Source organism: Pseudovibrio sp. Ad26 (genome assembly GCF_001623285.1).
Lineage (GTDB): Bacteria > Pseudomonadota > Alphaproteobacteria > Rhizobiales > Stappiaceae > Pseudovibrio > Pseudovibrio ascidiaceicola.
Genome location: NZ_LMCE01000147.1, coordinates 1 through 99,416, shown reverse-complemented (window position 1 = coordinate 99,416; position 99,416 = coordinate 1). Strand labels below are relative to the sequence as shown.

The 99,416-nt window shown below is 51.4% G+C and carries 90 protein-coding genes, 3 tRNA genes, 1 other RNA gene and 1 riboswitch; of the genes, 64 read left to right on the top strand and 30 right to left on the bottom strand.

Annotation, left to right across the window (positions count from 1 at the left end; all coding sequences use genetic code 11):
- The first annotated feature begins 544 nt into the window (after nucleotides 1-544).
- Nucleotides 545-811 (top strand): hypothetical protein, encoded by a 267-nt coding sequence (locus PsAD26_RS26380; RefSeq protein ID WP_063312780.1) that lies wholly within the window; start codon nucleotides 545-547, stop codon nucleotides 809-811.
- Nucleotides 812-1,047: 236 nt separating this feature from the next.
- Here the strand turns inward: PsAD26_RS26380 and PsAD26_RS26375 are convergent, their stop codons facing one another.
- Both PsAD26_RS26375 and PsAD26_RS26370 read right to left on the bottom strand, forming a co-directional pair.
- Nucleotides 1,048-1,626, bottom strand: coding sequence for an outer membrane beta-barrel protein (locus tag PsAD26_RS26375; RefSeq protein ID WP_063312779.1), 579 nt, complete (start codon nucleotides 1,624-1,626; stop codon nucleotides 1,048-1,050).
- A gap of 243 nt (nucleotides 1,627-1,869) precedes the next feature.
- A complete protein-coding gene (locus PsAD26_RS26370) occupies nucleotides 1,870-2,640 on the bottom strand; it encodes a metallophosphoesterase family protein (protein ID WP_063312778.1) in 771 nt (256 codons plus the stop codon).
- A gap of 233 nt (nucleotides 2,641-2,873) precedes the next feature.
- Between PsAD26_RS26370 and PsAD26_RS26365 the strand changes: the two genes are divergently transcribed.
- Both PsAD26_RS26365 and PsAD26_RS26360 read left to right on the top strand, forming a co-directional pair.
- A complete protein-coding gene (locus PsAD26_RS26365; RefSeq protein ID WP_063312777.1) occupies nucleotides 2,874-3,980 on the top strand; it encodes a hypothetical protein in 1,107 nt (368 codons plus the stop codon).
- Nucleotides 3,973-4,440, top strand: a complete 468-nt coding sequence (locus PsAD26_RS26360; protein ID WP_063312776.1) for a MarR family winged helix-turn-helix transcriptional regulator — start codon at nucleotides 3,973-3,975, stop codon at nucleotides 4,438-4,440. The genes PsAD26_RS26365 and PsAD26_RS26360 overlap by 8 nt, the downstream gene beginning before the upstream one ends.
- A gap of 90 nt (nucleotides 4,441-4,530) precedes the next feature.
- Here the strand turns inward: PsAD26_RS26360 and PsAD26_RS26355 are convergent, their stop codons facing one another.
- Both PsAD26_RS26355 and PsAD26_RS26350 read right to left on the bottom strand, forming a co-directional pair.
- Nucleotides 4,531-5,055 carry a DUF2938 domain-containing protein gene (locus PsAD26_RS26355; RefSeq protein WP_063312775.1) on the bottom strand — a complete coding sequence of 175 codons (525 nt, stop codon included), beginning with the start codon at nucleotides 5,053-5,055 and terminating at the stop codon, nucleotides 4,531-4,533.
- Between the two features lie 134 nt (nucleotides 5,056-5,189).
- Nucleotides 5,190-5,786 carry a TetR/AcrR family transcriptional regulator gene (locus tag PsAD26_RS26350; RefSeq protein ID WP_063312774.1) on the bottom strand — a complete coding sequence of 199 codons (597 nt, stop codon included), beginning with the start codon at nucleotides 5,784-5,786 and terminating at the stop codon, nucleotides 5,190-5,192.
- A 106-nt stretch (nucleotides 5,787-5,892) separates the two neighbouring features.
- Here PsAD26_RS26350 and PsAD26_RS26345 point away from each other — a divergent pair, with 106 nt between their 5' ends.
- From PsAD26_RS26345 to PsAD26_RS26330, 4 genes are all read left to right on the top strand, one after another.
- On the top strand, nucleotides 5,893-6,780 hold the full coding sequence (locus tag PsAD26_RS26345) for a DMT family transporter (protein ID WP_063312773.1): 888 nt from the start codon (nucleotides 5,893-5,895) through the stop codon (nucleotides 6,778-6,780).
- 10 nt (nucleotides 6,781-6,790) lie between these two features.
- The gene (locus PsAD26_RS26340) at nucleotides 6,791-7,207 is read left to right on the top strand and encodes an SAM-dependent methyltransferase (RefSeq protein WP_063298480.1); all 417 of its coding nucleotides are present in this window, start codon (nucleotides 6,791-6,793) and stop codon (nucleotides 7,205-7,207) included.
- 246 nt (nucleotides 7,208-7,453) lie between these two features.
- Entirely contained in the window at nucleotides 7,454-7,903 is a 450-nt protein-coding gene (locus PsAD26_RS26335; protein WP_208985877.1) for a hypothetical protein, read from the top strand.
- Between the two features lie 22 nt (nucleotides 7,904-7,925).
- Nucleotides 7,926-10,451 carry a hypothetical protein gene (locus PsAD26_RS26330; protein WP_208985876.1) on the top strand — a complete coding sequence of 842 codons (2,526 nt, stop codon included), beginning with the start codon at nucleotides 7,926-7,928 and terminating at the stop codon, nucleotides 10,449-10,451.
- 86 nt (nucleotides 10,452-10,537) lie between these two features.
- On the opposite strand, the gene PsAD26_RS26325 is transcribed toward PsAD26_RS26330, so the two are convergent.
- The 8 genes from PsAD26_RS26325 to tkt all read right to left on the bottom strand — a co-directional run bounded on the left by PsAD26_RS26325 (nucleotide 10,538) and on the right by tkt (nucleotide 19,090).
- Complete coding sequence (locus tag PsAD26_RS26325) at nucleotides 10,538-11,332, bottom strand: inositol monophosphatase family protein (protein ID WP_063308181.1); 795 nt, start codon at nucleotides 11,330-11,332, stop codon at nucleotides 10,538-10,540.
- Between the two features lie 68 nt (nucleotides 11,333-11,400).
- The gene (efp, locus tag PsAD26_RS26320) at nucleotides 11,401-11,967 is read right to left on the bottom strand and encodes an elongation factor P (protein ID WP_063312791.1); all 567 of its coding nucleotides are present in this window, start codon (nucleotides 11,965-11,967) and stop codon (nucleotides 11,401-11,403) included.
- A 285-nt stretch (nucleotides 11,968-12,252) separates the two neighbouring features.
- The gene (locus PsAD26_RS30085) at nucleotides 12,253-12,465 is read right to left on the bottom strand and encodes a hypothetical protein (protein ID WP_208985875.1); all 213 of its coding nucleotides are present in this window, start codon (nucleotides 12,463-12,465) and stop codon (nucleotides 12,253-12,255) included.
- A 177-nt stretch (nucleotides 12,466-12,642) separates the two neighbouring features.
- A complete protein-coding gene (locus tag PsAD26_RS26310) occupies nucleotides 12,643-13,725 on the bottom strand; it encodes a tetratricopeptide repeat protein (protein ID WP_208860345.1) in 1,083 nt (360 codons plus the stop codon).
- 4 nt (nucleotides 13,726-13,729) lie between these two features.
- Nucleotides 13,730-14,371: a thiamine phosphate synthase gene (locus tag PsAD26_RS26305; protein ID WP_063312771.1), complete on the bottom strand. Its 642-nt coding sequence runs from the start codon at nucleotides 14,369-14,371 to the stop codon at nucleotides 13,730-13,732.
- A gap of 213 nt (nucleotides 14,372-14,584) precedes the next feature.
- Nucleotides 14,585-15,775: a phosphoglycerate kinase gene (locus tag PsAD26_RS26300; protein WP_063312770.1), complete on the bottom strand. Its 1,191-nt coding sequence runs from the start codon at nucleotides 15,773-15,775 to the stop codon at nucleotides 14,585-14,587.
- A gap of 182 nt (nucleotides 15,776-15,957) precedes the next feature.
- A complete protein-coding gene (gap, locus tag PsAD26_RS26295) occupies nucleotides 15,958-16,965 on the bottom strand; it encodes a type I glyceraldehyde-3-phosphate dehydrogenase (protein WP_057461993.1) in 1,008 nt (335 codons plus the stop codon).
- Between the two features lie 124 nt (nucleotides 16,966-17,089).
- Entirely contained in the window at nucleotides 17,090-19,090 is a 2,001-nt protein-coding gene (gene tkt, locus PsAD26_RS26290) for a transketolase (RefSeq protein ID WP_063312769.1), read from the bottom strand.
- 556 nt (nucleotides 19,091-19,646) lie between these two features.
- On the opposite strand from tkt, the gene PsAD26_RS26285 reads away from it, so the two are divergent.
- Both PsAD26_RS26285 and PsAD26_RS26280 read left to right on the top strand, forming a co-directional pair.
- On the top strand, nucleotides 19,647-19,943 hold the full coding sequence (locus PsAD26_RS26285; RefSeq protein WP_063298475.1) for a DUF4164 domain-containing protein: 297 nt from the start codon (nucleotides 19,647-19,649) through the stop codon (nucleotides 19,941-19,943).
- 5 nt (nucleotides 19,944-19,948) lie between these two features.
- Nucleotides 19,949-20,386 carry a cell division protein ZapA gene (locus PsAD26_RS26280; RefSeq protein ID WP_057461990.1) on the top strand — a complete coding sequence of 146 codons (438 nt, stop codon included), beginning with the start codon at nucleotides 19,949-19,951 and terminating at the stop codon, nucleotides 20,384-20,386.
- On the opposite strand, the gene nagE is transcribed toward PsAD26_RS26280, so the two are convergent.
- On the bottom strand, nucleotides 20,383-21,801 hold the full coding sequence (gene nagE / locus PsAD26_RS26275; RefSeq protein ID WP_063312768.1) for an N-acetylglucosamine-specific PTS transporter subunit IIBC: 1,419 nt from the start codon (nucleotides 21,799-21,801) through the stop codon (nucleotides 20,383-20,385). The genes PsAD26_RS26280 and nagE overlap by 4 nt on opposite strands.
- A 268-nt stretch (nucleotides 21,802-22,069) precedes the next feature.
- On the opposite strand from nagE, the gene ssrS reads away from it, so the two are divergent.
- The 5 genes from ssrS to PsAD26_RS26250 all read left to right on the top strand — a co-directional run bounded on the left by ssrS (nucleotide 22,070) and on the right by PsAD26_RS26250 (nucleotide 25,780).
- A non-coding RNA gene (gene ssrS, locus PsAD26_RS26270) (6S RNA) lies at nucleotides 22,070-22,229 on the top strand.
- Nucleotides 22,230-22,384: 155 nt separating this feature from the next.
- On the top strand, nucleotides 22,385-22,981 hold the full coding sequence (locus tag PsAD26_RS26265) for a 5-formyltetrahydrofolate cyclo-ligase (protein WP_343229015.1): 597 nt from the start codon (nucleotides 22,385-22,387) through the stop codon (nucleotides 22,979-22,981).
- 241 nt (nucleotides 22,982-23,222) lie between these two features.
- Entirely contained in the window at nucleotides 23,223-24,059 is an 837-nt protein-coding gene (locus PsAD26_RS26260; RefSeq protein ID WP_063312767.1) for a TIGR00282 family metallophosphoesterase, read from the top strand.
- A gap of 234 nt (nucleotides 24,060-24,293) precedes the next feature.
- Nucleotides 24,294-25,037 (top strand): YebC/PmpR family DNA-binding transcriptional regulator, encoded by a 744-nt coding sequence (locus tag PsAD26_RS26255; RefSeq protein ID WP_063312766.1) that lies wholly within the window; start codon nucleotides 24,294-24,296, stop codon nucleotides 25,035-25,037.
- A 158-nt stretch (nucleotides 25,038-25,195) separates the two neighbouring features.
- Complete coding sequence (locus PsAD26_RS26250; RefSeq protein WP_063312765.1) at nucleotides 25,196-25,780, top strand: hypothetical protein; 585 nt, start codon at nucleotides 25,196-25,198, stop codon at nucleotides 25,778-25,780.
- Between the two features lie 4 nt (nucleotides 25,781-25,784).
- Here PsAD26_RS26250 and PsAD26_RS26245 read toward each other — a convergent pair whose 3' ends face one another.
- The 3 genes from PsAD26_RS26245 to PsAD26_RS26235 form a co-directional block, all read right to left on the bottom strand.
- Entirely contained in the window at nucleotides 25,785-26,282 is a 498-nt protein-coding gene (locus PsAD26_RS26245; protein ID WP_063312764.1) for an Lrp/AsnC family transcriptional regulator, read from the bottom strand.
- A gap of 130 nt (nucleotides 26,283-26,412) precedes the next feature.
- Nucleotides 26,413-27,174: a sulfite exporter TauE/SafE family protein gene (locus PsAD26_RS26240; protein ID WP_208985874.1), complete on the bottom strand. Its 762-nt coding sequence runs from the start codon at nucleotides 27,172-27,174 to the stop codon at nucleotides 26,413-26,415.
- Between the two features lie 187 nt (nucleotides 27,175-27,361).
- On the bottom strand, nucleotides 27,362-28,117 hold the full coding sequence (locus tag PsAD26_RS26235; protein WP_063312763.1) for a sulfite exporter TauE/SafE family protein: 756 nt from the start codon (nucleotides 28,115-28,117) through the stop codon (nucleotides 27,362-27,364).
- A 123-nt stretch (nucleotides 28,118-28,240) separates the two neighbouring features.
- Here PsAD26_RS26235 and ruvC point away from each other — a divergent pair, with 123 nt between their 5' ends.
- The 17 genes from ruvC to PsAD26_RS26150 all read left to right on the top strand — a co-directional run bounded on the left by ruvC (nucleotide 28,241) and on the right by PsAD26_RS26150 (nucleotide 46,987).
- Nucleotides 28,241-28,762, top strand: a complete 522-nt coding sequence (gene ruvC, locus PsAD26_RS26230; protein ID WP_084403842.1) for a crossover junction endodeoxyribonuclease RuvC — start codon at nucleotides 28,241-28,243, stop codon at nucleotides 28,760-28,762.
- The gene (ruvA, locus tag PsAD26_RS26225) at nucleotides 28,759-29,373 is read left to right on the top strand and encodes a Holliday junction branch migration protein RuvA (RefSeq protein ID WP_063312762.1); all 615 of its coding nucleotides are present in this window, start codon (nucleotides 28,759-28,761) and stop codon (nucleotides 29,371-29,373) included. Before ruvC ends, ruvA begins: the two co-directional genes overlap by 4 nt.
- A complete protein-coding gene (ruvB, locus tag PsAD26_RS26220) occupies nucleotides 29,373-30,419 on the top strand; it encodes a Holliday junction branch migration DNA helicase RuvB (protein ID WP_063312761.1) in 1,047 nt (348 codons plus the stop codon). Before ruvA ends, ruvB begins: the two co-directional genes overlap by 1 nt.
- 9 nt (nucleotides 30,420-30,428) lie before the next feature.
- Nucleotides 30,429-30,890 (top strand): tol-pal system-associated acyl-CoA thioesterase, encoded by a 462-nt coding sequence (gene ybgC, locus PsAD26_RS26215; protein WP_063291531.1) that lies wholly within the window; start codon nucleotides 30,429-30,431, stop codon nucleotides 30,888-30,890.
- Nucleotides 30,891-31,135: 245 nt separating this feature from the next.
- Nucleotides 31,136-31,921 (top strand): protein TolQ, encoded by a 786-nt coding sequence (tolQ, locus tag PsAD26_RS26210; RefSeq protein ID WP_063291532.1) that lies wholly within the window; start codon nucleotides 31,136-31,138, stop codon nucleotides 31,919-31,921.
- A 3-nt stretch (nucleotides 31,922-31,924) separates the two neighbouring features.
- Complete coding sequence (tolR, locus tag PsAD26_RS26205) at nucleotides 31,925-32,380, top strand: protein TolR (RefSeq protein WP_063312760.1); 456 nt, start codon at nucleotides 31,925-31,927, stop codon at nucleotides 32,378-32,380.
- Nucleotides 32,381-32,386: 6 nt separating this feature from the next.
- A complete protein-coding gene (locus PsAD26_RS26200; RefSeq protein ID WP_063312759.1) occupies nucleotides 32,387-33,322 on the top strand; it encodes a hypothetical protein in 936 nt (311 codons plus the stop codon).
- 55 nt (nucleotides 33,323-33,377) lie between these two features.
- Nucleotides 33,378-34,715, top strand: a complete 1,338-nt coding sequence (gene tolB / locus PsAD26_RS26195; protein WP_063312786.1) for a Tol-Pal system beta propeller repeat protein TolB — start codon at nucleotides 33,378-33,380, stop codon at nucleotides 34,713-34,715.
- Nucleotides 34,716-34,856: 141 nt separating this feature from the next.
- The gene (gene pal / locus PsAD26_RS26190) at nucleotides 34,857-35,339 is read left to right on the top strand and encodes a peptidoglycan-associated lipoprotein Pal (protein WP_063312758.1); all 483 of its coding nucleotides are present in this window, start codon (nucleotides 34,857-34,859) and stop codon (nucleotides 35,337-35,339) included.
- A 218-nt stretch (nucleotides 35,340-35,557) separates the two neighbouring features.
- Nucleotides 35,558-36,445, top strand: coding sequence for a tol-pal system protein YbgF (gene ybgF / locus PsAD26_RS26185; RefSeq protein WP_063302746.1), 888 nt, complete (start codon nucleotides 35,558-35,560; stop codon nucleotides 36,443-36,445).
- Nucleotides 36,429-37,754, top strand: coding sequence for a tRNA lysidine(34) synthetase TilS (gene tilS / locus PsAD26_RS26180; protein WP_063312757.1), 1,326 nt, complete (start codon nucleotides 36,429-36,431; stop codon nucleotides 37,752-37,754). The genes ybgF and tilS overlap by 17 nt, the downstream gene beginning before the upstream one ends.
- 269 nt (nucleotides 37,755-38,023) lie before the next feature.
- On the top strand, nucleotides 38,024-39,946 hold the full coding sequence (gene ftsH / locus PsAD26_RS26175; RefSeq protein ID WP_063312756.1) for an ATP-dependent zinc metalloprotease FtsH: 1,923 nt from the start codon (nucleotides 38,024-38,026) through the stop codon (nucleotides 39,944-39,946).
- A gap of 255 nt (nucleotides 39,947-40,201) precedes the next feature.
- Nucleotides 40,202-41,551, top strand: coding sequence for a phosphoglucosamine mutase (gene glmM, locus PsAD26_RS26170; RefSeq protein WP_063312755.1), 1,350 nt, complete (start codon nucleotides 40,202-40,204; stop codon nucleotides 41,549-41,551).
- A gap of 268 nt (nucleotides 41,552-41,819) precedes the next feature.
- Nucleotides 41,820-42,611, top strand: a complete 792-nt coding sequence (locus PsAD26_RS26165; RefSeq protein WP_063312754.1) for an outer membrane protein — start codon at nucleotides 41,820-41,822, stop codon at nucleotides 42,609-42,611.
- A 283-nt stretch (nucleotides 42,612-42,894) separates the two neighbouring features.
- A complete protein-coding gene (locus tag PsAD26_RS26160) occupies nucleotides 42,895-44,067 on the top strand; it encodes a phosphoserine transaminase (RefSeq protein ID WP_063312753.1) in 1,173 nt (390 codons plus the stop codon).
- A gap of 130 nt (nucleotides 44,068-44,197) precedes the next feature.
- Nucleotides 44,198-45,796, top strand: a complete 1,599-nt coding sequence (gene serA, locus PsAD26_RS26155) for a phosphoglycerate dehydrogenase (RefSeq protein ID WP_063312752.1) — start codon at nucleotides 44,198-44,200, stop codon at nucleotides 45,794-45,796.
- Between the two features lie 144 nt (nucleotides 45,797-45,940).
- The gene (locus PsAD26_RS26150) at nucleotides 45,941-46,987 is read left to right on the top strand and encodes a M20/M25/M40 family metallo-hydrolase (RefSeq protein ID WP_063312751.1); all 1,047 of its coding nucleotides are present in this window, start codon (nucleotides 45,941-45,943) and stop codon (nucleotides 46,985-46,987) included.
- A 70-nt stretch (nucleotides 46,988-47,057) separates the two neighbouring features.
- Here PsAD26_RS26150 and PsAD26_RS26145 read toward each other — a convergent pair whose 3' ends face one another.
- Nucleotides 47,058-47,978, bottom strand: a complete 921-nt coding sequence (locus PsAD26_RS26145) for a DMT family transporter (RefSeq protein WP_063312750.1) — start codon at nucleotides 47,976-47,978, stop codon at nucleotides 47,058-47,060.
- A 367-nt stretch (nucleotides 47,979-48,345) separates the two neighbouring features.
- Between PsAD26_RS26145 and PsAD26_RS26140 the strand changes: the two genes are divergently transcribed.
- The 4 genes from PsAD26_RS26140 to PsAD26_RS26125 all read left to right on the top strand — a co-directional run bounded on the left by PsAD26_RS26140 (nucleotide 48,346) and on the right by PsAD26_RS26125 (nucleotide 53,520).
- Nucleotides 48,346-49,638 (top strand): adenylosuccinate synthase, encoded by a 1,293-nt coding sequence (locus PsAD26_RS26140; RefSeq protein ID WP_063312749.1) that lies wholly within the window; start codon nucleotides 48,346-48,348, stop codon nucleotides 49,636-49,638.
- A 37-nt stretch (nucleotides 49,639-49,675) separates the two neighbouring features.
- Nucleotides 49,676-51,433: a hypothetical protein gene (locus PsAD26_RS26135; RefSeq protein ID WP_063312748.1), complete on the top strand. Its 1,758-nt coding sequence runs from the start codon at nucleotides 49,676-49,678 to the stop codon at nucleotides 51,431-51,433.
- A 129-nt stretch (nucleotides 51,434-51,562) separates the two neighbouring features.
- Nucleotides 51,563-51,670: riboswitch (TPP riboswitch) on the top strand.
- A gap of 126 nt (nucleotides 51,671-51,796) precedes the next feature.
- Nucleotides 51,797-52,555, top strand: coding sequence for an ABC transporter permease (locus tag PsAD26_RS26130; RefSeq protein ID WP_208985873.1), 759 nt, complete (start codon nucleotides 51,797-51,799; stop codon nucleotides 52,553-52,555).
- Nucleotides 52,556-52,581: 26 nt separating this feature from the next.
- The gene (locus PsAD26_RS26125; protein ID WP_063312747.1) at nucleotides 52,582-53,520 is read left to right on the top strand and encodes an ABC transporter substrate-binding protein; all 939 of its coding nucleotides are present in this window, start codon (nucleotides 52,582-52,584) and stop codon (nucleotides 53,518-53,520) included.
- Between the two features lie 72 nt (nucleotides 53,521-53,592).
- Here the strand turns inward: PsAD26_RS26125 and PsAD26_RS26120 are convergent, their stop codons facing one another.
- The 3 genes from PsAD26_RS26120 to PsAD26_RS26110 all read right to left on the bottom strand — a co-directional run bounded on the left by PsAD26_RS26120 (nucleotide 53,593) and on the right by PsAD26_RS26110 (nucleotide 58,011).
- Nucleotides 53,593-55,656 carry a hypothetical protein gene (locus PsAD26_RS26120; RefSeq protein WP_063312746.1) on the bottom strand — a complete coding sequence of 688 codons (2,064 nt, stop codon included), beginning with the start codon at nucleotides 55,654-55,656 and terminating at the stop codon, nucleotides 53,593-53,595.
- A 261-nt stretch (nucleotides 55,657-55,917) separates the two neighbouring features.
- Nucleotides 55,918-56,811, bottom strand: coding sequence for an RNA polymerase sigma factor RpoH (gene rpoH / locus PsAD26_RS26115; protein ID WP_063312745.1), 894 nt, complete (start codon nucleotides 56,809-56,811; stop codon nucleotides 55,918-55,920).
- A gap of 150 nt (nucleotides 56,812-56,961) precedes the next feature.
- Nucleotides 56,962-58,011 carry an RluA family pseudouridine synthase gene (locus PsAD26_RS26110; RefSeq protein ID WP_063312744.1) on the bottom strand — a complete coding sequence of 350 codons (1,050 nt, stop codon included), beginning with the start codon at nucleotides 58,009-58,011 and terminating at the stop codon, nucleotides 56,962-56,964.
- Between PsAD26_RS26110 and PsAD26_RS26105 the strand changes: the two genes are divergently transcribed.
- The 4 genes from PsAD26_RS26105 to PsAD26_RS26090 all read left to right on the top strand — a co-directional run bounded on the left by PsAD26_RS26105 (nucleotide 58,010) and on the right by PsAD26_RS26090 (nucleotide 58,824).
- Nucleotides 58,010-58,366 (top strand): hypothetical protein, encoded by a 357-nt coding sequence (locus PsAD26_RS26105; RefSeq protein ID WP_063312743.1) that lies wholly within the window; start codon nucleotides 58,010-58,012, stop codon nucleotides 58,364-58,366. The genes PsAD26_RS26110 and PsAD26_RS26105 overlap by 2 nt on opposite strands.
- Nucleotides 58,367-58,456: 90 nt before the next feature.
- Nucleotides 58,457-58,531 (top strand) — tRNA-Glu (locus tag PsAD26_RS26100).
- Nucleotides 58,532-58,603: 72 nt separating this feature from the next.
- Nucleotides 58,604-58,678: transfer RNA gene (locus PsAD26_RS26095), tRNA-Glu, on the top strand.
- 71 nt (nucleotides 58,679-58,749) lie between these two features.
- Nucleotides 58,750-58,824: transfer RNA gene (locus PsAD26_RS26090), tRNA-Glu, on the top strand.
- Between the two features lie 192 nt (nucleotides 58,825-59,016).
- Here the strand turns inward: PsAD26_RS26090 and PsAD26_RS26085 are convergent.
- Complete coding sequence (locus PsAD26_RS26085; protein WP_063312742.1) at nucleotides 59,017-59,274, bottom strand: hypothetical protein; 258 nt, start codon at nucleotides 59,272-59,274, stop codon at nucleotides 59,017-59,019.
- Nucleotides 59,275-59,578: 304 nt separating this feature from the next.
- On the opposite strand from PsAD26_RS26085, the gene PsAD26_RS26080 reads away from it, so the two are divergent.
- On the top strand, nucleotides 59,579-60,391 hold the full coding sequence (locus PsAD26_RS26080; RefSeq protein ID WP_063312741.1) for a DeoR/GlpR family DNA-binding transcription regulator: 813 nt from the start codon (nucleotides 59,579-59,581) through the stop codon (nucleotides 60,389-60,391).
- A 150-nt stretch (nucleotides 60,392-60,541) separates the two neighbouring features.
- On the opposite strand, the gene PsAD26_RS26075 is transcribed toward PsAD26_RS26080, so the two are convergent.
- Nucleotides 60,542-61,861 carry a hypothetical protein gene (locus PsAD26_RS26075; protein ID WP_063312740.1) on the bottom strand — a complete coding sequence of 440 codons (1,320 nt, stop codon included), beginning with the start codon at nucleotides 61,859-61,861 and terminating at the stop codon, nucleotides 60,542-60,544.
- Nucleotides 61,862-61,967: 106 nt separating this feature from the next.
- Nucleotides 61,968-62,564, bottom strand: coding sequence for a DUF1134 domain-containing protein (locus tag PsAD26_RS26070; RefSeq protein WP_093520181.1), 597 nt, complete (start codon nucleotides 62,562-62,564; stop codon nucleotides 61,968-61,970).
- Nucleotides 62,565-62,807: 243 nt separating this feature from the next.
- Here PsAD26_RS26070 and PsAD26_RS26065 point away from each other — a divergent pair, with 243 nt between their 5' ends.
- The 8 genes from PsAD26_RS26065 (at nucleotide 62,808) to PsAD26_RS26030 (ending at nucleotide 71,327) form a co-directional block, all read left to right on the top strand.
- Entirely contained in the window at nucleotides 62,808-63,281 is a 474-nt protein-coding gene (locus tag PsAD26_RS26065; RefSeq protein ID WP_208860350.1) for a hypothetical protein, read from the top strand.
- A gap of 93 nt (nucleotides 63,282-63,374) precedes the next feature.
- Nucleotides 63,375-64,031, top strand: a complete 657-nt coding sequence (locus PsAD26_RS26060) for a histidine phosphotransferase family protein (RefSeq protein ID WP_063312739.1) — start codon at nucleotides 63,375-63,377, stop codon at nucleotides 64,029-64,031.
- Nucleotides 64,032-64,180: 149 nt separating this feature from the next.
- A complete protein-coding gene (locus tag PsAD26_RS26055) occupies nucleotides 64,181-66,934 on the top strand; it encodes a hybrid sensor histidine kinase/response regulator (protein ID WP_063312738.1) in 2,754 nt (917 codons plus the stop codon).
- Nucleotides 66,931-67,428, top strand: a complete 498-nt coding sequence (locus PsAD26_RS26050) for a chemotaxis protein CheW (protein WP_057461956.1) — start codon at nucleotides 66,931-66,933, stop codon at nucleotides 67,426-67,428. Before PsAD26_RS26055 ends, PsAD26_RS26050 begins: the two co-directional genes overlap by 4 nt.
- 31 nt (nucleotides 67,429-67,459) lie before the next feature.
- Complete coding sequence (locus PsAD26_RS26045) at nucleotides 67,460-67,825, top strand: response regulator (protein WP_057461955.1); 366 nt, start codon at nucleotides 67,460-67,462, stop codon at nucleotides 67,823-67,825.
- A 24-nt stretch (nucleotides 67,826-67,849) separates the two neighbouring features.
- Entirely contained in the window at nucleotides 67,850-69,085 is a 1,236-nt protein-coding gene (locus PsAD26_RS26040) for a chemotaxis response regulator protein-glutamate methylesterase (RefSeq protein ID WP_193758365.1), read from the top strand.
- A complete protein-coding gene (locus PsAD26_RS26035) occupies nucleotides 69,082-70,008 on the top strand; it encodes a protein-glutamate O-methyltransferase CheR (RefSeq protein ID WP_063298441.1) in 927 nt (308 codons plus the stop codon). Before PsAD26_RS26040 ends, PsAD26_RS26035 begins: the two co-directional genes overlap by 4 nt.
- A gap of 314 nt (nucleotides 70,009-70,322) precedes the next feature.
- Nucleotides 70,323-71,327 (top strand): MBL fold metallo-hydrolase, encoded by a 1,005-nt coding sequence (locus PsAD26_RS26030; protein WP_063312737.1) that lies wholly within the window; start codon nucleotides 70,323-70,325, stop codon nucleotides 71,325-71,327.
- Nucleotides 71,328-71,330: 3 nt separating this feature from the next.
- Here the strand turns inward: PsAD26_RS26030 and PsAD26_RS26025 are convergent, their stop codons facing one another.
- The 4 genes from PsAD26_RS26025 to PsAD26_RS26010 form a co-directional block, all read right to left on the bottom strand.
- On the bottom strand, nucleotides 71,331-72,176 hold the full coding sequence (locus tag PsAD26_RS26025; RefSeq protein ID WP_084403843.1) for a DMT family transporter: 846 nt from the start codon (nucleotides 72,174-72,176) through the stop codon (nucleotides 71,331-71,333).
- Between the two features lie 110 nt (nucleotides 72,177-72,286).
- On the bottom strand, nucleotides 72,287-72,763 hold the full coding sequence (locus tag PsAD26_RS26020) for an SAM-dependent methyltransferase (RefSeq protein WP_063312735.1): 477 nt from the start codon (nucleotides 72,761-72,763) through the stop codon (nucleotides 72,287-72,289).
- A 154-nt stretch (nucleotides 72,764-72,917) separates the two neighbouring features.
- Nucleotides 72,918-73,652, bottom strand: coding sequence for a methyltransferase domain-containing protein (locus PsAD26_RS26015; protein ID WP_063312734.1), 735 nt, complete (start codon nucleotides 73,650-73,652; stop codon nucleotides 72,918-72,920).
- 135 nt (nucleotides 73,653-73,787) lie between these two features.
- Nucleotides 73,788-74,477, bottom strand: coding sequence for a response regulator transcription factor (locus tag PsAD26_RS26010; RefSeq protein WP_008551652.1), 690 nt, complete (start codon nucleotides 74,475-74,477; stop codon nucleotides 73,788-73,790).
- 373 nt (nucleotides 74,478-74,850) lie between these two features.
- Here PsAD26_RS26010 and fliI point away from each other — a divergent pair, with 373 nt between their 5' ends.
- From fliI to PsAD26_RS25965, 9 genes are all read left to right on the top strand, one after another.
- Nucleotides 74,851-76,176 (top strand): flagellar protein export ATPase FliI, encoded by a 1,326-nt coding sequence (gene fliI / locus PsAD26_RS26005; RefSeq protein WP_063312783.1) that lies wholly within the window; start codon nucleotides 74,851-74,853, stop codon nucleotides 76,174-76,176.
- A gap of 30 nt (nucleotides 76,177-76,206) precedes the next feature.
- Nucleotides 76,207-76,614, top strand: a complete 408-nt coding sequence (gene fliJ, locus PsAD26_RS26000; protein WP_063298438.1) for a flagellar export protein FliJ — start codon at nucleotides 76,207-76,209, stop codon at nucleotides 76,612-76,614.
- 237 nt (nucleotides 76,615-76,851) lie between these two features.
- On the top strand, nucleotides 76,852-77,292 hold the full coding sequence (locus PsAD26_RS25995; protein ID WP_063312733.1) for a paraquat-inducible protein A: 441 nt from the start codon (nucleotides 76,852-76,854) through the stop codon (nucleotides 77,290-77,292).
- A 138-nt stretch (nucleotides 77,293-77,430) separates the two neighbouring features.
- Nucleotides 77,431-79,704, top strand: a complete 2,274-nt coding sequence (locus PsAD26_RS25990; RefSeq protein ID WP_063312732.1) for a mechanosensitive ion channel domain-containing protein — start codon at nucleotides 77,431-77,433, stop codon at nucleotides 79,702-79,704.
- Nucleotides 79,705-80,011: 307 nt separating this feature from the next.
- Nucleotides 80,012-81,535, top strand: coding sequence for a glycerol-3-phosphate dehydrogenase (gene glpD, locus PsAD26_RS25985; RefSeq protein WP_063312782.1), 1,524 nt, complete (start codon nucleotides 80,012-80,014; stop codon nucleotides 81,533-81,535).
- 326 nt (nucleotides 81,536-81,861) lie between these two features.
- Nucleotides 81,862-83,361, top strand: coding sequence for a glycerol kinase GlpK (glpK, locus tag PsAD26_RS25980; protein ID WP_063312731.1), 1,500 nt, complete (start codon nucleotides 81,862-81,864; stop codon nucleotides 83,359-83,361).
- Nucleotides 83,362-83,554: 193 nt separating this feature from the next.
- Entirely contained in the window at nucleotides 83,555-84,472 is a 918-nt protein-coding gene (locus PsAD26_RS25975) for a dihydrodipicolinate synthase family protein (RefSeq protein WP_063312730.1), read from the top strand.
- A complete protein-coding gene (locus PsAD26_RS25970; protein WP_063312729.1) occupies nucleotides 84,454-85,689 on the top strand; it encodes an FAD-dependent oxidoreductase in 1,236 nt (411 codons plus the stop codon). Before PsAD26_RS25975 ends, PsAD26_RS25970 begins: the two co-directional genes overlap by 19 nt.
- 86 nt (nucleotides 85,690-85,775) lie before the next feature.
- Nucleotides 85,776-86,816 (top strand): 4-hydroxyproline epimerase, encoded by a 1,041-nt coding sequence (locus PsAD26_RS25965; RefSeq protein WP_063312728.1) that lies wholly within the window; start codon nucleotides 85,776-85,778, stop codon nucleotides 86,814-86,816.
- A gap of 68 nt (nucleotides 86,817-86,884) precedes the next feature.
- Here the strand turns inward: PsAD26_RS25965 and PsAD26_RS25960 are convergent, their stop codons facing one another.
- Nucleotides 86,885-87,799, bottom strand: a complete 915-nt coding sequence (locus tag PsAD26_RS25960; protein ID WP_063312727.1) for a LysR family transcriptional regulator — start codon at nucleotides 87,797-87,799, stop codon at nucleotides 86,885-86,887.
- Between the two features lie 122 nt (nucleotides 87,800-87,921).
- Here PsAD26_RS25960 and PsAD26_RS25955 point away from each other — a divergent pair, with 122 nt between their 5' ends.
- Together PsAD26_RS25955 and PsAD26_RS25950 are read left to right on the top strand one after the other, a co-directional pair.
- A complete protein-coding gene (locus tag PsAD26_RS25955) occupies nucleotides 87,922-88,845 on the top strand; it encodes an SDR family NAD(P)-dependent oxidoreductase (RefSeq protein ID WP_063312726.1) in 924 nt (307 codons plus the stop codon).
- Between the two features lie 30 nt (nucleotides 88,846-88,875).
- Nucleotides 88,876-89,247: a DUF4345 family protein gene (locus PsAD26_RS25950; protein ID WP_063312725.1), complete on the top strand. Its 372-nt coding sequence runs from the start codon at nucleotides 88,876-88,878 to the stop codon at nucleotides 89,245-89,247.
- 88 nt (nucleotides 89,248-89,335) lie between these two features.
- Here the strand turns inward: PsAD26_RS25950 and PsAD26_RS25945 are convergent, their stop codons facing one another.
- A complete protein-coding gene (locus PsAD26_RS25945; protein ID WP_063312724.1) occupies nucleotides 89,336-90,037 on the bottom strand; it encodes a DUF4336 domain-containing protein in 702 nt (233 codons plus the stop codon).
- A 391-nt stretch (nucleotides 90,038-90,428) separates the two neighbouring features.
- On the opposite strand from PsAD26_RS25945, the gene PsAD26_RS25940 reads away from it, so the two are divergent.
- Nucleotides 90,429-92,264, top strand: a complete 1,836-nt coding sequence (locus PsAD26_RS25940) for an SLC13 family permease (RefSeq protein WP_063312723.1) — start codon at nucleotides 90,429-90,431, stop codon at nucleotides 92,262-92,264.
- Here the strand turns inward: PsAD26_RS25940 and PsAD26_RS25935 are convergent.
- Nucleotides 92,261-93,316 carry a helix-turn-helix domain-containing protein gene (locus PsAD26_RS25935; protein ID WP_063312722.1) on the bottom strand — a complete coding sequence of 352 codons (1,056 nt, stop codon included), beginning with the start codon at nucleotides 93,314-93,316 and terminating at the stop codon, nucleotides 92,261-92,263. The two genes, PsAD26_RS25940 and PsAD26_RS25935, sit on opposite strands and share 4 nt — an antisense overlap.
- A gap of 330 nt (nucleotides 93,317-93,646) precedes the next feature.
- Between PsAD26_RS25935 and PsAD26_RS25930 the strand changes: the two genes are divergently transcribed.
- From PsAD26_RS25930 to PsAD26_RS25915, 4 genes are all read left to right on the top strand, one after another.
- A complete protein-coding gene (locus tag PsAD26_RS25930; RefSeq protein ID WP_063312721.1) occupies nucleotides 93,647-94,069 on the top strand; it encodes a DUF805 domain-containing protein in 423 nt (140 codons plus the stop codon).
- A 338-nt stretch (nucleotides 94,070-94,407) separates the two neighbouring features.
- Nucleotides 94,408-96,726 (top strand): FdhF/YdeP family oxidoreductase, encoded by a 2,319-nt coding sequence (locus tag PsAD26_RS25925; protein ID WP_343229014.1) that lies wholly within the window; start codon nucleotides 94,408-94,410, stop codon nucleotides 96,724-96,726.
- A gap of 263 nt (nucleotides 96,727-96,989) precedes the next feature.
- The gene (locus PsAD26_RS25920; protein ID WP_063312720.1) at nucleotides 96,990-98,366 is read left to right on the top strand and encodes a sodium:solute symporter family protein; all 1,377 of its coding nucleotides are present in this window, start codon (nucleotides 96,990-96,992) and stop codon (nucleotides 98,364-98,366) included.
- A gap of 199 nt (nucleotides 98,367-98,565) precedes the next feature.
- Nucleotides 98,566-98,931, top strand: coding sequence for a hypothetical protein (locus PsAD26_RS25915; protein WP_063312719.1), 366 nt, complete (start codon nucleotides 98,566-98,568; stop codon nucleotides 98,929-98,931).
- Nucleotides 98,932-99,416: the final 485 nt, after the last annotated feature.

Below are 99,416 nucleotides of genomic sequence, written 5' to 3'. Positions count from 1 at the left end.
GATCTTCAACGTATGTTTTGCAGCAAACACAGTCGCAAAAATCGACTTAACATCATAACATGACCGTCACCCATGTCCCCGAACAAACGTCAACCATCTCTCCGGGACAAACATATGACGCGGGATGATACCGTGGCGCGTAGTTGTAGATTTAACCGTACTGATCTGGTCCCCGTGTCGTAAAGCGTTTGCGCGGAATGACGGTGGTGGGCTGACGGTGATGTATGGAAATGATAGTCCTCCCGTCACGTGCACTTGTTAGAAGTTGCAGTTTGGCGAGGTGCGTGATTCATTCCACATTTGGTTTTGAGGCTTCGAAACCTTTCAGTGCGGTATCTGCTCCCATAATTGGCGGATTTTTTGTGCTTTTTTCTAAGCGCGCGAAGCCTTTGCTTTGAGCGGGAGGGCGGTGAATATAACACCTCCTTCGGGAGGGAATAAACTCGCCTGTCGTTGTCAGGTTTCGAGCCTACCGCTCGCCAGCGGGCCGTCGAAAGCTCGTTTGTCTTGCGGTCCTTCAACAGCCAACAACGAGGCTTTGAATATGACCGACTCCGCATGCGCGTGTAGCGCCACAAATACTCTTCAGAACGATATTGACGAAGTTATCATTGCTGTCTCGGACTTGCAGAACCTTGCGTATATTCAGCAGCTTTTGCTGAGCGAGCGGATGCAGGATTCGCGGGAGCGGGATGCTTTGTTCACTTTGCATTACGCCTTTCGTGACCGCCTGGAGGCCTTAGAAAAAGCCTGCGGAACTTTAGAGCGGGTCGCTCATCCGCAGCCGATAAACCTGACAGTGGCTTCCTGATCTCATCACTGTGACCGGCACCTGAAGGGTGGTCTATGCTCGGGCGTATCTTAATCCGAAAACCGAATTACGCTTTTCGGCGATACATTCCAACACCCTTGCTCAGCCCTCAATGGGTGTCCTGCTGGTCTGCGGTTTTGTCATCCTTGCCGCAGGCCAGTGCTTTGGGGTGCTTACAATAAAAAAGCGGACTGCCTGAGGCAACCCGCTTTTGAACTGAGGATCACTGCTATCTCTTAGAAAGAGTAGCGCAAACCAACGTTGAACTGGTTCTGGTGAGCGGAGTAATCAACGTCTTCGAATGCTTCTGCCTTGAAATTGTACTGGAACGAGTACTCAGCGAGCAGCTCAAGATTTTCAGAGATTTCGTAGCCAACGCCTGCACCCAACTTCGTAGAGAAATGGTTGGTTGTTTCTTTGCCAGAATCGACGCCATCGTCAAAGTCGACTTTTATCTGCGAGAAACCAGCACCCAAGCCGATATATGGCGTAAAGGCGGTTTCGTTTTTGAAGTCGTAGTATGCGACTGCCAAAATGTCCCAAACGTCAATATCTGTAGCGTTTTCGGAGAATGCAGCGTAGCCGCTTTCCAGACCGATGCGAACGTTGTTGGAAAGGTATGCGCCAGCGCCAATACGACCGTTAAAGCCTTCGTCCCGGAGTGTCACATCGTTGTCACCATCAATGTGTGCTGTGATGCTGCCTAAGGACAAGCCACCTGTACCCTGAACGTACCATTCGGTTGCATTTGCTGAGGTGATGGCACCTGTAGAAATTGCAGCAGCTGCAAGAGCGATCAAGAGATTCTTTTTCATTTTAAAACTCACATGAAATGATGAGAAAACATGCTTGATGCATACAATATGCAACTCATAATGGAAATCTATGTAGATATAAAATTTCTAGTAGTTGCATGATTGCTACATCATCTTAGTGAGGTGGTTAATCGTATTTCCTCGCGTGAGGCTGACCGAGTAAGGCTCAACCCTCAATGGGTGTCCTGTTGATCTGCGGAGCTGTCATTCTTCCGCAGGCCAGTGCTTTGTTGTGAGTGGGGGCTATTTGTGGGTGGGGATGAAGTCGAAGAGTTCCCAGCCGTCGGTGGTGGCGGTGATGTACTTCATGTCTTGGCCTTCCAGCACTGCACAGGTGAGGCGGCCTGAGGCGTAGGCTTCTGTGTCTACACCGAGCCGGTTGGGGTGGCGGTCAATGCGCTCTGTGGGGGTGTGGCCGTGGACGACGAAGACGCCGAAGTCCTCTTGCGAATTGAGGAAAGGACCGCGGATCCACATAAGTTCTTCTGCGCGTTGTTCTTCCAGTGGAACGTCTGGGCGAATACCGGCGTGGACGAACAGGTAATCTCCGCATTGGTAGTGGAGGGGCAGGGATTCGAAGAAGGTTTCGTGCAGCTTGGAGAGGTTTTCCTTAAAGATGGTCTGCACGCTTTCAGCGCCTGCCGAGCCCATAAGATCGTGAATGGAGAGGCCGTAGGAGAGCAGGGTTTCGGTGCCGCCCAGATCCTCCCAGTGATAGAGCGTGCCGGCATCCTCCAAAAACTCCAGCAGCGAGGCTTCGTGATTGCCTTTCAGACAAACCTGGCGCGGGGTGCGGTGGTGGTGATCGACAAGGAAATCGATGACGCCCTGACTGTCCGGGCCGCGGTCAATGTAATCGCCAAGAAAGATGGAGACCGGGTCCGTGATGGGGCGGTTTTTCAGGTCGCTCTCAATAGCATTGCCCATGATCTTCAGCAGGTCCAGCCTGCCGTGGATGTCTCCCGTTGCATAAACGCGGGTCCCTTCCGGAAGAGTTGGATGGGTGTTTTGCATGGTCGTCCCGTTCCAAATGCTAGTCTGTGTCGCGGTCACTGGTGGTCCAATCTACTTTAAGAAAACGAATGAGGAGCAAACCCACAGCCTCAATTTGTTGGCTTTGAGGCTGTGGGAAAGGCTCTGATTGATAGGTGGTTGGAACTGGTTTGATAAAAATAGTTCGATATCGCACTTGTTTTGTGTGTGGTGGCGTGTTTATAGTTCGATATCGCACTAATTGGAGTTGAACGATGAAGCTTTCCAGACGCAAGATGATTGGCCTAATGGGTGGTGGTGTGGTTGTGGCAGCGACTGCCTCAGCTGGTGGATTTCTGGCGACACGTCGTCCAACGCGGGCGTTGGCTCCCTGGGACACTGCTGGCGCTTACACTGAGCCGCGGATGAAGGCGCTGTCCTATGCGTTGCTTGCACCGAACCCTCACAACCGTCAGCCTTGGGTGGCTGAACTGCGTGGAAGCGACATGCTGGTTATCTACCGTGACAAGAGGCTCAACCTGCCAGAGACTGATCCGTTTGACCGTCAGCTGACCGTTGGCATGGGGTGTTTTCTGGAGTTGTTGCGGATGGCTGCAGCGGAAGATGGGTACGCTGTGCAGACGGAGTTGTTTCCACTGGGAGAAGACGGGCCCGTTGCAACGGCTCACTTTGCGAAGGGGGGCAAGCCGGATCCATTGTTCGCGTATGTTTTTGATCGACATACCAATCGTAATGCATATGAGAATGTGTCCGTTTCAACAAATGCGCAAGCGGCACTGGCTGACTATGCCACGATCAAAAGCGACAAGGCGGAGGTTGCGGCCCTGCGGAAGCTGACGTGGGAAGCGATGGATGTTGAGCTGACAACGCAACGTGTGATGATGGAAAGCGTTGATCTGATGCGGTTTGGTAAAGCTGAGATTGAAGCGAATCCGGATGGCATTGCACTGAGTGGTCCGTTTTTGGAGAGCCTGATGCTGGCTGGGATGTTGAGCCGCGAAGATCAGACAGATCAGACCAGCTCTAGCTTTCAGCAGGGACGGGATATGATCCGGGATGCGATGAACGCGACACAGGCGTATGCGGTGGTCATCAGTCCGGGCAATTCGCGGGTCGATCAGATTAAAGCAGGGTATGACTGGATCAGGTTGCAACTGGCAGCTACTGGATTGGGCCTTTCCATGCAGCCGGTGAGCCAGGCACTGCAGGAGTTTCCTGAAATGGCAGAGCATTATTCTGCGGTGCACGAAATGCTGGCAGGTCCGGGTGAGACTGTTCAAATGCTTGCACGATTGGGGTATGGTCCCAAAATTGATCCCAGCCCACGCTGGCCTTTGGAAACACGAGTACCGAATGTCTGACGATACCCCCTCCCAAGATCTGACGCCCTACTTTTCTATGTTTGTTGAGGTCGGGATTATAAACCAGATCGGCTCTGCGTTTTTGGAAGCGCGGCTGCCAAAGGGCCTTCTGGTTTCGCATTTCGGGGTGACCAGCCATTTGAGCCGTGGATTTGATGGGGCCACCCCGCTGGAATTGGCCCGGTCGTTTCAGGTTGCGAAAACAACCATGACGCATACGCTGAGCGGGTTGGAAAAGCACGGCTTTGTGGAACTGCGCCCCAACCCGGATGACGGGCGCTCCAAGCGGGTGTGGCTGACACCGGAGGGGCGGCAGTTTCGCGATGATGCTGTGCAGCAGCTGGAGCCACTGTTTCAAAAGCTGGCAGAGCGGTTTCCACCTGAGCAGGTCTCCGCGCTGTTGCCGGGCATCAGTGAGTTTCGTGCTGTGATTGATCAGTTGCGGGATGAGGAGAAATAGCAGCAGATGTTGCTTCGGTTAGCAGCAATAAAGCAGTTCGCATTTAGGTTGAAACATCTGAACTGCTTTAGCCTTTGTTTTTGCGTATCTTTATCCGAAAAACGGTTCCCACTTTTCGGCGATACGCTGTAGGCTGAGGCATAGTCCGGTGAGGTAAAGGCCTACTCCGAATGAAAGATGAGCGATTAGACTTCTCGTTCTTGCGATTGCTGGCGCTGGTGTTTTGGAAGCAGCAATTCCAAAACCGAACGCTGGTTGCATGAAGAAGAAGGGGAAGCCCACTGAAAGCAGACCGATTATGAGGGGCATCAGGATGGTTGGGTTTTGCAGCCAGGTGGGCCCGGTCACAGCCAGCAAAAAGAACGCAAATACAGCGCCAATGACGTAATGGGCGATCCATCCGGTGGAACGTTCGAACGGCTGCGGAAAGCTGTGCATGATGTTTTGGTGCTGGAACTGCCCGCGCAGCATGCTCAGCAACCAACGACCCACCAACCGGTAATCCAGAGATGGGATCGCGAAAAAACGCAGGCGCACCCAAGCGACGAGATCCATGAAAATTGTTGCGCCAATGCCAAGCAGTATAGCATTGATCAGAAGACTTGTTGTGTGCATGACTTTGCCTTTCCTGATAAGGAGTTGGCGGCAAAGTGCCACTTCAAGTCGACTTGAGGTCAAGGGCATTCTCTAAATTTTAATGGATAATTTTTCTCAGGTTAATCGTACTCGTTATCTTGCCTTTGGGCTGCCTAGGCTTGTTGCTTGGCCGTGTTGGCTAACAGCAGCTCTGTGGCGGCTTTGACATGCTGTTCTATCTGCTGATCAGAAGGGCGGGGCATGCCCATTAAAACGCAGTCTCTGAAGCCAAGCAGCATTGACGTCCAGAGCCGGATAGCTGTGTCTGGTTCAGCCAGGCCCAACCTGTCGGTAAAGAACACGGCGAGGGTTGTGTCGGTTTCATTGGGGCCGACCGAGAAGAAGGTGCTTGTTATTTCGGGTGCTTTTGCGCTCTCGGCCACCAGCAAGCGGAATGTGCTCAGGTGATTGCTGGATAAGTGCGCATGGATGAAACTTACACCAAAACCTTCCAGAGCATCCTTTGTGTCAGGCTTTTTTAGATGATCGAAGAAGTTGTCTTCTGAATCGGATCCCATGTGCATCAAGGTTGCTTGAAACAGGTCGATTTTGGAGGAGAAGTAGCGGTAAACCGTTTGCTTTGTGACCTGAGCCTGATCAGCGATCTTGTCCATGCTGGCCAGTATATAGCCCTCTGAGAGAAACACGTGTTGTGCGGCGTCCAGAATCGCACGGCGCTTCTTCTCTTTGTTTTGCTCGATCTTCCCCATACTTTGCCCTTTGCAACATAATCATACTGCTTGGTATGATTTTGTTGACATTCGTGTGTGTTTGCATAAATCATACTGAGCGGTATGATTATTGAAGGTATACATCATGTCTTATCTAACAGGGTACACGTTAGACCAGAAAAATCTGAGAGTATCCGGAATTCTTATCACCCTGCTGGGTGCTGTGCTGATGAGCTTTGACCCGATCTTCATCCGGTATTCGGGTGTAAGCGGGTTTGATACAGCATTCTTATTCGGGCTTTTTACAGCTATCTCAATGCCATTCTTTATCCAGATGCGGGATGAGCGCGGGGTGATTGGGGCGTTGCGCGCGAGCGGATGGTCAGTCTTGTTTTCCGGCTTGTTGATGCTGGGGAGTGCTTCTTCGCTGGTGCTGAGCATCAAGCTGACATCGGTCGCCAACACTTTTGTTATCCTCAGTATCTCACCAGCATTAGCTGCTGCGTTCAGCTGGCTTTTTCTTGGGGAGGTGACGAAACGCGCAACGTGGATTTCTATCATTTCGATAATGATTGGAATTGCGATTGTTGTCTCCGGTTCGTTTGGGTCCGGAACCCTTATGGGGGATGTACTGGCAGGGCTGGCGGTGACGTGTTTGTCTCTGAATCAAACACTCTTGCGCAAGTATCAAGGTGTCAGCCGCATGGCGAGTGTTGGTGTTGGTGGCTTCCTGTTGGCGGTGGCTATGTTTTTTCTCGCTGCGCCGTCCACTTACAGCCTGAACACATGGATCATTATGGGCTTGATGGGATTGTTTACCGCTCCATTTGGTCGTGTCCTTTCTCAAGTTGCGACGCGCTATATCACAGCGCCTGAGGTTGGCATGTTGCTGATGATAGAGACGGTGCTGGCCCCTCTTTTTGCCTTCGGTTTTTTTGGTGAGATACCGCATCAGGAAAGCTTCATCGGTGGCACGATTATCGTCGTGACGATCCTTATTTACGCAGTGATTTCCGGCAGGGAAGAAGCTTAAGGAGCATAGTATGACTGGAGAACTTATCTATATCGGGCATATTGAAACCCCGTATTTTGATGTTGAGGATTGCCCGAACAACATTCAGCCTGAAGGGCCAGAATGCAAGGTCATCCTGAAACAAGACTATTGGGCGGGGTTAAAGGGCCTTCAGCCGGGGCAGGCGATTATGTTGCTGTACTGGTTCGAAAATACGCAAAGATCTCTCATCCAGCAGAAAGGGTGCAGGCACTCAACTGATGACCTTATTGGGAGTTTCGCGCTTCGCTCACCTCATCGGCCCAACCCCATTGCAGTCTCTCAATTGCCAATTCTAAGTATCGGAGATGGTGTGATTACTGTTCGGGGTCTCGATTGCCTGAATGAGACCAAACTGCTTGATATTAAACCTGCAATTTTGCATGAAGCCGCAAGACCAAAGCCTTAGGAAGACCTTTTGCTTTGAGTTTACGCATGGCTGATAGGCAACGTGTGAGGAGAGCATCCATACACGTTGCTTCTTTTCAGCACCGTTCATTGAGTTTGGGTTATTTTATTTCAATGATTAGAATTGTAGGGAAATAAAATATCAACTTGGCGGTGTGGTTGTGCTCTTCGATACACTTGTGCATCAACTGCTTCTCTAGGCTTGTCCTGTTCGCTTTTGCTTCATGCAGTTGTTTGGGAGAGCATTTTGGAGCGATGTCAGGAAACGGAATTACAAGACCTATTTGATGGCTTGGCGGCGGAGCTTCAATTGCCTGCTCTGGCGCCGAACGGAGCTGGGCAGGTTGCCCTTCACTCTGATGAACATCATCTTACGACAATGATTTGGGCGCGGTTTCAGGAACGGCGCTATGAGGTTCAGCTGGAAGCTGATGTGTTTCCAGAAAATGATCTGGAATTACCTCAACTGAAAACCCTGTTGGCTCGTGTGGGCCAACTGACGTCCTGTGGCCTGATACTCGATGCCCAGCAGCGCTATGCTGTGCGGCAACACCTCCTTTTGCAAATGACTGATCCGGTTGAACACCTGATGGAGGCTTTGAAGAGCTTTATTGGTGAGGCTTTGCAGCTGCGCCATTCGCTGGTCAACGCCGGAGACGCAGAAAGCCAGTGGTCCTCAGAACATATTTTGGTCTGAGTGGTTTGGGAGGGACGCCACTATGAGGAATACCGGAATATCAACGCAGGCCAGCACGGCCAGTTCAAATGTCAGTCTGGCTTCTGGGTCGACAGAGACCAGACCGGAAAGGGCGCGGACCGATACTCAGTCAGCGCGGATGCCTTACCGGCTTTCGGCAGTACCTGTAGCTGGTGGTGGGCGAGACGCGCGTGTTCCTTCTCAACAAAGCAGGGTCTCTCTGGGAAGTTTTCAGCCCCGGCGTGTTCCTTCTTCTGGCATGTCCGGGCAAACTGCGCGGCTCGCACCAGAGGCACCTGCAATTTCCTCCATGGAGCGGGCGCTTCTGGATTCACGTCTTAAGCTTCAACCTGTTCAGCGTGATTATCTGGGCCAGACGGCCCGGTTTGGTGACAAGGTTGCTGGGGTTGGTGCTGAGAACCGTATGCTGCAGGAGCTGCAGGCATTTGCCAAAGACCCAAGCTTGCTGACGAAAGAGCGGGCTGCTGACCTGCAAAAGCAGCTGGCGGCTGTCTCGTTTTCTGACCCTGAGCAGGCTGAGACCAAGCAAACCCTCGTCGATCACTTTAAGAGAATTGCACGGGGAGCGACGCCGAACCGCCAGACCCTGCGTGTTCTTGGGCCTGTCATTCAAGACCTACACCGCCACGTTGAAGAGAGGCAACCTGCGCTTGATCGGGCGTTGGGCGGTGGCAGAGCGCAGTCGCGACTGCGTGCCAGCCAGACAGAATGGAATGAAGTTCGGACCAAGCAGCTTTCTGAGATTGTGGGTGGGCAAGATAAAGATGCTGGGTATCATCCCTCCCGCGTGACTGCACGAGGAGCCGCTGTTGAGGGCGTACAGACAGAGGGGCTTGTGAGAAATGTTCTGGGCAAGTTTCCTCACAATGTCACGCCGCTGATCAACGGAGCCGTGAATGGTCGTGCAGAGATTTTCCGTGGTGAAATCCCGATAACGGATGGCGTTGCCTATGGTCGCTTTGGGTTTACCAGCTTTTATTACGCCCTGGGTGCAATCCAGAGCCTGATTTCAGCGCGGTCTGCTTATACGAGCATGAAAACTGCGGATGCAGCACTGGATACCTTTCGCTCTGAGGCTTCGCAGTTTCTTGAGGCGCAAAAGAATATTGCTGAAGTGGCTGCGTTGTCCCGCATGGTCAAGGATGTGCAGAAAGGTGGCGGTTCCCCTTTGACGCTGCTGGATACTATGGCTCAGGCGGTGAAGGCAGGTAAGGTTTCCCAGGACGGACTTGGTGTCGCCTTGTGTGGGGTGTTTCCTGATTTATCACCGCGCGCGAGTGCTGCTTTGGAAGCCTACGTTAAAACTGAGATGGGAACCGCTGGAGAGACTGAGTGCCTGACCACTTTGCGCAATGAAGTAGCGCTGCATTATGGCGAGAGTTCCACCACTGACAGTGCGCATTTGAAGGGTGGTCTGGATCATCTTGAGGGCGCACTTAAGCAGAGAGTGCGAGAGGCTGACAGGGCTCATAAAACACTGACCGGGCTTGTTGCCAATTACGGCAAAAATGCTGAGCTGGCGAAGGCCATGCGAGATGACTACCACAAACAGATGCATGTGAGTATTTTCTCTGCAGAAGTGTGGGGGCTTGCCATGGTTGCTGATGGTATGGCGATCGCGGAAAGAGCTTTGACCTCAAATGTTGAAGGGGTTTCTCTGGTTACGACCGGGTTGGGTTATGCCGCTGGTACTGTTGGAGCAGGCGTTGGTGTGCTTGCAGTTGGCCTGTCGGCTTATGATGCCAGTGTCACGGCTATCAAAGCCTTTAAGCACCATCAGACCGGTAAAAAGGCCCAGGCTCTACATCGCTTGTTCGCGGAACGACAGGAAGTGCCAGTTTCAGGGCTGGACGGGTCGCGGAAGGTTTCACAACCGCGGGACGCGGAGCTGGCGATGATTACAAAGACCATTGCGAACAATCAGTCCAAGGCGCGAAACACCAAGATTGGTAAGGCTGTTTTGTCTGCGGTTGACGGGCTTGGATTTGCTGCGCTGACTATAGGCGGCGTTGCGGGTGTTGTTGCGACGGCCACTGGAGGCGTTGCGGCTGCTGGCGTTGCAGCTGCGGCTGGACCCGTTGGGGCTGCGATTGGCGGAGCGTTTGTTTTGGGCTCAGTGGCCTTTGTTGCCACGCGGTTGATCAGATGGGGCGTGCACCATTATCAAAGCAAACAGCTTCAGAAGGTGATTGCGGGTGATCAGCAAGCCATGCAGAAATATGCCCGTAAGCACAATATTACGACTGGGCAGGGTGGGTCTGCGCGGCGAAGTACCGTTGTTGCGGAGATTAAGAGACATGCCATTGATACGCTGACCAAGCACAGCACGAAGTTTGCTCTGCATCGGTTCCACCAGCGCCTCACTCAGGAGATTTCGCAGGTGGACAGGGCACACTGGGATCAATCACCCGCTATTGCCGTGATGAAGTGTTTCTTTGACGAACCCGCGCAAATTCAAGCTATCGCAGGTTTGAGTGAGGATGCCGCAGTGAAGGTGCTTGCGAAGAAATTTCAGGTGCGGATGTAGGATTTTGAGAACAAAAAAGGCAGCTTGCCGGAGCCGTCCGGGGCAAGCTGCCTTTTGGAATTTGTATTGGTTAAGCGGCCTAGTTCTTAGGCCTTGGCTTTTGCCAGCAGTTCACGCATCTGGAGGTGTGTGAACTCGTTGCCTGCGATGATGGAGCGGGTTTCGAACATGTCGTCCTTGCCGTTGGCATCGGACACGAAACCACCAGCTTCACGCACCAGCAGAACGCCTGCTGCCATGTCCCAAGGATGCAGACCGTTTTCCCAGAATGCATCGAGACGACCGGAAGCAACCCATGCCAGGTCCAGTGCAGCTGCACCAGCGCGGCGGATACCTGCAACTTCGCCCATCACGTGACGAATTTCTTTCAGCGCGCGGCCATGGTCGCCAACGCCGATGAATGGAATGCCGGTGCCGATCAGGCAGTCGGTCATGTCTTTACGTGCTGCAACGCGGAGGCGGCGGTCATTACAGAATGCGCCGGAGCCTTTTTCTGCAGTGTACAGTTCGTCCATGATCGGGTTGTAGATCACGGCTGCAACGATCTGACCAGCGCGTTCCAGAGCGATGGAAACACCAAAGATCGGAATACCATGGAGGAAGTTTGTTGTGCCGTCGAGCGGGTCAACGATCCAGCGGTGCTGACCGTCTGTACCTTCGATCTCGCCGGATTCTTCCATCAGCAGGCCGTAGGTTGGGCGTGCTTTTTGAAGGTCTTCACGAACGATTTTTTCTGCTTTGTGATCTGCCTGGGAGACAAAGTCACCTGGGCCCTTGCGGGATACTTGCAGGTTTTCAATTTCGCCGAAGTCCCGTGCCAGAGAGCGACCAGCTTTTGTCGCAGCCTGAACCATTACGTTTAAAAGGGCCGTACGTGCCATTTTTTATTCACCGTTCCTGAATGGGTAATGAGGCAACCGTATGCTGCCTCATCTTTATTGCTTTTAGATTATTTCTCTGCGCGACGAACGTATTCAACGGAGTCGGTGTCTACAACGATCTTCTCACCGGAGGTGATGAACGGAGGCACCATACAACGTACGCCGTTTTCCAGAACTGCTGGTTTGTAAGAGGAAGACTGGGTCTGGCCTTTTACAACTGCGTCAGCTTCTACGATTTCCAGAGTAACGTGGGTTGGGAGAGAAATGCCGATTGGCTTTTCTTCGTGCAGTTCAACAGTCACGGTCATGCCGTCCTGCAGGAATGCTGCGCGCTCACCAACGAATTCCTTCTGGAGTTCGAGCTGCTCATATGTTTCGTTGTCCATGAATACCAGCATGTCGCCTTCTTCATAGAGGAACTGGAAGTCTTTCTGCTCAAGGCGAACACGCTCAACGGACTCAGTTGCGCGGAAGCGTTCGTTCAGTTTGCGACCATCGAGCAGGTTTTTCATTTCAACCTGAGCGAATGCGCCGCCTTTACCTGGCTTCACGTGCTGAACTTTAACCGCAGCCCAAAGTGTGTCCTGGTGCATAAGCACGTGGCCCGGCTTAATTTCGTTGCCATTGAGTTTCATAGAACTACCAATCAGTTTGATAAGTTCAGAGCATGTCGCGTTCACTTGTCTTTACGCGCCACATTCTTAACTTTTGTTTTCATGCGTATCCTGATCTGTCGCCCGGTCGGCTCTTATCAGGGATATGCTTTAGCAAAGGCTGATGCGGATTGGCGCTGGGCCTAGGATCGCAGCCTGTCTGGAGGTCTGTGCAACATAATTTCGCGTGTTTTTCAAGGAAAAAGAGCGGATGCTCACCGCGAACCTACATTCCGGTGCATATCCACAAGGAGAGTGCGGAAAATCTTAGGGCTTTTTATCGCTTCTGCGCTTGGTAATCTGTTCAACAAAGACGACGCTGAGAACGAAAGTCGCCACCTTGCCCAGCCCAGCTATTGCGGTGGTAGCGCCAATATCAAGTAAGCCAGTTCTGACCATTTCACCAAATGTCAGAAATGAAATTACACCAATACCTAAGGCTAGCACCAAGCGACTGATGAATATACTTATTTGCTTCATGGGTTTTCTTTTGCGATTAAAAGACTTGAGTAAATTAATCGTCTGACGTTGCGCGAAGCTGGGCGTTTGTAAGTTGATGTGATGTATGCTGGAGTCTATCTGTTTTCTATACTTTATCTGCTGATAATTTTACATAAAAACTCATAGGTTTATCATCAAAAGAACTGCAGTTAAGATTTATTGAGTTGATTGGAGTACTGGAGATGCGCCAATCTTAATTCCGATTGCTGCTGCACGTTTGCTAGCTTGCTCTTGCTGTTCCAGAGAAAGAGAATTGGAAATCGCTTCCAACTCACTATCCAGAATGCCTTGACGGCCTGCATGGAACTGCCAGGCAGAAGCTTCAATCAGATCAACCGGTCGACCACGGCCATTGGCGTAGATGCGGGCGAGGCGGTTCATGGCAATTGGGTTGCCTTTGGTTGCTGCGCGCTCGAACCAATCTGCCGCTTCAGTCTCATTCGGGACGAGGCCTTCGCCTTTGAACAGCAGAGTTGCGTAGTAAATCTGCGCGGGAACCAGTCCACGACGGGCGGCGCGGCCCATCCAGAAGGCAGCGCGGAGAGGGTCGCGGATTTCTTCAGGGCCGTCCTTCAGGTAGATGCCAAGCTCCAGCATGGCGTCAGCATCGCCGGTTTCTGAGGCGCGTTCCAGCAGGTCTTTGATCAGCTTGGGATCATTCGGACGGACTTTGCCTTCCTGATGAAGGAGGGCGAGATTGTAGAGTGCTTCGGGAATATTGGCTGCAGCGGCTTTTTCCAGCTGCTGGGCGGCCTTGTTCTTGTCAGCTGTTGTACCAGCACCAGCCAGATAGAGCAGGCCGAGGCGCAATGCTGCTTGCGGGTCGCCATCATTTGAGGCGAGCTCATACCAGCTTGCGGCCAATGGCAAATCCTGCGGGACGCCTCTGCCGGATTCGTAAAGCACACCGAGCAGCGTCTTGGAGCTGGTGATGCCAGCTTCAGCCTGACGGGTCGCCAGTGCCAGAGCTGTCAGATACCATCCGCGCTGGAAGGCACCATAGGCGGGGTCGCCCTTAATGGTTTCCGGCGTTGGTGAAACCTGCGGAATGAATGGTGCTTTTGAAAGAGGAGAGGGCAGCAGGGTTGATCCGTTTGGATTATACGGATCAACGGTTCTTGCGCCTTGAGGTGTGGTTCCACCGCTCGGAGTTGTTTGTGCAACAGCCATGCCCTGTAAGCCGAGCAGGCCGGTCACAGCTGCGACAGTTACGAGTTTGATAGAACCAGACAACTTCAAAATATCAGTCCTCAGCTTCCGCCAGTGTGTGTGTTGAGAGGATTGCATTGGCTTGCTCAACGGCTGCTTTGGCCCCTTCAGGGTGATTCCAGACAGCTTCACGTACTGCTACGAATTCAGCGCCAGTTTGGGCTGCGGTGTCAACTGAGGAAACTGAGGTGCCCGCCAGGACGACGCATGGCGTTTCGAACACTTCAGACCACCAGGTGCCGTAGTCCAGTGATTTGCGATGTGGCTCTTCTTCCTGATTGAGTGAAAGCAGGCCGAAGAACATGTAATCGACGCCCATAGAAGCAACAACCATGGCATCGTGGCGTGTCTTGACGCCTGCGTGCCCGATGATGCGGTCTTCCGAGAAGGACTGCATGGCTTCTTCCAGATCCTTGTCAGAACCGGAAACGTGCAGGCCATCTGCACCGGAGCGGCCCATGATCTGGGTGTTGTTTTCAATCAGAACAGCAACTTCCTTGGCCTGTGCCAGTGGCACCAGACGCTTTGCAGCCGCCTGCAGGTCGCTTTCGTTTGCGTCCGGCATGGAGATCAGCAGGCTCGCAATGTCGCCACCTTCCAAAGCTTGTTTGAGTTGTCCTTCGAATTCGTCGAGGTCAAAGGTTGGTGGTGTGACAAGATACAGACGCGGATGCACTGAGGTTGCTCCTGATAAAATTCCAGTAAAAAGAGATCATGGCGGTAGTGTAACCTACGTCAAGCCTCTGGCCCATTCATTGGGATAAGTTCTAAACAGCGTCTTGCTCTCTTTTTCAAGAGGCTGTGTCAAATTCTAGGCAAAAGCGAGAATAAAACGAAAAGAGGGACCAAAAAGGCCCCTCAATCCAGAATAATGTAAGAACTAACTGTCTTATGCTTCTAAAGCAACAACGCCAGGTAGTGCTTTGCCTTCCAGCCACTCAAGGAACGCGCCGCCAGCAGTGGAGATGTAAGAGAAATCTTCACTTGCTTTTGCGTGGTTGAGTGCTGCAACAGTGTCACCACCACCAGCAACAGTTTTCAGCTTGCCTTCTTTGGTGCGAGCTGCTGCATGCTGTGCTGCTGCAACAGTTGCCTTGTCGAATGGCTCGATTTCGAACGCGCCGAGAGGGCCGTTCCAAACGAGGGTCTTCGCTTCATCGATTTTTGCTTTCACAACTTCGATGGAAGCTGCGCCAACGTCGAGCATCATTGCGTCTGCTGGGATTGCATCGAGAGCAACAGTTTCGTTCTTGGTGTTTGCTGCAAATTCCCATGCAACAACAGCGTCTGTTGGCAGAACGATTTCACAGTTTGCTTTTTCAGCTGCTGCCATAATGCGGTTTGCTGTGTCAGCCAGATCGTGCTCGCACAGGGATTTACCGACGTTCACGCCTTTAGCTGCGAGGAAGGTGTTTGCCATGCCGCCGCCGATCACCAGAATGTCTACTTTAGACACGAGGTTTTCGAGCAGGTCGATCTTGGAGGAAACTTTTGCGCCGCCAACAACTGCCAGAACCGGACGCTCAGGCGTGGAAAGTGCGGAACCAAGTGCTTCCAGCTCTGCCTGCATGGTGCGGCCCGCGAATGCAGGAAGCAGCTTTGCAATGCCTTCGGTGGAACCGTGTGCGCGGTGCGCTGCAGAGAATGCGTCGTTTACGTACAGGTCGCCGTTTGCAGCCAGTGCTTTTGCGAATTCTGGGAGGTTCTTTTCTTCACCAGCATAGAAGCGGGTGTTTTCCAGAAGCAGAACGTCGCCGTCAGCCATTGCATCAACGGCAGCTTTGGCTACGTCACCGGTGCAATCTTTAGCGAAAGCAACTGGTTTGCCAAGCAGGTCTGCAACAGGGCCAGCAACAGGTGCGAGGCTCATTTCTTCGACTACTTTGCCTTTTGGACGGCCAAAGTGTGCGAGAAGGATGACTTTGCCGCCAGCCTCGGAGATTTCGCGGATGGTTGGCAGGACACGCTCGATACGGGTGGCATCGGTAACGGTGCCATCCTTCATTGGAACGTTAAGGTCTACGCGGACGAGAACACGTTTGCCGGAAAGCTCGGCGTCGCTAAGAGTTTTGAAAGACATAAAAATCTCCGGAATTTCTGTCTGTGACCTTATACTGGTCGACTTACTTACAGAAAGACTTTGCGGAGTTCGTGATCAAATCTATGGGAGTATTCGCACTGATTGGTGCGGCTCAGGGATTGGATCACTCCGCACTGGTATATGTGAGAAAAAAGGGCCGCTTAAAAGCGGCCCCTTTCTGATTAGATGAGCTTTGCCATCGCAACAGCGGTGTCCGCCATGCGGTTGGAGAAGCCCCACTCGTTGTCGTACCAGGTAAGGATACGAACCATTGTGCCTTCCATGACCTTGGTCTGGTCCATGTGGAAGATGGAAGAGTGTGGGTCGTGGTTGAAGTCGCAAGAAACGTTTGGCACTTCGGTGTAACCAAGAACGCCCTTCAGTTCGCCTTCAGCCGCTGCTTTGATTGCTGCGTTGATTTCTTCTACGGAAGTTTCTTTCTTCGCGATGAAGGTCAGGTCAACAACAGAAACGTTTGGAGTAGGTACGCGGATTGCAACGCCGTCCAGTTTACCAGCCAGCTCAGGCAGAACCAGGCCAACAGCCTTAGCAGCACCTGTGGAGGTTGGGATCATGGAAAGAGCTGCTGCGCGGCCGCGGTACAGATCCTTATGCATTGTGTCGAGAGTAGGCTGATCACCGGTGTAAGAGTGAACGGTGGTCATGAAGCCTTTTTCGATGCCAACCAGTTTGTCCAGAACGTAAGCTACCGGAGACAGACAGTTGGTGGTGCAAGATGCGTTGGAAACAACCAGATCTTCAGAAGTCAGGGTGTCGTGGTTTACGCCGTAAACGATTGTTTTGTCAGCGCCTGCTGCAGGAGCAGAAACCAGAACGCGCTTTGCGCCAGCTTCCAGATGCAGGGAAGCTTTTTCTTTTGCGGTGAAGATGCCGGTGCACTCCAACGCAACGTCGATACCCATTTCACCCCAAGGCAATTCTTTAGGATCACGGATAGCGGTTACTTTGATTGGACCACGACCACAATCGATTGTGTCGCCGTCTACGGTCACTTTTGCAGGGAACTTGCCGTGTACGGAGTCAAACTGCAGCAGGTGTGCGTTCGTTTCAACCGGGCCGAGGTCGTTAATTGCTACAACTTCAATGTCGGTACGACCGGATTCAATGATTGCACGGAGAACATTACGACCAATGCGACCAAAGCCATTGATGGCTACCTTGACTGCCATTTAAGAACCTCTTTCGGTACGGCGTCTTAAAAAACGCCCTCGTTTTATATATTCGCCAGCTCTTGCCGGCCGTCTTCTGAGAGGCCTCTGGCTGAGAGGAGCCAGAAGCTTCATTTAGTCAGCTTTAGGCGTTATCGCTATCGCCAAGGCGCTTTTCTGCCTCTTGGACCACTGCATCAGCAGTAATCCCGAAATGCTCATAGAGCTCCTGGTAAGGGGCGGAGGCACCAAATCCTGACATGCCTACGAAACCACCATCAGAACCGACAAAGCGATCCCAACCCATACGAACGCCCGCTTCCACAGCGATCTTCACCGGACTACCACCAATGATGGCATTCTTATATGCGTCAGATTGTTGCTCGAAGAGTTCGAAGCTAGGGACGGAGACCACACGGGTCGCGATTCCCTTGCCGTCTAGCTCTTTTTTCGCGTCGACTGCGATCTCAACTTCGGAGCCGGTTGCGAACAGAGTAACGGTCGCTTCTTCTTCACAGTCAGCGATGATGTATGCGCCTTTGGCACACAGGTTTTCGCTTTCGTAGTGAGGACGAAGGGACGGCAGGTTCTGACGGGTTAGAGCCAAAACGCTTGGATTATCAGCGGCTTTCATTGCCAACTGCCAGCATTCCAGGGTCTCAGTGATGTCCGCTGGGCGGAAAAACTGCAGATCTGGGATACAACGTAGAGCCGCGAAGTGCTCCACAGGCTGGTGAGTTGGGCCATCTTCACCCAAACCGATGGAGTCATGGGTCATTACGTGAATGACGCGCTGCTTCATCAGGGCTGCCAGACGAAGAGATGGACGGCAGTAATCGGAGAAGATCAGGAAGCCACCAGAGTAGGGGATAACTCCGCCATGCAGTGCCATACCGTTCATTGCTGCAGCCATGCCGTGCTCACGGATGCCCCAGTGAATGAAGCGGCCGGAGAAATCGTCCGGAGTAACTGGTGGTGTATGTTCGGTGTTGGTGTTGTTGGAACCAGTCAGGTCAGCAGAGCCGCCGATGGTTTCAGGCACAGCACCTGTGATTACTTTCAGAACAGCCTGGGACGCCTTACGGGTCGCCATTTTTGGCTGGGTGTCTGCAAGCTCTTTCTTGTAGGCGTCGATTGCTGCGTCGAAGCCGGATGGCAGGTCGCCACGGCAACGGCGCTCGAACTCGCCACGCTGCTCAGGGTTTGCTTCGTTGAAGCGCTGTTCCCACTCTTTACGAGCGTTTGCGGAACGCAGACCTGAGATGCGCCATGCATCGAGAACGTCGCTTGGTACTTCAAACGGCTCAGCAGACCAGCCAAGAGCTTCGCGGGTTGCTGCAATTTCTTCAGCGCCCAGAGGAGCACCGTGCACTTTGTTGGTGCCGGACTTGTTTGGAGAACCGAAGCCGATTGTGGTTTTCGCCGCAATCATTGTTGGCTTGTCGCTCTTGCGAGCTTCAGTCAACGCTGCTTCGATTTCTTCCGGATCATGACCATCGATGGAGATGGTGTTCCAGCCGGATGCCTTGAAGCGTGCGATCTGATCGGTGCTGTCTGACAGATCTACGGAACCATCAATAGTGATGCCGTTGTCGTCCCAGATGAGGATCAGTTTGTTCAGCTTGAGGTGACCTGCCAGAGAAATGGATTCCTGAGAGATACCTTCCATCAAGCAACCGTCACCTGCAAGAACGTAGGTGTAGTGGTTTACGAGATCTTTGCCGAAACGCTCTTCCTGCAGACGCTCAGCGATTGCCATGCCGACTGCGTTGCCAAGGCCCTGGCCGAGAGGACCTGTGGTGGTCTCGATGCCTGCGCCATGACCGAATTCCGGGTGGCCGCATGAGCGTGCGCCGAGCTGACGGAACTGCTGAAGCTGTTCAATGGAGAAGTCTTCGTATCCCAGCAGATAGAGTGTGGAATACAGCAACATGGATCCGTGCCCTGCGGAGAGCACAAAGCGATCGCGGTCTGCCCATTTCGGGGAGTTCGGATCAAACTTCAGAAACTTGGAAAACAGGACCGTTGCGATGTCGGCTGCACCCATTGGAAGTCCTGGGTGGCCAGATTTTGCTTTTTCAACGGCGTCCATTGAAAGAAAGCGTATCGCATTCGCCATGCGAGAGTGCTTTTCGAGATCGGTCATCTTATTCCCGCTGTCGACCCGGCAGGGCAGCCGGTTCTTTACTAATAGCTAGTGTAAATTCGATGACAGGTGCCATAGTCTTTGCCCCAGACTAATGCGAATTGGCAGTTGTCCACGAACGAATAACGGAAGGAGACATAGCAGGTCAGAAAGTTGAGTCAATGAAACTGAGCTCTTCTGGTGCCGTTTATTGCGTAAGTTGAGCGCTTTTGAAATTTGAATAGCATTTGTCAACATAAGTTATGTTGCCAAGGTCTCTTTAATGAGTGAATTTGCTTAGCGTAAAATGCGTGTTCATTAGATTTTTATGGTGGCGAAGCTTGTATTTTGTTCACGAATGTTGCGTCGGGTAATTTTCCGACTCGAAGGCCTTTGTAAGTTCTGTAATCACTGATAAATGAGATGGTTCTCGCATATTCCTAAGATATGATGTGAATAAAGCTCGACGATTCCCTCCAGCTAATGGATAATTGTCTTCCGCTTCCCTAGACGGGATTAGGTCGGGTTACCATCTCCCAATGGTGACTGATGTTTTGGTGAGTACGGATACAGGTAGATGTCAGAGGTGAAGATGGATAGTGGGCAAGATCTGGATCATGCGCTGGATCGTATTACTGCCTCCATCACGAAGCTTGAGGGGGCGCTTCATCGCAGGACGTCCCGTGACAAGACCCTTGATGCGTTAGAAAACGACTTGCAGAGAATTGGTGAGGATCGAACACAGCTGGCATCGAAGCTTGATCAGGCCGAGGCGCGGGGTTCGCGACTTGAAGATGTCAACAAAGATGTTTCCCGCCGCCTTGTTGCTGCCATGGAATCCATTCGTACTGTTCTCGACGGACAGGAGAGCTAAGATCAATGGCGCAGATTACAGTTACAATCAATGATCGCAGCTTTCGCATGGCATGTGATGATGGTGAGGAAGAACGGCTTCTCGGTCTTGCTCAGCGTTTTGACGACAGCATCAGTAGCCTGAGAGAAAATTTTGGTGAGATTGGCGATCAGCGCTTAACCGTGATGGCGGGCATCATGGTGACGGATCACCTTGCCGAAGTTGAGCGGAAATTGCGCGCTGCTGAAGGGCGTATCGAAGAGCTGGGGAAAGCCGAGGCTTCTGTTGAAGAGCGTCTGGCTGCACAAGAGCAGCGGTATTTGAGCCGTATCGAAGAGCTTGAAAAAGAGCATCGTGAGAAAGAAGCCAAGATTGTCGCGCGCCTGTTGGAAAGCGCAGACAAGATTGAGCAGTTGAGCGCTGATATGGACAGCGAGCTGCGCGAAGACGAAAGCGCGGCTTAAGATTTCTTTGTTTCTTCCTTTATCTCGCCTGCCAGTTGGTCCGCTATCGGGCCAACAACCACTTGGACAGAGCCAGCAGCAGGTTTGATGATACCGTGAACGCCGAGTTGCTTTAAATCCGCTTCATTGATGGCATCACTATCTTTCACTTTCAGGCGTAACCGGGTTGCGCAGGAATCTATTTCCAAAAGGTTGGCTGATCCACCTAAGGCTGCCAGATAAGCATGTGCTTTGCTGTTTGTGTCGGAGAGGTTGTCTGCTGTTTTATCCGCTCTTTCAGTTTCACGGCCCATGGTTTTTAGGTTGAAGAGCTTGATGGTTGCCACGAACAGAAAATAGTAGATGGCGAAGAATGCTGCGCCTACCGGGATTAGCAGGAGCGGTTTTGTGGAGATGCCGTAGTTGATCAGGTAGTCGAACAAACCTGCCGAGAAACCAAAGCCCAGCTTCACGCCCAGCACGTTCATCACAACCATCGAGACGCCTGTGAGGATTGCGTGGATCACGTAAAGTGCAGGGGCCAGGAACATAAAGGCAAACTCGATGGGCTCAGTGATGCCAGTCAGGAATGACGTGAGTGCCATAGAGAGCAGTATGCCTCCGACGACTTTGCGGTTTTCTGGCTTTGAGCAATGGTACATAGCCAGGCATGCGGCGGGCAAGCCAAACATTATGACCGGGAAAAAACCAGCCATGTAGGCTCCGGCGGTTGGATCTCCCGCGAAAAAGCGGTTCAGGTCGCCGGTGACAACATCTCCTGAGGCCGTAATATAGTCGCCCAGAATGAACCAGGCGATGTTGTTCAGGATGTGATGAAGGCCCGTGACGATCAGCAACCGGTTCAAAGAGCCATAGAGGAACAAGCCCGCATCACCCATATGCGTAATTGTGTTTGTGAGGGAGATTAGAGCCCTGTCAAACCAAAGCCAGCCATAGCCAAAGAGGGCGGCAACGAGCAGTGCCGCCACACCGGTCACGATGGGGACAAAGCGGCGGCCTCCGAAAAAGGCGAGGTAATCGGGAAGTTTGATATCCCGGAATTTGTTGTAGAGCAGGCCTGCCGTAATACCCATGATGATCCCGACCGGGACTGCAATACGGCCTTCCATCTTGAGAGCTTGTTCTTGGCTGAGCCCTGCCAGTTCAACAGCGCCTTGTTGTGCAACGAGAAAGCCGACCAAACCCGCGAGAGCTGCTGCGCCGTGGTTCTCCTTGGCAAAGCCAACTGCGATACCTACGGCAAACAGCATGCCCAGGTTGGCGAAAATTGCACTCCCGGCAGAGACAACGAAGGGAAGATCAAGAAGGTCAGCTTGTCCGATGCGCAGTAGGATCGCTGCGACTGGTAGCACTGCAATTGGCAGCATCAAGGATTGCCCGAGCTTCTGAACGCCTGCAAACGCATTGTTTGACATTCAACTTTCCTTCCTCTCGAAAAATCCCAGGGGCCTTGGAAACCGGCTTCCTTTTCTTGTGCCTCTATTTACGCGGAAACTATGAAGAAGCTGCAGAACATGCCCTTGCGTTATGAATGGTTCTCGGTAATCGAATTGATAGCCTTAAAAAAGCGCTCGCATGCGAGCTGGCGATACTTGTTTATGACAGTGGGTTACGCTTGATTTAATGTGAAGGTTTTATCAGAAGGACTGGTAATTACATCCGCTCTGGCCTATATCACCCATTGCGTTGCTGCGCGGTTTGTCAGGAGACACATATCCCCGGGGCCTTACGCATTCCTTTGGGAGCTGTTCCTTCCCTCGCTCGTGGGCTTGGGGACACGGCGCCCACCTACATAGTAGGTTCTCCGGGATTGCACACTCTCCAACGGCTGTCGTGGCGCGCTCTTATCTTTTTTGTTTTCCTCTCTCATTTCAGTGATGCTCTCTTGCTTTGCGATTTTTCGCAGGCTGCACCATAATGCGCGTCGTTCATGCGTATTGTGTCCCGATAAGTGATCCAATCCTTTCGGGAATGCGCCATTCAACAGAAGTGAGGTGCGTGTTGACGTCTCAAGACACCGAGAATGCCGATTGTAAACTGGCCAAGCGAGACGTGCGGAAAGCCGGACTTGCTGCACGGGCAACTCTATCGCCAGTGGAGCGGATTGAGCGGTCGCTTGATCTTGTTGGGTATGCTGGTGAGCTTGGGGTGGAGCCGGGATCGATTGTTGCCGGGTTTTGGCCTATTCGAGATGAGGTTGATCCGCGTCCGTTGATGGATGCACTGGCAAAGACCGGGTGTTCTTTATGTCTTCCTGTTGTCGTTGGGGATGATCTTGAGTTCCGCCGTTTGGACCAGGATGGGGCGCTGGAACCTGCGGGCTTTGGCAGTATGGCACCGGGGCCTGAGGCCGAGGTTGTACACCCCAATGTGGTGCTGGTGCCTTTGTCTGCCTTTGATCAGGATTGCAACCGCATCGGATATGGCAAAGGTTTTTACGACCGTGCATTGAGTGAACTGGAAAAACTTACCAATCTCATTGCGATTGGGGTTGCATTTGCGGTTCAAGAGGTAGAAGAGGTTCCGATGGAGCCGCATGATCGTCAACTGGATGGAATCCTGACGGATCATGGGCTTCTGAGAGCTGGTGATTAGAGTGATTTGTCAGGCATAGAGCCTCAAGCATTTTACATGAAATGCAGGGCAACTGGCGGATCTGCTTTGGTCCAAATGATGTGCGCGTATTCTTTCATTATAAAGCCTTAGGTCTGGAATACGTGGCAGGGCATGTCTGCGTTTAAATGCAGTTACGCGTCATGTTCTACGTTTTGTTTTGTGCGTGTCCTGATAGAAAGCCGAATGGGCGTTTCGGGGATACGTTTGAAAGGGTGTATAGATGCAGCTGCTGTTTCTTGGGGATCTTGTTGGGCGCGCTGGTCGCAATGCCGCGACTGACGAACTGCCTCAACTTGTTGAAGACAACCAATTGGATTTCGTCGTTGTAAATGGCGAAAACTCTGCAGCAGGCTTTGGTATCACCGAAGAAATTCTCGAAAACGTGCTGGATGCTGGTGCTGACGTTGTGACCACTGGTAACCACATTTGGGACCAGCGCGACACGCTTGTTTACATTGAGCGTCAGAACCGCTTGCTGCGCCCTGCAAACTATCCATCAGGAACACCGGGTAAGGGCGCAAACCTTTACCGTGCCAAAAACGGTGCTGACGTGCTAGTGGTGAATGTGATGGGCCGCGTTTATATGGATGCGCTGGATTGTCCGTTTGCCGCTATCGACAAAATTCTGGCTGACTGCCCGCTGGGCGCTATGGCTGATGCGATCATTATTGATATGCACGCCGAAGCGACTAGTGAAAAGCAGGCGATGGGCCACTTCTGTGATGGCCGTGCATCTTTGGTTGTTGGCACACATACGCACGTTCCGACTGCTGATCATCAGGTATTGGTGGGCGGTACGGCCTATATGTCCGATGCGGGTATGTGTGGCGATTACGATTCTGTTTTGGGTATGGATAAGGAAGAGCCAGTCAATCGCTTCCTGCGCAAAATGAATGGTGGCCGTTTTACACCTGCGCTGGGTGAGGCAACAATTTGTGGTGTTGCTGTTGAGACGGATGACCGCACTGGCCTGGCCAAGCATGTTTCTCCGGTCCGGATTGGTGGGCGTTTGTCGCAGATTATCCCACCATTCTGGCCAAGTGCAGCAAACAGCTGAGCCTGAATAAACGTCATGCTTACACGGTGATTGGCAGGGAAGAAGAAGGTCGGGACCTCTCTCGCAGTTTCTTGCTCTGGATTTTGTCGTGTAAGCGTCTTATAAGCTTTCATCAAATTTGCTCGACGTTTAGGCGACATGCGTGTCGGGGAGAGCGCTGTCCAAGCTATCAGCGGCTTGGTGAGCGCTCCTTTGAGCTTTAAGTTTTATTCTAAACACAAGCCGGGAAGACCTATGGCCGGACATTCAAAATTCAAAAACATCATGCACCGCAAGGGACGTCAGGATGCTGTGCGTTCCAAACTGTTCTCTCGCTTTTCCAAAGAGATTACAGTTGCTGCTAAAATGGGTGATCCTGACCCGGATAAGAACCCGCGCCTGCGCCTTGCTGTGCAGAACGCGAAGGCCCAGTCCATGCCGAAGGACAACATTGCCCGCGCGATTGCAAAGTCTCAGGCTGGAGACGGCGCTGATTATACCGAAATTCGCTATGAGGGTTATGGCCCAGGCGGTACTGCGATTATTGTTGAAGTGTTGACTGACAACAAAAATCGCTCTGCTGCAAATGTGCGCTCCTACTTCACCAAGTACGGTGGTTCCATGGGGGAGACTGGTTCTGTTTCCTTCATGTTCGATCGTGTTGGCGAGCTTGTTTACAAGCCTGAAGCTGGTGATGCAGACGCTGTCATGGAAGCTGGTATTGAAGCTGGTGCTGATGACGTTGAGAGCGACGAAGACGGCCACACCATTATCTGTGCCTTCGAGGATCTCTCCGACGTCTCCAAGGCGCTGGAAGAAGCGCTGTGCGAAGCTGAGTCTGTGAAGACCATCTGGAAGCCACAGAATCTTGTAGAAGTGAACGAAGAGAAAGCTGGCACCATCATGAAACTGATGGACGCGCTGGAAGATGATGATGACGTTCAGAACGTCTTCTCTAACTTCGACATCTCAGAGGAAATCATGGCAAAGCTCGGCTAAGCCTGTTTTCTGATTAAACTTTAAAGGCGGTACGTTTTGCGTGCCGCCTTTTTTTGTTGCGGGTTTGTTTTGCGAGTGCGCCCCTGATTTCAAGGAGTTGGCTTAGTCGGGGCTCTGTGAAACCTTTTTGCGACCATGATCAGGGTTGAGGCAGGGCGGTGAGTGAGGAAAACGATAAGGTTCGCGTGATTGAGCATGCCATAGGCTCGGCATGGCGGTTACATTTGCTGGCTATTGCCTACGCGGCGCTGCTGGTTGTTGGCGCCGTGCTGGAAACGCCTTCCGGTGTCTGGGAGGAGAGGGCGCCGTTGGTGGCGCGGATCTATGGCTTTTGCGTGCAAAGTGCGGCTTATGTGCTGACGGTAGCTGGCTTGTTGACGGCGTTGTATCTGCGGCAGGCAGTGAATATTGCACGAACCATGAAAGAGCGCTGCCTGATTGCGACAGCGGCTATTTTGACCATGCCGATTAATGGTTTTCATAAGGGAGAGTGGTGGGTATCCCTGTGTTCAGTCACTGTGACCGTGTTCCCACCTTTGCTTTACATCGGCCTTGCTTTGCTCGGGCAGCCCCTCTCCCTTATTGGACTGGGGCTTTGCGTTGGCGCTTACCTTTTCTGTCTTTTTCAAAGGCAGATGCTGCTCATCGCTCAAAACAGCAACTTCCTTCAGGACAGGATTTCCGAGCTGGTCAGTATGGCGCAGATCGTTACCGGTTCAGGTAAAAACGAGGACGCCTCGTGATTGATTAATCGTCGTCGATAATGGATTCCAGATGCTGCAGTGGCAATGCGCCGTTTGCTTTGAGTGTGCGGATTGCAAAGTTGGAGCGCACATCTTCGACGCCGTCCAGTGACATCAGGAAGTCAGAGAGGAAGACGTCATAGGCTTCCAGCGTTGGAACAACAATCTCAGCAAGGATATCGGATTGCCCTGAGACCAGATGACACGACACGACCTCTGGCTGAGAGGTGACGCGCTCAATGATCGACATGATCTGCGCTTTGCTCTGTTTGCCTACGCGCATTTCGACAAAGACCGTCATGCCAAGACCAACAGTCTTGCGGTTTACGGATGCTTGATAGCCATTGATTACGCCACTGTCTTCGAGGTTTTTAACGCGGCGCAGGCATGGAGATGGGGATAGGGCGACTTTACCTGCCAACTCTACGTTGGTCAGGCGGCCATCCTCCTGAAGATTTTTCAGGATTTCTAGGTCAATCTTGTCGAGCGATGTTTTTGGCATAAATCTGGTTTTTTCGTCTGTTTATAGGAATATTATTGCGGAAACTAAGCTGTTTTTCTTTGTTTCGCAAGCTGTGTTGGTTGCTTGAGGCTTCTCTTGGCCGTTATCAACGTGTGTGTGTGGTCTTAGATCATCTGAGAATTCCATCCAAAATTGGCATGCTTGTGATGGCAGCTCCCAATATGAGTGAATAAGCGAGTGCACGGTATGAGCGACCGCTTGATCGTGAGAAGCCCTTGGCTCCCAAATAGATGCTCAGGCCGTATGCCGGGCAGATCAGGAGTGAGAGGAGCAGCAGTTCCTGTGTGATCAGGCCATTCCACCAGAACGCCGCAAATGAGCCGAAACTGGTGAAGAAGAAATAGGTGATCAGATTGGCGCGAATAACGCTGACGGGCAGGGGGCCTGACATCCAGTAGGTGATAACCGGAGGACCAGCCAGTTGTGTCATGCCGCCGAGCAGGCCAGAAACTGCGCCTACACCGAAAGACGTCCGCTTGTTGGGGGCCTTGGTATAGCGCCAGCCTGAAATCAAAATGATAAGCAGGAGGAGGACCACCACGGACAGAACCCAGCGTAATACGTAGGGATCGGCATTTGTGAGTACCCATGCACCCAGGGATACAGTGATCACTGCCCCTCCCGCTGCTGGGAGAACCGTTCTCCAATCACAGATTTTGGTGGCTGAGACCACCATGGGCAGTGAGATTGTTGCATCGACCATGAGGAGGGAAGCCGCGGCCAGTTTTGGCTCCATAATGGCTGAGGCGATGGGCATGTAGATCATCGCGGCTCCGAACCCGGCAAACCCACGAGTCAACCCAGCGAGCGCTATGGTTGCGCACACCATCAAGAAGGCCGGGGATTCGAGTCCTGCGACGTCTGGGAGCATATATGCCTCTGCTGAGAAGATCGGTTTAAGGCTTCCTAGTTGTGCGGACTATAAGTTACGAAGGTGCCTTCCTCCAATCGGGACAATTGGCCGAATTGTCGAGAATTTCTCAATTACCCCCTTCAAGAGATGACAATCTGCCCGTTAGCCTTGTGAAACTGCGGGAAATTGGATGAGGCGGGTATGGTTAGAGGTCGTGGAAGAATGGCAGCGAAACGACTGCTGCGAGGAAGATGATGCCTTTTGCAGCCCATTTGAAATAGGTGGGAGGTGCGCTTTTGAAGGCTTTCGCACCAAACATAAGGCAGCCCAGATAGATTGGGCCTGCGATGATCAGGACCGGGATGAGCTCTTTTGTGAAAAGGCCGTTGTAAGCGTAAGAGGCATAGGCGGAGACATCGGCTATCGCGATAAACACAATCATGTTGGCTCGAATTATGTTTTGTGGATGGGGGCCGGTGGCCCAAAGCGTGTAGATGGGGATGGACGGCATCTGACTGAAACCGCCAAGCAAGCCGGAGAGCGCACCGACACTGAGGTTTTGCTTGCGGCTGGGTTCCTCTGAATAGGTCCAGTTGGACATGAGGACGGCGAGTAGTGCGAGGACTACGATGGATATGCCCCAGTGCAGAATGATGGGTGGTGCGTTGGCGAGGATCCATGCACCGACAGAGACAGCAAGGATCGCTCCAATGGCAGCAGGCACTACGCTTTTCCATCGGCACAGCTTGGTTGCCGGAAAAATGAGCGGCAGTGCGATGATGGTGTCGAGGATGAGAAGTGTAGCCGCAGCGAGCTTTGGGCCGATGACCAGCGCAGCGAGCGGGATCCAGACCATGCCAGACCCAAAGCCAGCGAAACCACGCATCAGACCGGCCAGAAAGATGGCTCCTGCGACTAAGGACAACTGAAAGGCTGAGTGGGCGTACAAGGCTTCAATCATTGCGGGTCCTAATCTGCAACTGACGCAGGAACGCGTGGATTACTCCTGAATTTTAGCGGATTAGGCGATTGGTTGAGGTTACTGGCTAGCGTCTTCGGAGATTTTTCGTTACCGGTTTGTTCTATGGATCATTCAATTCGAATCATGGGTGTTGACCCTGGTCTCAGGAACACTGGTTGGGGCATTATTGATGCCAAAGGTAATCGTGTCAGCTTCATCGGGAGCGGCACGATACAATCCAACAACAAGTACTCTCTCGCAGAACGTCTCAAGCAGCTGTACACTGGCTTGCAAGAAGTGATTGAACGCTTTGATCCTTCTGAAGCTGCGGTTGAGAACACGTTTGTGAACAAGGATGCAGGGGCTACGCTTAAACTGGGGCAGGCGAGGGGGATCGCTCTGCTTGTGCCATCTCTGCACAATCTCGTGGTTTCAGAATATGCTCCGAACCTGGTGAAAAAGACCGTGGTGGGAACCGGGCATGCGGAAAAAGAGCAAATCCGTATGATGGTGAAGGTGTTGATGCCGAAGGCGACGTTTAATTCGGACGACGCGGCGGATGCGCTGGCGATTGCGATCTGCCATAGTCATCACCGGGGTAGTGTAACGGGCCGTCTGGCCGCAGCGGAGGCGCGTTTGAAATGATCGGGAAACTCAAGGGTATCGTCGACAGTTACGGCGATGATTTCGTCCTGCTGGATGTGCAAGGTGTTTGTTATCAGGTGCATTGCCCCTCTCGTGTGCTGCAGCAATTGCCGCGCGTAGGCGAAGCTGCTGTGCTGGCCATTGAGACCATGGTGCGTGAGGACATGATCAAGCTCTTCGGTTTTTCTGAGGACAGCGAGCGTGAGTGGTTCCGCATTCTCATGACTGTTCAAGGTGTTGGTGCGAAGGTTGCGCTGGGCATTTTGGGCATCATGCGGGCGTCTGAAGTGGCGAACGCGATTGCGCTGGGCGATAAGACTGCGATTACACGGGCGCCTGGTGTTGGTAAGCGCGTGGCAGAACGTATCGTGACAGAGCTGAAAGACAAGGCGCCTGCCTTCGCTTCTGTTGAAGATGACACCATTGCCGTTTCGCAAAGCGTTGCGGAAAATGTGGCGTCCCGGCCTGTTGCAGATGCCGTCTCGGCTCTTTCCAATCTCGGTTATCAGCCTGCTCAGGCCTCGGCTGCTGTGGCCGCTGCTGTGAAAACAGCGGGTGAAGATGCGAGCGCTGAAAAACTTATTCGCCTCGGCCTTAAGGAACTTGCGTAATGAATGAGGGTGAGGATCGCCTTGTTACTCCTGAAATTCGGGGTGATGAGATTGATAGTGGAACACGTCCACAAACACTGGATGACTTTACCGGACAGGCGCAGGCTCGTGAAAACCTGAAGGTTTTCATTGGAGCGGCGAAAGCACGAAGTGAGGCGCTGGATCACGTGTTGTTTGTCGGGCCTCCGGGCCTTGGCAAGACAACGCTGGCGCAGATTATGGCGCGCGAGCTTGGTGTGAATTTCCGTGCAACGTCTGGTCCTGTGATTGCAAAAGCAGGTGACCTTGCTGCGTTGCTGACCAATCTGGAAGACCGGGATGTTCTGTTCATTGACGAGATCCACCGTCTCAACCCTGCGGTTGAAGAGGTGCTGTATCCGGCAATGGAGGATTACCAGCTCGATCTCATCATTGGTGAGGGACCAGCTGCGCGGTCTGTGAAGATTGATCTAGCGAAGTTTACTCTGGTGGCTGCAACGACCCGTATTGGCTTGCTGACGACGCCGTTGCGTGACCGGTTTGGTATTCCTGTTCGGCTTGAGTTTTATACTCCGGAAGAACTGGAGCTTATTGTGAAGCGCGGTGCGCGGCTTTTGGGAATCGGCATGAGTGATGCTGGTGCACGAGAGATTGCCAAACGTTCCCGCGGGACGCCTCGTATTGCGGGGCGCTTGTTACGCCGTGTGCGGGACTTTGCGATTGTTGCCGGAGATGCTGAGATTGATAATGGGCTCGCTGACAGGGCTTTGCGGCAGCTGGAAGTGGACAGCGCTGGTTTTGATAGTCTCGATCGGCGTTATCTGAAGCAGATAGCCCTGAACTTTGGTGGTGGACCAGTTGGGATCGAGACGATTGCAGCCGCTCTTTCTGAGCCACGTGATGCGATTGAAGAGATTGTTGAGCCCTACCTTATCCAGAATGGCTATCTACAACGGACACCACGTGGCCGAATTTTGACGCCAATCGCTTTTAAACACCTTGGTTTGGCGGTGCCTGATAATCCGAATGCACCTCAGATGGCTCTTTTTCAACACGCTGAAGACTGACCTGCAGATATGAACACCAAAAAAACTGAGGCAAATTGGCCCGATCTGACGGGACGAATTGACGGCAACGAACATATTTTGCCTGTGCGTGTGTATTACGAGGACACCGATTTTTCCGGGGTCGTCTATCACGCAGCTTATCTGAAGTTCATGGAGCGCGGCCGCACTGAGCTGCTGCGTATGCGCGGTGTGCATCATCATGAGCTGGATTCAGGCATGCATGGGGAGCGTCTGGCGTTTGCTGTTCGTCATATGGACATTGATTTTCTCAAGCCTGCACGAATCGATGATGTGCTTGAAGTTCATACGGATATCAGTGAAGTGAAGGGTGTCCGGATGTTTATAAGCCAGAGAGTTATGCGTGGTGACGAAGTTTTGATCAAAGCGCGTGTGACTGCTGTGGCTATTTCTGCAGACGGGAAACCACGCAGATTGCCCAAGGATCTAGTCGCCCAAATGAACGGCGAATAAGCGCAATAATCATCGCGAAAAATCACCAATATTCATCCAAAGTAAACGGGACTGGAAACCTTTTAATCCTTCAGTAACCTTAAACAGGTCTTTTCATTTATGCCTTCAATGCTGGCTGTAGTCGAAGTTTCGCCAAATTCGACAGGCAGGAAGGCTGCTAAATGTTTAATAGACTGGTTGTGTCCATGGCAGGGGTTCTACCGTGGACAGGTCTTTGGGTTATCAGGGCAAGAGGTCCTTATTACATGAACTCTAAGGTGATGAAACTCGTTGTGGCCATGAGCGCAGCGGCGGCTTTGTTGACGCCATTGGCTGCAACGGCTCAGGACGTGCAATCTGTTGAGCTGGGTGCAGCTCCGGGTTCGGGCTTGTCCTACATTTCGTTGTTTCTGGAAGCAGACATCGTCGTCAAGATTGTAATGATCGGTCTGATCGCTGCTTCTGTCTGGAGCTGGGCGATTATCTTTGACAAGATTGTTCTTTACGGTCGCTCTCGTCGCCAGATGAACCGTTTTGAGAATGTGTTCTGGTCCGGCCAGTCTCTCGAAGAGCTCTATAAGTCTTTATCCTCCCGCGCGAATAACGGCATGTCTGCATTGTTTGTGGCTGCGATGCGTGAGTGGAAGCGCTCTCATGAAGGGGATAAGCCTGCGATTGCCAGCTTGCAGCAGCGAATTGACCGTGTGATGGATTTGACCATCTCCCGCGAAGTTGAGCGCCTTGAAAAGCGCCTGTTGTTCCTTGCAACGATTGGCAGTGCGGCTCCATTTGTTGGCCTGTTTGGTACGGTGTGGGGCATCATGAATGCGTTTACGTCCATTGCGGCTTCCAAGAATACCAACCTTGCCGTTGTGGCTCCGGGTATCGCCGAGGCGCTGTTTGCGACCGGTCTGGGCCTGATAGCAGCTATTCCCGCGGTTATTGCCTACAACAAACTGCAGAGCGATTCCGGCAAGCTTGCCGCGCGCATGGAAGGTTTTGCAGACGAGTTTTCCGCCATATTGTCTCGCCGCATTGATGAGCGAGGATAACCCATGGGTATGAGCACTGGAGCAGCTGGTGGTGGTCGTGCTGGTGGCAGACGTGGTCGCCGCAGGCATTCTCACGCACCGATGAGTGAGATCAACGTAACGCCAATGGTGGACGTGATGCTGGTACTGCTGATCATCTTTATGGTGGCAGCTCCCTTGCTGACTGTCGGCGTGCCGATTGACCTGCCTGAAACGCGCGCAAAAGCGATGGAGGGTGACACTGAGCCGATAGCGATTTCGGTAAAGTCCGATGGGGGCGTGTTCATTCAGGATACCGAGATCCCTATTGATGAGTTGATCGCGAAACTCGGTGCTATTGCCGAGAATGGTTACAACGAGCGTATTTACGTGCGTGGTGATCAGGATGCTGATTACGGAATCATCATGAAAGTTATGGGTCGCATCAATGCTGCTGGATACAAGCGCATTGGGCTCGTCACTCTAGAGGAGCAGGGTTAACCGGGAATGCGTGCAGGCCTTATCGCATCGCTAGTTGTTCACGTGGTCGTGCTTGTTGCCGGAGCGGTTTCGCTTAACTTCGGCAAAGAGCTGAACACTGCCCCGGTGGATTCACTCCCCGTGGATCTTGTGCCTGTGAGCGAGCTGACAAAGCTGCAGCTGGGCACAAAAGAAGCGAAGGAAATCAAAGAGGCTGCTTTGCAGCCGACCAAGAAGCCTGCGGAAAAGCCAGAACCGGAGAAAAAGACCGGTGAAGCTAAGAAAGAGGTGAAGAAGGTTCAGGAAGCGAAGAAGGAAGTGCAGCAGGCTGAAACACCGCCGCCGCCACCAGAACCAGCTGAACCAGAACCAGCCCCAAAGGAAGTGCCAAAAGAGAAGGCGCCTGCGGAGACTGCAGAACTTGGTCCTGAAGTCGAGAAAACAGAAAAGCCGAAGCAGGTAGTTAAAGTTCGTCCACGTTCTAAGCCAAAGCCTCCAGCGCGCCCTAAAGCGCCGAAGAAGGAAGAGCCGAAGAAGAAGGAAGACTTTAACTCGAAGATGGCGGCTTTGCTGAACAAAACGAATGCGAAGTCGAGCGGGACTGCTAAGTCCGCCAAGCCGGCTTCTCTTGGATCCGAATTGGGTCAGACCAACGTGAAGATGAGCCAGTCTGAACTGGATGCGCTTCGCGGGCAGGTCGCCCGGTGCTGGAACCCGCCTGTGGGTGCAGCTGGTGCTGAAGATCTGACCGTTCGTCTGCAGTTCAACCTGAGCCGTACTGGTGAAGTTGAAGGGCAGATGAAGGTTCTGAATTCCAGCAGCAACCCAACATTCAGAGCTGCTGCAAGCAGTGCAGAACGCGCGGTCTATCGCTGCGGTCCGTATTCTCTGCCAGCAGCTAAATATGATGCATGGAAAACCGTCATCTTGAATTTTGATCCTCGCGACATGCTTGGATACTAGGTATTGAGATTGAAAGGAGCTTAGGTCTATGTCCTTTGTGATGGGGCTTAACCCAATGCGTACAACAGGAGTCAAGCAGCTGTGGCGTCATGCATGTCGCCTTGTGGCTGCTGTTGTTACTGTTGCTGCGATCTCTCAACCTGCATATGCCCTGATTGAGCTTGATATTACTCAGGGCAACGTTGAACCTATGCCGATTGCAATTTCTCCCTTTGCAGGTTCCGGCTTGCAGGAAGACGTGGCAGGACAGATTTCTCAAGTTGTTGCAGCGGATTTGCAGCGCTCGGGCTTATTCCGTCCGATTGATCCGACAGCGCATATTCAGCAGGGAATGAATGTGGGCACCATGCCGCGCTTTGGCGATTGGAGAACCATTGGTTCTCAGGCTTTGGTGACTGGTTCTATCGCGCAGCAGGCAAACGGACAGATCCGGGCAGAATTTCGTTTGTGGGATGTGTTTGCCGGTCAGCAGTTGATTGGCCAGCAGTTCTTTACCACACCGGAAAACTGGCGCCGTCTGGCTCACATCATCTCAGATGCGGTTTACCAGCGTTTGACTGGTGAGAAAGGCTACTTCGATACCCGCGTGGTCTTTATTGACGAAAGCGGACCGAAGGATGCGCGCCGTAAGCGTCTGGCGATTATGGATCAGGATGGCGCGAATGTACGCTATCTTACCCGTGGTGATGACCTTGTGCTGACACCTCGGTTCTCTCCTGTCTCTCAGGAAGTGACCTACATGTCTTATGTAGGCGGAAATCCGCAGGTTTACCTGTTCAACATTGAAACCGGACAGCGTGAGGTTCTTGGAAACTTCCCAGGTATGACGTTTGCGCCGCGCTTCTCCCCTGATGGTCAAAAGGTCATCATGAGCTTGCAGCAGGGCAGCAATGCGAACCTTTACCTCATGGATCTCCGGACACGCCGGACCACGCGCCTGACCAATACAGCCGCTATCGACACCAGTCCTTCTTTCTCTCCGGATGGAAGTCAGGTGGTGTTTGAAAGTGACCGTGGCGGTTCTCAGCAGCTTTATGTGATGAACTCAAATGGAAGCGGTGCGACACGCATATCCTTTGGACCAGGACAGTATTCAACGCCTGTGTGGTCGCCGCGCGGTGATTTGATTGCCTTTACCAAGGTGCATCAGGGGCGCTTCATGATCGGCGTTATTCGCCCAGATGGTAAGGGTGAACGTATTCTCACTGAAGGCTATCACAATGAGGGACCAGCCTGGTCTCCGAACGGACGTGTACTGACGTTCTTCCGCGATACCGTGGGTGAGCAGGGTGGTCCTCAGGTCTGGACGGTTGACCTGACCGGCTATAACGAACAGCTGGTTCAGACGCCAAACTTTGCTTCAGATCCAGCGTGGTCTCCGTTGCTCGACTAATCATGAAACTGCGACCCCCAATTTCTCGCGGGAAATTGGGGTCATTAGCACTTCATTAACCAATAAATTCAAGTTACCCTTAACCAAGTTGGTCTAGGGCTTTTTTAACCCTCGGGGTTTGAGGGACAGGAGATTCTATAAATGTCAAAGACGCTGTTCGCGCGCGGAGCGCGTTTCGCCGCTGTGGTGGCTGTGTGTCTCGTCGCAGCAGCTTGTTCGCAGACACGCCCTGAACTGACCAGTGGCAATAGTTCTGTTGCAGCTGGCTCTGGACAGGACTTCGTTGTGAATGTTGGGGATCGTGTATTCTTCCTCAACAACCAGAGCTCCCTTGATGGTTCTGCTCGCGCAGTGCTGGACAAGCAGGCTCAGTGGCTGCAACACTATAAAAACTACTCAATTACGATTGAAGGTCACGCTGACGAGCGCGGCACCCGCCAGTACAACATTGCACTGGGTGCGCGACGTGCAGCTGCAGTTCGAGAATACCTTGTTGCAAAAGGCATTAGCCCGAACCGCATCAAAACACTCTCCTACGGTAAAGAGCGTCCGGTTGCGGTTTGTAATGCGGCTTCCTGCTGGAGCCAGAACCGTCGTGCTGTGACAGTTCTGAGTGGTCAGTAATTGAGTTTGACTTGCTGATATCCAGAAAAGGCTTCCCTAATTTGGGGGAGCCTTTTTTGTTGAAACTCCTGCAAACTTGTAGGAGAACGGAAATTGGTCGGGGAGAAGCCGCAAATAGGAGAGAAACACTGAGTGTGTGCCCTATTTTCGTCTTTTCCTCTTGCCAAGAGATGAGAAATTCCGACCCGGCCCCTGTAGGGTGTCTCAGGAGATAATTGATGGCTCTTTACCGACGTATTGCAACAAGCTTTATTGTTCTTGCGCTTGTAACCTCTACAAGTTTACCAGCATCTGCGCAGCTTTTCGGTTCATCTAAAAATGATGAAACCGCACAGAACACTGCTCGCCTTGGTCAACTTGAAGAGCAGGTTCGCTTGCTGACAGGCAAGGTTGAAGAGCTCAATCACAAACTACGCCTGACTGAAGATGCACTGCGCCGTTCTCAAGAGGACGTTGAGTACCGCCTGCAGCAGTTGGAGAATCCGGGTCAGACACCTCGCGTTGTCCAGCCTCCTGTTGTTCAGCAGCCGAGCACGACGGCTCCGACAAATCGGTCTCAGCAACTTTCTACGCTGAATACGCCTGCACAGGGAACGAATAGCGGTCCGTTGGATCTTTCTCAGATTGCACGCGGCAACAACGCTGCGCCTACCGGTTCCACACCTGCACCAAGTTCTGGCTCTCTTCAGTTTTCTGGCAGCGTGAATGAACTGCTGAGCGGTGATCCGCAGTCGGACTACAATGCTGTTTATGGTCTGATGGTTGGCGGCAACTACCCTGCCGCGACCGAGGGTTTTGACACTTTTCTTGGCATGTATCCTGATCATGAGCTGACTGCAAATGCGCAGCACTGGCTTGGCGAAAGCCTGCTGGCTCAGCGTCAGTATGAGAACGCTGCACAAGCTTTTCTAAAAAGCTATACTGATTTTCCTGAGAGTGAACTGGCTCCTGAAAGCTTGCTGAAATTGGGGACTGCCCTTACAGGTATGGGGAATGCGCCCGCTGCTTGTGAGACTTATGAGCAGCTTCTCGCCAATTTCCAGTTTGCAGCCCCTGCTGTGCTGGAGCAGGCCAAGGTTCAACAAAAACGTGACAACTGCCTCTAATCAAGTTGCTCTCTTTTCTTCCGACGAGCTGAATGAGCTTTTCGGAGAGTATAAGTCTTTCCGCCGGATCGCTGTTGGTGTGTCCGGCGGTGCTGATTCTATGGCTCTGCTTTACCTGTTGAAGCAGTGGACGCAGGAACTGGGGTTTTCTGCTCCTGAACTTTATGCTTTCACAGTCGATCATGGTTTGCGTGCTGAGGCTGCCAGCGAAGCTGCAGGCGTTGCGCAGTATTGCCGGCGCATTGACGTGCCACATGAGACCTTACATTGGATTGGTGAGAAACCGTCTTCAAACATCCAATCGGAATCTCGAGATGCGCGTCATGCTCTTTTGCGACAGGCTGCTGAAGACCACGGATGTGAGGGGCTCTTTCTAGGTCATCATCTGGAAGATCAGGCAGAAACGTTTTTGACACGTCTGGCGCGGGGCAGTGGGGTTTATGGTCTTGCGTGTATTCGTAAGGACCGCGAGTTGGATGGATTTCAGATTTGCCGTCCACTGCTCGAAATCAGCAAGGTTCGGCTCAAATCGCTTTTGCATTCTGCCCAGGTGCCATGGTTTGAAGATCCTTCAAATGAAGATGAGCAGTTCACCCGTGTAAAATTTCGCCAAGCGCAGCAAGAGCTCGACGAACTTGGGCTGACCGTGATGAAGCTTTCCGACACTGCGCGACGTATGGCCCGTGCTGCTGATGCGATTGACGTTTGGGTGGATGAAGTGGCCGAGAAGTCTTGCACGTTTCACAGTGCCGGACCTGTGCGTTTTGACAGTTCGTGTCTGGAGTACATTCCCGATGAAATTGGCTTGAGGCTGGTTGGGAGGCTGGTCCGCTACATTTCCGGAGCTCCCTATATGCCGCGCCTTGCCAAGCTTGAAGGACTTTACGAGACACTTAAAGCTGAAGATGGGAGCCGAGCGGCCACTCTTGGTGGGGTTCGTTTTGCGCTGGCAAAACCGCATGACGAATCCATCTGGTTTTGCTTTCGAGAGGCCGGTAGGGCTGGGTTGCCAGAGATTGAGGTTAAGCCGGGAGATGAGGGAATTTGGGATGATCGCTGGCGTTATAAAGCTGCGCATTCTGCGAAAAGCTTCAAAATCACTTATGTTCAAAAAGAGCTTTGTGGAGATTTTGAGCTAGAAATTCCTGCTAACTGGCTGAAAACAGCATTTCTGACAGCTCCGCTTATTGTTTTTGCTGGTGGGGTATCCTACATGCCATGGAAGAAGATTGGTCGAACAACAGCTGATGCTGAGGTAAGATCGAGGACCTACGGAATTTCGATGGTCCCAGTGAGCAGAACATTTTGAATAAATCTTAGTTTTGCTGGCGTTCTGTTAAATCTATGCATTTATGCTTTAGAGGAATGCAATTTGAACGTCTGGGCTGGTAAAGTTGGAATTAACGGAGCATCAATCCTGAATTTTCAGGGGTAACCGCAAAATTCCGTTGGCCTTAAGAAAACTGAGAAAGAATCTGTGTCATTCTCAGGAAAACGTAGAAAGCCCATTAGGGCTCGCTATGATCTTGACAGAGACACGTGCGAGGATCGCCGCCACCTTGCGGTAAAGGGATCGAAATGAACACCAATTTCCGGAATTTTGCCCTCTGGGTGATTATTGGTCTGTTGCTGATAGCGCTGTTCCAGCTCTTTCAGAACCCGACCTCACGAAGCAATACAAATGAAATCGCTTACTCTCAGTTTATCAATCAAGCTGAGCAGGGCGATATCCGTGAGGTCACGATTCAACAACAACAGATTACCGGCAAATACAGCAATGGCGGTACATTCCAGACCTATGCGCCTAGTGATGCCAAATATGTTGATGTGCTGCAAACCAAAGGCGTTTTGATTAACGCGAAGCCACCATCCGAGAGTTTCTCTCTCTTTGGAGCCTTGATTTCATGGCTACCGATGCTGTTGATTCTCGGTATCTGGATCTTTGTGATGCGTCAGATGCAAGGCGGCGGTGGCAAGGCGATGGGCTTTGGTAAGTCCAAGGCTAAGCTGCTGAACGAGGCTTCCGGTCGTGTGACGTTTGAAGATGTTGCGGGCATTGATGAAGCCAAGGAAGACCTTCAGGAGATTGTTGAGTTCCTGCGTGACCCACAGAAATTCCAGCGTCTTGGTGGTCGTATCCCACGCGGTTGTTTGCTTGTTGGCCCTCCTGGCACTGGTAAAACCCTGACCGCTCGTGCAGTGGCTGGTGAAGCGAACGTGCCGTTCTTCACCATTTCCGGTTCTGACTTCGTTGAAATGTTTGTTGGTGTTGGTGCTTCTCGTGTTCGTGACATGTTCGAACAGGCGAAGAAGAACTCACCATGCATCATCTTCATTGATGAGATTGATGCTGTTGGCCGTCACCGTGGTGCAGGCCTTGGCGGTGGAAATGACGAACGCGAACAGACCCTCAACCAGCTCCTTGTTGAGATGGATGGTTTTGAAGCAAATGAAGGTGTGATCATCATCGCGGCGACCAACCGTCCTGACGTGCTTGATCCTGCGCTTCTGCGTCCGGGTCGTTTTGACCGTCAAATTGTTGTGCCAAATCCAGATGTCACTGGCCGTGAAAAGATCCTCAAAGTGCACATGCGTAAAGTGCCACTGGCTCCAGATGTAAACGTGCATACACTTGCTCGCGGAACGCCTGGTTTCTCTGGTGCTGATTTGATGAACCTAGTGAATGAGGCTGCGCTTCTAGCCGCGCGCCGCTCCAAGCGTCTAGTCACGATGGCTGAGTTCGAAGATGCTAAAGACAAGGTGATGATGGGTGCGGAACGCCGTACGCTTGTCATGACCGAAGAAGAGAAGAAGCTGACGGCTTATCACGAAGCTGGCCACGCGCTGGTTGCGATGCACATGCCTGCATCTGATCCGGTTCACAAAGCAACGATTATTCCGCGTGGTCGTGCGTTGGGTATGGTGATGAGGTTGCCTGAGAAAGATCAGGTTTCTCTGACCCGTGCGAAGTGTAAAGCTGACCTTGCTGTTGCTATGGGTGGCCGTGTGGCTGAAGAAATGATCTTCGGTTATGAGAAGGTTACTTCCGGTGCTTCCGGGGATATCCAGATGGCAACCAAGCTTGCAAAAGCTATGGCGACGCAGTTTGGTATGTCCGATAAGCTTGGCCCGTTGCTTTACGGCGAGAACCAGGAAGAAGTCTTCCTTGGTCACTCTGTTGCGAAGAGCCAGAATGTTTCTGATGAAACCCAGAAAATGGTTGATGCGGAAGTGAAAAGCTTCGTCAATCAGGGCTATGAGACCGCAAATAAGGTTCTGAAAGAGCATGAAGATCAGTTGCATCTGATCGCTCAGGGCTTGTTGGAGTATGAAACTCTCTCCGGTGATGAAATCCGCAAAATGCTTGATGGCGAGCAGCCTGTGCGTGATACCGGTGATGATAGTCCATCCACTCCGCGTTCTACTGGTGTACCCACCGCTGGCGGAAAGAAGCACGGCGGTGAAGCTTCTGATGGGCTTAACCCACAGCCGCAGAGCTAACAGCCAGTCTTCTTGATGGTGCTTTTAAGAGATAAAATGCCCGGCTGCTCAGTCGGGCATTTGCTATTGAGGCTCAACTGTTTGGCTTTTGTATGGGTGAGAATTCGACTTTGCTGCTGCGTCAAATTGCGGGTGAGCCGTAATAATTGGACACATCATTTGACAGGACCAGGCAAGGGCAAGCGTGTATCACCATTTCAATTAGATTTATCGTGAGCGATACGCTCCGCATTTGAGAGTTCAGGGAAACATTAAATGTCGCGAAAATACTTTGGCACCGATGGAATGCGCGGTACTGCAAACAAGTGGCCATTGACCGCGGAAGTTGCGCTGAAGGTTGGAATGGCTGCTGGTGTGGTGTTCCGCCGTGGCAAATATCGCCATCGCGTGGTTATCGGCAAAGACACGCGCCTTTCTGGTTACATGTTTGAAAACGCACTCGTTGCTGGTTTTACTGCGATGGGCATGGATGTTTTTGTGCTTGGCCCTATGCCAACCCCAGCTGTTGCGATGCTGACGCGTTCGTTGCGTGCGGACATTGGTGTGATGATCTCTGCCAGTCATAACCCGTTTGAAGACAACGGTATCAAGTTCTTTGGTCCTGATGGGTTCAAGCTGTCTGATGAAGTCGAACTTCAGATTGAACGCCTCATCGATAGTGATATGAGCCAGAGTTTGCCGGCACCAGATACCCTCGGTCGTGCAACGCGTATTGATAGTATGAAGGATCGCTACATCGAGTTCGCCAAACGCACTTTGCCACGTGATCTGAACTTGAATGGCATGCGCATTGTGATCGATTGTGCGAATGGTGCTGCCTATAAGGTTGCTCCAGAGATCCTTTGGGAGTTAGGTGCAGAAGTGTTCCCGTTGGGTGTTGATCCGGATGGTTTTAACATCAACAAAGACTGCGGTTCCACTGCTCCTGAAGCGCTTGCGAAGAAAGTTCACGAAGTTCGGGCGGATATCGGGATAGCGCTGGATGGCGATGCTGACCGTGTGATCATCGTGGATGAGAACAGCAAGGTTGTTGATGGTGATCAGCTGATGGCAGTGATTGCTGAATCCTGGAAAGCAGATGGGCGTCTTTCAGCGCCCGGTATTGTTGCGACTGTTATGTCGAACCTCGGTTTGGAGCGTTTCCTGAAAGGACTTGGTCTTTCACTTGAACGTACTAAGGTTGGTGATCGCTACGTTGTTGAGCGGATGCGTGAAGGTGGCTTCAATGTAGGCGGGGAACAGTCCGGCCATATTGTGATGTCTGATTTTGGTACGACTGGTGATGGCCTTGTAGCTGCGCTGCAGATACTTGCTTGCGTGAAGAAGACGAAGAAGCCGGTTTCAGAGGTTTGTAACCGATTCGTTCCAGTGCCTCAGGTCCTTAAGAATGTGCGCTATGCGAGTGGTAAACCTCTCGAAGATAAGGCTGTTAAGGCGGTTATTAAGGCCGGAGAAGAGAAGCTTGGTAAACAGGGGCGCCTTGTTATCCGCGCTTCTGGAACCGAGCCACTTATTCGTGTGATGGGTGAGGCTGATGATGCAAACCTTCTCAACAAGGTGGTCGATAGTATTGTTGAGGCCGTTAAAAAGGCAGCAGCTAGCTAACTGAAATTATTTAATTTATCGAGTTTTGAGAGCGGGCATTTCATGGTGTCCGCTTTCTTTGTTCTGAAATCTGCGGTGCGCATAAGTAAATGCAAATTAACTATCTGATATTTGCTTGATTCGTGCTTGTTAGTTGTTTGTTAATAATAAATGTTAGGGTTAAGAATACTGGTTAATTTATAGGTAATTCTTTCTCTGTAAAAAATGCTTAGGTTATATTTAAGGGCAATCATCTCGCGTGACAGGTGCCGTTTGAGAGGACATAAGCATGAAGTATTTTAGTAAGTTGCTGACATCGACTGCAGCTGCGCTGGTTTTGTCTGGTGTTGCTTATGCAGCGGATCTCCCAGCACCTGTATTCGTAGAAGAACCCGAGCTTCCACAAGTGCAAATCGGTGGTGGTTGGTATCTGCGTGGTGACATCGGCTACAAGGTCTATCAGAATCCCAAAGCGAAATTCTCTCATATCAAGTTCAATGATGAAGAATTGGAGCCAACCGGTGTTGTTGGTGTTGGTGTTGGTTATCGCGTGAATGACTTCATTCGCACAGATGTGACACTGGACTACGAATGGGATGCTGACTTTACAGCAAAAGCTGAGTGTATTGGTACTTGTAGTACCTCCGGCACCTCAGATGAGTTTGCGACACTGGATGTCTGGACTGTTCTTTGGAATGTCTATGCTGACCTAGGGTATTACAATGGCTTCACTCCCTATGTTGGAGCTGGTGTTGGTGCCTCTTACGTGAATGCAAAGAGCGTCCGTGCAATCAATCCTGATGGTACCAGAGTCAAATATCCTAAAGGGCATTGGTGGAATTTCTCATGGGCTCTTATGGCAGGCACGTCCTATGAGATCGATGACAATTGGAAGATTGATGCAGGCTACCGCTATCTGAACATTGGTGCCGTGAAGACCAAGTCATTTTCCAGTAATGGTAAGACCTCCGGCATTAAGTATGACAATCTCGCAGCGCATGAGGTGCGTGTTGGGTTGCGCTATGAGTTTGGTGGGTCTTCTAGCGGTGGATATGACCAGCCGATCGTTACAAAGTATTAGGTCGCAGGCTGGTGCGCCTCCAGTTTGAATGCTGACCAAAACACTCCAGAGCCTGTCTAGCGACAGGCTCTTTTTTTTGATTGAAATTAGAGAGTTTGTAGAATTGAAAGATTGGTTATCCACTGGGCGATTACACAAAATATATCTAATCGTACGCAGCGTTTAATTGATTGAATGTTGCTCTGCAAAAAAACATTTGTTGACGAGATAAGTCGTTTCGCATAGACCCGTCGGTGGGACACCCCTCCCCAACGAGGGGCACCTATCTGAAAGGGTAGTCATTATGACGAATACGACAATGCCGGCTACAAAGCCGGTAAACCCGAACTTTTCTTCGGGTCCATGTGCCAAGCGTCCGGGCTGGACACCTGCAATCCTTGCAGACGCGCCCCTTGGCAGATCTCACCGTGCTAAGATTGGTAAGGCGAAGCTGAAAGAAGCTATCGAGCTGACTCGTGAAGTCCTCGAAGTGCCTGCTGATTACAAAATCGGAATTGTTCCTGCTTCTGATACTGGTGCTGTTGAAATGGCACTGTGGTCGCTGCTTGGTGCGCGCCCAGTTGATATGGTTGCCTGGGAAAGCTTTGGTTCCGGTTGGGTTTCCGATGTTATGAAGCAGCTCAAGCTTGCGGATGCACGCAAGATTGAAGCTGGCTATGGCGAACTGCCAGACCTCAACACCATTAATTTCGACCACGATGTGGTCTTCACTTGGAACGGGACCACCTCTGGTGTGCGTGTGCCGAATGGTGATTTCATTCCTGCAGACCGCAAAGGTCTGACCATCTGCGATGCGACTTCTGCTGCTTTTGCGCAGGAGCTGGAATTCGATAAGCTGGATGTTGTGACTTACTCTTGGCAGAAAGTGCTGGGTGGTGAAGCTGCGCACGGCATTCTGATCTTGTCACCTCGTGCTGTTGAGCGCCTTGAGAGCTATACGCCTGCATGGCCGATGCCGAAGATCTTCCGTCTGACTAAAGGCGGAAAGTTGATCGATGGTGTTTTTGAAGGCGCAACCATCAACACGCCGAGCATGCTTTGCGTAGAAGATTATCTGGATGCTTTGGGTTGGGCCAAAGAACTGGGTGGTCTAAAAGCATTGATTGCTCGTGCTGATGCAAATACCGCTGCGATCACGACTTGGGCTGAGAAAACTGATTGGGTTGATTTCCTGGCAGTTGACCCGGCAACCCGTTCCAATACTTCTGTTTGTCTGAAGATTGTTGATCCGGAAATCACGAAGCTTGATGACAAAGCACAGGCTGCATTTGCCAAAGCGATTGTGAACCTGCTCGACAAAGAAGAAGTGGCATTCGACATTGGAGCATACCGTGATGCGCCGTCCGGTCTTCGGATCTGGTGTGGTGCGACGGTTGAGACTGCCAATGTAGAAGCGCTTATTCCTTGGTTGGATTATGCTTTTGCTGCTGAAAAAGCGAAGTTGGTTTCTGCTTAAACTCCCTATTTTTTTGAACGAAAAAGTTCCGGTCGCCCAGTGTGACCGGTTAACCTGACGCAAGAAGTGTATCTGGCTCCCGCAACATATGAATGGGAGGATACCTTCGTTGACTTGAAAGGTTAGCCCGATGGCTCCTAAAGTTCTTATTTCCGATAAGCTCTCTGATAAAGCAGTTCAGATTTTCAAAGAACGCGGTTGCGATGTCGACTTTCTGCCAGATGTTGGCAAGGACAAAGAAAAACTCGTAGAAATCATTGGCAAATATGATGGTTTAGCGATCCGTTCTGCGACTAAAGCAACTGAAAAAATCATCAAAGCAGCGACCAACCTGAAGGTGATTGGGCGCGCTGGTATTGGTGTCGATAACGTTGATATTCCGGCAGCGACTGCCAAGGGTATCGTTGTTATGAACACCCCGTTTGGTAACGCGATTACGACTGCTGAACACGCGATTGCAATGATGTTTGCGGTGACCCGCCAGATCCCGGCAGCGGATGTTTCCACGCAGGCTGGTAAGTGGGAAAAGTCCCGCTTTATGGGTAATGAAGTCACTTCCAAGACGCTGGGTCTCGTTGGTTGCGGCAATATTGGTTCTATTGTTGCGGATCGTGCAATCGGTTTGAAAATGAAGGTGATTGCGTTCGATCCGTTCTTGTCTCATGAACGTGCTATTGACCTTGGCGTCGAGAAGGTTGAGCTGGAAGACCTCTTCAAGCGCGCTGACTTTATTACCCTGCACACTCCACTGACTGACCGTACCCGTAACATTATTGATGCAGATGCAATCGAGACCATGAAAGATGGTGTCTACCTCATCAACTGTGCTCGTGGTGGTCTGGTCGACGAAGATGCTCTTCGTGCTGCGCTGGATAGTGGCAAGGTTGCAGGTGCTGCGGTTGACGTGTTCACCGTTGAGCCAGCTAAAGAGAACGTTCTGTTTGGTGCTCCAAACCTCGTATGTACGCCTCACCTTGGTGCGTCTACTTCTGAAGCTCAGGAAAACGTTGCACTGCAGGTTGCCGAGCAGATGTCTGACTATCTGGTCAACGGTGCGGTTTCCAACGCTCTGAACATGCCATCCATTACTGCGGAAGAAGCGCCGCGCCTCGCTCCATTTGTGAAACTGGCGGAGCAGCTTGGTTCCTTTGCTGGTCAGGCGACAGAGACTGGCATCAAAGCGGTTCGTATTGAATACGAGGGCGATGTTGCTGAGATGAACGTGAAGGCTCTGACCGCTGCTGCACTTACAGGTGTTCTGCGTCCTTTGCTGCAGACTGTGAATATGGTTTCTGCTCCAGAAGTTGCTAAAGAGCGCGGCATTGTGATTGAAGATGTTCGCCGCGAACAGCATGGTGCCTATGAAAACTACATTCGCCTGACTGTTATCACAGAGCGTCAGGAGCGTTCTGTTGCTGGTACAGTGTTTGGTGATCAGAAGCCGCGTATCATTCAGATCAAAGGCATCAACATGGAAGCAGAGCTTGGCGAGAACATGCTCTATGTGACCAACCAGGATAAGCCGGGCTTCATTGGTCAGCTGGGCTCCATTCTTGGTGATGCAAAGATCAATATTGCGACGTTTAACCTTGGCCGTAAGGTTGAAGGTGAAGAAGCGATCTGTCTTGTTGAGATTGACGGCGAAATTGCTGAGACAACCGTGGATGAAATTGCTGCGATTGAGCAAGTGAACCAGGCGAAGCTGCTGCATTTCCCTCAACAGGGCTAAGCTATTTTATAAGTATAGATGAGGAAAAGGCGGTCTTCGGACTGCCTTTTCTTTTTCCGGTGGTCATGAGACTGGTGGAAATTGCTTATCTTTGAACTTGGCGCCATGATGCAGGCTGGTTCCATTTCGAAGTAGAAAGCTATTATGAATATTGATCTGCTGCGCCGTCTCTGTGAAACCCCTGGTGTTCCCGGGCATGAGCATCGAGTACGCGAGATAATTCTGAAAGAGATTGAAGGCCTGTTTGATGATGTTCAAACGGATGCAATGGGATCTCTTATCTGTCGCCGCGATGCACGCAAGGCGCTTGAAAATGGTGATAAACCAAAGAAGGTTATGCTGCTCTGCCATATGGATGAGATTGGCTTCCTTGTTTCGCATATCACCGAGAAAGGCTTTGTCTATGTACAGCCGGTTGGCGGTTTTGATGCACGCAATCTCTTCTCCCGTCGTGTGTTGGTCTCCACAGATGAGGGTGATCTGAAGGCCGTGATGAATCCGGCTGGACGGCCAGTTCACATTGCTCCGCCTGAAGAGCGCAAAAAGATCCCTCAAGTCACTGATTTCATTATTGATCTTGGTTTAGGTAAGAAGACCGGGGAAGTGGTCAAGGTTGGTGACATGGTCACTCTTGATGAGCCGCTGATCGAGATGGGTGAAAAGGTTGTCTCCAAAGCGATGGATAACCGGGTTGCATGCTGGCTTGGCATTGAAGCTATGCGTGCGCTGGGGGATGCGGATCATACCTGCGAAATCTATGTTGCTTTTACCTGTCAGGAAGAGGTTGGGCTACGCGGAGCGAAGACTGCGGCCTATGCCATTAAACCAGATATCGGCCTTGGCGTTGATATTACGCTTTCCTGTGATACGCCAGGGGTGCCGGAGCAAGATCAAACGACTGAGCAAGGTAAAGGTTTTGGGCTTCACGTGAAGGACGGTTGGTTCATTGCTGACCTGGAACTTGTGAAAGAAATCGAAAATCTGGCTATTGAAGAAGAAATTCCATACCAGCGCACCATGTTAAACGGTGGTGGGCAGGATGGGGCAGCAGCTCAGCAAGCCGCTGCTGGTGCAAAGGCTGTCGGCATCATGGTTGGTACACGTTATGTGCACACAGTGACCGAGATGATTGATAAGAGTGATCTGCTTGCCGCACGCGATATTCTGGCCGCCTATCTGAAGCGTTGCTGATAATGCGAGCTGCTGCTTGATTAGAAGCCTCCAGATCCTAACTGCGGTAGGGTCTGGAGGCTTTTTTTTGTTATGCAATTACTTGTTTTTTGCCTATCCATTTGCTGGTTAAGCGGCCATCAATCAGTAACAGTGCGATGAAGATTGCTGCCATGCCGATCCAGTGGTTGGCTTCGAGGCGTTCATTTAGGAAGATAGCGCCCAGAATGATTGCGCTGACCGGAATTACGAGTGTGACAGAAGCTGCGTTGGTTGCTCCTGCAAGTTTGAAAAGCTGGAAGTACAGGATGTAAGCAAAAGCTGTGCAAGCGAGAGCAAGAATGAGAACGCTTGCCCATGTTGAAGCGGATGCCTCCATCAGTTGCTGAGTTGGTGCGGTATAAATGAGCGCAGGTATCAGCAGGATCGTTGAAGCGGAGAGCTGGCCAGTTGCCAAAGCTCCTGGTGGTAGTTTTTTGAGGCGCATAATGATGAACGCGGCGAATGCATATGAGAGAGCGGCTCCTAATACTGCGAGCTGAGGCCAAACCTGATTACTGGCACCGCTCAGAGCATCACTGCCAACCATGATGGCAACTCCGACAACTCCGATCACTGCCGCGACGAGCTTGGTTGCTGTCAGCTTCTCTTCATTGCTGAGGACCTGCATGACAATCATCGTGAAGATGGGTGTGAAGGCGTTGAGTACGGATGCCAATCCAGAGGCAATGTATTGCTGACCCCAAAAGATGAGGGAGAAGGGGACTACATTATTTAAGAAACCCAGCAGGAGGAAGCTGCCAATCCATTTTGTAGAGAGCGGTATGGACTGCTTTGAGATGAGTAAGAAGCCCCACATGGCGAGTGCTGCGATTGCTACTCTTAAGAAAACAAGTGTGATGGGATTGAATTCTGCGACTGCGACTTTGGCAAAGAAAAATGCGCCACCCCACAAGGTGCCTAATAAGAGAAGAATAGACCAGCCCAGCCAGTCAAGTTTTTGTGCGTTCATAAAGCGTATTCAACTTAGTGAAATTTCTTGCAGGAATTGCAAAAAATGAGAAATTGGAACTTGAGCTAGTAATATCACTTGCTGCTGTGGCTGTACCACCCGATTTGCGAGTAAAACAATCAACAGAGGTTCACTCTGATCGCAAAAATTACAGTCTTGGCCTGATTTTGAAGGAAAAGGGCTCGTATTTAAGAGATTGACAGATTATAAGGCGCTGTAACTGCGCCCCGGCTCTTACGCCGGGGTTTCTTATGTTGTCTCTCACGATTTGCATTCTGAGCTGGCAAGCCACTTTATACAGAAATAGCAAATCGTATGACGGCGTATTTTAGGAATACGCTGGCAGCCGCAGGAGGGCTGAAGAACCATGGCCAACGTTGTCGTAGTTGGGTCACAATGGGGTGACGAAGGTAAGGGTAAACTTGTCGATTGGCTCTCAGAGCAAGCCGACGTCGTTGTACGCTTCCAAGGCGGACACAATGCAGGTCATACGCTTGTAATTGACGGAACGAGCTACAAGCTGGCACTGCTGCCATCTGGTGTTGTTCGTGGGAAACTCTCTGTCATTGGCAATGGCGTTGTGATTGACCCTCATGCACTGGTTGCTGAGATTGCACGTCTTGAAGAGCAGGGCGTTAAGATCTCCCCGGAAATCCTGCGTGTTGCTGACAATGCTACTCTTATTCTGAGCCTGCACCGCGAGCTTGATGCTTTGCGTGAAGATGCAAGCCCGGCAGGCACTAAAATCGGTACCACCAAACGCGGTATCGGCCCTGCTTATGAAGATAAAGTCGGTCGTCGTGCAATTCGCGTGATGGATCTGGCAAACATGAGTACACTGCCAGCCAAGATTGATCGTCTGCTGACCCACCACAATGCTATTCTGCGCGGTCTGGGTCGCGATGAGATCTCTGCTGAGACCATCTACAAAGAGTTGGAAGACGTAGCTGATAAGATCCTGCCGTACATGGATAAAGCCTGGTACATGCTGGACAAAGCACGTCGTGAAGGTAAGCGTTTGTTGTTTGAAGGTGCGCAGGGCGCGCTGCTGGACAACGACCACGGCACTTATCCGTTTGTAACCTCCTCCAATACAGTTGCAGGTCAGGCTGCTGCTGGTAGTGGTCTGGGTCCAAACTCCATCGATTACGTTCTGGGTATCACCAAAGCTTACACCACTCGTGTAGGTGAAGGTCCGTTCCCAACCGAACAGCAGAATGAAGTTGGTGAGTTCCTCGGTACCCGCGGGCACGAGTTTGGAACGAACACTGGTCGTCGTCGTCGGTGTGGCTGGTTTGATGCAGTGATTGTCCGACAAACCGTTTGCACCAGCGGAATCAATGGGATTGCATTGACAAAGCTTGACGTTTTGGACGGACTGGATGAAATTAAGATTTGTGTTGGTTATGAGCTAGATGGTGAGCGAATCGATTACCTTCCAGCATCTCAAGGTGCTCAGGCGCGGGTTATTCCTATTTATGAGACCCTGCCTGGTTGGAAGGAAACGACCAAAGGCGCACGCACTTGGGCAGAATTGCCAGCACAAGCTGTGAAATACGTTCGGCATGTTGAAGAGCTGATTGGTGCTCCGGTTGCTCTATTATCAACAAGCCCTGAACGTGATGACACAATCCTGGTTCAGAATCCATTCCAGGATTAAGTCTTGAAATGAAGCTCTGGGGGCAATGGGCAGTTAAATGGCGGACTACAATTCCGTTCTAAAAAAAGCGGTAGCTGGTTTACAAGAGAACACAGGTTCTGCACGGCGGGCAGTTTATCAACGCGCGCGGAATGCAATTGTAAAGCAACTTAAAAGTTACGACCCACCTCTGTCTCCCTCCCAGATCACTGAGGAGCAGCTGAAGCTTGAAGAGGCCATTCGTAAGGTCGAAGCGGAAGCTGCTCGTGAGTCTCTCGGGTTGGGGCGGTCTAAAACCACCCCAGCTCCAAAATCTGCAGCTCCAGAAATCTCTGCTGCATCTTCACCTGCTGGCGATACGCCTAAGGCAGGTACAAAGGCCGATACTCCAGCGCGCGATGAGCCAAAAGCACCTGCTGCTAAAGCAGATGTGTTTAAAGAGGCGGTTCGTGCTGCGCAGGATCTTGGCAACGCCGCTCATCAGGCCAATCAGATGGCGCGTGATCAGCTACCTGAATCTGCCAGCGAGCGCAAAGAGCCTGACCTTGGCTCTATGGATGACAAAGAGACGGGTGAACCTGCTGCGTCTTTGCCAACCAAAGGTGCTGTTGAGACGAGCGCAGAAGAGCGCTCTTGGGTGCCGGGTGAGGCACGGCGGACTAAGCTGGAAACAAAAGGTAAATCGCGTCCTGAGATCGATGAGCCTGCCAAGGTTAAGCCAAAGACAAGCCGAAAACCTGCTTCCTCCCGCAAACCAGCCGTTGCGCAGCGCGTTGGCGATGCGATTGAGCAGGAAGAAGGGCTGAAGCCTTCCAATACATCGGGTATTGTCGGTATAATTGTGGTCATACTGATAATCTTGGGTGTTACCGCAGGTGTCTATAGTCTGCGCGATGTTATTCTCTCTTTAGTGCTTCCAGTTGAAACCGGTGAGACTGTTGCGCCAGAAAGCGCACCTTCTAATGAAGATGAGCCGCTTCGGGTTCAGCCGGAACGCACGCCGAAGAAGAACACCGACCGCTTATTGCCATCTGATGAAGGGGCAAAGGTTTCTCCGGATGCGACACGGGTGCAGACGACCCGGATTACCCGGAATTCGTCCAGCGCAGCGCCAACCGAGACAGTAACTGAGCCTCCAGTCGTGCGTGTGGTCGAAGCTCCAGCAGCGCCGGCAGAAGACACACCTTCTGCGCAGGTTCTGCCGGTGACGGAACCTGCACAGCAAAGTACTGCAGTTGAGACCAACTCTGTTCCGCCAGCTGAAACCATTGGAACGGAAGCTGCGGTTTCTCCTGTTGCACAACAGAGCATACTTTACGAAGAGGCCTTGACGCCGGGTGCAGCAGGTTCTGCATCACGTGGGAACGTTGTTTGGTCACTGGATGAAGCTAACGGCGATTCTGTCATCAAGGCTGTTGCGACGCTACCATCTCGTAACTTCTCTGTTGAGATGACATTGAAGCCGAATAGTGATCGATCTTTGCCAGCGAGTCATTTGCTTGAGCTGAACTTCATCTTCCCAGAAGGGTTTGATGGAAAGGGTGTTGAGAAGGTGCCTGGCCTGATCCTGAAGAAGACAGAGTCGGAAGCAGGTGATCCGCTTGATGGTGCTGCCGTGAAGGTTTCTGACACTCTCTTCTGGATTGCGCTGTCTGACAGTGATGAAGAAAAAGCGAAGAATCTGAAGCGTCTTGCTGAGCGTGAGTGGATTGATGTTCCACTGCTGTACAACAGCGGTCGCCGTGCAATGTTGACCTTTGAAAAAGGTACAACCGGCAACAAAGTTATCGCACAGGCAATCAAGAGCTGGAAGTAATCTAGTTTCAGCTGTTTAGATCAGATTTCAAAGGCCTTGGCTCTCTCAGAGCTGAGGCCTTTTTCATTATGCTGTCGTCCGTCAGAGCAAAATCTGCTTGCATCCTTCAGCAGAAACGCGCATGTTCCTTGCTATTCCGAGGGGTGCTTTTCTTTCGAAAAGCTGAGATTGCGATGAGCTAAACCCTTTGAACCTGATCCGGGTAATGCCGGCGAAGGGACGGGACCTGAGCCATTCTTCCCGGATCTCCATGTTTGCATTTTGCTGTAACGGGAGATCCTGTGCTGAAAACATCCCAGAGAGCTAATGTAGCTCCGTTCTTCCGCCTGTTTGTGATGCCCAATACCATTGTTGGGAGTCTGCATGCTGAAGCGAGCTTTGAAACGAATTCTCCGAAGTCTTTTCGGGATTTTGCTTTTTATCGCCATTTGGGAAAGTGTGGTTCGGATTGGAGAGTTTCCTCCGTTTCTCTTGCCAGGTCCGGCGGCGGTTTTTTCCGCTTTTCTCAATCAGGGCGTTTTTCTGCTGCATCATGCAGGCATTACCGCTTGGGAGACCGTTCTCGGCTTTCTCTTTGGCGTGAGTGCTGGGGCCTTGCTTGCTGTTTTGCTGGCAATGTCTGACCGGATACGCCTGTTTCTGCTGCCTCCAATTGCAGCAACCCAATCTCTTCCTGTGTTTGCAATAGCCCCACTTTTGGTGCTGTGGTTCGGCTTTGGGCTGGCCTCCAAGGTTGTGATGGCTGTGATTGTGATCTTCTTTTCTGTGACCTCGACTTTCTTCGATGGTTTGCGGAGGACTGATCAGTCACTGCTTGATCTTGGTAAGCTGCACGGCCTGAACCGCTGGCAGACACTTCGCTACATTCGCATTCCAGCCGCTTTGCCGTCTCTGGCCTCTGGTATGCGCATTGCAGCGGTGTTTGCTCCTATTGGGGCGGTGGTTGGAGAGTGGGTTGGTGCAAAAGGTGGGCTGGCTTTCATCATGCTGCAGTCCAATGCACGCATGCAGACAGCGACTATGTTTGCAGCGCTGATTTTGCTTGCGGTGATGGTGTTGAGCCTGAGGGCAGTTGTTGAGTTCGCCACTTCTCGGATGATCTATTGGCAGAAAGAGATCTAGGTCTCAGAGTATGAGGACGTAACCTTATGAAAAAACTAGGTATGCTGTTTAGTGCTGCAATGCTTGCGAGCACACTTCAGGTGCAGGCCGCAGATAAGCTGACTTTGCTGCTGGACTGGTTTGCGAATCCAGACCATGCACCAATCGTGGTTGCCAAGGCACGGGGTTTCTTTGAAAAAGAGGGCCTTGAAGTTGAGCTGATTGAGCCTGCTGATCCTTCCATGCCACCAAAGCTTGTTGCAGCAGGGCAGGGTGATATTGCAGTTTCCTATCAGCAGACGTTGCACCCGCAAATTGATGAGGGCATGCCGTTGATGCGGATCGGGACGCTGGTCTCTACACCTCTGAACACGCTAATTGTTTTGGAAGACGGACCGATCAAGGAGATTGCAGACCTGAAAGGCAAGCGTATTGGTTATTCCACATCCGGGTTTGAGAACGCCATGCTTGGGAAGATGCTTTCCAATGCAGGCCTAAGTTCTGACGATGTGGAGCTGATCAACGTAAACTTCTCGCTCTCACCATCTCTGATGGCTGGGCAGGTTGATGCGGTGATTGGTGGTTACCGTAACTTCGAGCTGAACCAGATGGAGATTGAAGGTGCGAAAGGCCGCGCGTTTTATCCTGAAGAGAACGGTGTGCCAGTCTATGATGAGCTGATTTATGTGGCTCACAAAGACAAGCTGGATGATCCGCGTTTGAAGAAGTTCATCAATGCGATTGAGGCGGCTACCGTTTATCTGCTTAATAATCCGCAGGACTCCTGGAAGAGCTTCCTTGAGATCTATCCAAATCTGGATGATGAGCTGAACAAGCGTGCCTGGGCGGATACTCTGCCGCGTTTTGCCAGCCGTCCAGCTGCTTTGGACAATGGTCGCTATGAACGGTTTGCAAACTTTCTGATTGAGCAGGGGCTCATTAAAACAGCGCCTCCAGTTGAAACCTACGCGGTTGAACTGCGCTAACCGGTATAGGTCTAAACTAAAATTTGAGCCTCCGAGTTTCGGGGGCTCTTTTTATTTGTAGGCTAAATGCCGTTATTGCGCTGCATCCTTGACCGCTTCGTGTTGAGCCAGATCGCTGAGGATGTATTTCTCAAAAGCAGCATAGATGGTGTTGTACTCGCCCTCAGAGAGTGATTTGCATTCATCTACCAGTGTTAGGGCTTTCTTCTTGTCATTCTCTTCAAACAGCGCGAAGACCATGTTGCAGTGGACGTTCTTGAGCTTGAGGAAGTTTTCTGAGAAGGCGAGCGACGGATCACCTAGCAACGCAAACGAACGCATCTGGTAACGGCTGGTTTTGACTGGAATTGTCTCCAATGCCGCCAGTTCAGGCATCTGACCGCGTGTGGTTTCGCACATAAGAACGCTGTGACCGGCATCTTTGCAATGTCGAGCCAAATCTTCTGCTAAATCAACGCATTTGCCGAGTGGCGCATATCTGAAATGACGCCGTGTACCTGTTTCGCCAAGCGTTGCCAGGCCGGTTGAGATGCCGATATCGATTGTGACTGCGTGGTCTTTCATATTTTTCTGGTTGAAATTGAATCGGTCCTTGAGATTGAAGCGCTTCATTTGCTTCTGCATTTCAATCGCTGTTCGGCAGCCATGGGCAGCATGGAATGGATCATCGAGCGGTGCGTTCCAGTAAGCATTCAGGCCGGATGTACTCAGCGTGTTCAGTGTACCATCGTGGATATGCACTTCATCGAGATGAGCTGTTTGGAAGCCGTTGGAGAAGCCTGCGAGATCCTGAGGAGACAAACCTTCATAATACCGGTGAAAGTGCCTCAAACGTGTCGAGAGGCTCGTGATTTCACGTTGCTGACCCTCCAGAGGGAGTTGCTCTGACTTCGCCAGTACCTTTTGCATTTGTTTGGGAGAAAGAATTCCTGCAAATCGTTCAGTTGTTTGGTTTCTGTGACTCTTGAATGTCACACGCCGGATTGTGCAGGAGAAAGCGAATATCAGCAGGACAACGAAGGATGGGAAGAATGGCTCAAGGACGGTGTTTTGCAGAGCGAATTGGTGGAATGCAACTCCGTTGATGACCAAGACTGCGACGCCTGTAAGTGACAGACTTAACCAGAAACCTTGCGTGGCGGATATGATCGCAATGGCGATGCCAAATCCGATTAGTGCCAGGATTTCAGCGTATTGTGCCCAGGTGGGTATATTGAGGAAGTTGCCAGACTGAAGTGTTTGCAGTGCCTGTGCATGTCGTTCTGAACTTCTGTCCTGAGTACCGATGACGAAGTGACTTCCAGAAGCTGGTGGCCAGAGTTTGGAGGATACTCTGTTCTTTAAGACATCGCTCGCCGCAAGGATGAAATTGCTGGTATTACTTGTTTTGAACACCAGCATTTCTGTCTCTGCAGTGACAGGAATCTGCAGATTAGTGCTTTTCAGCTGATAGCCATTTTCTGATTGCGTGACTTGGAACGGTTGCGTGTTTGTCTGATTGGACAGGCTCCATGCCGTTAATGCGAGAGATGGCAACTGCGCTGTGTCGCTTTGGAGTTGAAGTGGATAGAGCAGCGCGTTTAAACCGTGTGCGTATTGGGTGTCGCTTTGATATCCTGTGGCCTGCGAGAACCTTATGTAGTTGGAAAGAGGAGGTTTTTCAGCTACGGCCTTGCTCAACGGTCTGCTGAGCAGGACTGGGTAATGGGAGATGATGGTTTGTAAGAGCAGGTCGTGATTTGGATAAATTGCCCGCAATGAGGGCTGCAGATCGTCGTAGGTTCTGCTTCTTAAGGTGGGGGAGGTCGGATCGGCTTTTGTGAAGTCTGCATCTATAATCAGAAGCTTGGGATTATACTCCCCCAGTTTTTGAAGGGTTTGTGCAAGCTCCAGACGCTGATATATCGGCTCCTGCGTTTGCTGGTTTGATTCTGGTGTAAGATGGATCGTGTAAACTGGCGGCGTAGAAGTTGTGTTTGGCCATGCCAATTGCAGCGCGTTTTGGCTGAGATATCCGACGTTATCCAGTACCTGCGGGTATAGGGTGCGGACCAGTATTGCTATTGCAATGAATAGACAGGATACAACCGCCGCAAGTGCACGGTTGGTTTGTGACAGCCAGCTAGTGCCGAACATGTAATTCCCCCCAAAAGGGGAAGTGACCCAACTCACATAAATTCCCCTCATCATTGACCTTAGGAAAGCTCTGAGGGGACGACAAGCTTAGCTGTTTATTTAAAAGGGTGTTCCTACAGTTGATTTGTATTTTAAGTTAATTCAACTCAACTTTTATGCAGCTGGGCGTCTTAAAGCACTTTGCTGTCGTGTTGACTGAGCGAGTTGCTTTAAGTTTTAGCCTTACCTGAGAAATCGGTAGCCCCGTGAGGGGAGCACACTTTATGCACCTGCCTCATGACCTGCCATTGCCATGGCGCTTTCCTGAACGGCCTTTTGAACCTTCTCAAAAGCACGCACTTCAATCTGGCGTACACGCTCGCGGCTTACGCCAAATTCGGTCGAGAGTTCTTCCAGAGTGATCGGGCTTTCAGAAAGTCGACGAGCTTCAAAAATGCGGGTCTCGCGGGGGTTCAGCACACCCATTGCGTTTTTCAGCATATCGCGGCGGACATCGTATTCTTCCTGTTCAGCCAGTACAGCTTCCTGACTTTCAGCATCATCCACGAGCCAATCCTGCCACTCGCTGGATTCACCTTCACTGGAACGCAGAGGTGCGTTCAGGGAAGAGTCGCCACCCAGACGGCGGTTCATGGAAACAACTTCTTTCTCGGTTACACCGAGAGTTGTCGCAATGTGTTGGACCTGATCCGGACGCAGGTCACCATCTTCAAACGCCTGAATTTTGCCTTTGACGCGACGCAGGTTGAAGAACAGCCGCTTCTGGTTTGCTGTGGTGCCCATTTTAACGAGCGACCATGTGCGCAGGATGTATTCCTGAATGGAAGCCTTGATCCACCACATGGCGTAGGTTGCCAGGCGGAAGCCTTTGTCCGGTTCAAAGCGTTTTACAGCCTGCATCAGACCGACGTTACCTTCTGAGATAACTTCGCCCAGAGGCAAGCCATAGCCACGGTAGCCCATTGCAATTTTTGCCACGAGGCGCAGGTGAGAATTTACAAGTCTTTCAGCAGCTTTTGGTTCGTCGTGTTCCCGGTAGCGCTTGGCGAGCATGTACTCTTCCTGCGGCTGAAGCATCGGGAATTTTCTAATCTCATCTAAATAGCGGCTTAAACCGCCTTCGCCGCCCGTGAGGGCTGGTAGGTTACGGGCCATAAAGCACCCCTCCTTGCTTGGTGTTCCCACCTGATCGAAGGATCAGGCTTTTCGGCAAACACACATTGGTGCCTTCAGATGAAGCGCACCTGAAGTGTCTATATGGGAACATTGTGGCCAAAACGCTACCAGATCGGCAATCTTTTTGGCCTAAATTTTTCGTAATGATTGAAGAATACCAGCAAAATCAGCGGGTAACTCCGATTCAAACTTCATGAATTCCTGCGTTCTTGGGTGCGCAAACGCCAAAAGTCCTGCATGCAGGGCCTGTCGCTTGAAATCCGCCAACTGGGTTTTCAGTGGTTCTTGGAATTTATTGTATTTGGTTCTGAACCCGGAACCGTAATCCATATCACCTATTAGCGGATTTCCGATGTGGGACATGTGTACGCGGATCTGGTGGGTTCTGCCTGTTTCCAGACGGCACTCGATCAAGCTTGCAACGGGTGCTGCATCCTGAGGGCCAAACCGTTCCTGCACCTGCCAGTGGGTGATGGCGTGGCGACCACCGGTTTTCAGCACCGAGATTTTCTGTCGGTTTGCAGTTGAGCGGGCAAGGTTGGCGTCTACTGTGCCCTTTGGTGCTGTTGGGGCACCCCAGACAAGAGCCTTATAAGCGCGCTCCAGTGGGCCGGTTTTGCCATGGTCGGCAAACTGAGCTGCGAGGCCCTGATGGGCCATGTCGTTTTTAGCAACAACGAGCAGACCTGTTGTGTCTTTATCGATGCGGTGAACGATGCCAGGGCGCTTGACGCCGCCAATACCAGACAAAGATGAACCGCAGTGGTGAATCAAGGCGTTGACCAGTGTACCCGTTGGGTTCCCGGCACCTGGATGCACAACAAGGCCGGCGGGTTTGTCGATGACGATCAGGTCGTCATCCTCAAAAACGATATTGAGCGGAATGTCCTCTGGCTGCGGTTCTGCGTCTTCCGGCTCTGGAACAATAAGAGTGATTGTATCTCCGGCACAGACTCTATATTTAGGCTCCAACACCGTGCGCTGGCCAATTTGAACCTGACCAGCCCGGATCAAGGCTTGAAGTCGGTTGCGACTGAAGTCATCTATATGCGCAGCAAGCACAGCATCCAAGCGGCGATCGGTATCTTCCGGTTCCGGGGTGATGACTGTTGGTTGCTGCTCGTCGGCAATTATAGAGTTTGTGAGTGGCTGGGTGCCCTCAGGAGATTTATCGTTCATGCGTGATCCTAATACTGACAGCGATGAGACTGTACAGAACGAACTTGATCCAGCAGCTTTGAGGCTTCAAGGGAAGTTACGTCGCCTCCTGATGGGATCAAGCCTTGTCATGGTGCTTGGCTTATTAGCTGTCTTTGCTGCTATCTTCTATAAGATTAATGCCAATAATTCCAATGTTAGCGCAGATAATATTGCAGCAACAATTGCGATTGGCCCTGAAGCACAGGTTCTATCTGTTACTCAAATGGACGGAAATCTGGTGATGCTGGTCAAAGAAGGTCCGACGCAGGCTCTCGTCTATATTGATCCAGTTACCGGGCGAAAAATCGCACGTACGGATTTTGTTGCGAGATAGGTGGATAAACCCCCTTTTCTTTCGAGGAGGGGGCTTGCCAAGCGGGGGATTAGCCAATATACCCCCGTCCATCGCGAAAGCGAAGCCTAGGCGCCCATCGTCTAGCGGTTAGGACGCCGCCCTTTCACGGCGGAAACAGGGGTTCGATTCCCCTTGGGCGTACCAAAGGCTTCTATTGCGATACCAAGCAGTTATCTGCTTGAAGACAAGACTGTGAAAAGTCTTCTCACTATGTGAGCGCCCATCGTCTAGCGGTTAGGACGCCGCCCTTTCACGGCGGAAACAGGGGTTCGATTCCCCTTGGGCGTACCATAGTTGTCTTCTGAATACCGAGCGGTTCTCTGCTCGACGACAGAGCTTGAAAGAGTTCTCTCACTTTGTGAGCGCCCATCGTCTAGCGGTTAGGACGCCGCCCTTTCACGGCGGAAACAGGGGTTCGATTCCCCTTGGGCGTACCACTCCTTTTCTTCCCAGTACATCAGCTAGAAATCTGCAAGCAGAGTTTTCCTCACGCCATATACGTTGTGTCTGAGCTATGTGAACCGCTATTTTGCAATGAAGAAGATATGGTGTGTTTTCCCCTAGATGGGGGGATGCAGCACTTCGAGATGGTGAGTTGGTGTTTTGCAGCAGACAGATCTGGGTCTGATTTAGAACCAGCGGCCGTTTAGTCCTGCACCCAGGTGATGGTCTTCTTTATCGCCGTCAACATCAGCCCAGAGTTTTTCGTCTGTCTGAGGTTCATTGCTGACGGTTTTGGCCAGGCTTTCGCTGAGTTGAGCATTCATTTCTTTCAGGGCATCGATGTCATCAAGAACTTCGATGCGAGCCTCAGCAGTCTGGAGTTTGCTTTTCAGTGCAGCTGGCTTCTTGCCAGCAAACCTATTGGCACTGTGTGGCCGTTCCATTACGCGAGTCACAGTTTGTCCCTCTTCGCTTTTTTAGCTGAACTTTGATAAGACAGTGTATTGATCCGCGTGAGCTTTAACGGGCTTCTTTGGGCGGTATCATGACAAAGATGGAAAAAGTTGCAGCTTGTCCCCTTTTTGTGACGTATTAATACTAAGAGTAGGGGAGCAGAGGCAAGAGGACTTTTGTTTTGAACTCATCTAATAGTCGTCTGGATGCTTCTGTGCTTTTGGCTATAGTACTGTGAAACATCGCAGATTATTGACTGATGGCAATGTACAAAAAAATTATCGGACTTGATTCATGATGCTGGTTTCGCGCCACAACTCTATTCTTGATATTGCCCGAGAGACCGGGAAGGTGGAAGTTGATGAACTTGCCACACGGTTTTCTGTGTCTCCTCAGACAATACGTAAAGACCTGAAAGAGTTGAGCGACCAAGGATTGCTGACCCGTGTGCATGGTGGTGCACTTTTGGCATTTGGCGTTGAAAACCTTGGCTACTCTGCTCGTAAAGATCTGGCAGGCAAAGAAAAAGAGATTATCGGGCAGGCGGCAGCGGACCTGATCCCGGATCGAGCTTCTTTGTTCGTGAATATCGGAACGACCACAGAGGCGGTTGCGCGGGCGCTGATCCAGCGCAGCGGTCTGATGATCATTACCAATAACCTTAATGTCGCGAGCACGCTGCGCCCGTTCTCAGAAAATGAAGTCATCATTTCTGGCGGACTGGTGCGTGCTACTGATGGCGGCATTGTGGGTGAGGCTGCCGCGGACTTTATTCGTCAGTTCAAGGTTGATTACGCTGTGATTGGTGTATCTGCTCTGGATCGTGACGGAGCGTTGCTGGATTATGATTATCGTGAGGTGCGCGTGGCGCAGGCAATCATAGAGAATGCGCGGCACGTTATTCTGGTGGCTGATCAGACTAAGTTTGAGCGATCGGCTCCAGTTCGCATTGGCCATATTGCTCAAGTGGATACGTTTGTGACTGATACTCTGGTTTCGCAGGACTATCGGCAGTTGCTGGCTGACAATGAGGTGCGGCTGGTAGAAGTGGCTGGTAAGGCTCAGCAAGAGCCGGGCAATGGCTCGCGAAATACGACAGAGGCCTAACTTCTGATTGGAACTTGTATCGAGAGCATGTCACGCATCAAGCTCTAGCTCCTTATTTAGCGTATTCCTATCCGTGAGCCGGGGTCGATCTGCAAGAAAACAAAAAAGGCGCCTTCTGGCGCCTTTGTCTTTGGATCAAGTTGCTTGGGTTTAACCGCTTGAGCTTCCGGTTTTTCTAGCGTCTGCGATACGCTCCGCCAGGTTTTTATCGGACTGAGGCGCGGGTGCTGCATCATCGGCCTTTGCTGCCGGAGCGCTTTTAGACGCGGCTGGTTTACTTGTGGCAGCTGGCTTACGGGTGCGTGGTTTTGCCGGAGCGCGTTTGGCGCGTGTTGGTTTCGGCTTTGGTGCTTCCGCCTTTGGAGTGCCTGCTGCGATTGTGCTGAGATCGTTCAGGACTTCGTCATACTTCTCGGAGAGTGGAGGGTTCTCAGAGATTGCCTTCGCTGTAATCTGAGCTGCCAGATCTTTCAGTTCGTTGCGCAGATCGACGGCTTCTTCGATCTTAGAGGAACTGTTTGCTCTTTCCTCAAGCTGCTTTGTCAGCTGCTCAATGGTTTTCTTTGCTTCGTCCAGATCGTTTTCTAGGCTTTTCATAGGCTCGGGCGTTTTAATGTTCGGATTTCTGGTGCTGCGCTTGGCAGTTTTTTCGTTCGCCGCTTTTTCGAGTTGAAGCGCGTGCTTCAGGTTATCGCGCTCTCGTTCCAGCGAACCATAGCGGCTCTTCAGTTTAGTGAAAGACCGTGAGGCCAGTTCGGCGGCTTCTGCCGGGGACGTTGGCTGATGCTTGGTTTCAGACTCAGCGGTCATTTCCGAAACTTGTTGGGAAATTTGCGTTGCCAACTCTGCCAGAGGGTTGTCCATGTCCTGAAGGTCAGAAGTATCGATCGGACCTATTGGTTTGGTCGCAACTGGGTCTTCTTTCAGCTCTACATCCAGCTCGCGTGTTTTTCCCGCTGCAGCCTGTTTGCTGAGTTCGATGATCTCGGCGGAGGTGACCGCATCTGCAGTTTGTGCTGAAGCTTCGTCCTGAACTTCTGCTTCCGGTTCTGTCGTGATGCGATCATCAGCGGAGAACGGGATTGGTTCAGATGGATTTCGACGGCGGAGGAAGCGTGTTGCTTTCTGGGCCATGTTCTTCCGTTCGCGGGCTGACTTGAGCTGAACAACGCTGAGCTCTTCTTTGAGTTCCGCGAGTTCGGCTTCAGCGGCAGAGCGCGCAGATGCATTCTCTGCGAGCTTTCCCGTCATCCCTTCGAGGCGAACCTCCATTTGGCGGATCGCAATGGCATGTTGCGCGCGTAACGCGTCTTTTGCCATTGTGGCACGGGCATAGCTTATGGGGTTAGACGTCTCAATCGCTTTCCGCGTGAGGCGTACAGCACGGCCCCAGATAAAGGGGAGGGCGGCGAGCGCTAGAATGCTCGCGAGGAAGAAACCCAGTGCAATGTATAGTGCAATTTCTATCACAAACTATGCCTGATCTGTTGAACGGGTGTGAGGGACTGCTGCAGACGTAAACGCATTCTCTCACACACTAACTTGCCAAAATATAACTAACGCAGGGTTAGTTATATCAGAAAGGATTCCATGTTGGCTTCCTAGTAAATTTCAAATAGCCCATGTTGAGGCCAAGACGGGCGCCAACGCCTGCACGAACAGGCACAACGAAGATATCGTTGTTGGACAAAACCTGCATGCCGAACCCGCCAACGAGGTAGGCAGAGCCCTTTGCGCCAACATAACGGCGATAGATAGCATCTACACTTGGCAGATCGTAGACCAGCATCATAACGCGAGCGCCGTCGCCGCCAACATCAAAGCCCAGGGACGGACCCTGCCAGAAGATTTGGTGGTTGCCAGCGTTACGGGTGTACAGCGTACCTTCGCCATAAGCTGCGCCTGCGAAGAATGCAGCGGAGCCTTCCTGTCCCAGAATATAACCGTTTGGCTCGCCGTACTGCTGAACTGCACGTTCAACAACCTTTGCAAGGCCCGTGGAGATGGAGCCGAAAAACTCACCTCCTGCAGTGACGATATCTTTCTCGTGGTAGCGCGACTGATCAACGGATGCTTGCGCATATGAATGTGTGTTGAGCGCCAGCAGTGCGAAACTGGCGCAAAGAACGATTGCAGCTTTGTTGCGCAGATTGGCGAACAGGCTCGTCATCATGCCAACGTCTCCTTCTAAGAAACCCGAGGATTTGGATTGTTCAGAGCAATTCAAATGTTAAGGGCATAGTGCAACTTTTAGGTACAACAAGTTATAGTGCCTTACATCTACCTAGTGGTTAATCACGGTATAGCTGGGTAAATGATGTGCATCCCGTTGGCCTGCAGTCATGAATTTTGTATCTCTTGTCGAACTTGCTGCTTTAGTTAATGCAGGTGATTCGGACTCTGGATGGACATTCCCATGATTTCTGAGGTTTTCTACAGAAAATTTGCGCAAACTGGCAAAATTCTATGGAGTTCTATCGTTTTCTTGTGCGCCACCTCAGTTATTGCGGCTGCGCAGGAGCGGTTCACCTACACGCTCTCCATGTGTGATCCAGTGACCTATCAGGTCTCGGAAACTCCTGAAAAGGGGCGTGAGGACCTGACGCTGTCTTGGGGAGGACGCGTTTGGGCGTTTAGCAACGAGGGCAACCGAGATGCATTTCGGCATGCTCCAGAGGTCTATGCCCCATTATTTCAGGGATGCGATGCCCTCTCACTTGCGCAAGGCTACCGAGCTGAGGGATTGGCGAAAATCTACCTTGTTTATAACCAGCGATTATTGCTGTTTCAAAGCCGTGAGCACCGGGCTTTGTTTCTGACAGCACCGGAGAGTTTGCTCGCGAAGGCACAAAGTCGTGCACGCGATGTAAAATGCGGTCCATATCAATGATGTCCAGCTTGGAATTAAACCAGCAGGAATGTACCTTTTTCGCCACATCTCGAATCAATCATAGGGCCCGTTGGCCAAAGTTCTGGAGCGGTTATGTCAGTATTTAAAGATTTGTCATCTCTTGATCTTGCCGCACTCGTCGCAAGCCGTGTGTGCCACGACATCATTTCGCCAGTCGGGGCGATCACGAACGGTCTGGAAGTGCTGGATGAAGAAGGCAATGAGGACATGGCAGACTTTGCGATGGACCTTATCCGCAAGTCAGCGCGTCAGGCTTCTGCTAAACTTCAGTTTGCGCGTCTTGCCTTTGGTGCTGCCGGATCTGCTGGTGCTTCAATCGATCTGGGCGATGCGCAAGAAGTTGCTACTGGATACATGAGCAATGAAAAGGCGAATCTGGAGTGGACCATGCCACGCCTGCTCCTGCCTAAGAATCAGGTCAAACTGATTTTGAACCTGCTGCTGCTCATGAATCAGTGTGTTCCACGGGGTGGTACCATTACCATCAGTATGGAAGGGGATGAGAGCGCTCCGAACTTTCTCCTTAAAGCTGAAGGAACAAATGCGCGAATCCCTCAGGTTGTAAGTGAGATTCTGTCAGGTCAGGAGCCAGAACGTATTGATGCCCACACTGTTCAACCGATCTATGCGGTTTTGTTGGCAGGTGAAGCAGGTCTAAATATCGAGCTTCTGAAAGACGGTGATGCCGTCATATGCAAGGCAAATACTCAAGTTTCAGAGTCTGTCTGATCCTCTGTCAAAAACAACCAGTTATTGTAGGTTGGATGAATCTTACAATCTTTCAACCTATGTTAACCGTTTCGCTTAACACTCAACCTTAGTGAAATTTAGGAGTCTCGGTTTTTGAGGCTCCCCTAAGCATTGAGTGGGTGCGGGCCATGGACGATCTTCTCAGAGAGTTTCTCACTGAGACCAATGAAAGCCTGGATGTTGTAGACGTTGAGTTGGTGAAGTTCGAGCAAGAGCCGAATAACGCCACCATTCTAAATAACATTTTCAGGTTAGTGCATACAATCAAAGGCACCTGTGGGTTCTTGGGCCTGCCGCGTCTGGAAGCGATTGCTCATGCTGCTGAAACCCTGATGGGCAAGTTCCGCGACGGTGTTCCTGTAACACACGAAGCGGTAACGCTTGTCCTCGCTTCTATTGATCGCATTAAAGATATTCTTGCGGATCTTGAGGCTGCTAACGGTGTTGAGCCTGATGGCACGGACCGCGATCTGATTGATGAGCTGGAACGCCTTTCCTTAAGCGCTGACAATGACGACATGGCTGACGAAATGGCGGCAGCGATGGCGGAAGAAAAAGCTGCTGAGGAAGAAGTCGGTACCGACATCTATCAGGTTCTGGAGCGGCCTTTGCGTCCCGGTGAAGTTTCTCTTGATGATCTTGAACGTGCTTTCCAGGAAGCTGAAGTTGAGATTGAGCTGCCTGCAGTTGAAGAAGAAACTGAGGAAGACGGCGAACCAGTTGGCGCTGCTGCTCCCAATTTTACGGAAGCGAAGACTTCTCAGAAAGAAGTTGCCAAGCCGAAGAACCCAAGCGCAAAGGGTAAGGCATCCAGTCAGGGTGTTTCCAACCAGTCCATTCGCGTGAATGTTGAGACTTTGGAACACCTGATGACGATGGTTTCTGAACTGGTGCTGACACGCAACCAGCTTCTGGAAATTGTTCGTCGTCATGAAGACAGCGAATTCAAAGTTCCACTTCAGCGTTTGTCAAACGTTACCGGTGAGTTGCAGGAGGGGGTCATGAAGACCCGCATGCAGCCAATCGGGAATGCATGGCAGAAGCTTCCACGTATTGTTCGCGATCTCTCTCAGGAACTCGATAAGCCTATCGGTCTTGAGATGATTGGTGCGGAAACAGAGCTTGATCGTCAGGTTCTGGAGCTCATCAAAGATCCGCTGACACATATGATCCGTAACTCTGCCGACCACGGTCTGGAAGAGCCTGCAGATCGTGTGGCCGCTGGTAAGCCTGAGAAAGGTAACATCACCCTTTCTGCTTATCATGAAGGCGGACATATCATCATCGAAGTGAAAGATGATGGTCGTGGTCTGAACCTTGAGAAGATCAAGGAAAAAGCGCTTAAGAACGGTGTGACCACCGAAGCTGAACTTGAAAAGATGGCAGACCATCAGATCTACAAGTTCATCTTTGCTGCTGGCTTCTCTACTGCTACCAACGTGACCAGCGTATCTGGTCGTGGCGTTGGCATGGATGTTGTGCGGAACAATGTTGAGCTCATTGGTGGCTCGATTGATCTGCGCTCGACACCAGGTCGTGGTTCCAGCTTCATCATCAAGATCCCGCTGACGCTTGCCATTGTTTCCACGCTGATCGTGGAAGCTGGTGGTGACCGTTATGCGATTCCACAGCTGTCTGTTGTTGAACTGGTTCGTGTTCAGTCCAACTCTGAACATCGCATCGAGCGGCTTAAAGACCGGCCTGTCCTGCGATTGCGCAGTAAGCTGTTGCCACTGGTGCATATGTCGGAACTGCTTGGTCAGACTGAAGAGGCTGATCTTGATGAGGACAACGGCTTTATCGTTGTGATGCAGGTTGGTAGCCAGTCCTTCGGTGTTGTTGTTGATGGGGTGTTCCACACCGAAGAGATCGTTGTGAAGCCAATGTCTTCCATGCTCCGCAACATCAACATGTTCTCCGGTAACACCATTCTCGGTGATGGTTCTGTGATCATGATCATTGATCCGAACGGTGTTGCAAGTGCAATGGCAAGCCATGCTTCTGGCACTCTGAGCGATACAGTTGAAGATGAGTACGAAAATGCGGAAGCTCATGTGATTGACGCTGATGCTCCAATTTCACTGCTGCTGTTCCGTGCTGGTTCTGAAGAGCCGAAAGCTGTGCCGCTGTCGCTGGTGACACGCCTTGAAGAATTCGATGTTAACAAGATCGAACACTCCAATGGCCGTGATCTGGTGCAGTACCGCGGTTCTCTGATGCCTCTGGTTTACGTGAATGAGGGCGATCGCCATAAGTCTGAGGGTACTCAACCGATGCTGGTGTTCTCTGACAATGGTCGTTCAATGGGTCTGGTTGTTGATCAGATCGTAGACATTGTTGAAGACCGGATGACAATCGAAGTGGTATCTGAGCGTCAGGGTGTACTTGGTTCTGCAATCATTCGCGAGCGTGCAACTGAAGTTATTGACCTTGGCCACTACCTGCCATTGGCCTTTGATGACTGGTTCATGCGCAAGGAAATCGATACGACCACAAAGGTGAGAAAACTTCTCTTCCTTGATGACAGTGCATTCTTCCGCAACATGCTGACACCTGTTCTGAAAGCTGCTGGTTACGATGTCACTGTTTGCTCCAGTGCCCAAAGTGGCTACGAGTTGATGGAAAAAGGCACTGACTTTGCTGCGATTGTGACCGATATCGAGATGCCGGACATCAGTGGTTATGAGTTCTGTGAGAGCTTGCGCCGTGATACCCGCTTCCGTCATATGCCAATCATCGCGCTGTCTGCTGTTGTGACACCGGCTTCTATCGAAAAAGGCCGTCAGGCCGGCTTCGATGATTATGTGGCTAAGTTTGACCGTCCGGGTCTGTTGGCAGCGCTCAAAGATGTTTTGACCAATGAATTCGGGGTTGCAGCATGACCGCTCATAAACTCACCACAGTCGACGGTGATGACAACCGTCAGGGCAGTGCCGATCACATCCAGTATGTGACTGTTGTGATTGGCAGCCAGTTGTTCGGTCTGCCGATATCGCAGGTGCATGATGTTTTTGTTCCTGAAAAAGTAACGCAGGTTCCTTTGGCTCCGCCTGAAGTGGAGGGGGTGTTGAACCTGCGTGGACGCATTGTAACTGCTATCAATATGCGTCGTAAGCTTCATCTCAAGCCAAATGATGCTGACCAAGGCATGATGGCTGTTGGTATTGAGTACAAAGGGGAGTCCTATGGCCTTGTTATTGATGCCGTAGGAGAGGTACTCAACTTGCCAAGAAACGAGATGGAAGCAAACCCATCCAACCTTGATTTCCGTTGGGCCGAAATTTCTGGCGGGGTTCATCGTCTGGACGGGCGATTGATGGTGGTTCTTGACGTGGACCGTCTGCTCAGCTCCCTGATTGAACCTAAAGCTGCGTAAAGCATACCTTCGAAGCGAGAGAGCTGATTTAATGAAAAAGTGTCTGGTTGTTGACGATTCCAGCGTAATCCGCAAAGTGGCCCGCCGCATTCTGGAGGACATTGGATTTGAAATCACCGAGGCTGAGGACGGACAGAAGGCACTTGATGCTTGTAAAGCGTCAATGCCGGATGCGGTTCTGTTGGACTGGAATATGCCTGTCATGGACGGGCTGGAATTTTTGGCCAAGCTTCGTGAGGAAGACGGCGGGGAAGACCCAATTGTTGTTTTCTGTACGACAGAGAACGACGTTGCTCATATCACCAAGGCTATCCGGGCCGGTGCGAACGAATACATCATGAAACCGTTTGATCGGGAGATTCTTTCAGCGAAATTTCAGGAAGTTGGATTGGTCTAAGTAATGGATATGGGCCGGCTGGGCATGTATGCAAAAGTTGAGGAGCCGAAGTCAGAGAGATCTGGTCAGATGGCACCTATCCGGGTCATGGTCGTAGACGATTCCGTTGTTATTCGTGGGCTTTTCAGCAGGTGGATTGAAGCTGATCCAGAGTTGGAAGTTGCTGCAACCCACCGTAATGGCGAATTGGCTGTAAAAGACATTGAGCGCAGCAATCCTGATGTGGTTGTGCTGGATGTTGAAATGCCCGTGATGGATGGCCTGACAGCTCTTCCTAAACTTCTTGAGAAAAAACGCGATCTTATCATTGTGATGGCTTCTACGCTGACGCGCAGGAATGCTGAAGTGAGTTTGAAGGCTCTTTCTCTTGGTGCCACCGATTATGTCGCCAAGCCTGAGACGACTGGCCAAACAGCTGGTGCGGTTGAGTTTCAGAGAGAATTGCTGGAAAAATTGCGGTTGCTTGGGCGCGGTGGGAAGCGCGTTAAGCGGACCAGAACCACAGTAGAACCTGTTCGCAGAATGCGTGCTGAGATCGTCAATGATCCGCACAAAAAGCAGAATGATGCCCTGGCAGACCGTACTGAGGCACGTGCGGCGTTGCGACGACCTCGTGGGACAGGGCTAAACGCTGCCGGAAAGCAGGAGATTACGCTCCGATCCTATTCCTCGGTTGTGCCGCGGGCTCTTGTGATTGGCAGTTCTACCGGAGGGCCACAAGCGCTCCAGCGTGTGCTGACTGATGCACGCGATGGTTTGCTGAGAGTGCCTGTTGTGATTACGCAGCATATGCCGCGTACATTCACGACAATTCTGGCAGAGCATTTACATAAACAACTTCAGCTTCCTTCAAAAGAAGCTGAGCACATGGATGTATTGAAACCTGGGCACGTTTATGTCGCTCCAGGCGGAATTCATTTGAAAATCGGCAAGCAGAACGGGCAGGCGGTTTCGTTGCTCGAAGACGGAGCTCCCGTCAATTTCTGTAAGCCATCTGTGGATCCACTTTTTGAAAGTGCAGCCGAAGTTTTCGGTACCGCGTGTTTGGCACTCGTTTTAACCGGCATGGGCAGTGATGGCGCAAGTGGCGTCAATGTCATTGCAGGTAAAGGCGGTAGTGTCATCGCGCAGGATGAGGCCTCCAGTGTTGTCTGGGGAATGCCAGGTGCTGCTGCCCGCACTGGGAACTGCAGCGGTATCGTGCCTCTCGATCAGATTGGTGCACATGTCAAGCGTATCTTAAAAGGAGCCGCGCGATGATGACTTCTGAATATGATTTCTTGAAGAAATTTCTGAAATCCCGTAGCGGCCTCGTTCTTTCCGATGAAAAGCAGTATCTGGTCGAAAGCCGACTGATGCCAGTTGCTCGACGTCATAACCTGAATGGACTGAGTGAGCTTATTCTTGCGATCAGCAAGCCGGGCTCCATGTCTATGCAGAATGATGTGGTTGAAGCTATGACAACCAATGAGTCATTCTTCTTCCGTGACAAGAGCCCTTTCGAGAACTTCCGGAATGTGATGCTTCCTCATTTGCTTGAGGCACGCAAAACACGCCGGAGTGCGCGCATCTGGTGTGCGGCGGCGTCTACAGGTCAGGAACCTTATTCTCTCAGCATGTATCTGAAAGAAGACAAGGCCAAGATTGGTACATTCCGTTTCGAAATTCTGGGAACTGACATTTCCACTGAAGTGCTGGAAAAAGCCCGTACTGGTATCTACAGCCAGTTCGAGGTTCAACGTGGTCTGCCTATTCAGATGCTGTTGAAGTACTTCTCGCAGCAGGGCGAACTGTGGCAGATGGCTCCGGAAATCCGGGCTATGGTGCAGTGGCGTAAGCTGAACCTGCTGGAAAACTTCAGCCACCTTGGTGAGTTTGACGTTGTCTTCTGCCGTAACGTGCTGATCTACTTTGATCAGCAGACGAAGATTGATGTGCTTAACCGTATCTATCGGCAGTTGCCGGATGACGGTTTCCTCGTGCTTGGTGCTGCGGAAACTGTGGTTGGTTTGACGGATGGCTTTGAGCCCTATCCAAATCTGCGTGGTGTATACCGCAAAAAGCAGGCAGCAAGCCGTCCGACTGGTTCTTCCAGCTTCTCACGCTCTACAGCAAAGCCTTCGACCACACCTTCCAAAACGCGGCCTACCATTCAGTCCTTAGCAAGTGGTTCCCGGTTTTAGGGATACAAAATGAAACAGGCCAGCAGATTTGCTGGCCTTTTCTTTAGGTTTTGCTGCGTTCATAAGCATTCAAGCCCCAAGCTTTCACTCTCTATTTTATGCGTGTTCTCATCCGAAAACCGGAGCTGCCTTTCGGAATACGAGCTGAATCTCTCATTTTTTTGAACGAAGATTTACTATTTGACTGGTTGTCGTCAGTCGCAATTCAAGTTCAATGCGAGTAAATTTCTCCAAACGATACTTAGAGTTTCCCGATAGTTTGTGACTGTTGACCACCTTTGTTTGTGGTGTGTCAGGCTAATGGAGTGTGAGTGATGAGTTCTCGTGATTTCTTGAAATTGAGCCGGCGAGGTGCCCTTGCTCTGGGTGCAGGTGGATTGCTTGCAACAGGGATGCGGAGTTTGGAAGCTGCTGCAGAAACTCCGATTGAAAGTTCCAATCAGCGTGCGCCAGCAACTGAATTTCAGCTTGGTGAGTTCAAGGTCTACGCTTTACTCGATGGCACCTTTGTTGCTGAGCACCCGCAGGACACGTTTGGTATGGAGCAGACGAGTGAGGTGTTTGAAAAAGCGAGCCATGATCACTTTATCTCCTCCAACAAGTTCCGAGGTTTCTTCACACCGGTTCTGGTGAACACAGGTGATAAACTCGTTTTGTTTGATACTGGACGAGGCGTTCTTTCTCAGCCCCAAAGCGGGAATTTGCTTAAGGCGCTTGCGACAGCAGGCATCCGGCCAGCTGATATTGATGTGGTTGTGCTCACACACATGCATGCGGACCATACGGGCGGGTTGATGCAAAACGGTATTCCGACTTTTGCGAATGCGAAATATGTTACGAGTCCGATTGAGTTCAACTACTGGGAAAAGCTTGGTCCAGCCGCCAATGGAAGCGCTCGCGTTTTTGCTGAAAATGTTCTGCCGCTCAAAGACAAGTTCGACTTTATCGATCCGGGCAGAGAAGTTGTTCCCGGTATCACTGCCGTTGAGGCTTATGGCCATACACCCGGGCATATGGCGTATTTGGTTGAAGTCAATGGACGCAAGCTGATGCTCACAGCTGATACAGCCAACCACTTTGTATGGTCACTGGCCTATCCTGATTGGCGTGTCGTGTTTGATATCGATAAAGCGCGTGCGGCGGAAACGCGTCGGCGTATCTTTGGGATGATTGCGGAAGAACGTATTCCGTTTATTGGCTACCACATGCCGTTCCCTGCCATGGGCTTTGTTGAAGCCGTGGGAGAGGGCTTTCGGTTTGTTCCCGCAACTTATCAGCTGCAGCTTGGCCATGAGGATGAGCAGAACAGGCCTGAGTAATTGTCAGGGTGTGTTGGGTTTTCTCCGGTAGGCGGAAATCCCAACACCGCAGAGCACCAATGTGGTGGCGATGATGAAGCGGCTATCGATGGCTTCTGCAAGGAAAACAATTCCACCGGCTGTTGCGATGATTGGTACGGTGAGCTGAGCAACTGCTGCGGTGCTTGTCTGTAACTGCGGAATGATTGCGTACCAGAGAGCATAGCCAAGGCCGGAGGTTATGGCACCGGAGATGATGGCGAGGAAAACGCCTGAAGCTGTGATTGTGGTTGTGTCCGGAAAAAGAAGTAGCGCCAATGAGATGATTGGCACACCGTAGAGAAAGTTCATTCCTGTGTCTTTGAGCGGGTTTGCTGCGCCTCTGCCGATGATGGAATAAATCCCCCAGCCTATGGCGGCAATTGTCATCAATTCTGCTCCAAGCAGGTCTATGCCTGTGTTTGAAGGGGAGAGAAGGTAAATGAGGCCAGAAAAGGCGAGAGCCGCGCCGATCCACTTCTGGAGTGTCAGGTTTTCGCGCTGAATGAATGCACCGATGAACATGGTGATTTGCACAGCGCCGAAGAGCAAAAGTGCACCGAAGCCGGCATCAAGGGAGATGTAGGCGTGCGAGAAGCCAAGAATGTAGGCACACAGCGCAAGGACTGCTGTGACGTTAGGCTTTGAGAGTGAGAGTTTATTGCCGCCCCGAAAGAAGATGAGTGCCAGAAGCATGAGTGCGCCAGCAGTAACGCGAATACTGGCAAATGCAGTTGGCCCAATCTCTCCGTCTGCCAGAGCAAGACGGTTCAGAACTGAGTTGGCGGCAAATGCGACCATGACAATAGATGTAAGAATAAAAAGCCTCATGGCCGCACCATGGCAACAAAGACCCATGATGGGCAATACACTTAGGCGTTATTGAAGGTGTTTTACCTGTTAGCCTCTGTACTGAGTGCAGAGGCTAACGGTTGGCTTTGCTATGTGAACTCAGCTGTCCAGTTGAAGTCGGCTGAAGCTTCATAGGATTGAGGCCAGTGTTTGCACCAGTCTGGTCCGTTGCTTTGTTCGACTTTGTCTGAAGCAGGGAAGTAGGGCTTTATGTCCAACAACGGTGTCCCAGGTTCTGCGTTAATGTAAGGGAGGGTGATGAGACCACTTTGCTCATCCACGTTCAGAAGCGAAACCAATGAGAGGCCGATTGGGTTCGGGCGGGCAGGGGACCTTGAGGCAAACGTGCCGATCTCATGATTTGCTTTGGCATATGGAGCTGGGAACTGCAGAGTGCTCCGGTCTTGCTCTGTTACTGCCTGATCTGCCCACCACAGGATGAGTGCGTGGCTGAAATCTGACAGGTGCAGGAGGGCTGGCGTGTACTCTGGGTGGATATTGAGTTGGAACCGTCCGTTGGCTGCTGTGACGGTCCCGATAGATCTCAGGTCTGCAAGAGATTGCATCTTCGTATCCTCATATGCGTTTCGGAAGTCATCAAGCTTGATGAACCGACCTTCCGCTTACTTTCATGAAAGTGCAAGCTTTGGCGACTTTGAGGAGGAAGTGCTTTTGAATTCAAGTGATTATATCAGAATCAGAAGTATGTCTTCTTTCGGGTTAATGCGGGAGTTTCGGTTTTATGCCGAGTACCTTGCGGATCCTGTTTTTGATCTGCTTTGATCTGAGTTTTTTTACGCGGCCTCTTAGGTCTGCGACGGTATTCTCGTAAAGATCGGGGTGGATGATATCTAGCGGGAACGGGGAAATTGGTTGTGCGGCTGTTTGATTTGTTTTGGAATACAGCAGGATGTTCTGCTTATACCAGACGCTAACATTAGGATTGTTCCATATCGCAGGTCTGACAATATCTATCGGGAAGAACCCTTTCTCTTCCATAAGTTTTGCCCAATAACTTTGCCGTTGCTCGTTGATATGGTGGATACCGCCTTGTTCTGGGACTGCAACTGAGAGCAAGACATTATCGGTGCTTTCAGTCATTTTTTCCAAGATTGTATGGGCTGCAGAACTTGATAGATGTTCGAGCACTTCAAGGCTCATGGCCAAGTCGAAGTGCCTCCCGGTTTGAATGCTTTCCGGCTTTTCCAGATCAACCTGCTCAAAATCCTCCGTCGGAATGCGAAGGGAAGATTGAGGCACCCATGCACCGTCGAGCCCGAGGATTTCTTTTGCGCCAAGCTGTGTTGCTGCCAGAAGCCAGCTGCCAGTACCGCATCCAAAATCTATCACGCTCTCAGGTGACAGATGTTGAAAAACGATGGGAAGGACTTCTTTGGCTGATGCGAGCGAGCCATCCTGCTGGTTGTCATAGAATCCTTCGTCATATGGCTGCATCTGGCTTGTTCCTTGAAACAGTGGAGGTGTTGCCGATGCATAATGCGAAGGGGAGCACATATAAAAAACCCCCTTACAATCAGGGTTGTAAGGGGGCTTCTACTGAAACTCTTTGAAAGTCAGCTGATAAAGCTATTAAGCTGCTTTCTCTTCTGGTTCGCGCAGAACGTATCCGCGGCCCCATACTGTTTCGATGTAGTTTTTGCCAGCTGTTGCAGAAGCGAGCTTCTTGCGCAGCTTACAAATAAACACATCGATAATTTTGAGCTCTGGTTCGTCCATGCCACCGTAGAGGTGGTTGAGGAACATTTCCTTGGTGAGGGTTGTGCCCTTACGAAGGGAAAGAAGCTCTAGCATCTGATATTCTTTACCAGTCAGATGTACGCGCTGACCTGCAACTTCGACAGTTTTGGTGTCGAGGTTAACAGTGAGGTCGCCGGTAACAATAACAGACTGGGCATGACCTTTAGAACGACGCACAATTGCATGAATACGTGCAATCAGCTCGTCCTTGTGGAATGGCTTCGTCATATAATCGTCAGCGCCGAACCCAAGGCCACGGACCTTGTCTTCAATGCCAGCCAAACCGGACAGAATAAGAATAGGTGTCTTCACCTTGGATACTCGCAGTGTGCGCAGTACCTCATAACCGGACATGTCCGGCAGGTTCAGATCCAGCATGATAATATCATAATCATACAGTTTGCCGAGGTCGATGCCTTCTTCGCCGAGATCTGTCGTGTAGACATTAAAGTTCTCGGATTTGAGCATCAGTTCAATGCTTTGTGCAGTAGCACTATCGTCCTCGATCAACAATACACGCATGTTAATCCCCTCGTGTTGCCTTTCCTGGGCAGTCGCGCCGGCCCAAAAACACAAACCGTTGCGAAGGAATACTATAAACCCGACTCAATTGAATGAGTTTATGGTTAACAGAACTCGAATCGCTACCGCAAGCGTTTTACTCTCACGTAGAACAGTTCTCTGGGTACAACCTAGAATTCAAGGGTGTAACCTTTCCTGTTCATCAATTTGAGACCGGTTGGCTTTCAATCGAATCAAGTGCTACTGAAAGCCATGTTTAGACGCTTCGTTTCCTTGAAAGGGCTATACGCCATTCAAAGTCTCCCCAATAACATTAAGCAGAAGCGTAAACGATCGGTTACCAACGACGAAAATGATTAATAGGGAATCTGTTTTGGACTCGCTTTTTGCAGAAATCGAATCATGCCTCCCAACCGAAATTTACGGGAAAGTAGAAGCAGTTAAGGGACTTCTGATTGAAGTTGCAGGGCCTGTTTACGCCATGAGCGTCGGTGCGCGACTACTAATAGAAATAGGGGAGAACGCAGCGTCAATTCAAGCTGAAGTCGTCGGATTTCGAGACGGAAGAGCGCTTTGTATGCCATTTGGCGAGCTCGATGGTGTGCGTCATGGTAGCAAGGCGAAGCTGATTTCACGTGAGAGTATTGTTCATCCATCGAGTGCCTGGCTGGGGCGTGTTGTTAACGCTTTAGGCGAGCCGATTGATGGAAAAGGACCTCTTCCATTCGGTTCGATCCCGAGAAAATTGCGTGATTCACCACCTCCGGCTGCAGAACGAGCCCGTGTTGGGAGCCCGATCGACCTAGGTGTGAGATCCCTTAATAGTTTTGTAACGTGTTGTCAGGGGCAGCGCCTCGGTATTTTTGCCGGGTCTGGTGTGGGTAAATCAGTCCTTATGTCCATGCTGGCGCGGAATGCGGAAACAGAAGTGTCTGTCATCGGTCTTATTGGTGAACGTGGACGTGAGGTTCAGGAATTCATCGAGGATGATCTGGGCGAAGAGGGGCTGGCGAAGTCTGTTGTTGTTGTTGCGACCTCGGATGAAAGCGTTTTGATGCGCCGGGAAGCGGCTTATCTCACTCTTACTCTCTCTGAATATTTCCGTGATGAGGGTAGGAACGTTCTTTGTATGATGGACTCTGTTACGCGCTTTGCCATGGCTCAGCGTGAGATTGGTCTTTCTGTTGGTGAGCCTCCGACTTCTAAAGGGTATACGCCGACCGTCTTTACTGAACTGCCGAAATTGCTGGAGCGGGCCGGGCCGGGTGCTGTCGGCAAAGGCTCTGTGACAGCACTCTTTACCGTGCTGGTAGAGGGCGACAATCATAATGAGCCTGTGGCTGATGCTGTGCGCGGTATTTTGGATGGGCACATTGTTATGGAGCGTGGGATTGCAGAGCGTGGTCGCTACCCGGCTATTAACGTGCTAAAATCTGTCAGTCGAACCATGCCGCGTTGTGTGCCTGAAGAAGCCTTACCGATTCTTCGCCGTGCCAAGCAGCTGATGTCTGCTTATGCAGATATGGAAGAACTGATCCGTCTGGGTGCCTATAAAGAAGGTGCAGACCCCCTTGTTGATGAAGCAATTGCCAAAAATGACGCTCTAGAAGCGTATTTGGGGCAAATGAAGGGGGAAAAAACTACAATTGAAGAGGGATATTTCCAGCTTGCTCATCTTTTGGAAATGACTCAGGCGTAAGCTCACTCTCCGGTAAAGGGAGTATTGCGTATGAAGAATCGTGAAGGCCTTTTGAAGCTTAAGAAGTTCAATGTTGATGAGAAGCGCCGTCAGGTGACTCAGATTGAAACGATGTTGAGTGATTTTGATCGAATGGCTGAAGATCTGGAGAACCAGATTGTTCAGGAGCAAAAGCGTGTTGGTATTGATGATATCAGCCATTTTGCGTATCCGACTTTCGCTCGCGCGGCTGCACAGCGCCGAGATAACCTGAAGCACTCGACTGAGGAATTGAAGTCTCAGCTTGAGAAAGCGCAGGACGATCTGACTGACGCTGTTTCTGAGTTGAAAAAGATCGAGTTGATGGATGAACGTGACCAAATGCGTCAACGTGCTGCCATGGATGCGATTGAACAAGACGGAATGGACGATATTGCGGGGCGGATGGCGCGTCGCTAATTCTTCCCGAGGTTAGGAGTGTCTCTCGTTCTTAGACGGAATGACCCGATACTCTAACAACCCGAACTGGTCTTAACCTCTTCATAATCCTTTATTGATCGCACTGCGCCTGTTCGCGGTGCGATACCTCGTGGTTGCTTTCATTTCACCAATGTTTATTTATAGGCTGTCGCGTCAGGGTCTCGCGCTGGGATCAGAGCAGTGTCCAATTTTCGGAAAGACGCTTCAGGAGCCTTAATGCCTGTTTTACTTGGATTTTTAATCCCAATTGCCGCGTTTTCGTTCGGTTTAGGTCTGACATTGCCGTTGTTGAGTATGGAGCGCCTCTATTTTCTGGAGGATACGCCGAGCCTGTTGCAGGTGATTGGCGGGCTCTATGATGAAGGTGAGGTTTCAATTGCCGGGCTTGTATTTTTGTTTTCTGTCTTTCTACCTGCTTTGAAAATTCTCGTTCTTGGTATTTCCGCGTTGCATCGGTCAACCAGCAAGTGGCTGCGGGCGCTCAGCTATCTTGGGAAGTGGTCCATGATGGATGTGATGCTGGTGGCCCTGGTGATTTTTGCAGCCAAAACAAGCGGACTTGCCAGCGCTCAGGTTTTGCCGGGGCTGTGGTTTTATGCAGCCGCGACGCTTTCAACGGCAGTTGCTGCATTTATGGTTGGGCGGGTCGCTAGATAGCCTCTGCATGCTTTCATCTGTCAAAAACTCTGATTGCGCAGGGTTATTTTGTCGGTTTGTCTTCACTGGATCTTCTCGTTTATGGTGTAAAGCAGTAATGTTCGCTTGAATTTTGCTCGTTTTCATTCTGGGTGATCCATGTTTTTCCGGTTTCTTATTGCGGCATTCGCTGCGGTCTTTCTTAGTTTTGCCAGTACTGCGCAGGCTCAAACCCCCTCCACCGCTGCTGAGGGTGGGGCTGATGTGCAGCAGGCCAAGCAAGCCCTGATCAAGGTGCTTGAAGACCCGAAGGGGCGTGAGGCGCTTATTAAAATTCTGCAGGAGCAGGAGGCGGCTGGTTCTTCAGGGAGTAGCACCCCTGCTGCGACTGCTAGTCCAACGGCGAAGGCAACGATTGCAGCGCTGATCGGAACGTATGTGCAGGATGGTGTTTCGAGTTTTTATGACTTTGGTACGCTCATCATCACAGGGCTCTCCGGTTATGAGGACTTGCTGGATGGCCAGTCAAACGTGGATCATTCGCGGTTACTGGATGGCATTTTCAGCATCATCCGGGTGCTGTTGCCTGCGTATATCGTCCTGATTATTTTGCATAAGATATCAACCGCCTATATGCGGCGGTATGAGAAGAAAGTAGACCGGCACCCGCTGTTCTTCCGTGTTGGGCTGCTGGCGATTACCTCCGGTTTTGACGCCGTGTTTGTTGGGGTTGCGTCTGGCGTTGGCTATCTGTCGGCTTACATTTTTTCGACGGACCCAACGGTTCAGAGCGTCAACAATGTTGAGTTGTTTGCTATCAATGCCTTTTTCCTGATTGAGATGTCGCGGGTGGTGATCCGGTTTGTGTTTGCACCGCATCGATCAGCCTTCCGCCTGTTGCCATTCTCCGATCAGGAAGCCGTTTTTTGGTCGCGGCACCTTATTATGATTGTTGGCATCCTTGGCTTTGGTATTCGTTTGGCCGTGCCGATGGTTGGGGTGAATTTTTCTGCGCAGCTGGCGGGCAGTGTGCGGGTCACTGTTGTGCTGGTTTGCCTTGTTTATCTCGTGACGATTATTCTTCGATCACGGATGCGGGTCCGCCACGCTATTCGCGGATATGCCGAGAGTTTTCGAGGCTCCAATTTCTCAGTTCAGCTCTTTAAGGGGCTCGGCTTTGGCTGGCATTTGCTAGCGTTGCTTTATGTGTTTGCAATCATGGTTGCATGGCTGCGTACGCCGCTTGATGCCATCAATTATATTACCAGAACCAGCGCTATGTCCTTGCTTGTCATCTTCATCGGGCTGGGCATCATGATGTTGCTGACGAGGGTGATCCGTAAGGGGGTGAACCTTTATGATGCGCTGGATCATGTGCTGCCTACGTTTGAAAGCCGCCTGAACTCCTTCCTGCCGACTGTTTGCATGGTGCTGCGCGTTATTGTCGGTCTTTGTGTGATTGTTGGTGTTCTGGAAGTTTGGGGTGTTGGCAGCTTCTGGCAGTGGATCTGGTCGGGTGACGGTATTACCTTTGCGAACTCCATTATGTCTGCTGTCATTGTCATCCTTATTGGGTTTGCTCTTTGGTTGACGATTATGTCCTGGATTGACCTGCGCATTCTTGAGCGTGAAGGAAAAGTCGTTTCCGGCCGAACCAAGACGTTGTTCAAGCTGTTCAGCAATGCAATCTCCATTTTGATGATTGTGATGTTTACGCTTCTGGCGTTGTCTGAGCTTGGTATTCAGATTGCTCCGTTGATTGCTGGTGCTGGTGTTGTTGGTCTGGCGGTCTCGTTTGGGTCGCAAAAGCTGGTGCAGGATGTGATCACTGGTGCTTTTATTCAGCTTGAGAATGCGATGAACGAAGGAGACTTTGTTGAGGTTGGCGGTATTTCCGGAACCGTTGAGCGATTGAGCATTCGCAGCGTAAGTCTGCGTGATCTCAATGGTACATCGCACATCATTCCATTCTCTTCTGTGACAAGCGTTTCCAACTCCACTCGCGACTTCGCTTATGCGGTGTCGGTTATGGGTGTTGGGTATGGCACTGATATTGAAGTCGCCAAAGAAGCTATGCAGGAAGCCTTCCGCCGGTTGGAGGAAACGCCGCACAATGTTGCAATCCTTGGCGAGCTGGAAATGCATGGTGTGACTGCGTTTGGTGACTCTGCCATCAACATCCGGGCGCGTATTAAAACCTTGCCAGGAAGCCAGTGGGCAATCGGGCGGGCTTATAATGAGTGTCTGAAGGTTGTGTTTGATGAGCGCGGTATCGATATTCCATTCCCGCAAGTGACCTACCATGTGGCAGGGGACAGCAAGCCAGAGGATGTGCCTCAGGTTGAGCAGAAAGGTGCGCAGACAAAAGCACAGGGTGCCAAAAGGTCTGGTGGAGAGGGAGAGGACATTCCGCTGGACGATGGTCCCAATTGATGTGATCTGAGTTGAAACAGATACCGAAACAACGCAGTTTCGGTTTCATATGAAAAAGGCGCGTTCGTTTTGATTACGAATGCGTCTTTTTGTTGTTGCCCAGTGTTAAACAAATTGACGAGAGAAATAAGCCAAAAAGACGATTTTTTCGCTTGCTTATGGGAGTTTCGTTTTAATACATATATATGATAATAGGTTTCGTTGACTTTCGAAAATATTCGAATAGGTTCGGCGTAATGAATATGCGTGCTTTCACGGATTCACTGGCGAGAACCGTGACATTGAGGGGCCAGTCATGAGCAAGACCATGAGTAAGAGCTATGATCTATTTGTCATAGGGGGCGGGATCAACGGCTGCGGCATTGCTCGTGATGCTGCCGGACGAGGACTTTCAGTTTTTCTGGCGGAAAAGACTGATTTTGCAAGCGCGACCTCTTCGGCCTCTACCAAACTGATCCATGGCGGACTGCGGTATCTGGAATATTATGAGTTCCGTCTTGTTCGTGAAGCTTTGAAGGAACGCGAAGTTCTTTTGAACATGGCACCGCATATCATCTGGCCACTTCGTTTTATTCTGCCGCATCATAAAGGCTTGCGTCCGGCCTGGTTCTTACGCCTTGGCCTGTTCATGTATGACCATCTGGGTGGTCGTAAACTGTTGCCGGCAACGAAGACGGTGCCGCTGGACAGTGCTCCGTTCAATGATGGCTTGAAATCTCTTTTCACGCGCGGTTTTGAATATTCCGATTGCTGGGTGAATGATGCGCGTCTGGTTGTGCTGAATGCGCGTGATGCTGCTGCACGTGGTGCTGAAATTCGCCGTAACACTGAGGTTGTGCGTGCGTCCCGCAATGGAAGTGGTTGGGACGTTGAAATTCGCGATAATGAAAGCGGCAAGACTGAGCTGGTTCATGCGAAGGCACTGGTGAATGCGGCTGGCCCTTGGGTGTCTAACGTTTTGAAAGGCGCGATTGGGCTGAACAGTCAGGCGAATGTGCGTCTTGTGAAGGGCAGCCATATTATTGTGCCGAAGATGTTTGGCCATGATCGTAGCTTCATTTTCCAGAATGCGGATGGCCGTATTGTCTTTGCAATCCCTTATGAGGATGACTTCACGCTGATTGGGACCACTGATGTTGACTATCAGGGTGACCCGTCGGGTGTTGCGTGTTCTGATGATGAAGTTGCATATCTGTGCAGCGCGGTGAGCGAGTACTTCTCTAAAGAAGTGACCCCGGACATGGTTGTGCGAACCTATTCCGGTGTGCGTCCTCTTTATGATGATGGTGCGAGCGAAGCGCGTGCGGCGACGCGTGATTATGTTCTTGAGATGGATGAGGGTGAGAGCAAGGCTCCATTACTGAGCGTGTTTGGCGGCAAGATCACCACATATCGCCGTCTTGCTGAACATGCGTTGGAGAAGCTGGCGGATTATCTGCCGCAGGCTGCCAAGAAGAACAGCTGGACCAAGGACAGCGTTCTGCCGGGCGGTGACTTTGAGCCGAGTGACTTTGGCGCGAAGGTTGCTTCTTTGAAATCAGCTTATCCGTTCCTTGAGCATGATCATGCCTATCGTCTGGTGCGGTCCTATGGCTCTGATGCCATGAAGATCCTCGGATATGCGAAAACCACTGCTGAGATGGGCGCACATATTGGCGGCGATTTGTATGCCTGCGAGGTCAACTGGATGGTTGAGCAGGAATGGGCTGTGACTGCGGAAGACATTTTGTGGCGGCGTTCCAAGCTGGGATTGCATCTGCCGAAGGAAGCAGCAGGTGTGCTGGAGCATTACCTTGCCAGCTACTTTGAAGCGAGCCGCATGGCTGGTTAAGTTTCAGGCTCTGTTTTTCCTAGTGAAAGGCAGAGCCTGTTTTATGTCATGGCGCCTTGTATGGGATGGTATACACAAAGGTTGGTCGTTATCTTGGTGTTTTGACCCTTATATTTTGGTAAGTGACATTCTACGTTCATCATTAGAGCACATCACGTGCATTCTCATTTACGTGCCGTGCTCTAATTTGTTTGCTTAAGCGAATTCTTATCGCTTGATTGTGAGTAATCAAGCGGAACGCGCTGTAGATTGTTTCGGCGCCTTAGAAAAATAGCTGGTGCCAAATTGGATTTTCGAAGAGGGGAACCCTCTTCCGGGAGGAATAAATGACAGGGTGGGTGCTCTCCATTGATCAGGGGACGACGTCAACACGTGCGATCGTTTTCAATGACAGTTTTGAAAGTGTCGGTGTTGGGCAGCGCGAGTTTCCGCAGCATTTTCCGCATGAAGGCTGGGTAGAGCACGATCCTGAGGACCTCTGGACGACGACTGTTGAAACATGCCGTGAGGCTTTGTCCGGTGCTGACCTTGCTGCTGGTCAGATTATCGGCGTGGGCATTACCAACCAGCGTGAGACAACGCTGATCTGGGATCGCGTAACTGGTGAGCCGGTTTACAACGCGATTGTCTGGCAGGACCGGCGAACTTCTGCCTTCTGCAGCACGTTGAAAGCGGCGGGTCATGAAGAGCTGTTTACCAGCAAGACTGGTTTGCTGCTTGATCCTTATTTCTCCGGCACCAAGGTTGCTTGGATTCTGGACAATGTTGAGGGCGTGCGTGCGCGGGCAGAAGCTGGTGAACTGGCGTTTGGTACCGTTGATACCTGGCTGATCTGGCGTTTGACTGGCGGCAAGTCCCATGTGACTGATGCAACCAACGCTTCACGTACTCTTCTCTATAACATCGGCGAAAACCGTTGGGATGACGAGCTGCTGGCTCTGCTGAACATCCCGAAGAGCCTGCTGCCGGAAGTGAAAGACTGTGCGGATGACTTCGGCACAATCACAGCTGATCTGTTTGGTGCCGAGTTGCCGATTTATGGCGTGGCTGGCGACCAGCAAGCGGCAACGGTTGGGCAGGCATGCTTCAAGCAGGGCATGGTGAAGTCCACTTATGGCACTGGCTGTTTTGCATTGCTGAACACCGGTGAAGAGCTGGTTTATTCCAAGAACCGGTTGCTCTCTACCATTGCGTATCGCCTCAACGGCAAAACGACATATGCGCTGGAAGGTTCCATCTTTATTGCGGGTGCTGCTGTGCAGTGGCTGCGTGATGGGCTGAAGATCATCGAGACTGCTGCACAGACGCAGTTGATGGCTGAGAATGCTGATCCGGAAAGCCATGTCTATCTGGTTCCGGCGTTTGTTGGTCTGGGTGCGCCATACTGGGACCCTGAAGCACGTGCGGCGATTTTCGGTATGACCCGTTCTACCGGTCAGGATGAGATCGCACGGGCCGCACTGGAAAGTGTTGGCTACCAGACTGTTGATCTGATCAACTCCAAGTCTTCTGACATGGGCTCTCCACTCAACGGTGATACCGTGCTGCGCGTTGATGGTGGCATGGTTGCTTCTGACTGGACCATGCAGTTCCTTGCGGACATTCTTGGCCGTCCGGTGGATCGCCCGGTTGTGCAGGAAACCACCGCGCTTGGTGTTGCGTGGCTTGCTGGTATGAAGGCGGGTGTGTGGCCGAGCATGGAAGAATTCTCCAAACGTTGGCATCTGGACCGTCGTTTTGAGCCGAACATGGACGCAACCGAGCGCGAGAAGCGGCTCTCCGGTTGGCATGATGCTGTTTCCCGGACTCGTTCCCAGGCCTCCTGAACTACATAATATTAAGCTGCGGGAGGTGTCGGATTGCCGGTTACACACTTTCCGCAGCGTTATTAACTTGCTGAATTTATTGCTTTTCCACTGTGGTTCTGGATTTATTTGTTTTCAGATATATCACAGTATTGACCTTTGAGGGATTGAAGGCCATATTGCCTGTAATATATCACAGGTGAGGATAATCAAAATGTGGACTGGTGTTTACCCGGCTGTCACAACAAAGTTTACAGAGAACGATGAGCTTGATTTTGTAGAGATGGAGCGTTGCTTCCAGCTGCAGGTGGACGCTGGCTGCGATGGCATCATTGTTTGCGGTTCTCTTGGTGAAGCGATGGCGCTGGAGCCAGAAGAGAAAATCGAAATTCTCAAGCTCGCCAAAAAGGTTTGTGGGTCCAAACACGTCATCATGACTGTGTGTGAAAGCTCCACACGCCGCGCCATGAAAGCAGCGGCAGATGCAGCGGCAGCTGGTGCAAATGGTCTGATGGTTCTGCCGGGCGTGCCCTACCGCTCTGCACCGCATGAGACTGTGGCTCACATCAAAGCAGTTACGAAAGCTGGCGGCGTTCCGGTGATGGTTTACAACAACCCGGTTGCTTACGGTGTTGATGTGACGTTGGACATGTTCGCTGAGCTGGCAGACGAGCCGCTTATTGTTGCGATGAAAGAATCCACCGATGACATTCGCCGTGCAACAGAAGTGATCAACCGCTTTGGCGATCGTTTCAAGGTGCTGACCGGTGTTGATAACCTTGCGCTTGAGAGCCTGATGATGGGCGTTGATGGCTGGGTTGCTGGTCTTGTTGTGGCTTTCCCACGCGAAACTGTCGCGATCTACAAGCTGGCAAAAGCTGGGCGTTATCAGGAAGCGCTTGAGATTTACCGCTGGTTCCGTCCGCTGCTGGACTTGGATGTCTCCACCAATCTAGTCCAAAATATCAAGTTGGCAGAGATGGTTGCTATCGGCTCTAATGACCGTGTTCGTGCGCCACGTCTGGCTTTGTCCGGTGCGGAGCGTGCGCGTGTCATCAAGGTGGTGGAAGATGCAGTTGCATGCCGCCCGGAACTGCCGGAGCTTAAAGAGCTATGCGACACATCCATGTAATCGGAGCCGGGGTTGTTGGATTGGCAACAGCCCTGCGCCTTCAGCAAGAAGGCCACAAGGTTGCTCTGATTGACCGCAATGGTCCGGGTGAAATGGCCAGCCGTGGGAACGCGGCTGGCATTGCATGGACCGATGTTGCGCCTTTGGCATCCAAGGGCATTTGGCGGAAAATACCCGGCTGGCTGCTAGACCCACTGGGGCCACTTTCTGTGCGCCCTGCTTATGCACTCAAGATCTTGCCATGGATGCTGCGGTTCTCGCGGGCATCGCTTCCTGACAAGCTGAAAAACAGTGTTCTCGGCAAAGCTGCGATCAACAAGGCTTCGCTGCCTGCGTGGGAGCGGCTTTGGCAATCCTCAGGCACGCGGCATCATGTATTCATGAAGGGCTGCCTTGATGTTTATACCGAGTACAGCCACCTGGCAGGGGCGCGCAATGATTGGGTAGAGCAACGTGAGCATGGTATTGAGGTTCAGGAACTCAATGGCGACCAGATCCGTGAGTTAGAACCTGATTTTTCTGAGCATGTTGTTGGGGGGGCGCTTGTTCCAGGGTGGATGACGGTGGATGACCCGCATGCCTTGTGCCTGAGCCTTGCGCAAGAGTTTGAGCGCAATGGAGGTAAGATCCTCAAATCTTCGGTTTCCCATGTTCAGCCGCAGGGCGATCACATTGTTCTGCATGTGGAAGGTGAGGAGCAAATCCTGAGTGATCATGTGGTGATTGCCTGTGGCGCATGGTCCAAGACGTTGGCAGCTCAGTTGGGAGACAAGGTGCCGCTGGAGACGGAGCGTGGATACAACACTACGTTTTCCGAGCCGAATGTTGCTTTGAAGCACGCTGTTATGGTGCCAGGACTTGGCTTTGCGGTGACGCAGCTTTCTCACGGATTGCGGATTGGCGGTGCGGTTGAGTTTGGCGGCCTGGAGATGGAAGCCAACTGGAAGCGTGCTGATGCGATGGCAGAGAAGGCATCTCGTTTGTTACCCGGCCTGAACCGTGAAAATGGCATTCGCTGGATGGGGCATCGGCCTTCTATGCCGGACACGCTGCCAGTGATCGGGCATTCGAAACAAAGCGACCGCGTGACTTATGCGTTTGGGCATGGTCATCATGGGCTCACACAAGCGGCCATTACGGCTGAGCTGGTCAGTGACCTGATTTGCGGTGAGACACCAAAAATAGATTGCACACTTTACAGTGCTCAACGATTTTAAGCGCGGTGCTGCTGGGGGAGAGAGAGGGCTCCATCGGTTGACCGTTGGCATCTTGTATTGATGCCATGGAATAAGGGGAGGGGAGCTTGGTCTCCAAGAGTTTTTTCTGTGTTGACGGGCATACCTGCGGTAACCCCGTGCGACTGGTTGCGGGCGGCACGCCAGCTTTGCGCGGCAATGATATGCTGGAGCGGCGGGCGGATTTTCTCAAGCGCTATGACTGGATCAGAACCGGATTGATGTTTGAGCCGCGTGGGCACGACATGATGTCCGGCTCCATGCTGTTTCCTCCAACACGGCCTGACTGCGATGTGGCGGTATTGTTTATCGAGACATCTGGTTGCCTACCCATGTGTGGCCACGGCACCATAGGCACCATAACCATGGCGTTGGAGGAAGGACTTATTGAACCTCGCGAGCCGGGCAAGGTGTATCTGGATACGCCTGCTGGTTTGGTGGTGGCTGAGTATTTTGAAAAAGATGGATATGTTGAGAGTGTTCGCCTGACCAACGTGCCAAGTTATTTGGCGGAGACTGGCTTGAGTGTTGATTTGCCGGGAGTGGGGGAGATCAGCGTTGACGTGGCGTATGGCGGCAACTTCTACGCCATTGTTGAGGAACAGGAGAACTTCCCGGGCCTTGAAAATGTGGGTGTCTCACAGTTGCTCGACTGGAGTCCGCGGTTGCGAGCTGCTTTGAATGAGAAGTACTCTGTGACCCATGCCGAAGATGAACGGATCCACGGTATCAGTCACATTCAATGGACTGGCAAACCGACCTCGGATGCTGCTGATCGGCGCAATGCGGTGTTTTATGGTGATAAGGCACTGGACCGCAGCCCATGTGGCACCGGCACCTCCGCCCGGCTAGCACACCTTTACGCCAAAGGCGAGTTGAAGGTGGGCGACACCATGCGCCATGAGTCCATCATCGGCTCTGTGTTTGTTGGCGGTGTGAAGGAAGCAGCGAAAGTGGGCGGGCATGACGGCATCATCCCAACCATCGAAGGCTGGGCCCGCAAGACGGGTTACAACACTCTCTTCCTTGATGATCGTGACCCCTACATGACCGGCTTCCAACTGGCTGCCGACGGTGTGAAGCATTTTCCGGAGAAGGGGACATACTGAGAGTGATTGCGGCTGAAGGGTAAGAGTGAGTTTCTTGTTTTGGCGAACCACTCCTACCTTTCCGGATACTAAGCGTCAGATTTCGTCCCAGCGACCCAGAACTCGTTGCGGCGGGCGGTGATGCGGTGGGCTATGAAGTCGACGAAGAGGCGGACGCGGGCGGTGTTGCGGAGGTCGCGGTGGAGGAGGAGCCAGATGCTGCGGTATGGCATGGGCTTTTGGAAGGGTGCACGCATGAGCAAGGGATGCCTGTCGCCCAAATTGCAGGCAATATAGGCCATGCCCAAACCTGCGGCGGCCAGAGAAATAAGCGGCACCAGTTCTGAAACCCTGTGTTTCAGGAGCGCTTTTGGGTAGCAGCCACTTTCAATCCACGGAGCGGTTGTTTCGCCTTCCGCCTCGTGCCAGCCGATGAAGCTCAGGCCTTCGCCCCTGTTATCTTTGATCTTTTCAGCGTATTCCCGCGTGCAATAAGCTGCTTGTGACATCTGCACGAGCTTTCGGCCCACAACGTCTTGTGTCACTTCATCGGCGATGCGAAAGCCAACGTCTGCTTCTCGTCTGGTCAGATCTGCGACATTGTTTGTGAAGTTCAGGTTCAGTTCGATTTCCGGATACTTATCAGCAAACAAGACCAGATCATCCATGATTGATGTCATGGCCAGACCGTGGGGCATGGTTACGTATATGGTGCCTTGCGGCTCTGCATCTCGTCCAACAATGATGCGCGAGGCTGCTGTCATCTCGTCTTCCACTCGCTCTGCGTAGGGAAGGAGCGCTTCGCCCAGTTCTGTCAAAACAAGTCCCGCCTTGGAGCGGTCAAACAGACGGCTGCCGACCCGTTCTTCCAAAACTTCCAGTCTTCGGGCAAGGGTCGTGTGGTTGACGCGGATCAGGTTTGCACCGCCTCTCAGTGTTCCGCTGCGAGCCACTGCCAGAAAGTACTTCAGGTCATCCCAATTTAAAGCGTAGTTTTCTTGCATGGTCAGGCCTATATCCGACGGTTCAAATTTGGAACATAGCGTCCATTTTTACCCGTCTACACTTCAAAATTCAACCAGCGTACGTTTCCTACATCGAACATACTTCAACAGGAAACGCAGCAATGTCTCCGATCAGATCTGTTTTAATTACTGGTGCTAATACAGGGCTAGGCCGTGAGGCGGCACGTCAACTTGCAAAGACCAGCAGTATTGAGAAAATCTATCTCGCTTGTCGCAATGTGGCCAAAGCTCGAGCAGCAAAAGCTGCTCTTGAAGCTGAAGCCAAGCGCGATATTTTTGAAATTATCCTGATGGACGTGATGGACCCTGATTCCGTTCGTCAGGCCATCAGTCAGATGACTGCGCCGGTGGATGCTCTCATACTCAATGCAGGCGGTGTGGGCGGCCGGTCGCCCAATGGCATGACTGCACATGGTGTCACCAACATTTATGCCGTGAACCTGTTGGGTCATGTGGTGTTGGTGGATGAGATGCTGGAGCGTCAGCTGATCACCTCCACCGTGCTTTATGCGGGCTCGGAAGCTGCGCGCGGCATACCCAAGATGGGCGTTGCCCGCCCGGTGCTGAAAGAAGCGTCCGTAGATGAGTTTCGAGCCATAGCGGATGGGCGCACATTTACCGAAAAGAGTGATCCAATGGATGCCTATGCGAGCGTGAAGCTTATTGGCGCTCTCTGGATGTCCTCTATGGCTCGTCAGCACCCGCACATTCGTTTTGTAACCATGAGCCCGGGCGGCACCACTGGCACTAACGGGTTTGATGATATGCCTTTCCTTAAGAGGATCTTCTTCAAGCATGTGGGCGGCGTTTTGATGCCTCTGCTGGGCATGATGCATGGCGTTGAAGATGGTGCGAAGCGTTATGTGGACTGCATTTTAGACCCGAAGTTCAAGAGTGGTGTTTTCTACGCCAGTGCTGGTGAAGGTGCTGTCGGTAAGCTGACTGATCAGGCCACTCTTTATTCTGCTTTCAGCAATCACAGTTTTCAGGACAACGCCAATCAGGCCGTCCACCAACTTGTCTAAATCCCAACTCGTTTAATCTGGAGAGAACCAATGGAACTTATCTATCAAATTATGGTTGGCGCCCCTACCCTTATGCTTCTTGGTCTGGGCACTGTTTCAATGTTTGCCCCGTCTCGTATGACGAAGAACTTTGCGCTTGAACCCGTTGGCGTTGCGGGCCTGAGCACCATTCGCTCTGTGATTGGTGGACTGTTTTTATCAAGTGTTGCGCTTTTGATTATTGGGTTTGTAACGGTGCAGCCTCAAGCTTATGTGGCCGTTGCCATTTTGCTGGGTGTTGTTGCGCTGGGCCGTGTGGTTGGCTTGCTGGCAGATGGGTTTGTCAAAGACGTTATCCCTCCGCTTGTTGTTGAGCTTGTTCTTATCGCAGCCTTGCTTGGTGCTTTCTTCCGGCCTTTCTGAGAAAGTTACAGCCTCTTTTGAAATTGAGATTTTATGCGGTGGGGAGCCTGAGTTCTCCGCCGCTTTGTTGTTTAAGTCTATAGGGATGCTAGTATGAATTGACCTTCAACCAGCGAAAGGCACGGTCAAGGTAGGCGGCGCCGTTGGCGGTTACTGGGTCACCGTGAGCGACCACGACGGCTTTTGTCGGCCATCCGAGAATTCTTTTGAGTGCTTTTCGGGCAGTTGTTTTATCGCGGAAGGCGACGCGGAACTTGCGAGGCACACTTGGTGTTGGTTCTGTCATCAAATCGAGCCGTGCAATGAGGGCCCGCCATCCTCTGAACCATCCTTTGGGAAACTGCTGCAACAGGTCTGTGAACAGCGTGGTTCTGCTGGCTTTGTGAAAGAACACAACCTCTGTTGTGATGGAGTTGCCGCCCACGACAGACTGGCAAACCTCATATTGCCACTCTGCCGGGGCTTTGTTGCTTAAGGTTGAGGTGAAAGACAGATCAGGCCTCTTTTCGGCCAGACCGGGCGCTGCATGGAGTTGGGCCTCAGGATAAGCCGTGGCCCAGTCCGTGAGGAAGCTGTCGTGCAGATGATTTGGTGCGATGATGTGGCGAACGGGGCCGAGAATATCTAGTTGGTCTTTCAGTTCTTCTGACAAGGCTATGGGGGACCAGATAAAGAGCCCGCCATCTTGCAGGCGGATGACTGCCATACGGGTCGAATAATGAAAGCCGAGGGCGGCGGTGATGACTGGTCCATCCACCAGCCAGAACTCCGGAGCGAATGATTGCAGCATGAAGATGACATCCCCAATTGTGGAAGTCAGGCGTGAGGTGCAATGCGCCGTATTGCTATAACACTAAGGCATCCTGTAGCACTGTGAAACCATGTATTCTGCCAAAATGGAAAGGGAAATTGGGAAAAGTTAACAGCACCTGAGGGCTGGATTCTGCCTTAAAGGCCTCTTTCGTAAAATTGAATAAAGTATAGGTGTAATGCCCTATAATATATCCACAGTCACAAATACGCTGTTTGGCAGCAAAACGTTTACTTATATCTCACGATAAACTAAGCGAAGATTTGTAAGGCTTCCTGTCTTATTAGGATTTGTCGCGTATGCCTCGTATACATCGCACGATCACCGACACCAAACTATACTGATCTACTTTGCGAAGGACGCTAAGACGATGTCTTGGGAAATGCTCTTCACCTTCTTCGTTTTGCTTGCAGCTGTCATCCTGTTTGTCTCTGACAAGCTGAGGTTGGACCTTGTTGCGATCATGGTGATGTTGGCGCTTGGCCTGTCTGGTATTCTGACGCCCACGGAAATGCTTTCGGGGTTTGGGTCCACGGTTGTTATTTTGATTGCCGGGCTGTTCATCGTTGGTGAGGCACTGGCTCAGACCGGAATTTCTTACGCGGTCGGGGACAAGATCGTTCAGATTGCGGGGGATCAGGAGTGGAAGCTGATCGTGCTGTTGATGCTGACGGTCGCGGCGCTGGCGTCTGTCATGAGCGTCACGGGGGCAGGGGCGATCTTTATTCCCGTTGCCATTCGTCTTGCGAGCCGATCCAACCTTTCTCCATCCCGCTTGCTTATGCCACTTGCTTATGGCGCGCTGATTGGCGGGATGCTGACCCTGATCGGGACGCCGCCTAACCTGATTGCCAATGCGCAGTTGCAAAATGCAGGGATGGAGCCGTTCAACTTTTTCATCTTTACGCCGATTGGTCTGGTTATTCTCGTTGTCGCAGTGATTTACATGCTGGTGTATGGGCGCCTGTTTTTGCGCGGTCATCAGCGGCCTCAAGGCGCGACGGAGCAAGGGCGCCGTACGCTGCAGGGGTTTTTGGAAACCTACGATATTGAGGACAAGATTGTTCGTCTGCGGGTGAGTGAAGATTCCGAGTTGGTTGGGCAGACGGTTGTGAGTGCGAAGCTGCGGCGGCGGATTGGGCTTACGCTGTTTGGGCTGGAGTATACCTCTACCACGACCAAACGGCTGAAGGTGACGTCGACCCAGACAAACCGTGCCTTCAAGGCTGGTGATATTGTGTTTGGGGTGATGCAGGAGCCCATCAGCGAGGATGTGTTTGCGTGCATCGGTCTGGAGCATTTGCCGATGGGCGAGGAGGGGCATCACCTTTCTGCCCGTGAGCTTGGCATGGCGGATTTGATTGTGGCGCCGGATTCCAAGCTGATTGGCAGAAAGATCAGCGGGGCCGGGTTTCGGACCAACCACAGCCTGAGCGTTGTTGGCCTTATTCGTAAAGGCGAGGCGCTGCATGGCAACTTTGGGAACATTGAGCTGAAGTTTGGCGACCAGTTGCTTGTGGTGGGCGATTGGGAAAATATCAGCAAGCTACAAGCCGCGCGGGAGAGTTTTCTGCTGCTGGCGTTTCCGGAAGAGATCAAGAACTATCTGCCCCGGCGCAAACTGGCGCCAGTCGCGCTTGGTATTTTAGCGGTTATGCTGGCGCTCATCATCTTCCGCGTGGTGCCCAGTGTGACGGCGGTTGTTTTGGCGGCGACGGCTATGGTGTGCGTGGGGTGTGTCTCGGTCAATCGGGCTTACACCTCCATCAACTGGCCCAGTTTGATCTTGATTGCGGGGATGATCCCCATGGCGACTGCTCTTGAGAAGACGGGTGGGCTGCTGCTGATTGTGGACCAGATTGTTGCGCTTTATGGCAATAGCTCCCCTTATGTGATGCTGATGTCGCTGTTTTTGCTCACCTCAGTTTTCAGCCAGTTTACGTCGAACACGGCAACTGCGGTGCTTATTGCACCTGTTGCGTTTGAGGTGGCTGCTATTATGGGTGTGCGGCCTGAGCCGTTTTTGATGAGCGTTGCGATTGCGGCTTCGACGGCGTTTTGTACGCCTGTGGCCTCACCCATCAATACGCTGGTGATGGGGCCGGGGAACTACCGGTTCAAGGATTACGTGGTGATTGGCGTGCCGCTGCAGATCATGGCGCTGGCGATTGCTACGCTGCTCATTCCGGTGTTTCTGCCGTTCTAGCTGAGGTTCAGGATCCAGTCTTCGTATTTTCGGCCTCGTTGGAGATCTCCCTGAACAGCAGCGGTGACTTCAAAGGATTTCGTGCGCACTTCGCGAGGCGAGTAGCCGAAGTGTTGTTTGAACATGCGGCTGAAGCTGCTTTCATTCAGGAAGCCGAAATCCAGCGCCACCTGATAGGTCGCCCGGTAAGCGTTGCGTGGGTCGAGCAGTGCGCGCAAGACGGCTTTCATGCGTCTGTCGCGGATGTATTTGCTGACGCCGCCGAAGGCCAGGAACAACTCGTAGAGTTTGCTGCGCGATACATTGATGGCGCCGCCCAGATAGTTGGGCGATAGGTTTGGGTTGGTCAGGTTTGCCTCAACAATGCGCCGGGCGCGGGTCATCAAGGCCAGATTGACGCCTTCCTGCCCTGCCTCGCTTTCATGAGGCATTCCATTCAGGCACGCTGCGATCAATCCCATGGTGGCGGGCACGAGTTGCTGGGCCTGCTGCATGGTGAGTTTGCTGGTTTGCGCACTGATTGACGAGAGATGCTCGCGCAAAATCACATTGAGTGGATGGGCCGCCGGGAGGGTTTTCAGGTTGCTGTCGTCCGGGCCTTGCAACAGAGGGGCAAGTTGCTCGCGGGCAATCAGAATGGAGCGATTGCTGTAACTGCCGGAGAATGAGCCACCTTCCTGCGAGAAATCCAGAAAAATGCAGTCGCCCTTGTTGAGGCTGACGCTTTTATGCCCTGCATAGAATTCGGCGTCCCCCTCATCATGAACCATCAGCAAATAATGATCGACGCCATCTCGTGCCATCGCCGCATTGGTGCGGTTGGCGATATGGGCCTGCGCTGTCACCTGAGAGAGCATGAGGGAATCGAACAGCACAGATTTGATCTCGCCGAAGAAATCGAGCTGGTCCTCACCACGATGTATTTCAGCTTCACAAAGACAGGCTAAACTCTCTCGCCAGAACGCAAATCTGTCTTTTCGCCGAATGGAATCCAGTGAAAATGAGTTTCTTGGAAGACCGGCGATGGGTGCCGCCTGAATTGCCTCACTCAACGCGCCATCTCCTGCTGCATGAATGCTTTAGACATACATACTATGTGATGTATTTGACAGTCACACAACTGCAGACAGCTAAATAAATTAGTAGATGCTTATGGTATTCAGGAGATCAATGAGATCTTGCCTGTCACGAGCAAACAAGAGTTCCTCAGCGCGGGCCTTCCTGACAGTTGCGAAGGGTCACCTCTTGCCACTTGCAATCGGTGTTGCACCCAAAACAGGTTTGCTATCTGCACCCTCAATAATTTGGGAATACTGCGGTGAGTTGGGGAGCTTTAAAGTTGCGAGACCGACTTCAGCGCACATGAGCAATATGGTGGTGGGATGTTTTATCTTGGGTTTAAAGGCAGGCTGGGCAGAGCGAAGTTTTGGTTACTGAGTTTGTCATGGACTGGTTTGCTTTTTTCTACTCTTTTGTATGTGGTCCATCCGCTCGAAGTTGGTTCTGACACTGTTAAGTTTTCACTCGTGGTTCTTTTGTTTGCAGCCTTCTACTATATCCAGCTCTCATTGTTGGTCAGGCGCTTGCACGATATTGGCAAGTCTGGCTGGTGGTATGTTCCATACTTCTTCATTCCTACAACCTACCTCCGCTTTTTCAATCAAAACCCAGAATATGAAGCCCCACTTATTGTCAGTATTCTGATTGTTTTATTGGCTATCTTTGGCATGCTGAACGCCGGTTTTGCTGCGGGGACCAAGGGGCCGAACAAGTATGATGTTGAGCCGGCTCCGGTCGCTGTGTGAGCTGTGGTGTTTTTATCAGAATGTGGAGCTGATGTTGGAAACGTTTGATCCTTGGATGAAGTAACTCGGATTGAGGCAGATGCAGTTACTGCATGGAACATTCGTAGTGTGTAACGACGTCTGCAGTGCTGCAGTTAAGAAAATCAGCGCTATCCAATGAATATTTAGTAGTAATATTGGATCCTAGTGCATGTAATTGTAATTCGATTTTATTTATTGAATAGATATGTAATTAATTTCAGGCTCAAGGGTATATTTTAATTTCTACATCATGTTCAAAGTAATTTTATGGATACTTACTATCTTATATATTGGGATGCATCATCTCGCAGATTGACATGTCTGCTGTAAGAGAAAGTGAGCCTCTTGGTATGACGGAGAAGAAGAATAAGATCCAGGAAACTGAGCGACCAGGAGGCGGTTGGGGTGCTGCTAAGGCCACGCTTAAGGTATTAATGGAGCAAAGTGGTCTCAGCAAAGGTTCGAAAGCACTCCTTTCAATGAACCAGCCTGGAGGCTTTAAGTGCCCTAGTTGCGCCTTTCCTGACCCGGTGTGTCGAAGTAAATTTGAGTTTTGTGAGAATGGTGCAAAGGCACTCGCCTTCGAAGCAACGAAAAAGAGAGTAACACGCGAGTTCTTTGCCGCGAATACTGTATCTAGTTTGATGGAAGAATCCGATCACTGGTTGGAAATGCAAGGTCGGCTAACCGAACCCATGCGTTATAGTGAGGAACTAGATAAATATGTGCCTTGTGACTGGGATGAAGCCTTTGATCTGATTGGAGGACATCTGCAAGCTCTAGGCAATCCAAATCAAGTGGAATTTTATACGTCAGGACGCACCTCTAACGAGGCTGCATTCCTCTATTCTATTTTTGCACGTGAGTTTGGTACTAATAATTTTCCAGATTGCTCAAACATGTGCCATGAACCAACAAGCCGAGGCCTCCCGCCATCAATTGGTGTAGGTAAGGGCACCGTGGTGATGGAAGATTTTGACAGTACTCAGGCAATCTTCGTTATAGGTCAAAATACCGGTACAAATTCACCCCGCATGATGACCAATCTTATCCGAGCGCGAAAACGGGGTGTACCTATTATCGTGGTCAATCCAATGCCTGAACGTGCATTGATCCGTTTTACTAATCCTCAAGATATTGTGCAAATGGCGACATTGGGCTCTACTGAAATCGCGAGCAACTTTGTTCAAGTCCGCATTGGTGGGGACCTTGCATTGTTCAAAGGCATGATGAAGGTCATTTTTGAACGTGATGCTAATGGTGAGCAAATAATAGACTGGGCGTTCGTAGAGCGTCACACAGCGGGCATCGCTGCATTACAAGAAGATGTTTTGAGCCAGAACTGGGATGAAATTGTCGAGACTTCAGGTATCTCTGAAGAGCAAATCAGACGTGTATCAGAAGTTTATATCCGGTCTAAAGCAACGATGATTTGTTATGGAATGGGCCTTACTCAGCATCAGAAAGGATCACACCTTCTACAACAGGTGGCAAACTTACTGTTGTTATTGGGGAACTTTGGCAAGCCAGGAGCAGGCATTGCACCGATCCGCGGTCATTCAAATGTTCAAGGAGACCGGACAGTTGGTATCGATGAACAGCCTTCGCAGGCTTATCTCGAACAGCTAAAGAAAGTATTCCATTTTGAGCCGCCTCGTGAACATGGGCACCATACAATTAAAGCCGTAGAAGCGATGGAGAGAGGGATCGCTAAGGTCTTCATCGGGATGGGCGGCAATTTTGTTCGTGCCATTCCAGATACTCAACGCTCCTATGACGCCATGCGTAAGCTTTCTCTCACTGTTGGTATTGCAACCAAACTCAACCGTGGTCACCTCGTCCACGGCAAAGATGCCCTGATCCTTCCCGTAATCGCACGCTCCGAAAAGATCGGTACTTCCGCCGGTGAACAGTTTTTGACAACCGAAGATTCAATGTCAAAGGTTTCTGCGTCTAGAGGAGTTTTAGAGCCAGCAAGTCAATACTTGAAGTCAGAAGTCGAAATTGTGTGCAGAATGGCTATGGCAACTCTTCCAAATAGCGTGGTGAACTGGGGAAGTTTCATCACGAATTACAATTTGATCCGAGAAAAAATCTCAGAAGTTTATCCGGAGATTTACAGCGACTTTCTGGTGAAGATTCGCATTCCTGAGGGCTTTTATCTGGATGTCCCGGCGAGACGACTTGTTTGGAACACTCCAAACGGGAAAGCAAATTTCCTCACTTTTCCTGGATTAAATTCAGATGATCCAGTTCATGACCCAGATATGTTGCGGTTGGCGACCGTCCGTTCCAATGATCAGTTCAACACGACAATTTATAGTAACAGTGACCGTTATCGCGGGGTCTACAACACGCGAATGGTGTTGTTTATGAATGCTGAGGATCGTGCTGAGCGAGAGCTGGAAAATGGTTCCTGTGTTGCCGTCGAAACAATCTTTAATGACGGCATGCACAGGCGGGTCAACGGATTGACGGTGGTGGATTATTCCCTACCCCGAGGGGCTGTGGCGGGCTATTACCCGGAACTCAACCCGCTTTTGCCGCTTGGGTATTACGACAAAACCAGTGGTACGCCAGCAGCTAAATCGATCCCTGTAAGAGTTTTGATAGATCAGGAAACTAAGAAGTCTTAGCGTCACATAACACTGCTGTTCGAGCAGAGGCATAAAGGGCCAGCAGCATTCGCAGCGGGGTAAATTTGCTTGGGGTCAGCTTTAGACATTCGCATTAAGTCAGCAACACTCTTCTTTTCGCATACAATACTAAAACGATTGTTCTCGCCGCGATCACTTCCCATCCCCCCGCCTTTTAATGGTCTGTCTCACTCTCATGTAATGTCTTCCTGTTAGACGTGGGCGCGATTGCGTTTGTTGTTGTCTAAAAGGAACCCCTGCTGATGATCGATATGATTATCGTGGCTGGCTATTTGGTTGGCATACTTGTGGTGGGGCTTTGGGGTGGCCGGATACAGCGGGGGCTGAAGGATTATGCGACGGCGGGGCGTGAGTTTGGGTCTCTTGTTATCTTCGCCACCATGTCTGCCTCTTTTATTGGCGGGGGCTTTTCTACCGGCAATGCGGAGAAGGTGTTTTTATATGGCGTTGCCAATATTGTGGCGTTGTGGGGCTTTAGCTGTAAAGAGATCGCGGTTGCCACGCTGATTGCGCCCAAGATGAAGGCGTTTCCCGATGCGGTTTCTGTTGGTGATGTTATGGGCAAGGCCTATGGCAAGCTGGCCAGAATAACCACGGGCGTCTGCGGTTTGTTGTTGTGTTGCGGCATTGTTGGTGCGCAGGTTGGTGCGATTGGCGTCATCTTCAATGTGTTTTTTGGACTGGACCGGTTCTGGGGCATCGGGATCGGCTGCGGTATTGTTATTCTTTATACGACGCTGGGCGGTATGCGGGCGGTGGTTTACACCGATGTGGTGCAGTTCGTTATTCTGGCGATTGGGATGCCGCTGGTTTTGGGCTTTGGCGTTTATCAGATTGGCGGCATTGATGCTTTGTTTGCGGCAGTGCCGCCGGATCATCTGAGCCTGCCCGGACCGGACTTTGGCTGGATGGGGCTGATTGGGCTTATTCTTGTTTTCATGTTTGGCGAGACGCTTGTGCCTCCTTATATGCAGCGGTTGCTGGCGGGGAAAACGGCGAGCGCTGCGGCGCGGGGTACGCTCTATTCCGGTTTGTTCTCTTTTCTCTTCTTTGCAATCACCGGGGCCATTGGTTTGGTGGCCTTTGCGCTGGACCCGGACCTGAACCCTAATAATGCCATGGCCTTTGTGATTGTGAGCGTTATGCCGCCAGTGCTGAAGGGCCTGGTGTTTTCCGGTGTGATTGCGATTGTGATGTCCTCGGCGGATTCCTATCTCAACTCCGCCAGTATTGCGTTTGTGAATGATGTGTTGCGGCCTTTGCGGCGCAAAGAGATGCGGGAAGAGGACTTGCTGTTCATCGCCAAGCTGGTGACGCTGGTTGTGGGGCTGCTTTCTATTGTGTTTGCCGTCTCTATAGAGAGCATTCTGGATATTCTGATTTACGCCTACAATTATTGGGCGCCGATTGTGCTGGTGCCGCTGGTTGCGGCGATCTATGGCGCTCGTCGTGGAACCCCTGCGTTTTTGGCCGGGGCGGTGACGGGTGTTGTTGCGACGGTGTTGTGGCAAAGCGGGCTCGACTCGCCTTTTGATCTGCCGGGGCTGGTGATTGGTGTGCTTGCCAATCTGGTTGTGTTCCTCTCCATGCCGAAATCTTCCATCTATATGCATGAGTGAGTGAGAGCGGCTGGTTTGCTCAAGACATTTTGATGTTTTGTGGGTTGCGGGGTGAGGTTGGTGCATTAGCCTCGCTGCAAACTTGGAGTTTGATGCGTGCCTTTATAGTCGCGCGTTTTGCATTGATTTATTTGGTGGAGCGAGTTCATCGGGTTTGATGGAAGCAAATCAACCGGAATGCGCTCTAAAGGAGGCTTTTATGCGTGCTGTTCTTTCTGGACTAGTCCTCAGTTTGCTGGCGACACAGGTTTTGGCGGGTGAAGCCGATGTGGTGAAAGCGGATGTGACCCCGCAAGCGGATGGGTCCTATCGGTTTGATGTGAACGTGCGCCATGGTGATGAAGGATGGGACCACTATGCCGATGCATGGGAGGTGCTTTCGGAAGACGGTAAAGTGCTGGCCGTGCGGGTGCTGGCGCATCCGCATGTGAATGAGCAGCCGTTTACGCGCTCGTTGAGTGGTGTTGAGATTCCGGCAGGGATGTCGCGGGTGGTGGTTCGGGCCAAGGACAGCGTTCATGGCTATGGCGGTGAAACGGTGACGGTGGAGGTGCCGGGGCGCTGAGGCTGGTCTCATTGGACCGGGCTGTGAGGGTTTGCGACAGATCTTGATGAGGCGGGCATAAGTCGGGTTTTAGCTGTCTGCCTCGGGCCTGGTGGTGAGGGGGATAAGCCGGACTGTGCGGGAGTTGTGGGTTCGGGCGGCTGGATCGGGCTTTTGCTCGGTTTGCCGACATAGGAACGCACAATCGCGCAGCTGACACCTAAACAACGCAGAATAACGCAAAAGAACGCAAACCCGTTGAGGGCGGTTTCGGGCGGCTGAGCGACTCGTTGAAGTATCAGAGGGACGTTTGTGGTGGTTTGGGGCTGAATGAGGCCGTAGAGGGTGTGCATTCTGTTTGATAGAGTTGGATATCCCCGTCTGTGCAAATTTTGGATTTGTTAAGTTTTGGTGTTTTGGCTGGTTGTTATTGGCTTGTTTCTGGGGTTTTTGGGTGGGTGTTTGTAGTGTTTGGGTTGATATATGAAGTTGTTGAATTGTTTGAA

Bases quoted from the DNA above. Each gene is read 5' to 3' on its own strand.
- PsAD26_RS26380 (WP_063312780.1), top strand. From the start codon at position 545: ATGACCGACTCCGCATGCGCGTGTAGCGCCACAAATACTCTTCAGAAC.
- PsAD26_RS26375 (WP_063312779.1), bottom strand. From the start codon at position 1,626: ATGAAAAAGAATCTCTTGATCGCTCTTGCAGCTGCTGCAATTTCTACA.
- PsAD26_RS26370 (WP_063312778.1), bottom strand. From the start codon at position 2,640: ATGCAAAACACCCATCCAACTCTTCCGGAAGGGACCCGCGTTTATGCA.
- PsAD26_RS26365 (WP_063312777.1), top strand. From the start codon at position 2,874: ATGAAGCTTTCCAGACGCAAGATGATTGGCCTAATGGGTGGTGGTGTG.
- PsAD26_RS26360 (WP_063312776.1), top strand. From the start codon at position 3,973: ATGTCTGACGATACCCCCTCCCAAGATCTGACGCCCTACTTTTCTATG.
- PsAD26_RS26355 (WP_063312775.1), bottom strand. From the start codon at position 5,055: ATGCACACAACAAGTCTTCTGATCAATGCTATACTGCTTGGCATTGGC.
- PsAD26_RS26350 (WP_063312774.1), bottom strand. From the start codon at position 5,786: ATGGGGAAGATCGAGCAAAACAAAGAGAAGAAGCGCCGTGCGATTCTG.
- PsAD26_RS26345 (WP_063312773.1), top strand. From the start codon at position 5,893: ATGTCTTATCTAACAGGGTACACGTTAGACCAGAAAAATCTGAGAGTA.
- PsAD26_RS26340 (WP_063298480.1), top strand. From the start codon at position 6,791: ATGACTGGAGAACTTATCTATATCGGGCATATTGAAACCCCGTATTTT.
- PsAD26_RS26330 (WP_208985876.1), top strand. From the start codon at position 7,926: ATGAGGAATACCGGAATATCAACGCAGGCCAGCACGGCCAGTTCAAAT.
- PsAD26_RS26325 (WP_063308181.1), bottom strand. From the start codon at position 11,332: ATGGCACGTACGGCCCTTTTAAACGTAATGGTTCAGGCTGCGACAAAA.
- efp (WP_063312791.1), bottom strand. From the start codon at position 11,967: ATGAAACTCAATGGCAACGAAATTAAGCCGGGCCACGTGCTTATGCAC.
- PsAD26_RS30085 (WP_208985875.1), bottom strand. From the start codon at position 12,465: ATGAAGCAAATAAGTATATTCATCAGTCGCTTGGTGCTAGCCTTAGGT.
- PsAD26_RS26300 (WP_063312770.1), bottom strand. From the start codon at position 15,775: ATGTCTTTCAAAACTCTTAGCGACGCCGAGCTTTCCGGCAAACGTGTT.
- gap (WP_057461993.1), bottom strand. From the start codon at position 16,965: ATGGCAGTCAAGGTAGCCATCAATGGCTTTGGTCGCATTGGTCGTAAT.
- tkt (WP_063312769.1), bottom strand. From the start codon at position 19,090: ATGACCGATCTCGAAAAGCACTCTCGCATGGCGAATGCGATACGCTTT.
- PsAD26_RS26285 (WP_063298475.1), top strand. From the start codon at position 19,647: ATGTCAGAGGTGAAGATGGATAGTGGGCAAGATCTGGATCATGCGCTG.
- PsAD26_RS26280 (WP_057461990.1), top strand. From the start codon at position 19,949: ATGGCGCAGATTACAGTTACAATCAATGATCGCAGCTTTCGCATGGCA.
- nagE (WP_063312768.1), bottom strand. From the start codon at position 21,801: ATGTCAAACAATGCGTTTGCAGGCGTTCAGAAGCTCGGGCAATCCTTG.
- PsAD26_RS26260 (WP_063312767.1), top strand. From the start codon at position 23,223: ATGCAGCTGCTGTTTCTTGGGGATCTTGTTGGGCGCGCTGGTCGCAAT.
- PsAD26_RS26255 (WP_063312766.1), top strand. From the start codon at position 24,294: ATGGCCGGACATTCAAAATTCAAAAACATCATGCACCGCAAGGGACGT.
- PsAD26_RS26245 (WP_063312764.1), bottom strand. From the start codon at position 26,282: ATGCCAAAAACATCGCTCGACAAGATTGACCTAGAAATCCTGAAAAAT.
- PsAD26_RS26240 (WP_208985874.1), bottom strand. From the start codon at position 27,174: ATGCTCCCAGACGTCGCAGGACTCGAATCCCCGGCCTTCTTGATGGTG.
- PsAD26_RS26235 (WP_063312763.1), bottom strand. From the start codon at position 28,117: ATGATTGAAGCCTTGTACGCCCACTCAGCCTTTCAGTTGTCCTTAGTC.
- ruvC (WP_084403842.1), top strand. From the start codon at position 28,241: ATGGATCATTCAATTCGAATCATGGGTGTTGACCCTGGTCTCAGGAAC.
- ruvA (WP_063312762.1), top strand. From the start codon at position 28,759: ATGATCGGGAAACTCAAGGGTATCGTCGACAGTTACGGCGATGATTTC.
- ruvB (WP_063312761.1), top strand. From the start codon at position 29,373: ATGAATGAGGGTGAGGATCGCCTTGTTACTCCTGAAATTCGGGGTGAT.
- ybgC (WP_063291531.1), top strand. From the start codon at position 30,429: ATGAACACCAAAAAAACTGAGGCAAATTGGCCCGATCTGACGGGACGA.
- tolQ (WP_063291532.1), top strand. From the start codon at position 31,136: ATGAACTCTAAGGTGATGAAACTCGTTGTGGCCATGAGCGCAGCGGCG.
- tolR (WP_063312760.1), top strand. From the start codon at position 31,925: ATGGGTATGAGCACTGGAGCAGCTGGTGGTGGTCGTGCTGGTGGCAGA.
- PsAD26_RS26200 (WP_063312759.1), top strand. From the start codon at position 32,387: ATGCGTGCAGGCCTTATCGCATCGCTAGTTGTTCACGTGGTCGTGCTT.
- tolB (WP_063312786.1), top strand. From the start codon at position 33,378: ATGCGTACAACAGGAGTCAAGCAGCTGTGGCGTCATGCATGTCGCCTT.
- pal (WP_063312758.1), top strand. From the start codon at position 34,857: ATGTCAAAGACGCTGTTCGCGCGCGGAGCGCGTTTCGCCGCTGTGGTG.
- ybgF (WP_063302746.1), top strand. From the start codon at position 35,558: ATGGCTCTTTACCGACGTATTGCAACAAGCTTTATTGTTCTTGCGCTT.
- ftsH (WP_063312756.1), top strand. From the start codon at position 38,024: ATGAACACCAATTTCCGGAATTTTGCCCTCTGGGTGATTATTGGTCTG.
- glmM (WP_063312755.1), top strand. From the start codon at position 40,202: ATGTCGCGAAAATACTTTGGCACCGATGGAATGCGCGGTACTGCAAAC.
- PsAD26_RS26165 (WP_063312754.1), top strand. From the start codon at position 41,820: ATGAAGTATTTTAGTAAGTTGCTGACATCGACTGCAGCTGCGCTGGTT.
- PsAD26_RS26160 (WP_063312753.1), top strand. From the start codon at position 42,895: ATGACGAATACGACAATGCCGGCTACAAAGCCGGTAAACCCGAACTTT.
- serA (WP_063312752.1), top strand. From the start codon at position 44,198: ATGGCTCCTAAAGTTCTTATTTCCGATAAGCTCTCTGATAAAGCAGTT.
- PsAD26_RS26150 (WP_063312751.1), top strand. From the start codon at position 45,941: ATGAATATTGATCTGCTGCGCCGTCTCTGTGAAACCCCTGGTGTTCCC.
- PsAD26_RS26145 (WP_063312750.1), bottom strand. From the start codon at position 47,978: ATGAACGCACAAAAACTTGACTGGCTGGGCTGGTCTATTCTTCTCTTA.
- PsAD26_RS26140 (WP_063312749.1), top strand. From the start codon at position 48,346: ATGGCCAACGTTGTCGTAGTTGGGTCACAATGGGGTGACGAAGGTAAG.
- PsAD26_RS26135 (WP_063312748.1), top strand. From the start codon at position 49,676: ATGGCGGACTACAATTCCGTTCTAAAAAAAGCGGTAGCTGGTTTACAA.
- PsAD26_RS26130 (WP_208985873.1), top strand. From the start codon at position 51,797: ATGCTGAAGCGAGCTTTGAAACGAATTCTCCGAAGTCTTTTCGGGATT.
- PsAD26_RS26125 (WP_063312747.1), top strand. From the start codon at position 52,582: ATGAAAAAACTAGGTATGCTGTTTAGTGCTGCAATGCTTGCGAGCACA.
- PsAD26_RS26120 (WP_063312746.1), bottom strand. From the start codon at position 55,656: ATGTTCGGCACTAGCTGGCTGTCACAAACCAACCGTGCACTTGCGGCG.
- rpoH (WP_063312745.1), bottom strand. From the start codon at position 56,811: ATGGCCCGTAACCTACCAGCCCTCACGGGCGGCGAAGGCGGTTTAAGC.
- PsAD26_RS26105 (WP_063312743.1), top strand. From the start codon at position 58,010: ATGCGTGATCCTAATACTGACAGCGATGAGACTGTACAGAACGAACTT.
- PsAD26_RS26110 (WP_063312744.1), bottom strand. From the start codon at position 58,011: ATGAACGATAAATCTCCTGAGGGCACCCAGCCACTCACAAACTCTATA.
- PsAD26_RS26085 (WP_063312742.1), bottom strand. From the start codon at position 59,274: ATGGAACGGCCACACAGTGCCAATAGGTTTGCTGGCAAGAAGCCAGCT.
- PsAD26_RS26080 (WP_063312741.1), top strand. From the start codon at position 59,579: ATGATGCTGGTTTCGCGCCACAACTCTATTCTTGATATTGCCCGAGAG.
- PsAD26_RS26070 (WP_093520181.1), bottom strand. From the start codon at position 62,564: ATGATGACGAGCCTGTTCGCCAATCTGCGCAACAAAGCTGCAATCGTT.
- PsAD26_RS26065 (WP_208860350.1), top strand. From the start codon at position 62,808: ATGATTTCTGAGGTTTTCTACAGAAAATTTGCGCAAACTGGCAAAATT.
- PsAD26_RS26060 (WP_063312739.1), top strand. From the start codon at position 63,375: ATGTCAGTATTTAAAGATTTGTCATCTCTTGATCTTGCCGCACTCGTC.
- PsAD26_RS26055 (WP_063312738.1), top strand. From the start codon at position 64,181: ATGGACGATCTTCTCAGAGAGTTTCTCACTGAGACCAATGAAAGCCTG.
- PsAD26_RS26050 (WP_057461956.1), top strand. From the start codon at position 66,931: ATGACCGCTCATAAACTCACCACAGTCGACGGTGATGACAACCGTCAG.
- PsAD26_RS26045 (WP_057461955.1), top strand. From the start codon at position 67,460: ATGAAAAAGTGTCTGGTTGTTGACGATTCCAGCGTAATCCGCAAAGTG.
- PsAD26_RS26040 (WP_193758365.1), top strand. From the start codon at position 67,850: ATGTATGCAAAAGTTGAGGAGCCGAAGTCAGAGAGATCTGGTCAGATG.
- PsAD26_RS26035 (WP_063298441.1), top strand. From the start codon at position 69,082: ATGATGACTTCTGAATATGATTTCTTGAAGAAATTTCTGAAATCCCGT.
- PsAD26_RS26030 (WP_063312737.1), top strand. From the start codon at position 70,323: ATGAGTTCTCGTGATTTCTTGAAATTGAGCCGGCGAGGTGCCCTTGCT.
- PsAD26_RS26025 (WP_084403843.1), bottom strand. From the start codon at position 72,176: ATGAGGCTTTTTATTCTTACATCTATTGTCATGGTCGCATTTGCCGCC.
- PsAD26_RS26020 (WP_063312735.1), bottom strand. From the start codon at position 72,763: ATGCAATCTCTTGCAGACCTGAGATCTATCGGGACCGTCACAGCAGCC.
- PsAD26_RS26015 (WP_063312734.1), bottom strand. From the start codon at position 73,652: ATGCAGCCATATGACGAAGGATTCTATGACAACCAGCAGGATGGCTCG.
- PsAD26_RS26010 (WP_008551652.1), bottom strand. From the start codon at position 74,477: ATGCGTGTATTGTTGATCGAGGACGATAGTGCTACTGCACAAAGCATT.
- fliJ (WP_063298438.1), top strand. From the start codon at position 76,207: ATGAAGAATCGTGAAGGCCTTTTGAAGCTTAAGAAGTTCAATGTTGAT.
- PsAD26_RS25995 (WP_063312733.1), top strand. From the start codon at position 76,852: ATGCCTGTTTTACTTGGATTTTTAATCCCAATTGCCGCGTTTTCGTTC.
- PsAD26_RS25990 (WP_063312732.1), top strand. From the start codon at position 77,431: ATGTTTTTCCGGTTTCTTATTGCGGCATTCGCTGCGGTCTTTCTTAGT.
- glpD (WP_063312782.1), top strand. From the start codon at position 80,012: ATGAGTAAGAGCTATGATCTATTTGTCATAGGGGGCGGGATCAACGGC.
- glpK (WP_063312731.1), top strand. From the start codon at position 81,862: ATGACAGGGTGGGTGCTCTCCATTGATCAGGGGACGACGTCAACACGT.
- PsAD26_RS25975 (WP_063312730.1), top strand. From the start codon at position 83,555: ATGTGGACTGGTGTTTACCCGGCTGTCACAACAAAGTTTACAGAGAAC.
- PsAD26_RS25970 (WP_063312729.1), top strand. From the start codon at position 84,454: ATGCGACACATCCATGTAATCGGAGCCGGGGTTGTTGGATTGGCAACA.
- PsAD26_RS25960 (WP_063312727.1), bottom strand. From the start codon at position 87,799: ATGCAAGAAAACTACGCTTTAAATTGGGATGACCTGAAGTACTTTCTG.
- PsAD26_RS25955 (WP_063312726.1), top strand. From the start codon at position 87,922: ATGTCTCCGATCAGATCTGTTTTAATTACTGGTGCTAATACAGGGCTA.
- PsAD26_RS25950 (WP_063312725.1), top strand. From the start codon at position 88,876: ATGGAACTTATCTATCAAATTATGGTTGGCGCCCCTACCCTTATGCTT.
- PsAD26_RS25945 (WP_063312724.1), bottom strand. From the start codon at position 90,037: ATGCTGCAATCATTCGCTCCGGAGTTCTGGCTGGTGGATGGACCAGTC.
- PsAD26_RS25940 (WP_063312723.1), top strand. From the start codon at position 90,429: ATGTCTTGGGAAATGCTCTTCACCTTCTTCGTTTTGCTTGCAGCTGTC.
- PsAD26_RS25930 (WP_063312721.1), top strand. From the start codon at position 93,647: ATGTTTTATCTTGGGTTTAAAGGCAGGCTGGGCAGAGCGAAGTTTTGG.
- PsAD26_RS25925 (WP_343229014.1), top strand. From the start codon at position 94,408: ATGTCTGCTGTAAGAGAAAGTGAGCCTCTTGGTATGACGGAGAAGAAG.
- PsAD26_RS25920 (WP_063312720.1), top strand. From the start codon at position 96,990: ATGATCGATATGATTATCGTGGCTGGCTATTTGGTTGGCATACTTGTG.
- PsAD26_RS25915 (WP_063312719.1), top strand. From the start codon at position 98,566: ATGCGTGCTGTTCTTTCTGGACTAGTCCTCAGTTTGCTGGCGACACAG.